Here is a 115,343-nt window from a genome sequence, read left to right as displayed (position 1 = left end):
GCAGTTCAACTATCTCGCCTTTGACCAGGGGGTCCGACTCCCGGGCCAACGCCTGATCCAATACCGTCAGCGACTCCGCCCCCTGCAGTTGGGCGAGGACGCGCACGAAAGAGCGCCGCACCATCCAGTGCGGGTGCTCCAAAAGCGCCTGGCCGTGCTCCGGGATCCAGTCGGCGCCGTGAGCCGCAAGGATGCCGATGGCGGCTTCCACCACTTCCTCGTCGCCGTGATACAGCGCCTGCCGCACCGGGCCAAGCGCCTCGGGCCCGCCCAGGGCGGCCAGGGTGGACAGAGCGGCGATCAGGACCGGGCCCTGCGCCTGCTCCAGCAAAGCGGTCACCCCCGGCAGCGCCTCCGGGTCCCCGACGGCAGTGAGCCCCTTGAGGGCCGCGGTCTGCACCCAGGGATCCTCGTCGGCCAGGGCCAGGCACAGCGGCGCCAGCACCTCGTGCCCTCCCTTTTCGGCAAGGGCCTGTGCAGCGGCGGCGCGCACCTCCGGCTCCTCGTCGGAGAGCGACAGGGTCAGTGCCCCCAGGGCCTGCGGCAGGTCCACGCGCGCCAGCGAGGCCACAGCGGCACGGCGCACCGTGGCATCCTCGTCCTTCACCAGCCGGGCGAGCCGCTCTCCGTCGGCGAGGGCACCGAGGACGATGGCGGCGTCGCGCCTCTTGCGCGCGTCGCGGTTACGCAAAAGCTCGGAGCAGATCGCGCTGACGCCCTCGGCATCCCTGGCGGCAAGGTGCTGCAGCCCGTCCAGGGCCCCTTCGCACACCTGCGGCTCTTCATCGTCCAAAAGGCGCGCCACCCGCGGCGCGGCCCCTTGCGGCGCCAGCCGCCCCAGCGCAACTGCGGCGCAACGCCTCACCTCCGCCCCCTCGTCCTCGAGGGCGGCAAAGAGAAGGTCCTCGCTGCCGGGGCGCCCGGTTTCCGCGATGAGATGCACAATGACGGCGCGCTCGGCGGCGATGGCAAAGGGGAAGTGCTCCAGGAGCAGCGGCATGACAGGCTCGCCGATGCGGCGCAGCGCCTCCAGGCAGACCCCTTTGAGGCGGTCGGCGCGTGCCACGCGCACCAGGGGAAGCGCGGCGCGCTCATCCCCCATGACGCCGCACAGCTGCGCCAGTGCCGAGATCATCACCGGCTCCTCGCCGTGCAGCGAATCGATCAGCTTCTTCGCCGTCGCGCTGCCGGCCAGGTCCCTGAGCGGGCGGTCCACCAGTTCTTCCTGTTCCTGCGGGCTCAGGCGCCCGCGCTGGCGCATCAGCGCGATGGCGGCCGCCTCGCGGGCGTTCTTCGCCTTGTCGTGCAGCCCTTCCAAGAGCAGGGGGAAGCACTTGCGGTCACCCAGGATGCCCAGGCAGTCGTAGGTGGCGCGGCGCAACAGCCCTTCCTGCAGCAGCGGTTCGAGCTTGGCAAGCGGCACCGGCGCCCCTATCGAGGAGAGGGCGTCCAGCACGGTGAACTTGAGCCACACCTCGCCTCCGTCCAGCACTTTCAAAAGGTGCGGCAGCGCATGGGCGTCGCCGATCTTGCCGAGGTTCTCGGCGGCGGCCACCCGTACGTTCATGTCCTCGTCGTCGAGCGCCTGCACCAAAAGCGGGACGCAGGTGGCGCAGCGGATGTTGCCCAGGATGTCGATGATGAACTTGCGCAGGTCGTGATCGGGATCGCCCAGGTGTGCGCAGAGCTGCTCCACGGCAGGCACGCCGATCCGTTCCAGCGACTCGACCGCGGAGTTGCGCAACCCGGCGTTGTCGGCGGAGCGCAGCAGTGCGATCAGGGCCTCGAGTTCCTCAGCCTGCAGCGGCTGCGCCTGCAGCACCACGCTGACCGCCTCCTTGCGCACCCGCCAGCTGTCGTCCCCCATGGCACGGAACAGCAGTTCCATGACCTCGGGGAAGGGACGGCGGCGCAGTGACATTACCGCGAGGCGCCGTTGCTCCTCGTCGGTGTCGGCAAGTCTCTCCGAGATTTCAAGCAGATCGTTGGACAGGGTCTCTCTCCTAAAGGCTCAGTTCGGCACGTTTTTTCGCGATGAGCTCGTCGAAGGCATCCTTGAGGAAGGAGGTGGTATCGCGCACCTGCTGCGACACCCTCTGCTGGTACAGGTATTCTCCTTCGCGTATGTCGTCGGCGAGCAGTTCGTGGAAGTTCCCCTCGCGTACCCCCTGCTCCACCTTGGCCTGGTTGTAAAGGACGATGTCGGAAACGATGATCCTGGCCAGGCGCCGTGCTTTTACCTGCTCCTCGGGGAGCTGGGCCGCAGCCGCGGCGGGCCCGGCGGATGCAGCCGGGGCGCTGGGAGCTGCCGGCGCCGCCATGGCCGGGGCTGCGGGCGCCGCGACGACGGGAGGCTCGGCTGCCTCGACAACGGGAACCTCGGGGGACGCGGTGACTGCTTCCGGCGCGGCGACAGCCGATGCCTCCGCGGCGGACACGGCCGGAGCTTCCGGTGCGGCGACAACGGCAGCCGCGGGTGCCGCGGCCGGGGCGACTTCGGGTGCCGGCGCTGCAGGCGCTGCAGGCGCTGCAGGTGCCGCAGGTGCGGCCACGGGTGCGGCGGCTTCGGGCATCGAGGTCTCTTCGACCTCCACCTGCCGGATCTCGCTACGGCTCTCCTCCTGGGCGGCCAGTTCGCTTTCGGTCGGGCTCACCACCGGCGGAACGCCACCCGAAGTGAGACGGTAGATCATCGAGACCAGGGAGTCCGGGATGTGGTGCTTCTCGATGTAGTCGTCGGCCCCGTAGAGCGAATTGGGGGAGCGCTTGTAGCGGGTCTTGTCGTAGATCGAGGCGATCAGCACGATCTTGGTCTTCGCGAGCGCAGGATCCTGGCGGACCCGCTCGCAGACCTCGAATCCGAACATGGTGGGGAGCGCCACGTCCAGAAGCAGCACGCCGGGCTGCACGCGCTGCACGGTCTCGAGCGCCTCCTTGCCGTCGGTGCACAGGAAGAGTTCGAAGGGCTCGGCGGCGAGAACCTTCTCCACCGCCTTGCAGAAGGCGGCGCTCTCGTTGGCGACCACGACCTTTACCTTCGCCTGCGGTGCCGCCGGGCGCTCGCTCTTGCGCACCAGCCGGAACACGGCCTTGCAGCTCGAGCAGCGCAGTTTCTTCGGCTCGTCGGAAGAACTGACGACAACGTTGAATCGCTTTTTGCAGTTGGGACAGACTATCAGCATGCTGGGCTCTTTTTCGTGGAAGTGGTTTCCCCCTGGGGGGTAAGGTAGCCCAACTGGGCCTTCTCCTGGAAGGTGAGCAGGGCGTCGATGTTGAGCAGCATCACCGGCACGTCACGCACCAGGCACAGCCCCACCATGTACTCGCCTCCCACGATGCGCACCCCGCGCGGCGGCGCCTTGAGCTCGCGCAGCGGAATGGTTATCATCTCGGTCACTTCGTCCACCATGAGGGCCAGAGGCTGCCCCGAGATGGAGAGGATCAGCAGGCGCGCGCTCTCCTTGTTCTCCGCCGCGGGAAGCCCGAAGCGCTTTCTTAGATCCACCACCGGGATCACGGAGCCGCGCAGGTTGATCACCCCCTCGACGAAGGGGAGTGCCCGGGGCAGCGGCGCGAGCTTGGGGACCCTGATGATCTCCCTGATGCGCATGATGTCGACGGCGTAGAGCCCCTCGTCCATGCGCAGGCAGGCCACCTGAATTTCCTGCAGTTCTTCGGTCATCAGACTGCGTCCCCCCCAGCTGCGCTGTTGTTGCCCAACAGCCCCTCGATCACTTCCAGCACCTTGACCGACTTGAAGGGCTTGGTGATGTAGGCGTCGGCGCCGACCTGGCGGCCGTGTTCGAGGTCGCGGCTGCTCTTCTTGGCCGTCAGCATCACCACGGGAATCGCGCTGGTGGCGGGATTTTCCTTGATGTTGCGGCAGACTTCGAAGCCGTCCATGTCCGGCAGCATGAGGTCCAGGACCACGAGGTCCGGCGCATCCTGCGCGATCGCCTTCAGCGCGTCGTTGCCGCCGCGTACGCCGGTAACCTGGTATCCCTTCGAGGTGAAGAGGATGCTCTCCAGTTTCAGCAGGCTCTCTTCATCCTCGACCACGAGGATCCTGTTCTTCTCCATGCTCATCCCTCCTGCATCCCGCCTCTACAAGAGACCTACATCCAGTACTTTTTCCATGTCGAGCAGGATCAGCATCCTGCCGCCGACCCGGCCGATCCCCAGCACGAACTCGCGATCGATCCCCTCGAGGACCACCGGCGGAGGCTCGATGCCCCCCTCGGCGATCCGGACCACCTGCACCACCTCGTCCACCAGCACGCCGGCGTAGCCCCCCTGGCGCTTGACCACCACGATGCGCTCGCGCTCCGAGACGGCGCCGTCGGCAAGCCCCAGCCTGTTCTTCATGTCGAAGATGGGGATGATGTTGCCGCGCAGGGAGAGGATGCCGCGCACGAAGGAGGGGACCCGGGGCACCTCGGTCACCTCGCGCGGTTTGATGATCTCCTTGATGTCCATGATGCTGATGGCGTATTCCTCGCTGGCCACCCGAAAGCAGAGCAGTTCGACGCTGGCCGCGTCCACCACCTCCTGCTGCAAGGTCTCCGCCTCGAAGGAGGCGGACTCGCGGCCCCTGAGGATGACCGCCACCGGGTCGAACTCGTCCAGTACCTCCTGGTACTGGTAGGGCGGGTCGAACTGCTCGGCCTGCCAAGCCGGGGCAGAGGCGCGCGGCAGCGGATCGGGATCCACGGGCTCGGGCACGAAAGGCTCGGCCACGAAGGGTTCGGGGACGGAGAACTCCTCGGGGGCGACCGCCACTTCGGGGGGTACCTCCGTCTCCACCGGCGCAGGCGAGGGCCCGGCCTGGGGCGCCTGCCACGCCTGCTCCGGCGCCGGTTCGCGCGCCGTTGTGCCCTGTGGCTCTCCGCGGGAAGCCTTCTTTCTGATCTCTGCAAGATTCATAAGACCTCAACATCCGTTCTACGTTCTATGTTCTACGTTGGTCTCGGCCAGGCACCTGCGGCGCCCGCTCCCGGAGCACTTTGGCGAAGCGGCAAGCGCAGGGGCGGTTCTGTTAACGTAGAACCTAGAACGTAGAACCTAGAACGGGTTCTAACGGTTCTAAGCCAGCAGCTCCGCCGCGGTCTCTTCGATTATGGAGGCGTCGATCAGGGCGGCGTCCCTGCCGTAGCCGATCAACAGCGCATTGGTAGCGACGGCGTTGATGCGGCGCGGCACCCCGCCGGATAGCTCGTAGATCCTCTGCACGGCGTCCGGCGAAAACAGACCGGGCTCGCCGCCGGCCGCCACGATCCTGAAATCGAGGTACTCCAGCGTCTCCTCCAGCCCCAGGGGGGCCAGGTGGAAGTTGAGCGAAATGCGCTGCCGGAAGGGCTCGTACACCGGGGATGCCAGCATCTCGCGTAGCTCGGGCTGCCCCATGATGATCACGCTCACGAGGTTGCGGTCGTCGAGCTGGAAGTTGGTCAGCAGGCGCAACTCGTCGAAGAGTTCCCGGTCCGGGATCATCTGGGCCTCGTCGATCACCACCACCGGGACCCGCCCCTCGCCGTGCAGCCGGTACAGCGCGGTGGTGATCTCCTTCAGGAGCTGGTCCTTCTGCAGGGACGGCTCGTTCACCTGCAGCCCCGACGCGATCACCCGCAGCAGCTCGTCGGCGGTCAGGCGCGGGTTGAACACGAACATGAAGTGGTAACGATCCCCCATCCGGTCCATGAGGGCACGCGAGATGGTGGTCTTGCCGCAACCGATGTCGCCGGTCAATAGCGCAATCTCGCTCTCCTCGACCGCGTACTCGAGCCGCGCCAGCGCCTCCTGGTGCCCCGAGCTCATGTACAGAAAGCGGGGATCGGGAGTCTTGCTGAAGGGCTTCTCGGTGAGGCCGTAAAATTCCTTGTACATCAGGCACTCCCTCGAGTGGCCTCGGCGATGACGCTACCGACATCGAGCACCAGGATGGTGCGCTGGTCGCCAAGGTCCGCGGCGCCGGAGATGCCCCGGAAACCGGCGAAGGTGTCGCCGATGGACTTGATGACGATGTCCTGCTGCCCCAAGAGGTCGTCCACCACGAGCCCCAGCCGCTTCTCGGCAACCCCCACCACGACCACGTAGCAGCTCTCCGGCGCAGCCTCCCCCCCCTTCAGTTCGAAGAGGTCGGAAAGCCGCAAAAGGGGGAGGGTCGACTCGCGCAGCTGGATCACTTCCTTGCGCTCGACGGTCTTGATCTCCTTCTGCTCCACGATGATGCTCTCGAGCACCGAGGTGATGGGAAGCGCGTAGGTGCGCCCCGCGGTGGAGATGATCAGCGCCTTGATGATGGCGAGCGTGATGGGGAGGGTGATGATGAAGCGCGCCCCCTGCCCCGGGAAGTTCTCCACGTCGATGAGACCCGAGAGTGCGGCGATGTTGGTGCGGACCACGTCCATGCCCACGCCGCGGCCGGAGATCTCGCTCACGGTTTCGGTGGTGGAGAAGCCTGGGCGGAAGATGAAGTCGACCGCCTCGCGGTCGCTCACCTCGTCGACCGACGAGATCATGCCCAGCTTCAGCGCCTTTTGTTTCACGCGCGCCACGTCGATGCCGCTGCCGTCGTCGTCGATCTGGATCACGACGTGGTTGCCCTTCTGGTACGAGGAAAGGGTGATGGTCCCCTTCTCGTCCTTGCCCGCGGCCACACGCTCCTCGGGGGTCTCGATGCCGTGGTCGATGCTGTTTCTCACGATGTGCATGACCGGGTCGGAGATGTCCTCGATGATGAGCTTGTCCAGCTCCGTGTCCGCGCCGTAGAGCTTCAGCTCGACCTTCTTCCCCTGCTCGCGGGCGATCTTTCTTATGATGCGGGTCATCTTGTCGAAGAGCTGCCCGACCGGGATCATCCTGATCTCCATGACCCCCTTTTGCAGTTCCGACAGCTTTTTCTCGAGCCCCTTGGCCGCCTTGTTCAGCTCCTGCGAGGGGACGATGAGCCCGTCGCGGCGCATCCGGGCGGCGACGTCGGCGATCATGGAGTGGGAGAGCACCAGTTCGCCCACGATGTTCATCAGCAGGTCGAGCTTGCCGATGTCGACGCGGACGGTCCGGCTCATGCTCTTGGCGCTGATGGCGCCGCCGTCAGCCTGCACCGGCGCCTGGAAATCGCCTTCCGCACCGCCCGGTTCCGCGACCGGCGCCGCCGCGGCCGCGGCCGCGCCGCTCCCCGCCGCCTGCGCCCCGGCCGGTTCGCCGAAGGTGGAGATGGTCAGGTGCTCGCGGTCGATGATGGGCATGAGTGCGCCCGCGGGGAGCTCGGAGCCGAACAGGATCTCGAAATCGATGCCGGCGTCGAGGCCGCTGGAGGCGGAGGGAAGCGTGCTGATCACCTCGCCCGCCTGCTTCAGGGCGTCGGTCAGCTCCATGAGGTCCGAGTCGAAGCTCGCCAGGAGCAGCGACACCCGGATGGAATGGATGTTGCGCCCTTTCTTCACGTTTTCCAGCAGGCGGTGCTCTTCGTACTCGGTCATCGAGGAGAGCACCCGCTCGGGAATGTTGAGCCTTGCCAGGGGGGAGTCCTGGGTGGCCTTGGGCCCACGGGTCAGGCAATCGTTGATGCGTTGCATGGCGCCGGAGAGGTCGGCCCCTTCGCCCCCGGTCTCGCCGGCGTTGCGCACCAGGTGCGCCAGCAGCTCGGTGGACTCGAACAGGGTACTCACCACGGTCTGGTCCAGTTCCACCTTGCCCAGCCTCAGGGCATCGAGCAGGTTTTCCAGGTGGTGGCCCAGTTCAGCGATGTCCGAGAGCCCGAACATGCCGGCCAGTCCCTTGAGGGAGTGGGCGCCGCGGAACACGGAGTTGACCAGGTCCGGGCTGCATTCCCCGCCGTCGGCGCAGTCACTCAACGAGACCAGGTCAAGACTCAACTGGTCCAGGATCTCTTCGGCCTCGGCCAAAAAGTCCTTCAACGCTTTTCCAATGTTATCCTCAACGCTCATAGACTCTCTTTCAAAGGCAAAAGACGTTCAACGTTCAAGGTTCAATGTTCCGCTACTGCATTCCCCAAACCAAATTCTTCCGTGACGGCGCCGTCACCACACCGGTGCTGCGAGACTGAGATCAACGTCGAACGTCGAACGGCCGTCGGGCCGTTCAGTCCTCCAAATACTTGCAGACCAGTTCCTGCAGCTTCACCGGGTCGAAGGGCTTCACCAGGTACTCGTTGGCGCCCAGCGCCAGCCCCTTCTCGAGGTCCTTCTCACCGCTCTCGGTGGAGACGATGAACAGCGGGATGGACTGGTAGTTGGGGTTGTTGCGCACGTAGCTGATCAGCTCCAGCCCGTTGATGTCGGGCATGTTGATGTCGGTGATGATCAGGTCCACCTGCTCACGCGGCAAAAGACGCAACGCCTCGAAGCCACTGGCGGCCTCGACGATGGTGTATTTTTCCAGCTCGTCTATGGTAGACACCAGCATGGAACGCATGGTGTTGGAATCTTCCGCTATCAGTATCCTCTTCACGTCACATTTCTCCCCGTCCCTGCTCCTGCAGCCTGCGCTGCAGCAGGGCCTTTTCCATAGCTATGCCGGCCTGACACAGGAATATCTCCAGCGAGTCGGTGTCGCCAATCGGCTTGTACTCGGGGAGGTTGTCCCCGTAAAGGATGGCGACCACCTTGCCTTCGCTCACTATCGGTCCTACGAAATACTCGGCGGGACGCCCGCCCCCCAGCTGCTCCAGGAAGTAGTGGGTCCACACCGAGGCGTCGACGTCCCCTTTCACCGGGTAGCGGGTTTCCAGCACCTCGGTGAACAGCGACGGCTCCCCCCTGGGAATGGTGAGGTTGCGGACCCGTGCGTCGGCACCGCCGTCCCCGTCCTGCAGGCCGAACTGCCCCAGCCCCTGCACGGTTTCCTTCTTGACCAGGAGCACCACGGCGCGGTTGACGAATTCGGCGGCGAAGCGCAGCACCAGCAGGATGATGCCGCCGCCCAGCTGCGGGTTGTTCAGCTCCTCGAGCATGCCGCGCAACTGTGAAATGCCGGTGCTCTGGTGCAGTTGCGGGGCGAAAAGGGCCGGCTCCTCGCCCATCTCCAGCCTCAGCTCGTCGCCGATGTTGACGCTGTTGAAGGCCGCTTCCGCACCGGACGCCAGGCTCTCCAGGGCCGCGGTGAACCTGGGTGCGAAGGCGTCACGCGCTTCCTCGATCTCGCTTTTGAGCGGCTTCATCAAGAGCGGAATTGCCAGCCCCCGCATCTTGCGCTGCGCCTCTTCATTTTCAAAATCGGAAAGCCCCAAAAGCGGCAGCTCCGGGAAATTGTTGCGCACCAGCTCCATGAGCTCCAGACCGCCCAGGATGCCGGTCCCGTCCATGCGCGGCATGATCAGGTCGACCAGCACCGTCGGGCGCAGACCGTCGCGGTACAGCGAATCAACCCGGATCAGGGCGTCCTCCCCGCGCTCCATGGCCTCCACCCGGTATCCCATGTCCGAAAGGAGCGCGGTCAGGACCGCGAGGGTGGCCGGGTCGTCATCGACCAGCACCACCGGCTTGCCCTCGCCCGCTGCAGAGGTGATGGCCGCGGCGGCCGCAATGGGGGACGCCTCTGCGTGCGCTTTCGGGGGGGAAGAGGGAATATCGGGCGTGGAAGGTGGCGTGGCCGGAGCGGCAGCGGACGGTTCCTGCAGCAGGTCGAAGGCGAAGTCGACCGATTCCTCGTGGTGGGTGCCGTGGTCGTCTTCCCCCTCGCCGCGGTGGCGCTGCTCGTCGATGATGCGGGAGCCTTCCATGGCCAGGTACTGCGGGTTGAGCCCCTGCTTCAGCATGAACTGCACCGGGTCCAGCTTGGCGTGGTCGGAGTCGCCCACCTCCTGCAGTTCGAATTCGAAGGTCCCTTCCGCCCAGGCGAACAGCGAGTACACCACGTTCTCGATCTGCTCGCGCACCACGGCCTCGATGGCGTCGGCGCTCACGTTGAAACGCTCCACCATGATGACGCCCAGCAGCTGGGTGTACCCCTCGTCGGCCTGTATGCTCAACGCGCGCTTCAAGATCCCCAGGTCGATGACACCCTGCTGGATCAGCACCTCGCCCAGGTTCTGCTGGAAGGTCGAGGATGTGGCGCGGATCACCTGCCCGTTGCGGAAGATCACCCGCGCCTCTCTCCCCCTGCTTTGCAGGGCGAGCACGCCGGACCTCCTGCTAAGGCTCACGATCTGCAGGATCTCGCCTAAGCCGAGATCTTCCAAATTGCCGACTAGACTCATTGATGCCGCTCGCTGTTGGTAGGGGGTGGGTTAAAAATAGGCATCATACTAAACCATCGTATCGGCTAAGTAAAGAATGATTTAGGTATCTTTCTTGTCTCTGCCTCTGAATATAAGCTTTAAAGGAGTCCCGCTGAAGCCGAAAGCCTCTCTAAAACGGTTCATGATGTACCGCTCATAGGAAAAGTGAATCCCTTCGGGACGATTAGTGAAGACGACAAAGGAAGGAGGTTTCACTCCCACCTGCGTCGCATAGTAAAACTTCACCCGCCTGCCGCCGTCCAGCGGGGCGTGATTCTCGTCCACCGCCTGGTTGAAGATGCGGTTCAACTCGCCGGTGCTCACCCTCTTGCAGTACTGCTCCATGACCAGGTCGACCTCGGCGATGATCTTGCCGGTGCGCTGCCCGCTCTGTGCCGATACGAACAGTATCGGTGCGAAGGGAAGATACTTGAAATTACGGCGGATCTCCTCGGTGAACTTCCCCATCGTGGAGTTGTCTTTCACCACGGTGTCCCACTTGTTCACTACGAAGATGCAGCCGCGCCCCGCCTCGTAGGCGTAGCCGGCGATCTTGGTATCCTGCTCGGTGACCCCGTCCTCGGCGTTCAAGACGATGAGCACCACGTCGGCGCGGTCAATGGAGCGCAAGGCATCCACCACCGAATACTTCTCGATCTTCTGGACCGTCTTCCCTTTGCGGCGGATGCCGGCGGTGTCGATCAACAGATAGGGCTTCTTGTTGACCGTAAAGCGGGTGTCGACCGCGTCGCGGGTGGTGCCGGCGGTGGGGTTGGCCACCACGCGCTCGTAGCCCAGCAGGCGGTTCACCAGGGTCGACTTGCCGACGTTGGGGCGCCCGACCACGGCGATCCTGGTGATCTCCTCGTCCTCGTCCTTGTCCCGGTTGTAGGGGAGCACGGCCAGCACCTCGTCCATCAGGTCGCCCACGCCGCGGTTGTGCTCGGCGGAGATGGTGTGGATATGGTCCACCCCCAGCGAGTAGAAATCCCCCGCCTCGGCCTCCTGCTTCTCGCCGTCCACCTTGTTGATGATGTAGAAGACCGGCTTGTTGATGCGCCGAAGCATCTCGACCACGTCCCGGTCGGCGGGGGTGAGCCCGCCGCGCGCGTCCATCACGAAGAGGATGAGGTCCGCCTCGTCCATGGCAAAGCGGGACTGCTCGCGCATCTGCTGCAGGAGCTTGTCCGAGGTTTCCGGCTCGAAGCCGCCGGTGTCGACCAGGATGAAGGGGAGGTCGAAACGGTTCACCTCGGCATAGTTGCGGTCCCGGGTAACCCCGGGCATGTCGTCGACCATCGCCTTACGGCGCCCGACCAGCCTGTTGAAAAGGGTGGACTTCCCCACGTTGGGGCGTCCGACGATGGCAATAATAGGTTTCATGATTTTCCGGCGGAACGGTGGCCAATCGTAAGGGATTAAAATGGCGCAGCTTTCCGTTTTAATGTATTTGACAGCTAACCGGTATGTGTAACATTTTGGCCACCAATACGCAACATATACAATTGTCCATCCCTGCGCAGCTAATCCTTGTGGAGCCTGGATACGATGAGCGGCTGCCGTCTCCTGGCTTGCGCCACCTTGTAAAGGCAGACTACTGGTGCTATTATCCGTGCTGTCCAAACGGGCACTGGAGGAATTCAATGCCGCGCATCAACTTTTCCGAAGACGTCGTCCGATTGAGCGACCTGAAGGTGAACCCCGGCCGGGTAATCAGTCAGACCGACAAAACTCACCGCCCCATCCTCCTGACCAGCAGGGGGCGCGGCGTAGCTGTCGTTCAATCCCTGAAAGATTATGAAGCAGAGACCGAGGAGCGCGCGTTCCTGCGAGGAGTGGTGCAGGGGCTCATGGACCTGGAACAGGGGCGGGAACTGGATCTTGCCGAGGTGAAGAAGCGGCTCGGGCTGGTGTGATATGCCGCGGAAATTCTCCGTCTCATTTGCCATCTCGGCAGTCGATGACTTAGAGGAGATCCGCAAGTGGTATAGAGAGCAGCATGTGCCGGACGTAGGAGAAAGGCTTGTTAAGGAGATCATGAAGTCGGTGGAGCGGCTCGCCTCGTTTCCCGACAGCGGGCGCATCGTTCCCGAATTCGGACTCAACTACCTAAGAGAGGTCATCTTACCTCCCTTTCGCATCGTTTACCGCCTCGATAGAAAAGCGGTGCGCGTCGTAAGAGTGTGGCGCAGCGAGAGGCTGCTCCCCCCATCCATGTAATCACCTTCGGCAACCCACATCCCGCGCCGTCTGACCTGCCCATTTTGTATGACAAATCAGGACGTGAGAATTGACATCGACCGCGTAATCTGCTAGGTTGGCGATCCGCCTGCAGCAGGCTTGCGGACCGCTCCTACCTAGGCGCCGCGCCCCTTCCCCACCCCCTCCCCGCCGCACGCTGCCGGCAAAAAAAGTTGGATACGGAGCCCACATGCATAAGAAGCTGTACATCCCCGGACCGATCGAGGTAAGCCCTGAAATCCTCGAGGCCATGGGGACGCCGATGATCGGCCACCGCATGCCGGAGTACGCGCGGCTGCACAAGGGCGTGACCGACAAACTCAAGCAGCTCATGTCCACGAAAGAGAAGGTATTCCTCTCCACCTCGAGCGCCTTCGGCGCCATGGAGGGTGCGGTAAGGAACCTGGTCGGCAAGCGCTGCGCCAACTTCTGCAACGGCGCCTTCTCCGACAAATGGCACAAGGTCACCCTCTCCTGCGGCAAGGAGGCCGATGCCTTCAAGGCCGAGTGGGGCCAGCCCATCACCCCCGAGATGGTGGACGCGGCGCTCGCCACCGGCAAGTACGACGCCATCACCCTGATCCACAACGAGACCTCCACCGGCACCATGAGCCCGCTCCCCGAGATCGGCGAGGTGCTCAAGAAGTACCCGGACGTGGTCTCGATCATCGACACCGTCTCTTCCATGAGCGCCCTCAACATCCCCATCGACGAGCTCGGCATCGACTGCTGCGTCTTCGGGGTGCAGAAGGCGTTCGCGCTGCCGCCGGGCCTGGCCGTCTTTACCGCCAGCGAGCGTGCGCTGGAGCGCGCCAAGACCGTCCCCGGTCGCGGCTACTACTTCGACTTCCTCGAGTTCCTGGCGGCCGACGAGAAGGACAACACCCCGTCCACGCCCTGCATCTCGCTCATCTACGCCATGGACCTCCAGCTGCAGCGCATCTTCGCAGAGGGGCTCGAGCAGCGCTGGCAGCGCCACCAGGAGATGGCCGACTTCATGCGCGCCTGGGTGGTGCAGCACGGTTTCGGCATCCTGCCGGCCGAGCCGTACCGCTCGGTCACCCTTACCTGCGCCACCAACGAGCGCGGCGTGGACCTGGCATTGATCAAGAAACAGCTGGGCGAGCGTGGTATTGCGTTCGATGACGGTTACGGGAAGCTGAAAGGGAAGACCTTCCGCGTCGCCCACATGGGCGACATGAAGCTGGAAGACCTCAAACAGATCACAACCGAATTGGAGGGACTGCTGCAGGGTCTCTAAAGGCGAAGGGGGGGAGCAGTTGAGCTCCCCCCCTTTTTACATCATTTACTCCGGCTCGAAAGCCTCCTTGCCGACCCCGCAGATGGGGCAGACCCAATCGTCGGGAAGGTCGGTGAAGGGGGTTCCGGGAGGCACCCCGTTCTCCGGGTCCCCCAGGTAGGGGTCGTAGACGTATTGGCAGACGGTGCAGATGTAAGGCTCCATTGAATACCCCCTGTTGTGCATGGTGAGGCCGACCAGGAGGTCGGCGAAGAGTCACGGCCTTTCTAATGTTGAGCGGGACTGTCTCGACTGAGGCAACAGAGCAGCGCGAAGCCCGGCAAAAGTCTAACAGACTGAGACTGCGTGTCAATTGAGCTTGTGTATACTTTTGCTCTTGCTTTTAAAAGCGCATATGTTATTTTACAATAATTAAAATTCTGGCTCAAAGAGGAGAGCAGAGAGTCGTTCGATGACATCAGTTGGTGACTGTCTTTCATAGAGCACACGCCACGATCTCACAGAGCGTATCGTCAGTCAGGGCGAGGGCCTCACTTCCCAGCACCCCGCGTACGACGTCCAAAAATCACAAAGGCACGGCAACATAAACCCATCTAACCGACGCTAACGAAACATCAACCGTAGGCCGGAGCCGCATCGAGCGCCCAGCATGGGTCTTTCTCGGTCCTGTTCCGGTCCACCGCCATCACGGCAGAGAGGACAACTATGGAAACCTGTGAGATTAGCAGCACCGCGGAGGGTTTGGTCTCTTCTAAGAATGCGATGAAGCAAAGCCCAAAGGAGGGAATATCCATGAATTACGAAGTAAAGAACAAGCAGCTGCTGGCCTGGGTCAAGGAAGTGGCCGAGATGTGCCAGCCGGACCAGATCCACTGGTGCGACGGCAGCGAGCAGGAGTACGACAGCCTGTGCGAACTGCTGGTCAAAGGCGGCACCTTCCAGAAGCTCAACCCTGAGAAGCGCCCCAACAGCTACCTGGCCTGGTCCGATCCCGGCGACGTCGCCCGCGTCGAGGACCGCACCTTCATCTGCTCCATCGCCAAGCAGGACGCCGGCCCGACCAACAACTGGGTGCACCCCAAGGAGATGAAGAAGACCCTGACCGGCCTCTTCACCGGCTGCATGAAGGGGCGCACCATGTACGTCATCCCCTTCTCCATGGGTCCCTTGGGTTCCAACATCGCCAAGATCGGCGTCGAGATCTCCGACTCCCCCTACGTCGCGGTCAACATGAAGATCATGACCCGCATGGGCAAGAAGGTCGTCGACATCCTGGGCGAGAACGGCGAGTTCGTCCCCTGCCTGCACTCGGTCGGCGCACCGCTGGCCCCGGGCCAGAAGGACGTGTCCTGGCCGTGCAACAAGGAGAAGTACATCGTTCACTTCCCCGAGGAGCGCTCCATCTGGTCCTTCGGCTCCGGCTACGGCGGCAACGCCCTCCTGGGCAAGAAGTGCCTGGCGCTCAGGATCGCATCCAAGATCGCCAAGGACGAGGGGTGGCTGGCCGAGCACATGCTGATCCTCGGCATCGAGACCCCGGAAGGCGAGAAGACGTACCTGGGCGCCGCCTTCCCGAGCGCCTGCGGCAAGACCAACCTCTCCATGCTGGTCCCGCCCGACCACTTCGCCAAGAGCGGCTACAAGATCTCCACCGTGGGCGACGACATCGCCTGGATCAAGCCCGGCCCCGACGGCCAGCTCTACGCCATCAACCCGGAAGCGGGCTTCTTCGGCGTGGCCCCGGGCACCTCGTTCAAGTCCAACCCGAACGCGATGCACTCCTGCGCCAAGAACACCATCTTCACCAACGTGGCGCTCACCCCGGACGGCGACGTCTGGTGGGAAGGGATGACCGACGAGCTGCCGGCCAAGCTGACCGACTGGCAGGGCAACGAGTGGACCCCGGGCTGCGGAAGGAACGCCGCGCACCCGAACTCCCGCTTCACCTCCCCGGCTTCCCAGTGCCCCTCCATCGACCCGGCGTGGGAAGACCCGAAGGGCGTGCCCATGAAGGCCTTCGTGTTCGGCGGCCGCCGCAACAACGTGATCCCGCTGGTGTACCAGTCCTTCAACTGGAGCTACGGCGTGTACCTCGCCGCCACCATGGGTAGCGAGACCACCGCAGCCGCAGTGGGCGCCATCGGCAACGTCCGTCGCGACCCGTTCGCGATGCTGCCGTTCACCGGCTACCACGTCGCCGACTACTTCAACCACTGGCTGCAGGTCGGGCGCACCACGCCGAACCCGCCGCGCATCTTCTCCGTCAACTGGTTCCGTAAAGACGCCAACGGCAAGTTCCTCTGGCCGGGCTTCGGCGAGAACATGCGCATTCTCAAGTGGATCGCCGACCGCGCCAACGGCCGCGGCGCCTCCGTGGAGAGCCCGCTGGGGTGGATGCCGCGCTACGAGGACATCGACTGGACCGGCCTGAACAACGTCTCCCGCGACCAGTACCAGGAGCTCATGTCCATCGACCGCGACGTCTGGAAGGAAGAGATCCTCTCCCACGAGGAGCTGTTCGTGAAGATGTACGACCGTCTCCCGAAAGAGTTCCTCCACATCCGTGAGATGATCCTTTCCGGCCTGTGGCGTTCGCCGGAGCACTGGGAGCAGTACAACCCGGCCTCCGCGGAAGGGTTCAACGACTAACAAGTCGCTGAAGTACCAATGAAACAAAGAAGGGCCCCGGTCTTAATGATCGGGGCCCTTTTGCTTGGCCGCGCCGGTTGCAAAGCTACCTGCCCCTGATATCTTTTTAGCTTGGCGCAGATCCAATGAGAGAGGGAGGGAGCAGTGAGATTAAACGATATCACCCGGGGCAATGGACTCGAGCAGCATGGCATTCACAACGCGAACCTGATCTACTGGACCTCCCCCACCTCCGTCCTGTACGAGCAGGTGGTGCGCCGCGGCGAGGGGCTCATCTCGCACCTGGGCGCACTTGCCGTAAAGACCGGGCACTACACCGGGCGCGCGGCCAACGACAAGTTCATCGTCGACGAGCCTTCCTCGAGCGCCCACATCAACTGGGGGAAGGTGAACCGCCCCTTCCCGCCGGAGAAGTTCGACGCGCTGTACCGGAAGATGTGCAACTACATGCAGGGACGCGACCTGTTCGTTCAGGACTGCTTCGCCGGGGCAAGCCCGGACCACCGCATCCCGGTGCGCATCATCACCGAACGCGCCTGGCATTCGCTGTTCGCCCGCAACATGTTCCTGCGCGCGACACAGGAGGAACTGCTCACCCACAAGACCGAGTTCACCGTCATCGACCTTCCCGCCTTCCATGCCCAGCCCAGCGTCGACGGCACCAACTCGGAAGCATTCATCATCATCAACTTCGCCAGGAAGATGGTGATCATCGGCGGCACCAGCTACGCCGGCGAGATCAAGAAATCGATCTTCACCGTGCTCAACTACCTCCTGCCGCAAAAGAACGTGATGTCGATGCACTGCTCGGCCAACACCGGTCCCAAGGGGGACGTGGCCATCTTCTTCGGCCTGTCCGGCACCGGCAAGACCACGCTCTCCGCGGCGCCCAACCGCCTCCTGATCGGCGACGACGAGCACGGCTGGGACGAGGACGGCGTCTTCAACTTCGAGGGAGGGTGCTACGCCAAGGTGATCAACCTCTCCAGCGAAAGCGAGCCGGAGATCTACCAGTGCACCAGAAGGTTCGGCACCATCCTCGAGAACGTCGCCATCGACACCATCTCGCGTCGCGTCGATCTCGACGACGCATCGTTCACCGAGAATACCCGTGCCAGCTACCCCATCACCCACATCCCGAGCATCATACCCGGCGGGACCGGGGGACACCCGAGCAACGTGATCATGCTCACCTGCGACGCCTTCGGCGTCCTGCCGCCGATCGCGCGACTGACCGCCGAGCAGGCAATGTACCACTTCCTGTCCGGATACACCGCCAAGGTGGCCGGGACCGAGGCCGGCGTGACGGAGCCGCAGGCCACCTTCTCCACCTGCTTCGGCGCGCCCTTCATGGCGCTCAGGCCGTCCTTGTACGCCGACCTCCTGGGCAAGAAGATCGGCTCCAACAAGGTCGACTGCTGGCTGGTGAACACCGGCTGGAGCGGCGGCGGGCCGGGCGTCGGGGCCAGGATGAAGATCGCCTACTCGCGCGCCCTGGTCAACGCGGCGCTGGACGGGACGCTGAGCGCGGGAAGCTTCGCCAAGGATCCGGTCTTCGGCCTGGACATCCCCACCAACTGTCCCGGGGTCCCGGCGGAGATCCTGAACGCGAGAAACGCCTGGAGCGACAAGGCCGCCTACGACGCGGCGGCGCAAAAGCTCGTCGAGATGTTCCGCAAGAACTTCGAGCAGTTCAAGGATACCGCGTCCCCGGAAATCGCTTCAGTTCTTTAGTTGCGCTGTGCAACGGTGCTGCTATCATTAACGCAGAGCTCAGGAGGTTACCATGAAAAGGGTACATTCAGAGATATGTGACACGACCGAGAGGAGGGAGCAGCGGGTTCAGGTGAAGAACACCAAGACCGGCGAGATCGGCTTGAGCTACGGCTGCACCATCGAGGGGGACACCGTGCAGGTGGAACTTCCCGACGGTAGCCTGGACAGCTGGCCCGAAGACGACTGCGAGATTATTTCGTAACGCATTGTCGCGGGGGCAGTTGGCAGAACCGCGAAGCTTTCGCCGACTCCGGCTGCCTCCGTGGCAGCAAGCATAAAGAGGAAGAGAGGCCGTCCAAATGAAGGGCGGCCTTTCTTGTTGAAACTTTCAAGAATGACACGAATGGGGTATGTTATACGGATCGCAAATCGCAGGAGGCATCCGCATGCAAGTATATCTGTTTGGCCCCGATGCTCCCCAAAAGTTGATTACTGTCAGAGAGGACTATTACCTGCATTGGAACGAGGAAAACAAAGAGGCAATTGTTGATTACAATCGCCGCGTAGACACCCAGGGAACCATTAGTGACGGCCGGAGACGGTTCTGACGTGTTGGTTATAGGAGTGCACCATGTCTAAAGCAATCTGCTTTGAACAATTTGGCGGGCCGGAAGTGCTGAAATGGATGGATGTCGAAGTGCCGGAACCGGGACCGGGGGAGGTGCGCATCCGGCACAAGGCGGTCGGCGTGAACTTCGTCGACGTGTACCAGCGCAGCGGACTGTACAAGATGCCGCTGCCGGCGATCGCCGGCAACGAAGGAGCCGGCGTGGTCGAGGCCGTCGGCGAGGGGGTGACGCTGTTTCAGCCCGGCGACCGCGTCGCCTACGCGGGGACGTCCGGCGGCGGCTACTGCGAATCGCGCGTCATCAAGGCCGACCGGCTCTGCCTGCTCCCCGACGCCGTCTCTTTCGAGCAGGCCGCCGGGATGATGCTCAAGGGACTGACCGTACAGTACCTGGTGAGGCGGACCTACCGGGTGCAGGCCGGAGAGACCGTGGTGTTCCATGCCGCTGCCGGAGGCGTCGGCACCATCGCGTGCCAATGGCTGCGTGCGCTGGGCGCGAAGGTGATAGGCACGGCCGGCTCAGCAGAAAAGTGCGAGCTGGCACGGCAACACGGCGCCGACTACTGCATCAACTACCGCACCGAAAACATCCTGGAGAGGGTGAAGGAGATCACGGGCGGAGAAGGCGCTGCGGTGGTCTACGATTCCGTGGGCAAGGACACCTTCGAGACCTCACTCAAATGCCTGCGTCCCCGCGGCCTGATGGTGAGCTTCGGCAACGCTTCCGGTCCGGTCCCTCCGGTCGACCTCCTGCTCCTGTCCCAACTGGGTTCCCTGTACCTGACCCGTACCGGCCTGGCCACCTACATCGCCAAGCGCTCCGAATTGGAAGAGGCATCAGCCGAACTATTCGATATGATAACGTCCGGCAAGGTGAAGATAGAAGTCAACCGGAGCTTCCCGCTAAAGGACGCCGCCCAGGCACACCGTGAATTAGAGGCGCGTCAGACCACCGGCTCCACCATCCTTATCCCCGACTGAAAAAGGACCCCATGAAGATGCCTGCAACCGAAGTCCCGACAGCAATAGAAAAAGCCATGGCAAAGGTATGCGAACTTTGTCCCGTGTGCCTTCATGCCCGTTATCACCAGAAGGGCCTGGTGTACGATTTCGTCACCCGCATCGAAGAAGACGTCTGCCCCTTCTGCCGCGCCTACGAGCGGGTGCACGGGAAGAAGGCGCACGAAAGGAGAACATAGTCCACCCGTACGCAACAATAGTGCCCTCTCCTCCCTGCCATCCTTGGCGAGACTGGAGGGTTCATTGGGCTCACACCGCCATTCGCCCTCTCTGGAGAGGCTCCGCAGAAGCGTGTCACCTTGCCCTTGCTCACTTTTGCAACACGAAGAAGGTGTAGCCGTAGCTTTTCGAATACCGCCGGAACATCTCGATCTCGGTCTCGCAGTGCCCGTACACCGCTTCGGCCTCGGCGACACCGGCATTCTTGACCTTCAGTTCATGCATGCGCGCGAGCATCGGCGTGTAATAATCGTCCCACCATGCGCTGTCGGGGAGGTTAAAGCTGTCGATCACCCTATATCCTGCTGCGACCGCCATCCGTCGCACTTCGTCCGCCGGTTTGATGTCCGGGTAGACGTTGTCAAAGAACTCTCTCGCCTCCGCCGGAGGATCATCCACGAACCAGCACAGTTCGGTGAAGGCCAGATAGCCGCCCGGCCTGAGGTAGCCCCAGAAGTCCTTGAGCCCCCGGGAAAGTCCGATGATGAAAATCGATCCCTCCGCCCAGAGCAGATCGAAGCTCTCCTTTTCGAACTGCATCTCGATCATGGACAGCTCGCGGGTTTCGATAGCAAGCCCATTTGCAGCGGCGGCGCAGTCCAAGCGATCGAGAAAGGGGCGATGGTTGTCGATCGCCAGGATCTTCGTCTTCGTTCCCGGGCGAGGATCTGCGTCTGCATCCCGCATCCACAGCCGATGTCCAGCACGCTTGGCTTTGAGGGGAGCCCCTGCAGCAGTTCAAGTGCCCTGAGGGTTGCCTCACTGCACCCGGGTCCTTGCCGCGGCAGATCGTTGAAGAGCTCGAAGAAATATTCCATTTTCATGCTGTTGTCCTCCACGCTTTTGGTCAGCATCCTGACCTGAATGACTTCCTTTTCCCCGAGTCCCAGGCTCAGCAGAAAATCGTGGTGGGCGCCCGGCGCCCTCTTTTCGAACTCCATGTGCCACCGCTTGAGCGCCGCTTCATCGAGACCGCAGACCTTCTGCAGGCTCAGCCACAACTCCTTGTCCAGCCCCGAGGCATCGAGCCCAGCCGCCGCCTTGCTGAGCACGCCGGCGATCAGTCGCTGCTGCGACCGGAGTGCGGCGATCTCCCGGTCGATTTCGCGCAGGCGTCTCTCCAGGACGGAACCATCATCGGATTTCTCCAGCACACACGCGATTTCCGACAGGCTCAAGCCCGCTTCCCGGAAGAAGCAGATCCGTTCCAGCCTGGCCAGATCCTTGTCAGTGTACAGCCGGTAGTCCGCCTGGGTCCGGCCGCTCGGGCGCAACAGTCCGATCTGATCGTAGTAAATGAGCGCCGAGCGCGAAAGGCCGAAACGGCGCCCGATTTCGGTGATGCGGTACGTTTTCATAGGAAGCAATCTAAACCGTGAAGCCGTAGTCGGGTCAAGCATATTTTCGGCAGGATGATTTTCGCACACCCCCCCGTAACTGCCTCAGCGATAAACCAGCTTCCATCCCACCTCAAGTCGGCCTTGCAGATGATTTGAAAATGCTAACAATGCAAGTACACTTTTCTAGCAGTGACCTTCATCCTACAAAGGTGGTGCAGATATGGAGTGGCAACTGGATGTAGCAAATGCTGAACTGCTCTTGCGTTCAGCAGTCATCCCGTCCTCTGAACGGATCATCTCTGCCATAAAGAAAGTAAATCCAACCCGGCTTTGCCTACCCGACCCTGAAAAGAAAGAAGGCTATCGGCTCAAGAGCCAGTTACAAAACCTCCTTCTTGAGCATTATGGAGAAGCGTTTCAGCTTGTTCCGCACCCGTGTTCTCCGAATGTCGTACTTATCAAGCACCTGTTCCTCCCTTCGGTGGACGCATGCCATGCCGACCTAGGTGCACTGTCGGCACCTGCCCTCGAAAACGTTTCCGTTCCGGGGGAGGAAGTCAGTAGAAAGCCCGCTACGGAGAAACGGAGGCAGAAGATGCCGGCAGGATCGGCGCTCTCACCAAGGGATTCATTGAGGCGCGCTCAACAGTGTCTAGAAGAGTATGACTACATCACTGCGGAGCAGGAAGTTGCTGGGATTCGTGCCATCAACCCCGATGACGTAACGGCACTGTGCAGCGCCATCATGTTGCTGCATCAGCATGTCGGCGCCTACCAGACCGCCATCGATACGTTGCTTGCGCAGCCGCCCCATGTGCTGAAAGACAAACGGCTCCGTGAACTGCTTGCCCTTGCCTACCACAGCAATGCCATGCCGGCTGAAGCCGGCGCTGTTTTTGACTCTCTACATCCCTCCGAGCTGGGAAAGGAGGCCCTGGTCGCTTACGCGCGTTTGGCGCTGAGGGATGGTAATGCCCGATTCGCTCGGGAACTTCTCAGGTTAGCCGAGACAAAGGACGGACTGATAGCGGAGTTCGACGAACTCCGGAGGGAAGTCGAACAGCTGCTGGCCCGCAAGGCAGAGCCGGTACTTCAGCAGGCCGAGTCCGCTTTTTCACAAGGAGAATGGGACCAAGCCGTGACCTTATCACGCCAGGCCCTGGAAGAGGCCAAAAACCTCCCCAAGGCACGGAGGATTATCGCCCTCGTTGAAGCCATGAAGGAGCAGGGTGAGCTGATCACGCTGTGGCAGGCGTTTGAGAGCAGCAGCAACGGGAAAGAGAGACAGAGACTGCTGGGAAGGCTGCTTGAGCGTGATAAGCGTAGCCGTGCGAGGATCAACACTCTGTTACAGGTTGAGAAGGAGAAGGAGAGGCACGAGTTCATCGAGCAACGGCTACGGACCTTGAGGCAGGCGCTGCGGGATGAAAGGTGGCCGGAGTGCTACGACGAGGTAATGTGGCTGTCGCGCCAAGAGGACGCAGTCCGGGAATACCACGACGCCATAGCGCTGTCGCCGCTGTTCGAGGTGCTCTACCGCAACAAGCAACTGGAAAGGATCTCACGCCATGATGCCCAGGAGGCATGGATTACCTACATCGAAGCGAAAAAACTTTTTGATGCGGGGCGCGACCGCGAGGCTCTGCCGATGTTGCAGAAAGTGAGGCCTGTGTTCCGCGCCGTCCCCTGCTTCAACTCGATGTATCATCGCGTAGTCGCAGCACAGCAGGCTGCGGCAACCGTTGAGGCGGACAGGCTGCTAACGGACGTTCGAGGCGGTGCCCTCAGCTATCAAGAAAGCCTCGCCCACTGCAACGCCGCCCGCGCAGCCATCGACATCCTCCCCGGAGAGAGCCGTGCCGCATATGCAGCAGCCATAGATGATCTGCTGGAGCAACTGAAACCGAGCAAGGACACAGAGGTCCTTTTGGAGGAGTACCGACAAGCGCGGATGACAGGCCAAACGGCGCGGGCGAGCTCGCTGAGAGAAATGGTCACTGAGCCGTCATCCCTTGCCGCAGTCGACGCTGAGGTGGACGCCTTGATGCGGATCGAAGTCGAACCGGTGCCCCTGGTGTACTCTCCTGACATGGAAGTTGATGTGGCCAGAGAACATCCAGGGCTGCAACGTGTCGGCTCCACCGACCGTCATGTTTTTCTGGGTGAAAGTGAGACATCCGTCATCCTGATCGATTTCGTAGAGATGACAGCATGGCGGCTTCAAAGCGAAAACTTCTCGGGGTTGGGACTCATCGACGACATTGCCGACCAGCACCTCTTTTTGTTTCACGAACGTGGCACCAACAGGTACTGGCGCGCCATCATGAAAGGTAGAGAAAGCAGGTTCACCGCGCTCATCGACTTCACCCAGCCCCTGTGCCTCCCGGAATACACTCAAGTCGCCCGAGCCTTTCTTTCCTCCTGCAAGGAGACCGAATACTTCTATGTATTGAAGGACCCGGTCAAGGAGAAGATCCTGTGCCTAGGCAGGATGACCCTTGGCCTGGGCAGAAACAGTGGTCCGGAGTGCAACCTTCGCATGGAGGAGATACAGGGAATCACACGGGCGTCTTCCGCCCCCGACCATTTCGCAGTCGGTACCAAGACGGCCATGTGGCTAACCAGCCGTAACCTGAGGATGGCCCCGAAATTCCATTTGCCCTGGCACGTGTTCGGCATAGATCAGCGCAACCGGCTTATCTACTTGGTCCACGGCCCAAGGCTAAAAGCTTGCGACTACAAGTGGGACCTGATCCAGGATTACACCCACTCCATCTGCCTGGGGATGTCCTACGGGCATTCGGTACGCGGAATCTGTCCGGAAACCGGAACTGTACTTATGACCTACAAGACGGGACGTGGGGTTTTTTATAACTTGGAGACCAACGAGTTTAGCAACCAGTTCAGCTTGAGCACGTTCATATGCACCGATGTTCCCAGCACCTGGTACTACATGGAGTACTCCGAAGAGACCTCCTCGATGCGAGTGAAAAACATCACCCATGAAGTGAGCCATCTTATGAAGTGGGAGGAGATAATTAGCATGGACAATTACCAAAAAATTCCAGATGAAGCTCTCCTCGATCCTCTGCGACGTATGCTGGCGGGAGAAGACGTCGTCGGCCTGCAAAATGAGAACTAATCTATCTGCCTGCTCCGTAAGTATGCCGGCGCGATCGACTGCAAAGTGAAGATCAGGCACCTCCCCCCGGAGATGATCATTTCGCCCTGGAAGTCGGCACTTCAGCCCACAAAGTAACATTTCTGCGCCTGAAATCGACACTTCGGGTCTTGAAGTGACCATTCCACGATGAAAAGATGCACTTCAAGTTTCCAAGTGAGGTTTTAGCAGCATGAAGTGGCAACTTTCCGCGGGGAGTCTGACTACTAAGGCCAAGAGGTGAAGTTCTAACAGAGGAACTCGGTGCTTCAGAAGGGGTATGATGTGAGGGAAGCTTCGCCCCCCTCACGAACGCGAAGGGGGCGATAAACATTAGACAGGATCCAGCGCTATCCAGTTAGACCAAGGACCTACGATATCACCACGCTTGCCCCTGACCCTGAGGAAGTTGGGCACCGACCGGTTTATCCCGCTTAGCAATATTTTCTTACAGGTAGTCGACCAGACCAGGAATTTCCAATTTTGTTCGTTGCCAGGGTCACCATTACAGGTCCACACTTCATATCCTTTTGCACTGCTGATCCTTGTTAATGCGACCCACGGCTTACCATCGTTGCCGAAACTAAGATGGAACCCCACGGGTTTTCCTACTGGCTTTCCCGTACCTGCCGGCTTCTTAGCTGTACCAAAGCCAAGCTGGCCGAGAATGGTGGGATCTTTGCGATGGGCCGCTTTACCAAGCCCAAATAACAAGCCGATCGCTTGATCAAGTGCCTCCCTGTCCGCCTCGCACGCCTTGACCTTTTCAGGATCTCCTTTGAGTGATGCAGCGAAGCTTGTCTCGTATTTCAGATAGAGCTCGGTAATGCTCGCCGGGGTGGGGAACAGGGATACCAAGTACGCGTGCAACTCAGGAGTTAAGGCCTGCGCAATTACCGCTGACTTACCGATCATGTCCGCATGTGGTACGTTGCTGAAGGGCATGGCATAACCTCCGCACTAGATTAGAAACCTCCAAGCCAGCAGCATATCACCACCGATAACTTTGGCAAGCGCCCCAGTCGGTGCTTCGGCTCTAATAAGCGTAACAAGCTGCAAGAACTTTTTCCCGGACCGGGTAAGCAAAAGGCCCTTGGCAAACACCAAGGGCCTTTTTAATAATCGAAGCGTGAGGATTCAAACCGGCACCCCGAAGCAGGTGTGCTGGTCAAGGAGCTCTAGATTATCTTGTTCAGCGAGTACTCGACGATGCCTTCGGCGCCGAGTTTGATGAGCTCGGGGACGATGCGGCGGACTTCTTGTTCGGGCATTATGCTCTCGATGGAGACCCAGTCGGAGTTGTAGTGGTTGGCGACGGTCGGGCTTTTGAGACTGGGGATGACGGCGGTGATCTCGGCAACCTTCTCTTTCGGCGCGTTCATCTTGAGACCGACCATCCCCTCTGCACGCAGCGAGGACTGCAGCAGGGTCGCGATCTGCTCGATCTTGGCGCGCTTCCACGGATCTTCCCAGGCGGCCTTGTTGACCACCATGACCGGGACGGATTCCATCAATTCGGTGACGATCCTGAGGCCGTTGGCCTTGATGGTGGAACCGGTCTCGGTTACTTCGACGATGGCGTCGCAGAGGCCCTCGACTACCTTTGCCTCGGTGGCGCCCCAGGAGAACTCGACGTTGACGGGGATGTTTCTTTCGGCGAAGTAGCGCTTGGTGAAACCGACGAGTTCGGTGGAGATGGTGGCGCCATGCAGGTCTTCGGGGCCCTGGATCTTGGAGTTGCCGTTCACCACCAGCACCCAGCGGGCGGGGCGGCGGGATACCTTGGAATAGACCATCTCGCAGACTTCGATGACGTCGGACTCGTTCTCGCGGATCCAGTCGCGGCCGGCGATGCCGACGTCGATGGTGCCGCGCTCCACGTACTTGCCCATCTCCTGCGGGCGGATCAGGGAGCACTTTATCTCATCGTCGTCGATACCGGGGAAGTAGCTGCGTGACGAGATCGATATCTGCCAGCCGGCTTTCTTGAACAGGTCGACGGTGGCGTTTTCAAGGCTTCCCTTCGGGATGCCGAGCTTCAACTTTTCCATGATTCCCCCCTGTAAAGACAATTAGATAGAGATAAAAGTAAAATCAAAAACAAAAACCATTGGCCACGGAGAAAATCTGAGAACTTCGGAGAAAGGCAAAAGGCTTTTGGGTTAAACCTTAAAGCATTGGGTTCTCTCAGATTTCCTCAGATTTTCTCCGTGGCCAATGGTTCGGGTTTTATTTTTTATAGACGGTGTTGGGATCGAAGAGCGGGTTGGAGTGCTCGACCCAGGTGCCGTTCTCGTATTTCACGTAGAAGCAGCTCCTGTTGCCGGTGTGGCAGGCGGCGGGACCGTTCTGCTTCACCTTGATCACGACGGTGTCGGCATCGCAGTCGGTCAGCACCTCGACCACTTCCTGGGTGTTGCCGGACTCCTCGCCCTTCATCCAGTACTTGTTCCTGGTGCGGCTGAAGAACCAGGTCTTGCCGGTTTCCAGGGTCAGGTTCAGGGTCTTCTCGTCCATGAACGCGACCATCAACACTTCCCCGCTTTCGTTATCCTGGATAACAGCAGGGATCAGTCCACCCATCTTCTCGAAATCGATCTTTATCATGGCTTCTCTCAGTCCTTCTACTGCGTTTAGTGATAAAAAAGTGTCTTTTAATACACCCCCAGCGCGAGTTGTGTCAATGATTATGTAGACGGGATAAGGCGTGAAACCTGAAACCATTGGCCACGGAGAAAATCTGAGGACTTCGGAGAAAGCACAAAAGCTTTTGGTGCAACCTTAAAGCTGATCAGGTTCTCTCAGATTTCCTCAGATTTTCTCCGTGGCCAAGGTTTGTTTTCGGTTTTAAATAAAAAGGCCCGGCGGTTCGTATCCGCCGGGCCTTCCGGTGTCTCTTCTCTTTCCTGCCGCCTTAGTCTTCGGCCAGGAGGGTCCTGTCGTTCTCGAAGGTCTTGTGACGCAGTTCGTGGAACTTCTGGATCAGCTTCTCGACGGTGAGGGCCTTCTTGGCTTCGCCTTCGATATCGAAGATGATCTCGCCGCCATCCATCATGAGCAGACGGTTGCCGAACTCGATGGCATGGGTCATGTTGTGGGTGATCATCATCCCCGTCAGCTTGTACTCGCTGATGAACTTGTTGGTCAGCTCCAGCACGATCTCGGCGTTCTTGGGATCCAGCGCGGCGGTGTGCTCGTCCAACAGGATCAGCGACGGCTTGGAGAGAACCATCATGAGCAGGGTGAGCGCCTGGCGCTGCCCGCCGGAGAACATGACCAGGTTCTCCTTCATGCGGTGCTCCAGCCCCATCTTGAGCTGCACCAGTTCCTGCCTGAAGATCTCGCGGGTCTTGTTGTTGAGACTGCGGCGCAACCACTTCATCCCCTTCTTGTGGGTGATGGTCATGTTGTCTTCCAGGCTCATGTTGCCGGCGGTGCCGAGCAGCGGGTTCTGGAAGATCCTGCCGATGTACTTCGCCCTCTTGTACTCCGGGTCGCGGGTCACGTTCTTGTCGTTGGCAAAGATCTGCCCTTCGCTCGGAAGGTAGGTCCCGGCGATGGTGTTGAACAAAGTCGACTTGCCGGCGCCGTTTGAGCCGATTATGGTGATGAAGTCGCCTTCCTTCACCTTGAGGTTGATGTTGTTCAGGGCCTTGTTTTCATTGACGGTCCCCTGACCGAAGACGATGGAAACGTTCTTGAGTTCGATCATTTTGCCACCTTAAACGGGACCTTCAGTTTCTTGGCCTGGGTCATGATGAGAAGGACGATGATCAGCACGCCCTTGATGAGGTTGAGGTCGCTCGGAGTCATGTGGATGACGTAGCCGTAGAAGCGCCCGACGTACATGACCGCGTAGAAGCAGATGGAGCCGGCAAGCGCGCAGAAGGTGAGGACGCCGATCCGGTTGCTCTTCAGCATCAGGAACTCACCGATCATGACGGAGGCGAGGCCGGAAACGATGATCCCCTGCCCCAGGCCCACGTCGGCAAAGCCCAAGTACTGGGCGGCAAAGGCGCCGGAGATGGCGACCAGGCCGTTGGAGAGGCCGACGCCGATGGTCTTCAGGGTCTTGGGGTTCACCCCCTGGGAGATGACCATCTGCTCGTTGTTGCCCATGGCGCCCAGGGTCATGCCGAGGTCGGTGCGGAAGAAGAGGTCGAGCAGCACCTTGACCACCAGGGCGACGATCACGAAGAACACCAGCAGGATGTACTCGTCCGGGATGATGCCGGTGAACTTCTCGGTGACCTGCTTGAGGATGGTCGGCTGATCCAGGATGGGGACGTTGGCGCGGTTGCCCAGGATGCGGATGTTGACCGAGTAGAGCATGGTCATGGTGAGGATACCGGCCAGAAGGTTGGGCACCCTCAGGTGATTGTGGATGAGGGCGGTGGCCACGCCGGCCAGCACGCCGCCGGCAAAGGCGACGAGGAGCGCGACCCAGCCGTTCATGCCGGAGAGGAGGCACTGCACCATGAGTGCGGCCCCCAGGGGGAAGGACCCGTCAACCGTCAGGTCCGGAAAATCAAGAATCCTGAACGAGATGAACACGCCCAGGACCATGATGCCATAGATCAACCCTTCAACAAAAATACCTTCGATCATAGCGGAACCGTTTAACCCTTCTTAAACCATAGTCAAAACCATTGGCCACGGAGAAAATCTGAGAACTTCGGAGAAAGGCAAAACCATAATCCGGGTTTTGAACCTTACTGCTTTTTGGTTCTCTCAGATTTGCTCAGATTTTCTCCGTGGCCAATGGTTTACTGCTTTTAGTTACTTCTTGGTGAGCTTGCCGTTCTGACGGATAGTCTTGGCGGACTTGACGATGTCGGCCGGGACGGTCAGGCCGAGCTTCTTGGCTACGTCGAGGTTGATCAGCAGGTCGACGTCGCTGGCCTTGGTCATGAAGCGGGTCGGGATCTGCTCCGGCTTCTTCCCTTTCAGGATCTCGATGATCATCTTGCCGGTGGCGCGGCCCATCTTGTAGTAGTCGAAGCCCCAGGCGGCGAGGACGTCGTAGGTCTCGGAGGAGCTCGGGTCGGCGGACATGACCGGGATCTTGGCCTTGGCGGCAACCTCGGCAACGGCGCTCATGGCAGAGACGACGGTGTTGTCGGTGGAGATGTAGATGGCGTCGACGCGGTTGGCGATGGTCTGGGCAGCCTGCTTCACCTCGGCGGACTTGGTAACGGTGGTCTCAACGAACTCGAGGTGTTTCTCCTTGCAGACCTGCTTCACCATGCCGGCCAGCACGACTGCATTCTCCTCGGAGCTGGTGTAGATGTGGCCGATACGCTTGGTCTTCGGCTTGATCTTGAGCAGCATCTCGATCTGCTGCTTCACCGGGGTCATGTCGGAAACGCCGGTGACGTTTTTGCCGCCCTTGGCGAGGGAGGGAACCAAGCCGGCCTTGACCGGGTCGGTAACGGCGGAGAAGACGATCGGGATCCCTTTCAGGGTGTTCACCAGCGCCTGGGCGGTCGGAGTGGCGACGCCGACGGCGAGGTCTACCTTCTGGCTTTGGAACTTGGTGGCGATGGACGCCGCGGTGTTGATGTCGCCGTTGGCGTTCTGCACGTCGAAGGTTGCGTTGATCTTGGAGTCCTTCAGTTCATCCTGGATGCCCTTCACAACCGCATCCAGCGCCGGGTGGGAAACGATCTTGGAGATGCCGATCGTCACCGGCTTGGCGGGAGCCGCTGCAAAAGCGGTTGCCGCAGACAACACAGACAACGAGAGGGCCAACAGAATACCGATCTTCTTGCGCACAGATACCTCCGGTTTACATTGAATTGAATTTCTGCTGCTGGTACTGCCAAACCGTAATCTATCGCCGCCGACCGGTGAAAAGGTCGGACCTATTTTCGACCGCCGAGCATACCACCGGCAAAGAGCTATCGTCAACGCCATAGTGCCGCTAAATAGAAACAATTCTTTGAAAAAACGAAAAAATCAGCCTCAAAGAGTCCACTGGACGCCCAATCTAAAAACTTTCTCACCAAAATGGGCCACTGGTTGTTGACACCGCAAATGCAAAAAGGGTATAAGTACGGACGAGCTTGTCGGTTTTGTCACAGGTGTAAGGCACTACAGCCCGCCCCGATATCTCCCCAGTAACCGCCAAAACCAGACTCCGCACAATCAGACAAAAACAAAAGCACGCCAGGCGCCGTCCGCACCGATATGCCCGCACGGTCGAGGCCGGTCCAGGCTGCACCACCATACAAGGAGAACTTACAACGTGAAGCACCTTTACCCGAACCACCGCGCCCTCATGCTGGTCGCCCTGCTGGCACTGCCGCTGGCACTCATGGGATGCAAGGATAAAAAGGCAGCCGCCACCCAGGCAGGCGCCGCAACCGTGCAAGGACACCCCTCGTCGGCGCAGGCCGCCCCGGCGGCCAACCTCCCGGCGGCGACCGCCCCTGCCACTGCAACTCCTGCAGTTGCCACCCCGGCGACACCCGCTGCACCGGCCACCGAAGCGGCCGCACCCAACGGCACCGCCCCGAATGGCGCCAAGTTCGACGCGCATTCCAGCGCCGGGAAAAAGGGGAAGGGCAAAGGGGCCAAAGGCAAAGAGGCAGCCGCACCCAAGGTGACCTACCGCGCCGGTGAGGACCCCGACTTCGCGGCCAAGAAAGGTTGGCCGGTGAAGCATCCCGCGCCGCTGCCGGGTTCGATCCTGCCCCAGAAGCGGATCGTCGCCTACTACGGCAACCCCCTCTCCAAGAGGATGGGAGCGCTGGGCGAGTACCAGAAAGACGACATGCTGCAGCGCCTGAAGCGGGAAGCGGCCAAGTGGCAGGCGGCCGATCCGTCGCACCCGGTACAGCCCGCGCTGCACCTGATCGCGGTAGTGGCCCAGGGCGAACCGGGCAAGGCCGGTCTCTACCGCATGGTCATGCCCGACAAGATCATCAACGATGTCTACAGCTGGGCCAAGTCGATCAACGCCATCATGTTCATCGACATCCAGACCGGGCACGACAACATCCGCAACGTGCTGCCGCGCTTCGAGTGGATACTCAAGAACCCGGACGTGCACCTGGGCATCGACCCGGAGTTCAACCTGATCAAGAGTGGCAAGAAGCCGGGCACCAAGATCGGCACCTACGACGCCGCCGACATCAACTATGCCTCCAACTACCTGAAGGAGCTGGTCAAGAAGTACAACCTGCCGCCGAAGGTGTTCGTCGTACACCGCTTCACCAGAAACGGCGTGACCAACTCGAAGAACATCCAGCTGCGCCCCGAGGTGCAGATCGTGATGAACATGGACGGCTGGGGCGCCCCCTGGCTCAAGCGCGACTCCTACAAGGACTACATCGTGGCCGAACCGGTCGAGTTCACCGGGTTCAAACTCTTCTACCACAACGACACCAAGAAGGGCGATGCGCTGCTCACCCCGAAAGAGGTGCTCATGCTGAACCCGAAACCGCTGTACATCCAGTACCAGTAGGCGGGTTGCAGGAAGGGGGCGAAGTCTGGGCGAATGATTATTCGCCCCTACGGAAGCCAACCCTCCACCGTGTCAGTAAAAAGAAGGGGCGAACCATCATGGTTCGCCCCTTCGCATTTCCCAAACTACGAGCCCTCACGCCATCGCACCGACGCCCTCACCGCGGCCCTCTCCCGGAGGGAGAGGGGGCGAAAACAGGTCACCCATCAGCGTCGCCCCTGCCCCTCTTCCGGAGCGGGAAGGAGGATGCGCCCCTTCTTACCACTGGAATTGCGCCTGCCTCTCGGTGGTCACTTCTCCCTCGAAACTGCGCTCGATGAAGGTTGCCTTCCCTGTGGCATCCACCAGCAGCACGGTGGAACAGCGGGTGCCGTACTGCGCGCTCGTGATGAAGATGGGGGACAGCATCCGCTCCAGTTCGAGCCCCACGCCGGTGTCGGGCAACTCCTGGTCCGGGGGGTGCGTCTGGTCGGCCAGGAGCGCGAACAGTTCCTCCGCTGATAAACTCTGCCGGGACAGGATACGGGCCAGCCCGTCCTTGCCGCACCGCACCTTGGGCCAGGGCGTGTCCAGCAGGTGGTTACTGAGGCCGTGGATCCCCGGCGCGATCGGGAGCACCCGGTCGTTCTTGTTGGAGTAGCAGAAGAGCCGCTCGCTGTCTCCGACCAGCAGGTTGTAGCCGCCATAGGGGACGCCGGACTCCCGCAGCCGGGCCAGGTACTCCTCGGCGCCCGCCTCCTGCGCCAGAAAGCCGCTCACCAGTTGCCCGCGCGACGATGGACCGTGGCGGTGCAGATCGCTTGGGTCGCGGTAATTGGTGAGCGCGGCGATACGTCCGGTCGCGGTGACACCGAGCCAGGTGCCGCCGTGCACCAGGTCGCGCCCGGCGAAGATGTGCGGGGCGTCTTCCCAGAAATGGGCGGGGTGTGTCGGACGCAGATAGTATTCGTCACGGTTGGCGGCGATGACGAGCCGGTATTGGGGGTGAGCACGGTAGGCGAGCAGCAGGGTGCACATGCGGGGTTCCTGGAAGTGAATCAGAGATCGAGCAGTTTGGCCAGTTCCTGCTCCTGTTTCTTGGTCATGGCTTCAAACATCACCCCGGCTCCGGGGATGCAGCGGGTCACCCCCCAAGGTTGCGACCAGCGCACGGTGGCGCGGATCGGGGTCTGGTCGGCGAACTCGAGGAAGCGGATCCAGATGGTGTCCCCCTGCAGGAAGTCGTGCATGGTGTGCAGGAACAGGCCGTGGCTGCCGAGGTTGATGGTGAAGGACTTGTACGTGCTCTCGGCCGGGAAGCCGGGATCGGTGCTGTAGTAGAGGTTCAGGTTGATGGAGCGGCGCGGCGAACGGCGCAACGAGCGGGCGGCGAAGTTTCTGCAGCGGTTTTCGATGAAGAAGCGCAGGGCCGAATCGGTGTCGGGGGAGAAACTCTGCTCCAGCGGGCTCAGCTTTATCTTTTTGTGCCTCGCCTCCCACTTCACCCGCAGCACCGGAAAGAGGTTGATGCACTCATAGGCGATCACCTTCTCTTCCTTGCTGCAGCGCACCAGTGTCAGTATGTCGACCAGGAAGCCGTTGTAGCGGTTATCAGTCGCCATCTGCGACATCTCCACAAAGGAGCGCGCCACGTCACAGGCAACGCCGATTTCAGTTACGGCGTGTGCATAGGCGTCACCTGCTTCGCTATCTTTTACCACTATCAGGATCTTGATGTCTGACATGTATCCTTGGATAATGCTTCACTCAGTGGAGATCGCTTCGGAGACGAGCCTGCTACACTATAACCGCTCACCAAAGAAGGTCAAACGGTTTTCGAGACAGAGCCTGCCCCCTGTCACGGGGACTACTCCGGTTTTTTCGAGGTGATGGAGATCACGGTGACGGTAAGGTCGCCGGCGGGCCTCCTGATGGTAAGCTCGTCGTCGACCTTCTTGCCGAGCAGCGCCTTGCCGACCGGAGAGTCGATGCTGATCTTTCCCTGGCTTACATCGAACTCGTCGGGCCCGACCAGCTGGTAGCACCGTTCCTCCCCCTCCTCGTCCTCGTAGGTGACCCAGCAGCCAAAGCTAACCGAGGTCGGGTTCAGCGGCGGGTAGACCACCTTGAGCACCTTGAGACGGTCGCCCAGGTGCTTCAACTCGCGGTCGATCTCGCGCAGCCTCTTCTTGGAGTAGATGTATTCCGCGTTCTCGGAACGATCCCCTTCGGCGGCGGCATCGGCCATGTTCTTCACCATGCGCGGCCGCTCGGTCTCCCAGAGAAAGTCGTAGCGTTCCTGTAATCTCTTACGCCCTTCGGCGCTGATCATGTTGGTCATCTGCACTCCTCGCCATGCAATACTTCCCGACGGCAGAGGGTCTGCCGCGGAGGGGCATCATAGTAGAGTTTGCACGTGAAGGCAATACGATAGCAGCCGTTCAGGGCTGCTTGTCCAGGTGGCGGTACTTGCGGATCGATTCTTCGTAGGTTTTCTGGATCTCGTTTTCGGGAGGGGCTTTGCTGTAGGAGATGAGGTAGCGGCCCAGGGCGTAAGCCACAAGCAGGGCAAACAGCGCCCAGAGGGCCCGGACCAGGTATTGTTTGCCGGTCAGCGCAACCGGGGGAGCGTCGGAGGGCTCGTCCATGTCGCGCTTGTCGGCGATGCGGCGCAGGTGGGCGATCTGGACCGACGAGATCTGCTTGAAGATCAGGTCGCGGTCCCGCTCGTCCAGGAACAGGAATTCCATGCCGACGTCATAGCGACTGGAACCGTCACGCTGCACAAGGGGGGGCTTGACGTGGATCACCTGCCCGACCGCATGCACGAGCCGCGGCGGCTCGAGCGGCAGGTACAACTCCATGTTCACCAGCTGGTCCGGCCGCGCCGTGTTCGGCATGCGCAGGCAGATGCCGCCTCCGCCCAGGTTCAGCTGGGCCCGGAGCAGGTCCCGCCAGACGATGTCCTTGGCCGGCTTGAAGCGCGCCATCTGGGCGGCGATGACGAAGTCGTCGTACCCCTGGAACTTCATCTGCTCGCGCTCCTTGCGCACCTCCCAATCCCGTTCCACCTCTTGGCGGCTCGACTCGTCCACGATGTCGTAGCGGACCCGCAACGCCATGTCGGTCCTGAAGAACTGGCGCCGCTCGCGCAGGGTGAACCGGCCGAAAAGCCGTATCTGCAGCACCCGCTCCCCGAGCCGGTCGGTGACGATACCGCTGCAGGTATAGCTGTCCTTGCCGAGGTAGACGCTGACATCGAGGATGAAGCCGACATCGACCCGCACGTTGGCCGGAAGCACGTCGCGGGAGATCTGCAGTTGCAGCAGGTCTCCTCCCGACTCGCTGATGACGCCCCAGTCCCGGAACACGCCGCCGCCCGACAGCGGGATGCCGATCTCGATGCGCATCCCCGGCGCGAGGACCTGGCGGTATTCGCTGTAGTCGTCTTCCATGCCGAATCCGAATGATATTTTAATAAGAGAATAAAACGACTATCACATTAAACTGCAGCCGCGCCGAATTGCAAGTCATTGAATGCGAAAGAGCGTTTCCCATTTTACACAGCCAGGTCGAGGGGGTGCCTTGACATCGCGGGGAGCTGTGCTATCACAGTAATGGCTTTTTACTAATGAATGAGGAGTGACTATGAAGAGAATGGCGATAGCAGCGGCGGCGATGGTGGTGGTGATGACAGCGGCACAGGCCATGGCGGTTTCCGCCGGCAAGAGCGTGGAATGGCCCACCTCGATGGGCAAAGTGACCTTCAAAGGGGATGACCACGCCGGCAAGGGGCTCAAGTGCAACGAGTGCCACACCAAGATCTTCAAGATGAAGAAGGGTTCCACCCAGATGAAGATGGCCGACATCAATGCCGGGAAGTACTGCGGTGAGTGCCACAACGGCAAGAAGGCCTTCAAACCCGCGGGCAACTGCGCCAAGTGCCACAAGAAGTAGCCGCACCGCCTTTTCGGGCTGCGCTCCGACCCGGGGCGCAGCCTCCTCCCCCTTCCTTTTCTGTTGATCTCCCCCCGCAAATACATATAAAAAGAAAGGCCGCAGCGACACTTCCCCACAGCTTTCCACCTACACGAGGAGATCAATAGATGAACGTCGTCACCAGAAGATCGGTCTGCCCCTTCGACTGTCCGGACACCTGCAGCATGCTGGTGCAGGTGGAAAACGGCAAGGCCGTCGCGGTGCAGGGCGATCCCCTGCATCCCTTCAGCCGCGGCACCCTCTGCCCGAAGATGCGCCACTACGAGAAAAGCGTCCACTCGCCGCTGCGCCTGACGACGCCGCTCAAGAGGACCGGCGCCAAGGGGAGCGGCGAGTTCACTCCCATCTCCTGGGAGGAGGCCATCGCCGCCATAGCCGAGCGCTGGCGCGCGATCATCTCTCAACATGGGGGCGAGGCGATCCTCCCCTACTCCTACGCGGGGACCATGGGCATCGTGCAGAGAAACGCAGGGCACCCCTTCTTCCATCGCATGGGCGCCTCCCGGCTGGACCGCACCATCTGTTCCCCCGCCAAGGGGGCGGGGTGGGAGGCGGTGATGGGCAAGACGGCAACGCCGCCGCCGGAATCGGCCGGCAGGAGCGACCTCTTGATTCTGTGGGGGATCAACGCCGCGGCGACCAGCATCCACTTCCTGAACCAGGCGCACGAGGTGCGGCAACGGGGGGGACAGATCTGGCTCATCGACACCTATGAGACCCCGACCGCGTCGGTCGCGGACCGCACCTTCCTGGTGCGCCCGGGAAGCGACGGGGCGCTGGCCCTGGGCATGATGCACGTCATCGCGCGCGACGGACTCACCGACCGGGAGTTTGTCGCGCAACAGGTGCTCGGGTTCGAGGAGCTGGCGGCCGAGGTGCTCCCGGAGATGACTCCGGAGCGGTGCGCGGCGATCACCGGCCTCGAGGCGGAGACCATCGTGGCCATGGCACGCGCCTACGCGGCGGCCCAGGCCCCCTTCATCCGCCTCGGGAGCGGGCTGTCGCGCTACGGCAACGGCGCCATGACCGTGCGTTCGATCTGCTGTCTGCCGGCCCTGGTCGGCGCCTACGGCAAGGACGGCGCCGGATGCTTCCCCGACACCGCGACCGGGGCCGCGTTCCCGATGGAGATCCTGACCAGGGAGGACCTGATCCCGGGGCAGACCCGGCTCGTCAACATGAACCAGTTGGGTGCCGCGCTGAACCAGATCGACAACCCGCGGGTCATGGGGCTCTACGTGTACCACTCCAACCCGGCCGCGGTCACCCCGGACCAGAACGCCGTGCTCAAGGGGCTGTCCCGGGAGGACCTCTTCACCGTGGTGCACGAGCGTTTCCTGACCGATACGGCGCGCTACGCCGACATCGTGCTCCCGGCGACCTCCTCGCTGGAGCACAGCGACATCTACCGCTCCTACGGCACCTACTGCATCCAGCGCGCGCAGGCGGTGGTCGACCCGGTGGGCGAGAGCAAGTCCAACTGGGAGGTCTTCTCTCTCCTGGCCCAGGCCATGGGCTTCGAGGAGGAGATCTTCACCCTCAGCGCCGACCAGATGATCGACCGGCTGCTGGCGGTGCCCAAGCCGCTGCGGGAGGGGATCGACGAGGAGGCGCTCGCCGACGGGCGCCCGGTGACACTCGCGCCAAGGCCGGGGGGGATCCTGACCCCGTCGGGAAAAATCGAGATCCTGAACGAGAGGCTCGCGGAGCGGCTGCCGCGCTACCTGGCCACCCACGAGGAGCAGGGGCGGCTTCCGTTCCGGCTCATGACCGCGCCCACCCCCTATGCGCTGAACGCCACCTTCTACGAGCGGGAGGAACTGCGGCAGAGCCAGGGGGGGATGCAGCTCAAGATGAACCCGGCGGACGCGGCGGACAAGGGACTTGGCGACGGCGCGGAAGTAGTGGCCTGGAACGAGCTCGGCGAGGTCACCTTCCGTCTGCAGGTAACGCCCAAGGTGCCGCGGGGCGTGGTGGTGGCCGAGGGGGTGTGGTGGCTTGCCTATGCGCCGGGCGAGCGCTCGGTGAATGCCCTCACCTCGCAGCGCCTGACCGACCAGGGTGGCGGAAGCACCTTCTACGACAACAGGGTCGATGTGCGGGCAGGCAATTGAACCCCACACCACTGGTCCCCTCTCCCTCTGGGAGAGGGTGCCCGAAGGGCGGGTGAGGGGTCTTTTTATCGGCCGCCTCCCTCACCCTGACCCTCTCCCGGAGGGAGAGGGGATGTGGACACCGCAGCAGTTTTTGTCTCATGATTTCCCACCGGCTGCCGATGTAATGAGAAGCAACGGCAATAAACAAGCGGGGGGCGTATGGAACCGAACAACAAGATTCTGCTGGAAAGCGGCACCAACGAACTGGAAATAGTCGAATTCAGGATCGACGAGGTGGACGGCAAGGGAAACGTGGTCCCCTGCTACTTCGGCGTCAACGTGGCCAAGGTGCGCGAGATCATCAGACTGCCCGAGACCCGCAAGGTGGTGAACTCCCACCCCTGCGTCAGCGGCATGATCAAACTGCGCGACCAGGTGATCACCCTGATCGACCTCTCCCGCTCGCTGAACAAGAATACGGAAGGGATCCCGGCGGACCGGGTCATCGTGCTCGAGTTCAACAGGATCGTGGTCGGCATCCAGGTGCATTCGGTCTCCCGCATCTACCGCATCTCCTGGGAAAACGTGGAGCCCCCGGTCAAGGCGATCCACGACGCCAACATCACCGGCGTGGTGAAGATGGAGGACCGGATCATCCTCATCCTCGACTTCGAAAAGATCATCGGGGAGCTCTCCTCGACCATGGCGCTGGCGGCACCGAGCGAGGACCTTATGCTCGCCAACTCCGCCTTGAAACGGAGCACCAGGACCATCCTGGTCGCCGACGACTCGGCCTTCATCAGGAGGACCATGTGCGGTTCGCTGCGGGAAGCGGGGTACCAGGTGGTGGAGGCGGAGAACGGCGAGGAGGCGTGGGAACACGTGCAGGCGGTACGCCAGAAATGCGCGGAGAGCGGGCAGCCGCTCAAGGAGCTGCTGAGCATGGTTATCACCGACATCGAGATGCCCCGCATGGACGGGCTGCACCTCACCGCGCTGATCAGGAAGGAGAACGACCTGGGCGAACTGCCGGTGGTGATATTCTCGTCTCTCGCCAGCGACGACAACAAGATGAAATGGCGCAACCTGGGGGCGAGCGACATCCTGACCAAGCCCGACCTCCCCAACCTGGTGCAGAAGGCGGATACCCTTGCCCTATGAGTCGTACCCCGAACTGTCGGTCGTAGTGCCGGTCTACAACGAGGAGGGGAACGTGGCTTCCTTCCTCACGGTACTCGCCCGGCAGCAGGGGGTCCGCCTGGAGGTGGTCCTCTCGGACGGCGCATCCGGCGACCGCAGTCTCCACATCGCGCAGCAGATGCGCGCCGGGCTCCCCTTCCCGCTCACCATCGTCGAGGGGACCAAGGGCAGAGGGGGGCAGTTGAACCGGGGCGCCGACGCTGCCCGCGCCGAGACCCTTCTTTTCCTGCACATCGATTCAGGCTTCGACGACCCGTTGGCGCTCAGAAAGGGGCTGGACTCTCTCAACGCAGCATTAACCGCCGGAGAACGGGTGGCGGGGCGCTTCGCCCTCCGCTTCGGCTTCCCCGGCGTCATCCCGCTCCCCTACCGATATTACGGCGCCAAGGCCACCCTGGACCGCCCCGGATGCACCCACGGCGACCAGGGTTTCCTGATCCGCCGTGACTTCTTCGCGCAGGTCGGCCCGTTCGACACTTCGCTGCCGCTCATGGAAGACACCTTCCTGGCCGAGCGGGTGCGACGCGAGGGACGCTGGCTGCTCCTGCCGGCCAGCATCACCACGTCGCCCCGGCGCTTCGTTGCCGAAGGGCTCCTCCCCCGGCAAACCCTCAACGCCATACTGATGAACCTGGCCCACACGGGGCAGCTTTCCCTGGTCCGTTGCCTGCAGGAGAGCTACCGCAGCCAGGATGCCACCGGGAAGCTGCGACTGGGCCCGTTCCTGGAGCCGCTGCACCGGGCGATCGGCGACCTCGAGGCAGGGGAGCGGCGCCGCTTGTGGCACAGCACCGGCGCCTACGTGCGGGGCAACGCCTGGCAGATTCCTTTCTTTTTGGACGTGGTGACCGGTGGAATACGGGAGGCAGGGAGGGGGGGGAAGTTTCTGTACCTTTACGACCGCTTTCTGGGGCGGCTCATCGACAACAAGGGGGGCGACCTGGGGGCCGCCCTGCTGACCTGGCTCTGGTTCCGGCTGACGCTTCTCGCCGCGCGGTAGAGAGACAGATTAAGATTAATAAGACTGAGATTAAGATTAAGACTGAGATTAAGGTTAAGGCTGAGGTTGATTTTGGTGGGCTTACCCCCCTCGCATCAACCCCGGGCCGCCTCGACAAATCTCTTCAACTCGTCCGCTTGCCACTGCGCCGGCTCCGAGAACTCCACGCCGAACCCGGTGGGGAGGCCGGCGTGCACCCGTTTCCCCTCCTGGTTCACCCAGGCCACCCTCCCTTTCAGTTCCAAAAGCGGCGCCTGCTCGGTCTCGAGAAAAAGTGCGAGTCTCAGTTCCTGGTTGGGCAGTACCTCTTCACGGCTGGCGAGGAAGAGGCCGCCGTCGCCGATGTCGAGGGCATGCGCGCCGACCGGGCTGCCACCCAGCAGGAACAAAACCGGGATGTGGCAGGGAACCCGTAAGTCGCGGCGGTCCACGGCGTCGGTGTACTTGCGGGCCATCTCGAGGAAGAGGCGGCGGTCGACGGGCTTGGTGAGGAAGTCGTTGCAGCCAGCCTCGTGTGCGCGCTGGCGGTCCTCGTCGTTGCCGAGGGTGGTGAGCATGACGACGGGGATGGCGGAGAGGAAGGGATCGCTCTTCAAGAGCCTGCAGCAGGTGATGCCGTCCATGAGCGGCATGTTGACGTCCATGAAGATCAAGTCCGGAGCATCCTTGCGGACCAGCTCCAGCGCCTCGACACCGTCACCGGCGGTGATGACGTCAACATGCGAGACCTTGAGAAAGCTCTTCTCCAGTTCCAGAATCAGCTTGGTATCGTCCACCAACAGGATCTTAGGTTTAGCCACGCCACTCCCCCACTCAGGTATTGTAAGCTGTTGCACGCGGGATGATGCCGAACAGGTCAGACTCGCACATTAATAAATATCGCCTCGCCTTTGTCAACGGAAAAAGTCAGGGACATCACACCACCAGCCGCACCAGGTCCGGCACGCTCCGGACGGCAAGCGGTGTCGGGCAGACGTAGTCTCCATCCAGCTGTACCGCTTTCTCCCCGCTAATCTCCAGGGAGGCCGCGCTAAACGATGTGACGTGGCTGCTATAGACGGCGGTGCCGTTCAAAAGTCCCAGGGCAAGCCCCAGGTAGGCCAGCCGGCCGCCGGAGATGCAGAGCACCTGGAACCCGGGGGCGAACAGGTCGGCCTCCGGGGCGAGCACGAAGTTGCCGCCGTACTTGGAGGCGTTGCAGACGATCACGCCGTGGCAGGAGACGCTCCGACCGCCTCCGGTCACCGACAGCTGCGAGGCGTCCCAGTTCCAGAGGGCGCGCAGCGCCGACAGCACGTAGGCCCCCTTCCCCAGCGTCCTTTTCTCCGAGAGGCGCACGTCGCGCACCACCGCGCCGTCGAAGCCGGCCCCGGCCATGAGCAGAAAGCGTCTGTGCTCCCCGCCGCGCACGATCTCGCCGACGGAAATGGGGCGGGTCTCGCCCCGGGCCAGGCGGTCCAAGGCGTCGTCCACCGACTCGATCTCCAGTTCGCGCGCCAGTACGTTGGAGGTGCCCAGGGGGACCACGCCCAGGGTGGCTGCCCCCGGAACCAGGCCGTTCAGTACGCCGTTGATGGTGCCGTCACCGCCGGCGACCACGATGACAGGATCGCTCTCTTCCGCGCAGATGCGCGCGGCGAAGCGGGCCGGGTCGGCGGCGCTTTGGGTAGGGAGGAGCTCCGGTGCGAGGCCGCGCTCGGCGAGCCCGGTCATGATGCGGTCGACTTTTTGCTGCGAGTAGGTCCCGGAGGTGGGATTCACGATCAGGAAACAGCGTCTGGACAAGCGGTCACCTCTTTACGGCGGTGCGGAAATGGCAAGGGCCGCGATCGCGGCCCCCGGAAGGTATCAAAAAGGTAAACAGCTTACAACATTTTTAGGCAACCGCCTATTCCAGCAGCTTCACCGGTTCCTCTTTCCCCTCCTTGTCCTGCGACAGCAGCTTGCGCATGTTGTCCAGCATAGTCTTGAGCTTCTTCTGCACCAGGAAGTTCACCGTCCCCTCGGGATAGCTGCCGTCGTCGCCCACCTTGCCCGCCGGCACGCCGGTCAGGATCTCGATCCCCTCCTCGACCTGCGACACGCTCCAGATGTGGAACATCCCCTCGGAAACCGCCTGCACCACCTCGTCGTTCAGCATCAGGTTGTGCTCGTTGATCTTGGGGATGATCACCCCCTGGTCCCCGGTCAGCCCCTTGGCCTTGCACACGGCGAAGAACCCCTCGATCTTGTAGTTCACCCCGCCGATGGGCTGGATCTGACCGTGCTGGTTGACGCTGCCGGTGACGGCGATCCCCTGCCGCACCGGCAGGCCGGAGAAGGCGGAGAGGAGCCCGTACAGTTCGGCCGAGGAGGCGCTGTCCCCCTCGACCCCCTCGTAGGACTGTTCGAAACAGATGTGGGCGGAGAAGGAGAGCGGCTGTTCCTGCCCGAACTTGCCGGCCAGGTAACCGGTCAGGATCAGCACCCCCTTGTCGTGGATCGGGCCGGAGAGCTTCACCTCGCGCTCGATGTTGACCATGCCGGCGCGCCCCTGGGAAACGCGGATGGTGAGGCGCGAAGGCCTGCCGAAGGTGTAGTCCCCCATGGTGATCACGGAGAGGCCGTTGATCTGCCCCACCACGCTCCCCTTGGTGTCGCACAGGATGACCCCTTGGGCCAGGTACTCGTGAATCCGTTCCTCGATGCGGTTGGAGCGGTAGGTCTTCTCCTGGATCGCCCGCTTGACCCAGCTGCGGTCCACGACCTGGGCGCCCCCCCTGGTGGCCCAGAAGCTCGACTCGCGGATCAGGTCGGAGAGTTCCATGAACTGCGACGAGAGCCGGCCCTGATCCTCGACCAGGCGCGAGGCGTGCTCCAAAAGCGCCGCGACGCCGGTGGGGTCGAAGGGGAGCAGCCCCTCCTTGCAGCAGTGGGCGGCGACGAACAGGGCGTAGTCCTGCATCACCTCGGGGGTGCGGTTGATCTGGCTGTCGAAGTCGGCCTTGACCTTGAAGAACTTCCTGTAATCGGGCTCCAGGTAGTAGAGCAGGTAGTAGATCCAGAGCGAGCCGATCATGATGATCTTGGCGTTGAGCGGGATCGGCTCCGGCTTGAGCGAGACCACGGTCATGAAGCGGTACTGCTCCAGGACGTCCTCGATCTTGATCTCCATGTTCCTGATGCAGCGCTTGAGCGATTCCCAGGCGAAGGGGTTGATCATCACCTCGCGTGCGTCCAGGATGAGATACCCGCCGTTGGCGCGGTGCAGGGCGCCGGCTTTGATCAGGGTGAAGTTGGTGGTGGCCACGCCCCCCATCTGCATGATGTTCTCGATGCGCCCGAACAGGTTGTTGTAGGTGGGATTGGACTCGAAGACGATGGGGGCGCCGTTGTCCGGGTTGTTCTCCACCAGGACGTTCACCTCGTAGCGCTCGAAGGTCGGCTCCTGCTTGGGGATCTTGAGCCCCGGGATCTGCGGCGGGGCGACCTGCGGCTTGAAGTCCTCCAGGTTCAAGAGGAGATCCTCCTGGACGTCTTCCAGGTACTGCTGGACCTTGGCGAAGCCCTGGTACTTCTCCCTGAGCGGGTTCAGGTGGTGCCCGACGGCGGAGAGACCCAGCTCGCGGTCCAACAGCGCCAGGGCGTCCCTGAGCGCCTTCTCGTTCTCGCGCACCTGGCGCAGCGCGTCGTTCAACTTCTCGGTCAGCTCGCGCCCGACCGTGTCCAGTTCATCCCGCTCTTCCTTTTCGAGCGCCTCGTACTCCTCCTGGGTGAAGTTGCGCCCGTCCTTCTGCGGCACGATCACCAGACCGGAGACGGTGCGCTGCAAGGCAAACCCCTTCTCCCCCGCCTCCCGCTCCAGGTCGGAAAAGATCTCGCCGTTTCGCTCCTGGAACTGCTCGATGATGCCGACGCGGTTGGTCTCGTACTCCTTGCTCTCCAGGGCGGTGGGGACGTTGGCGCGCATGTAGTCCAAAAGCTCGCGCATGTCCGCCGCGAAGCCCCGCCCCATCCCGGCCGGGAGGGCGATGGCCAAGGGTGCGTCCGGGGTGTGGAAGTTGTTGACGTAACACCAGTCGCTGGGAGGGCAGGTGTCCTTGACGAACTTCTTCAGCATCTGCCGGATGGTGGAGGTCCTTCCGGTGCCGGGGTCGCCGGCGAGGTAGATGTTGAAGCCGTTGTTGGACATCCCCAGGCCGAACTCGATGGCGGCCAAGGCCCGGTTCTGGCTGATGTTCCCTTCCAGGCCGGCTACATCTTCGGTGGTCTTGAAATTGAAGAGGGCGGGATCGCAGACCCAGCGGAGCTTCTCAACGGGGACTCGGCAATCGGTTTCGGACATGTGAGCCTCCTTGCGAGCAACTGCAACGGTTAACAGCGCGGCAGGTGCGATTCGAGCAGCGCCGCGAATCGTTCTCCGGCCAAGGCTTTCAGTTCCTTTACGGTGATCTCCTGCCGACGCTCGAGGGTGAGCGAGGTGATGCGGCACTCGGGCATGCCGCAGGGGTTGATATTACCAAAAGCTGACACGTCTGCAGCGGCGTTGAGCGAAAAGCCGTGCATCGAGACCCAGTGCCTGACGCCGACGCCGATGGCGGCGATCTTGCCGTGGGCGGTCCAGACGCCGGTCTTGCCCGGGACGGTGAAGCCCGGGACGCCCAAGCTGCCGCAGAGCTCCACCAGGAACTGTTCCAAAAAACGAAGGTAGCGGTGCAGGTCGCGCCCGCGCCGCCCCAGGTCAAGAATGGGATACCCCACCAGCTGCCCCGGTCCGTGATAGGTGACGTCACCGCCGCGGTTGACGCGGTGCGCCTCTATCCCCGGATCAAGCACGTTGCCGGAATCGCCTCCGGCGCCGATGGTATAGACGGGATGGTGTTCCAGGAGGAGCAGCGTCTCCGCCCCCCCTTTTTGTACCTCGACAACCAGGTTCTCCTGCAGGGTGAGCGCCTCCCGGTAATCGATCAGGCCGGCATCGAGGACGACCATGTCAGCCGTGGATCGCGCGCTTGTCCAGGTCGAGCGCCGCCTCCTTCATCACCTCGGAGAGGGTGGGATGGCCGTGCACGGTGAGGGCGATGTCTTCGCCGCTGCCGCCGAAGGCCATCACGGTGACCGCCTCGGCGATCATGTCCGAGGCGCGCGGCCCCAGGATGTGCACGCCGAGCAGCCGCCCCCCTTCCGCCTCGGTGAGCAGCTTGACGAACCCTTCGGTCTCGTCCATGCACTTGGCGCGGCCGTTGGCGATGAAGCTGAACTTGCCGGTCTTGTAGGCGATCCCCTCTTCCTTGAGGGCCTCCTCCGTCTTGCCCACCGAGGCCGCCTCGGGCCAGGTGTAGCAGACACCGGGGATGCAGCCGTAATCGACCTGGCTCGGCTCGCCATGCATTCTCTCCACACAGACCGCCCCCTCCTCCATCGCCTTGTGCGCCAGCATGGGACCGGCGATCAGGTCGCCGATGGCGTAGATCCCGGCGACGCTGGTGGCGTAGTCGGCGTCGACACGGATACGGCTGCCGTCCATTGCGATACCCAGACCCTCGAGGTTCAAGCCTGCCGTAAGCGGCCTGCGTCCCACCGCCACGAGCACCTTGTCGCAGGCGATCTCCTGCATCCCCCCCTCGGCTTCGACGCGCGCCACGAGCTTGCCGTCCTTCTTTTCCACACCGGCCACCTTGGCGCCCAGCATGAAGGTCATCCCCTGCTTCTTCAGGGAGCGCAGCAGTGCCTCGGCCACCTGCCCGTCGCTGCCGGCGACCAGCCTGGGGAGAAGTTCCACCACGGTGACCTTGGCGCCCAGGCGCAGCCAGACCGAGCCGAGCTCGAGGCCGATGTAGCCCCCCCCCACCACCAGGAGGTGCTCCGGGACAGAGGGGAACGAGAGCGCCTCGCGGGCGCTGACCACGAACTCGCCGTCGAAGGGCATGGTCGGGACCTGCACCGCTTCGCTGCCGGTGGCGAGGATCACCTTCTTGGCGCTGACGACCTTGGTCTCCTCGCCTTTCACCTCGACCCGGTGCGTGCCGTTTTCGGGAGAAAGCAGGGCGGCGGTGCCGAGGAAGCTGACGATCTTGTTCTTCTTGAAGAGGAAGGCGATGCCGTCGGTGAGTTTCTTGACCACGTCGTCCTTGCGGGCCATCATCTGGCCGAGGTTGAGGGTCGGCGGCTGCACCTCGATGCCGTGGGCGGCGAAGCGGTCCTTGGCCAGGTGATAGAGTTCGCTGGAGTCGAGGAGCGCCTTGCTGGGGATGCACCCTTCGTTCAGGCAGACGCCGCCCATGGAGCCGCGCTTTTCCACGACGGCCACCTTCATGCCGAGCTGCGCCCCCCTGATGGCGGCGACGTAACCGCCGGGGCCGGCGCCGATGACGATGAGATCGAAAGTTTCTTCAGACATCTTTTCCCTCCAAGCGTTGAATCGAATCCTCTTCCGTTTAGGGCAGGGGTCCTCCCTCTCCCTCCGGGAGAGGGGCGGGTGAGGGCGCTGCCACCATCGCCGCAACGAGCCACTAGAGCAGTTGCGCCGTCTCCCTCACCCGGCCTCCGGCCACCCTCTCCCGGGGGGAGAGGGGGATGCGGGCGTTAACCCTAGCACTCCAGCAGCATCTCCTCCGGGTCCTCGATGTATTCCTTGACCCGCTTCAGGAAGCCGACGGCGCCCTGGCCGTCGACGATGCGGTGATCGTAGGAAAGGGCGACGTACATCATGGGACGCACCACCACCTGGCCGTCCACCACCACGGCGCGCTCCTGGATGTTGTGCATGCCGAGCACGCCGGACTGGGGCGGGTTGAGGATGGGGGTGGAAAGCATGGAGCCGTAGATGCCGCCGTTGGAGATGGTGAAGGTCCCCCCTTCGAGGTCGGCAAGGGCGATGCGGTTGGTGCGGACTTTTTCCGCAAACCCGGCGATGGCCTGCTCGATCTGCGCCAGGCTCAGCTTCTCGGCGCTGCGCAGTACCGGCACCACCAGCCCGCGCTCGCTCCCCACCGCGATGCCGACGTCGCAGTAGTTGTGGTAGACGATGTCGTCGCCGTCGATGCTGGCGTTGACGTCCGGAAACTCCTGCAGTGCGGCGCAGCAGGCGCGCACGAACAGGGACATGAAACCGAGCTTCACGTCGTGGCGCTTCTGGAAGTGCTCGCCGTGCTTTTTCCTGAGCTTGATCACCTCGCTCATGTCCACCTCGTTGAAGGTGGTGAGCATGGCGGTGTGCTGGCGCACCGAGACCAGGCGCTCGGCGATGCGCTTCCTGATCTGCGACATCGGCTTGCGCAGCACGCGGCCGGACTCATCTGCCGGCGGCGCGGCAGCCTTGGCCTGCTGGGCCGGTTCGGGCGTCGCGGCGGGCTTGGGAGCCGCGGCGGGTGCGGCCGGAGCAACCGGCGCTTTGGGGGGCTCGGCAACCTCTACCTTGGCCCCTTGGGCCTTGAGCAGATCCTCGTTGGTGATGCGACCGCCGCGCCCGCTTCCCTGTACCGCGCCCGGCTCGACCCCCAACTCGCGCGCCAGCTTCCTGCCCGAAGGCGACATGGGTGCGGCCGGTCCCGGTTTCGCCCCGGCCTTGGCGGCAGGCTTTTCGGCAAGTTTCGCCGCGGCGCTGTCGCCCCCTTGCGCGGGCTGGGCCTCCTGGCCGCGGACATCGATAGTGCCGATGACGGCGCCGATCTTCACCGTCTCGCCTTCCGCCGCCGAGATGCTCAGTACGCCGTCCGCCTCCGAGGTGACTTCGAGGGTGATCTTGTCGGTCTCGATCTCGCAGAGGGCCTCGTCCTTGGAGACCACGTCTCCACTTTTCTTGAGCCACCTGGCGATCACCGCCTCGTATACCGACTCGCCAACCGCGGGCACCTTGATATCCATGCGCTTCTCCCTTCTTAACGGCCGTTCTACGTTCAACGTTCAACGTTCGACTTGGCTTTCCTCTTCGTTCCGCATTGTCCCGACTTCTTCCATCAGGAGGAGACGCCGTAACGGTGAGACTGGCCCGGTGACTATGCCGGGTAACGTTGAACGTTGAACCTTGAACGTGTTTCAGATTGTTAAAGCTTCGTCGACGATGCGCTCCTGCTCGACGCGGTCCAGGCGGTGCGAGCCGGAGGCGGGCGCTGCGGCATCGGGACGGCCCACATACCTCGGCACCGCCCCCAAAAGCTCGATGAGGGGCTCGTGAATGAAACGCCACGCCCCCATGTTGCGCGGTTCCTCCTGGACCCAGGTGAAACGGGCGCCGGCGGGGTAGCGCTGCAACTCGTCCCGCAACTGCTCGACGGGAAGCGGATAGAGCTGCTCGATCCGCAGCAGGGCATGCCCCTGCAACTGGTCCTTCCTGATCCGCCCCAAGAGGTCGTAATAGATCTTGCCGCTGCACAGCAGCACCTGGCGCACCGACTCGCCCACGGCGGGCTCCGCGATCACTTCGCGGAAGGTGCCGGCGCTGAGCTCCTCCAGCCGGGAGACGCAGTCGGGATGGCGCAACAGGCTCTTCGGTGTGAAGAGGACCAGCGGCTTACGGAAGGGCTGCAGCAGCTGCCGGCGCAGCACGTGGAAAAGCTGGGCGGGGGTGGTCGGGTAGACCACCTGGATGTTCCCTGCCGCCGCGAGTTCGAGGAAGCGCTCGATGCGGGCGCTGGAATGCTCCGCCCCCTGCCCTTCGTAGCCGTGCGGCAGCATGAGCACCAGGCCGCTGGAGCGCTCCCACTTGGCCTCGCCGCTCACCAGGAACTGGTCGATGATGACCTGCGCGCCGTTGGCGAAATCGCCGTACTGGGCCTCCCAGATGGTGAGCGCGTCGGGGGCTTCCAGGGAATAGCCGTACTCGAAACCGAGCACCGAGAATTCGGCCAGCATGCTGTCGAAGGCGCAGAAGCGCGCTCCCTTGTCCAGCACGCTGCAAAGGGGCAGGTAGGTTTCGCCGGTCTGCTGGTCGAAGAGCGTGGAGTGGCGGTGGCTGAAGGTGCCGCGGCGCACGTCCTGACCGGAAAGCCGGACCGAGACGCCGGTGGAAAGAAGCGAGGCGTAGGCGAGGGTTTCGATGTTGCCCCAATCGAGCGGGCCGCCCTTGATGACGGCATCGCGGCGCTTCTGCAGCACGGCGGCCACCTTCGGGTGCGGCTGGAATCCCTCCGGGATGCGGGACAGCTGTTCGGAGAGCTCCAAGAGGGTCGCGGCGGCAACGGAGGTCGGGACGGCAACCTTGGCGACGCCGGGCTTCATGCCGCTCCAGCGGGCCAGGAACGCGGACTCCACCGGTGCGGCCTGCCGCTCGCCCGCCTGCGCCAGGCGCTGCACCACCTCGTTCTCGATCGCCTTCAACTCCTCCTCGGGGAAACCTTCTGCCAGCAGTTCCATCTCGTAAAGGGAGTGCAGTTGCGGGCGGAGCTTGATCTGCTGGTACATGAGCGGCTGGGTGAAGTAGGGCTCGTCCCCTTCGTTGTGGCCGTGCCTGCGGTAGCAGATCACCTCGACCACCACGTCCTTGCGGTAGCGGTCCCGGTAGGCGACGGCGAGCTCGGTGACGTGGATCACGGCCTCGGCGTCGTCGCCGTAGACGTGGAACACCGGCGCTTGGACCATCTTGGCCACGTCGGTCGCGTAGTGGCTGGAACGGGCATCGGCGGCGCTGGTGGTGAAACCGATCTGGTTGTTGAGCACGATGTGGAGGGTCCCGCCGGTCCGGTAGCCGGCCAGCTGCGACAGGTTCAGCGTCTCCGCGACCACACCCTGGCCGGAGAAGGCGGCATCGCCGTGGATCAGCAGCGGCAGCACCCGCCCCTCCCCCTCCTCGCCGATGCGGTCCTGCCGGGCGCGGCATTTCCCCTGCACCACCGGGTCGATCGCCTCGAGGTGGCTCGGGTTGGAGGTGAGGGTGAGATGGATGGTCCCGCCCCCTTCAACGGGGAGGTCCACCGACAAGCCCTTGTGGTACTTCACGTCCCCCTCGCCCACCACGCCGTACTCGGCGTTGTCGGAGAACTCGGCGAACATGTTCTCGTAGGGCATGCCGAAGATGTTGCACAGGACGTTGAGGCGGCCGCGATGCGGCATGCCGAAGACGACGTCGGTGACGCCAAGGGATGCGGCCTTGGTGACGGCGGCGTCCAGCATCGGGATCAGGATGTCCCCCCCTTCCAGGGAGAACCTGGTCTGCCCCGGAAACCTCTTGTGCAGCTCACGCTCGAAGAGGGCGGCTTCCTTCAGTTTCTTAAGCAGTAAGAGCCGCTGGTCGGGGGTAAAGAAGCCGCGGTTGCCGCCGGGTTCCATGCGGTCGATGAGCCATTGGCGCTCGTCCGGGTCCTGGAGGTACATGAACTCGACCCCGACCGAGCCGCAGTAGGTGCTGCGCAGCACCTGCAGGATCTCCTTCAGGGTCGCGCTTCTTCTCATGAAGCGCCTGGTGACGAAGGTCTTGTCGAGGTCGGCGGGTTCCAGCCCGAAGGCGGAAAGGGAAAGCAGGGGATGCTCGATCTGGCAGGGGGAAAGGGGATCGGTACAGGCGAGGAGGTGACCGATGTCCCGGTAACGGTAAATGAGTGACTGGACCCCCGACTGTTTCAGCGCCTCGTCCCCCACGGCGGCTACCGCGGCGCCGACAGGACGCGCCTCCGCCAGCTCGAAACCGGTGAAGAACGCGCGCCATTCCCCGGATAGCTGCTGCGGATCCTCTTTCCACAGCTCGTACTGGCTCTCGATCCATTGGGGGGTGAGATTTTCTAATATACCCATCTATCCGCTCCTTTTCATGAACAAGGTGAGAGTGTAGCAGATGGGTTACTCGTTTCAAGCCGAGCGCTTCTTGGCGTAGCGCCACACCTGTACCTTCTCGAGGGTGATCATGCCGCCGTCCATCATGGCCTCCACGGTGGGGAGGACCGCTTCCACGCGCGCCCTCTCGTCGACCACCTCGATCACCATGGGGAGGTCGGTGGAGAGCCGCAGCAGGCGGTCGGTGTGGTACATGCTGTGGGCCCCGAAGCCGGCCACGCCGCGCAGCACGGTGGCGCCGGCGAAGCCCTCGGTGCGGAACAGTTCCACCAGCGCCTCGTAGAGCGGGATGTGCTTGTACTTGTCGCGCTCTCCAATGAAGATCCTGAGCAGCACCTGCTCGCCCAGCATCCCATTCCTGTCACTTTCCTGGCTCATGTCCCTGTCCTTCATATGTCGCTCCTTGGGAGAAAAATTTTATAGCCAGCGCGCCACCAAGATGCCGAGCCAGGTGCAGACAAGGCAGGAGAGCACGCTCAGCATGATGTTGGCAAAGGCAAGCAGCAGCGCTCCCTCCTCGATGAGGCGGAAGGTTTCCAGACTGAAGGTGGAGAAGGTGGTAAGCCCGCCGAGGAAGCCCACGGTGAGGGCGAAGCGCAGCGTGGGGGGGACGAGGGTGCTCCTGATGGAGAACTCCATGATGAGTCCGATCAGGAAGGCGCCGATCACATTGACGGCCAGGGTGCCATAGGGAAAGGCGTTGCCGCAGACCCGGTACACGAAGCCGGAGAGGAAGTAGCGCGACAAGCAGCCGAGCGCGCCCAGAAGGGCTATGTAGAATGCCTGCTCCATGAAGAAACCGTAGTGCCGGAAGTTAGAAGGTCCAGCCCGCCTTGACCCCGAAGATGTCGGAGGAGGAATCGGGCTGGAAGTACGCGGTCCCCTGCACCATCTTGGCATCGGACTGGTGGAAACGGAACCCTTCGTAAAAGAGGTTCATGCTCAAGGAGCGATAGCGGGCGCCGACCTCGGCGAACCCGCTCCACCTCCCCTTGGGGCGGAAGGTGGTTTCGCCGCTGCCGGCGAAGTCGATGGTGTTGCCCACGTAGAAGGGGTACTTCGCTCCGCCGCAGGCGGTAAGCTTCATCCCTGCCGCAGTGGTTGCGGCGCGGGCTCCCAGCCGGGCGTACCCCATGGTCCACTCTTCGGTATAGCCGTAGACCCGGGTGCCGTCGGGGGTCCTGGAGTCCTGCAGGTCCCTCAGCCAGTAGCGGTAGCCGATGCCGCCGAAGGGCTCCAGTTCGCCGGCGGCGGAACGGAGCCGGTAGCCGAAGTCCGCTTCACCGTTGGTGCCGAGGTAGGTGACGCGGGTATGTACCGGGGCCGAATCGGGGGCCTGCGTCTCGCCGCGGTAGCGCACCTCGGATCCGAACAGCTCCCCCTTTGCCCTCAGGGTGAAGGCGGTTGCGGCGACAGCCCCGACCCGGACCCCTGCGGAGAACAGCGGCCCTTCTTCTTTCAAAAGTCTCCTGCCGCTGATGCGCTCCTGCCAGGTGAAGTACTGCGTGGAAAAATACGGCGTCAGCTCTTCCAGCGTTCCCGCCACGGCAGGGACGGCGCAGCAAAGGACGACGACGGTGCACAGGAGTGTCCTCATTGCATCCTCACGATCAGGCAGGGGTCTCTTCTTTCTTCTTACGCGGCGCCCGCGGTTTCTTGGGCTTCTCCTCGGAGGCGGCGGCAGGCTCAGCCGCTTTCCTGGCGCGCTTGGCGGGAGCTTTCTCCTTGGCCGTGGCCGCCTCGGCCGGTTTTGCCCCGGCAGCGGGGGCACCAGCGCCCGACTCCTTGGGCGCCTTGGCAGCTTTGGGCTGCTTCGGCTCCTTGGCGGCCTTGGCTTTTTTAGGCTCTGCGGGTGCCTGGGCCGCTTCGGCCTTGGCTGCCCTGGGCTCCGCCTCTGGCGCTGCCTTGGCTGCCTTGGGTTTCCTGCCAGCTTTGGCGGCCTTGGGCTCGCCGGCCGGCGCTGCCGCGGTTACGGCGGGGGGCGCTGCCGGCGCCTCTGCTGCCGCAGGCTTGGCGCTCTTTCCCTTCTTCGCCGACGCCGGTTTCTTCCCGGCCGCGGCAGGCTCGACAGCGGAGGCGGCAGCGGGTGCCGTCGGTGCCGCGGCCGCCGGTGCGGCAGCTTTAGGCTTCCTGGGAGCGCGCGCTTTCTTCTCAGGTTTCACGGCCTCGGCAGGCGCGGACTCGCCAGCCTGCTGTGCGGCAGACGCCTCGGCCGGTACACCGTGAGCCGCCACGCCGGCAACCACCGCCTCGGGTGCGCCTTCGGCTGCGGCTCCCTTGCCGCGCCCGCGTCTCTTGCGGGCAGGCTTCTTCTCGGCGCCCTCTGCCGCCGGGGCAGCGGCCTCGGCAACCGGTGCGGCCTCCGCCGGAGCGGCGGCTTCCGCATGCGAGCCCTCGCCCTGCGCCAGCTCCGCCGCGTGGGCGTCGTGGCCGCCTTTGCCGCGCCGTCTCTTGCGGCGGCGCTTCTTCTTCACCTCTTCGCCGGCTTCAGGATGCGCCTGCTCAACGCCGTGCGCCGAGGGCTGATCCACCACCGCGCCCGGTTCGGCGGCCTCGGCCGGGGCTGCGCCGGTAAGTTCGGCCGTCGCCTCCGGAGCGGCATGCTCGGCACCCGCCTCGGCAGCCCCGCCCTTGCCGCGCTTGCGCTTGCGCCTGCGCTTTTTCTTGTGCTCCTCCGGCTCCCCTTCCGGCGTAGCCGCGTGCACGGCGCCGGCAGGCTCCTCGGCCACCGCAGCAAGCGCAGCGACCGGAGCAGCTTCGGGTGCCTGCACCGCGGCCTCCGGCTCCTGGGCCTTCTTCCCTTTCTTCTTTTTCTTGCGCCCGTCGCCGGACTCGGCGGCCAGCTCTTCCTTCGCCGCCACCTTCCCCTGCGGTTTTTCCTGCGGCACTTCCTCCTGGGACAGCTTCTCCCGCTTGACCAGTTCCAGCTCCATCTGGTTCAGCAGGTAGGAGGGCTTCCCTTTCACCGTGACCTCGATGTCGTAGTCGTTCTCGATCTGGGAGAGTTCGTGACGCTTGCGGTTTAAGAGGTAGTAGGCGACTTCGAGCGGCAGGCTGCCGATCACCTCGCCGATGGTCCCCTTGGCGGCAGCGGCGTGCACCTTCCTCAGGAAGGAGAGGGCCATGGCCTCGACCGACTTCACCTTGCCCCTGCCGTCGCAGTGGGGGCATTCCAGCGTGCTGGCCTGGTTCAGGGTCTGGCGGATGCGCTGGCGGGACATCTCCAGGAGGCCGAACTCAGAGATGCGCGCCACGTTCACCCGCGCCTTGTCCGCCTTGAGCGCGGCCTTGAGGGTCTTCTCCACCTCGGCGTTGTGCTTTCTGTCGCGCATGTCGATGAAGTCGATGACGATGAGCCCGCCCAGGTCGCGCAGGCGCAACTGGCGCGCCGCCTCCTCGGCGGCCTCGAGGTTGGTCTTGAACGCGGTGTCCTCGACCCCCTTCTCGCCGGTGGACTTGCCCGAGTTGACGTCGATGGAGACCAGCGCCTCGGTGGGCTCGATGAAGATGGACCCGCCGGATTTGAGCGGCACCTTCTTCTCGTAGATCAGGTCGATCTGCTCTTCCAGCTGGTAGCGGGAAAAGATGGGACGCTTCTCCTGGTGCATCTTGACCAGCTTCTCGAAGGCCGGGTCGATCTCCTTCAATGCGTCGCGCACGTCCTTGAAGACGTCCTTGCTGTCGACCAGGACCTCGTCGATGTCGGCGGAGAAGTAGTCGCGGATGGTGCGGATGATCAGCGCGGACTCCTGGTAGACCATGCCGGCCCCCTTCATCCCCATCCCCTGATCCCTGATCCCCTCGTACAGGGCGACCAGGCTGTCCAGGTCCTTCTGCAGTTCCTCGCGGGTGCGCCCCATCGCCTCGGTGCGGATGATGTAGCCGTACCCTTCCGGGATGGTCATCTCGGCGATGATTTCCTTGAGCTTCTTGCGCTCACCTTCGGCTTCCACCTTGCGGGAGATGCCGGCCGAGTCGCTCCCCGGCATGAGCACCATGTAGCGCCCCGGCAGCGAGATGTAGGTGGTGAGGGCCGAGCCCTTGTTGTCGCGCTCCCCCTTCTCCACCTGGACGATCAGCTCCTGCCCCCTTCTCAGCACCTCTTGGATGCGCGGGCGGCGGTGGCGCTGCTCCTCGGGGATATCCTCACGCCACTTCCAGTTCTCCGGGTGCAGCTCGCCCATCTGCAGAAAGCCCAGTTTCTTGAGCCCGATATCCACGAAGGCGGCCTGCAGTCCCGGCTCAACACGGACCACCACCCCCTTGTAGATATTGCCGCGCGTTTGTTCATTGCCGGCTATCTCGACATCCAGGTCCACCAGGCGGCCATCTTCGACGATCGCCACCCGCGCCTCTTCAGCGTGAAGCGCATTGATCAGCATCTTCTTTGACATATGTTCCTTGTTCCCTTTCCTTTAGGGGCTGCGGGGCCGGTCATCTCGGGACCGAGGCACCTTCGCGCCCAGTTTGTGGTCACGCCGGCACAGGCCGGTCGTGTCTTCTCTATATGCATCCCCGATGAGGAACCGGGGCTGGCAAGATTAATGAAAACCGAGTGATTATAGCAGAGTTTTTTTCTCCCGCACCATAAAAAAGCATAGTGACCACGCGGCATTGTGCAGTGGCGGTCTCTCCCGCCGCCCGTGAAAGGCGTAACGAAAGGCTGCACATGAGGACGCTGCGGCGGCAAGGCACATGAAATACCGCGCAGGTTCAAGTAGTTACCCGGCATCACCGCTAGCCAGCGGCGCCAGTCGCACAAATCAGGGGCGAGATAAACATTGCCGAGGAACGGCAAATCCCCTCTGTCTCCCCTTCGCAAAGGGGAGGACGTTGGGCGCGGGCAGCGCTGCGATGCCTCTTCCTGCACCCCTGCAAATACCTGTTTATGACAGTCAGCAATTATGCTATTGGATTCATGACCCGACCGCTTCCGGCCGGAGCACACCCGAAGGTGCCGCCATGCAGGAAACCAGAATCGACCTGACAGCACTGAACCCCATCTACCTGGAAATGGGGGCGGCGGTCCAGGACTGCCAGCGAATCGAGCTCTACATCTCGTTCATCGTTACGCTCCTGATCGACCTCAGCGACGGCGACCTGACCGAGGAGGAGTTCCGGGGCTCCATGGAGTCGCTGGGAGCCCAGACCATGGGGCGCCTGATGGAGGAGATCAAGCAGAAGGTGGGCTTCACCGACGAGTCGGTGCACGCGCTCAGAAAGGCGCTCAAGGCCAGGAACTTCCTGATCCACCGCTTCTACAACGAGCGCTCCGACCTCTTGCTGACCAACGAGGGGCGTGACCGGGCGCTGCGGGAAATCCGCACCAAGAGGGCCGCGCTCAACACCGCCAATGCCATGCTCGATCCCGTGATGAAAGACCTGATCAGGTTGAAGGGGATCGACATGGACCAGTTCAGATCGGAACTGGAACAGCGCTTCGAGACCTGAAGAGGATCCACAAGGAGAAGATAGATGCTGCGCGATTCTCAAACCATCGGCACCATGGCCCACGTCATCCAGCTCTCGGTCGCCCCGGTCTTCCTGCTCACCGCGATCGGCACCATGCTGAGCGTGATGACCAACCGGCTGGCGCGCGTCATCGACCGCGCCCGGTTCCACGAGTCCAAGCTGGAGCACGCCGAGCCCGATGCGGTTCCCCGGCTGCATGCCGCCCTCGCCGTACTCAAGCGCCGGGCCGACCTGATCGGTCACGCCATCTTTTTGTGCACCGCCACCGCGGTGCTGGTCTGCACCGTCATCGCCATGCTCTTCATAGGCGACTACCTGCGCTACGACATCTCTCTTCCGGTCGCGCTTTTCTTCATCGTTGGTATGATCCTCATGGTGTCCGGGCTGGTCTGCTTCCTGCGCGAGATCTTCATCGCCAAGGCGAGCCTCCAGATCGGCCCCAACCAGGATGACAGCCGGCGCCACTGACAGCGCCGCAGGAGGCAGCAGGTGGACATTCCCGTCTTCGACAGCCACTTCCACATCATCGACCGTCGCTTCCCCCTGGTGGAAAACCAGGGTTTCCTCCCCGACGACTTCACCTGCACAGATTACCTGCGCCGCACGGAGACGATGAACCTCGCCGGCGGCGCCGTCGTCTCCGGCTCGTTCCAGGCCCTGGACCAGTCCTACCTGGAAGACGCGCTGGCCACGCTGGGGCCGCGCTTCGTGGGGGTGACCCAACTGCCGGCAGACGTGAGCGACGCAGAGGTGCTGCGCCTGAACGGCCTGGGGGTGCGCGCGGTGCGCTTCAACATCAAGCGCGGCGGTTCCGAAAAAGTGGAGCACCTGGACCGGATGGCGCGCCGGGTCTTCGAACTGGCGGGGTGGCACGTGGAGCTTTACGTCGATTCCCGGGAGCTTGCGGAACTCGCCCCCGTGCTGGCCGTGCTCCCCGCAGTCAGCATCGACCACCTCGGACTCTCCGCAAGCGGGCTTCCTGACCTGCTGGCGCTGGTGGAGCGCGGGGTGCGCGTGAAAGCAACCGGCTTCGGCAGGGTAGACTTCGACGTGGCCGGCGCCGTCCGGGACATCTGCCGCGCCAACCCCGACGCCCTCATGTTCGGCACCGACCTCCCCTCCACCCGTGCGCCGCGCCCCTACCGCGACCAGGACATCAATCTCGTAGTCGACACGCTTGACATAGAACTTGCCCGCAAAGTTCTCTGCGCAAATGCCATACAGTTTTATCGCCCTGCTGCAAGTCAAAACTGCTGCCTCATGAGCACTTACCCAGGGTATTAATCTAAAATAATTTTGACGTTTGCTTAGTTTTATATTAAAACCAAACAGCGTCCAACACTTCAGATTCAAGCTGTGCGGCTACATCAGTTTTTCCAGACACGATCTACTCACCTCTTTCAGAAATAACGGGTATTGAATGGCTGAGATCTTCTTCATAGCCAGTGATGAACGTGCACTCGATCTTATCGAGAGCCTGCGTATTCAGTCTCCGAAAAGCCTTACCTTCGAGACCGACCTCCCCAGTGCCATCAGCAGGTTGCCCAAGGAGCAGCCTCGCTACGTCTTCATCCAGAGCGACCTCGACGGCATCCCCGGAGAAGAGATCGCCGCCCAGACCAGGGCCCTCGTCACCGACCCCGACCTGCAGCTGATCCTGCTCACCGATGGCGAGGCGCCGGCTCCACCTGACAGCTTTGCCTGCTCTTTCAGCCTCACCCTGCCCACGACGCGTCTGAGCGGCGAGGTGATGCAGTTGCTGAACGCCGAAGTAGTTCCCGGTGCGCACCCCAAGGCCCCGGCCGATTTTTCCGACCTCTCCGACTTCGGCAAGCTTCCCGACCTTTTCACCCTGGACGACCAGGCCGATTTCGAGATCCCCGATTTCGACGATGCGGCTTTCGAACCGCACCTGGCCCCGTTGTGGCCGGACCAGGCCCAAAAGGGTTCCGCGACGGCAGCGGGCGTAGCGCCGGTCCCGCCTGCGGCCGATGAACGACAGAACGGGTTCATCGAGGAGATCGGCTTTTTCGTAACCGACCCGGAGCCGCCGGCGCCCCGCTCCCCCGAAGCGGAGCTTGCCCCTGCCGTGCCGGTCATCCCGGAGATTCCGGCGGTCGAGGTCGTCCCGCCTCCTCCGCCCCCCCGTGAGGCGGCGCATGCGACGCCGGCCCCATCACCCCGCCAGGAACCGGCACAGGAAGCGCCTGCCCCGCCGGTAGCCAGTGAGCCGCCGGCACAACCCGCGCGACGCGCCCCGAAGTCCCTGTACCCGACCCCGGAGCAGATCTACCGCAAACCGCCGGCGCAGTGTGGCCAGGAAGTGGACGACGATGACACGGCTCCGCTTTCCCGGCCCGAGGGGAGCAGTAAAAGCCGTACCACCGGCATCGCGGTGATTGGCGTGCTGGTGCTCGCCCTGGGCGTCGTGGTCTGGCAGCGCTCGAAGCCGGAACCGGCGCCCACCGCACTGCGCTCCCTAGCCCCGACAGCGATGGCGCCCGCCCCGGCAATACCGACGGCCCCGGCAATACCGATGGCCCCGGCACCCGCACCGGCCAAAAAGCAGGCGGCAGGTAATCTTCCCGGCTTCATCCCCAAGGTCCCCGCCGACGCGGCCTACGCCGCGGCACACCCGGGGTGGGAGCTCTACCGCGGCCACCGGAAAGAGTTCAGGGTCTACCGGGAACAGGGCAAGGTAAGGGCAATCCAGGTGCTGCCGGAGGGAGAGAGCGATCTCAACGAAGGGATGTTGGGGCGCTACTTCAAGGAAGCAACCGGGGCCGACCTGCCTCCCGACGGCGAGACGAGGGCACAAAACGGTCTGGCCCTCGAAACCAGGAAGGCCAAAAACGGCGCCGAAATCGCCATCTACCGCACGTCGGCCCCGCACATCGTCGGCATCGTGCTGCAGCTCCCCGACCAGGGGCACAAGTAAGGGCACCACCACGACGACAGGGCAGCCGTCAGGTCATGCCGTCGCACACCGCGTTAACCATTTTCTGGGGAGTTTGCATGCTGGTTTGTCTCGACAAGAAACAACTGGGCCTGGCCCTGATCCTGCTGAGTGCTTTTCCGTTAACCTCTTACGCCATCGACAAGAAGTTCGAGATCGAACCTGCGGCACTGGCCAAGAAATACCCCATGCCGCCGGCTCCCGCCCCGAAAGCGAAACCGGCGGCTGCCACAAAGGCGAAGCCGGCCCCGAAGGCCTCGGGGCCGGTGACCTACAAGGTGAAGCAGGGGGATTTCCTGTACCGGGTGCTGGCCAGGGAATACGGCATCACCGGCGACCGCGCCGACGCGGTGGCGCGCAGGGTCCAGGCGGCCAACCACCTCACGGACATCCGCAAACTGCGGGTGGGAACGACGCTGCTCATCCCCTTGGATGCGGCCGAACACGTCGCCAAGGCCAAGCCGCGGCGCCCGGTCAGGATCGCAGCCGCCAAAACCGGCAAAACTGCCCCGGCTGAGGCCAAGGGCGCCACCATGATGCACTTCAGGGCCCCCGCGGCGCAGGCGCCAGGCGCGCAGGCTGCAGCCGGCAATCCCCAGGCGGTACAGGACGCGGCGCAGGTCTGGCCGCAGCTGATTCCCAACGCACCGTCCAGCAAGGCGCAGCTCGACTACCTGTCCAGCGCCTTCTCCCTCTCGCTCGACCCGCAGCGCTACCCGGTGCTGGCGGCGCAGGACGGCGGCACCATCCTGGTCGACGCCGGGGCCACCCTCCCGCCCTTGGTCAAGTCGCTGCTCCAGGAGAAAAACCCGCAGCTGAGCGTGGTGTCCGAGCGCCCCGACAATCCCCGCGCCTTTTACCGCGCCCTCTTGAACGCCGCCCGTTTCTATTCCTTCGAGGAGGACTTCCTGGTCGACTTCGGCACCGACTGCAAGGTGATCGTCCAGGCCGACTTCAAGATAGAGAAGAACCAGGACAGCCTGCTGCGCCAGGACATCACCCTGCTCAAGGTCCCCGGCAAGCGCCCGGCCACACCGCAGGCACTGGTCCGCCTCCTCGCCTCGCACGGCTTCAAGCTGGTGGAGACTCCCTCCACCGCCCCCATCATCACCGGCAGGCCGGACGACAGCGTGCTGTACCAGATCCCGGAAAAGGATCCCAGGGGGATCGCGGACGCGCTGCTGGAAGCGCTCGGCATCCGGTTCCAGGCCGACAGGAGCATCGACCTCTACGCCGACGACAACAACGGGGTGCGGCTGGAAATCCCGGTGTACCGCTACTTCGAGAAGAACGGCAAACGCTACGTGCTGGCGCGTTTCCAGGGGGACCCGATGGGCGAATCGCTCACCAACCTCCTGGAAGGCAAGGGATACCAGGTGATCGCGGTCCAGGACCACGACGACCTGCAGAGCCTGTCGGACAAGCTGTTGAACCGGCTGGACGTCGCCGGGCGCTACGGCGAGCAGGAGTTGTGGTCGCTTTGGGAGAAGGGATACGGGGTGCGCATGCCGGGTGTCATGCTCAACGACGCCAAGGGAGGCAGGATCTTCATCACGGACCGCAAGGTGGATCCGCTGGTGCGGGAGCTGGCAAAACTAAACGGCTACCGGCAGGAAACCCGGTAGCCGCGCGATGGCGTAACGGCAGCCGGGCTAGTCCCGGCCGAGCTGCTTGTAGGCGTTTTGCAGAAGTTCCATCTGGTCGTGGTTCACGATGGCGCGAAACCAGTTGTGGTACGACTCGGTGAACTGCACCACCTTGTCGACGGAGATACGCTCCAGGGTACGTTCCAGATCCATGGCAAGCTGAAGAGCCTCCCGAACCTCGGGGGGCTCTTCTTTTGCCAGCTCCGACGAAGCGCGCACCTTGGCGAGGATCTCTTCCGCCTCCGCGATGTCCAGATGCACCCCCGCTATCACGTCATCCAGCGCGAGCTTGCCGACCAGGGTCAGCAGCCTGGCCCGGTTTTCCCGCTCCAGGGCGCTCTTCAACCAGATGTAAAAGATCTCGCGCTCGTCCTTGAACAGGTTGGCAAAGTAGTGGTAAAGCTCGGCGCAGGCAAATTCCGTCCGCTCACACACCCCCAGAACCTGACCTGCACTTGCCGCAACCTGGAACGCTATCGTTTCTTGCATTTCAAAACTCTCCTATTCAAAAAATCACATAAATACATATCGTTACACGAGAATTCACTCAACCTCCCCTCAGTCGCAGTTCTGGCGGCAGGGCCTGTATTGAGCGTGGTGCGTCAGCAACAGGTCCCCCGCGGCGCATTGCGGTCTCTGGTTTGGGGCTGGAAGCGGGTGGAAACGGCGGCTTTTTTACTCCCCGGACAGGTGCAGGAAACAGTCGGCGCGGTACAGGGAGGCATCCGCGGCGAACCTGGAGTGAGGAAACTTGTGTAAAAAGTCGTTGAAGCGGGACAGGGCCTCGCGGTATTCGCCATCGAGGTAGGCGCGCTGCCCCCTCTGGAACAGGTCCTGTTCACCCGGCTTGACCGGCATCCGCTCGACGGAGGCAGCTTTTTTCGGGGCTGGCGGACGCTGGACTGCAGGTCGCGGCGCGGCCTGGTCCGCCTTTACCGCCTTAGCCGGCTTCGGGGCCTTCTCAGCCTTCCCCGCCTGTCCCGGGGGGACCGGGACCAGCAGCTTCTCGCCGGGATGAATCAGGTCCGGATTCTTTATCTTGTTGAAGACCAGCATCTGGGGGAAGTAATCGGACACGCCGATGTGCTTCCGGGAGAGCTTGGCCAGTGTGTCGCCGCGCTTTACCGTCACCGTGCGCACCAAGACACCCTCTTTAGGCGACGCCGGTGCCTCCGCACCCGTGGCTTCCTTGGGCGTGTAGAGCAGCATCTCTTCAGCATGCCCGGCGCTGCCGCAGGCAAGCACAAAGAGAGTGCCGAGGGTGACGATGCGGCGTTTTGTCATCTCAGTACCTGTTCCCGAGAAGATCCTGGTAAGAGAGCGAATTCTTCATCTGCACGCTGGTGCCGACTGCGATGCCCGGCTTCACGCGATAGGTTACCTTGATGTTCCGCTTTTCGCCAGCGCCCAACTCGTCGAAGCGCCAAACATACACGCCGTTGTCGAACCTGCTGAAGGACGGATCTGCGGCGACCAGTTCGAGCTGCGCCGGAAGGACGCTCTGCAGGGTGACCTGCTTGGCCAGGTTGGAGCCGCGGTTGACGCAGTTGAGCTCCAGCGAGGAAACTTCTCCCGGCTTCAGCTTGCCCCCACGGGCGGCCAGGCTCAGCTCCAGCACCGGCCGGGAGTAGGCCAACTGCAGGTGGACGGCGGCGGAGCGGTCAGGTGCATTCTCGGAGTCGAAGCGGACCGAAGCGGAGGCCGCGCCGCCGTCGGCCGCGCTGGCCGGAGTTTCGATTTCGAAAATGACGTAAGCCTCCTCCTTCGGGGAGAGCGGTCCGACGTGATTGATGATCGGCTCGTTAGCCTGCCGTTTGCCGTCCCTGTTCACGTCCTCGTAGAAGTTGTAGCTGGCATTGGCCGGGACGGTCGCCTTGATGGAGAAAACTTCCCTGACGTTGCCGGTGTTGGTGACGACGACCGGGACCGATACGGTCTGCCCCGGGATGACGGCCAGCTTGCCGGCCCCGGTCCTCGCCGTTACCCCGCTCACCTTCTGGACCACCGAAGTGGCGGAAACGAAGGATTCTTTCTTGTCCAGGTCCCCGTTGAGGATGTCAGCCCTGACCAACAGCTCCTGGTCTGCCAGCGCCTCATCCTTGAGACGGAAGGTGACGTTGACGTCCTGGCGCTCGCCCGACTTCAGCCTCATGCCGTCCATCACCAGGGCGCCCGCCTCCTGTCTGGCTCCCGACGGGACTCCGACCGGCTCGTACTGCGGTGGGTAATTGAGGCGGAAGGTAACCCCGCGCGCCGGCGCGGTGCCGATGTTGAGCAGGGAGATACGGTAGGAGACTTTCTCGCCCGGCAGCAGCCTGGTCTTGTCCGTCTTCACTACGCCTCTCAAAAGCGGCGCCGAAGTGACCAGGGCGATCTCCCTGGTCTGGGACGCCTCTCGGGCAAACGAGGAGGTGACCTTCACCGGGTAGCTGTTCTTCTGGCCGTCGATATTGGCGCGCGGAATGGTGCCGACTCCGACCAGCCTGAACTTCTCCCCGACCGCGAGAGCGGGTGTTTTGGTGATGGCGACATCCGGACTGGATGCGGCCGCGAAGCGGAAGCCGTACTCGGGGGGGAAGCCGGATTCGAGGCTGAAGCTGTCGCTGCCGTTACCCCTGTTGACGATGACCATTGGGATCGCGAACGGCTTGCCTGCTTCCAACAACTCTGCGGCCGGTCCCAACTCGACGTCGACATCGGCAAACTGCGCCACCTCGATCTCGAACACCTGGGTAACTTCCCCCGCCGCGGCAGACGTGGCCGTCCTCTTGCCGGCAGGATACTCGATCCCCATCTGCAGCAGTTTCGCCGATGCGTTGGAGGCGGCCGGAGTGCCGGGGTAGCGATCGATGACGTTCTTGTACGCTGCAATGGCCTTCTTACGAAGAGCGGCCGACTTCCCCTTCTCGGCAACAGGCTTTTTCGCCTTGGCAGATTTCTTTACCTCGGCTTTCTGGATAGCCTTTTCGGCAGCGGCCTTTTCGGCAGCAGCCTTCTCGGCAGCGGCCTTCTCGGCAGCGGCCTTCTCGGCAGCGGCCTTCTCGGCGGCAGCCTTATCTGCGGCAGCCTTATCTGCGGCGGCCTTCGCGGCAACTGCTTTCTCGCTAGCAGCCTTCTCAGCGGCAGCTCTTTCAGCCGCAGCGCTTTCAGCGGCAGCCTTGGCTGCAGCAGCCTTCTCGGCAGCGGCTTTCTCGGCGGATTTATCTATCTCCGGTTGTGCAGCAGTTTTCGGCGCCGCGGTAATCGGCTGCCCCTTCTGGTATTTGTCCGCGAGTTGGAGCAGTTCATCCTCGACGGTCGCTTTGAGCGGGCTCTCCGGGTAGTCATGGAGGAACTGGGCCATGTACTTGCCGGCTTCAGCGTTGTTGCCGACCTTGTAGTGCGCCCTGGCAAGCCAGAAGATCGCCATGTCCTTAAGCGGCGTATCGGGGTACTTCTTGAGCAGTCCCGACATGTTGTCGATCGCGGTTTTATAGTCTCTTTTCTGATAAGCATTGAACCCGGTGATGAAAATCTGTGAATCGTCAGAATCGAGAGAAAAGGCGGGCGCGGGCAGAAGGAGCGCTATGAGCAGCAGGACAACTGGAATTTTCGAGAATGAGGCACGGAAAATCTTATAAAGATGCACGTGTTGAACCTTTCCGGGCATAAGGTATAAAGCGTTGAACGTGTCGGAAAGTATCATCATAGACAACTATTGTCAACGCAGAATGGCCCCAGTGCGAAAGCCTCTCAGACCTGTGTTTGCGCTGGTTTGTGCCGTTTACCAGAGCGCGGCTAACAGGAAGTCGGAAAGGTGACAGGAAGATGGCATGAAGCTATGACGACAACTGTTTTCCCTTTACCTGTAACACGATTTCAGCTACAGAGATTTAGCCCTGCCAGCAGCAGGGACAAACTCACCTCCGGTAACTAATGACACGTCTTATCCTCATCGGCATTTGTTCTGCCCTCTTCTTCAGCAGCACCTTCGTCCTCAACCGCGCCATGAGCCTGCAGGGCGGCCACTGGATCTGGACGGCCGGCCTGCGCTATTTCTACATGTTCTTCATGCTGAGCCTGTGGCTGGTGCTGGCCGGCAAGTCCCGCCTGCTCCGGGGGGTCTTCACCGCGTTCCGGAGCAACTGGTGCTTCTGGACCATGGCCGGCAGCATTGGGTTCGGCGTCTTCTACTCGCTGCTTACCTTCAGTTCCTCCTTCGCCCCCGGCTGGGTCGTGGCAACCACGTGGCAGTCCACCATCCTCGCGACGCCGCTGGTATTGCTGCTGTTCGGCAAGCGTGTCCCGATGCGGGGGATCGTCTTCACCGCCCTCATCTTTCTCGGCATCGTGCTGGTCACCTGCGAACAGGCCTCGGCGGCATCGATCCGGGAAACCATCCTGGGCGTGGTGCCCGTGCTGGTGGCCGCTTTTGCGTATCCCCTGGGGAACCAGCTGATCTGGGAGGCCCGTCACGGCAAGATGGCCAGGATCCCGCAAAGCAGCTCGGCCGTCCTCGACGACAGCGTCGCCAGGGTGCTGATCATGGTGCTCGGTTCGATCCCGTTCTGGATCGTGCTGACGCTCTGCGTGCAGCCGCCTCCCCCTTCGGGAGGGCAGTTGATCAACACCGCAGTGGTCGCCGTTTTCTCCGGCGTCATCGCCACCACGCTCTTTTACAAGGCGCGCCACCTGGCCACGACGCCTTTTGAACTCTCCGCCGTCGACGCCACGCAATCCACCGAGGTGATCTTCTCTTTGCTGGGCGAGATCCTTTTCCTGGGCGGAGCCTGGCCCGGCGCGGCGGGGATGGGCGGCATTGCACTGTCCCTGGTCGGGCTGGTCCTCTACGTGAGGTCGCAGACGGCAGCCGATTGAGATGATCCGCGGCGGACGCCGCTCCTACTATTCAAAACCGGAGGTCGAGATGGCAATCAAGGAAGGTTGGCGCGGCAGGTTCTTCGAGGATTTCGAAGTAGGTGACGTGTATCCGCACCCGCTGGGGCGCACCATCACCAAGACGGACAACATCTGGTTCACGCTGCTGACCCAGAACACGGCCCCGGTCCACTTCGACCAACACTACTCGGAGCAGACCGAGTTCGGCAAACCGCTGGTCGATTCCACCCTCACCCTGGCCATCGTCACCGGCCAGAGCGTCACCGACATCTCCCAGAACGTCTTCGCCAATCTCGGCTGGGACGAGGTCACCCTTCCCAACCCGCTCTTCGAGGGAGACACCCTTTATTCCCAATCGGAAGTCCTTGCCAAGCGGGAGTCGAAGTCGCGGCCGAACCTTGGCATCGTCACCGTCAAGACCACCGGCTTCACTCAGAAGGGCGACATCGTGATCAGCTTCAAACGGACGCTGATGGTGTACAAGAAGGGGCACGAGCCCAAGATCGCCCGGCTGGAGCCCAAAGCTTAGCTAATTGACATTGTTGGCCTATTTGACTACGATCCCAAGGCTGGACCAATCATCACGGAGGACGCTTTTATGAGTAGCAAACCGACCAGGGAGGCGACCTGGAAACTTGTCGAGGAATACCTGCCCAGCGACCAGATGAGAAGACACTCTCTCGCGGTGGAGGCGGTGATGCGCCATATGGCGAAGAAGTACGGCGAGGATGAAGAGATGTGGGGCCTGATCGGCCTCGCGCACGACATCGACTACGAGCGCCATCCGGAGGAACACTGTCACAAGGCGCCGGAAATCCTGAAGAACGCAGGGTGGCCGGAGGATTACATCCGCGCGGTGATTTCCCACGGCTGGGGGATCTGCAGCGACGTCGAACCGCTTACCAACCTGGAGAAGACGCTCTTCACCATCGACGAATTGACCGGGTTGGTGGCCGCCTCCGCGCTGGTGCGTCCCTCCAAGAGCATCCTCGACCTTCCCGTCAAGAGCGTCACCAAGAAGTGGAAGGACAAGGCCTTCGCCGCCGGCGCCGACCGTTCCATCATCGAGAAGGGCGCCGCCATGATGGGAGTGGAGCTGAACGACTTGATCGCCGACACCATCGAAGGGATGAAGAGCGAGGCGGAGGCCATCGGTTTGAAAGGGAACCTCTAGACGCAACAGGAGACTGCACCTCTTCTCATGCGTCCCCTCCCCCGGAGGGGGAGGGACAGGGAGGGGGGCTTTGCCTTCTGCCCGCTCCCTTCCCCCCTCCCAACCTCCCCCCTCCGGGGGGAGGAGATGGACAACGACGCAGATAGACAGGAGGATCACCCATGTCTGCATTCCGCCCGCGCGGGCCGAGGAACGTGCCGCCCAAGAGCGCCGAGGAGATCGACGAACTGGTGCGCAAGATGCGTGGCGAGCAGCAGCGCCCCGAGAACTACCGGGAGAAGTCGCTCAAGATGCATGGCTGGATCTGCGCCAAGTGCGGGCGCGAGTTCGAGCTCTCCAACCTGCACCTGTTGACCGTGCACCACAAGGACGGCAACCACAACTACAACCCGCCCGACGGCAGCAACTGGGAAAACCTCTGCGTCTACTGTCACGACGACGAGCACAGCCGCACTATCCTGGCGGACTACCTCGAAGGCAAAGACAAGAAGTAAAGGCCTAACCATTGGGAGATTATGGGAAGTCTGGGAGGTTTGGGAAGTTATGGGAGAGGAAAGCAGCTTCCTATGATTCCTCAGATTTCCTCAGATTTTTTCCGTGGCCAATGGTTTTGGTTTTGACTGCATAACCAATGGAAGGAAGGAAGAATTCATGCTGCACCTGAAGAAACTCTCCAAAGACTTCGCGGGCAAGCCGCTTTTCACCGAGATCAACTGGCACCTGAAAAAGGGCGAGCGCGTGGGCCTCGTCGGCGAAAACGGCGCCGGCAAGTCGACGCTGATGCGCATCATCGCCGGCGAGGTCGAAAGCAGCAGCGGCGAGATCCAGATCACCCGCGGCGGCACGGTCGGCTATCTCCCCCAGGACGGCATCGTGGCCAAGGGACAGCCGCTCTTCGCGGAGGTGATGACGGCACTGTCCGAACTGCAGGACATCGAGCGGGAGATCGGCGAGCTGACGGCCCGCCTGGAGCACGAACCGCACGACGCGCCGGGACACGATCAGCTCCTGGACCGCTTCGGCCACCTCCAGGAGGAGTTCCGTCTCAAGGGTGGCTACGCCATGGAGAGCGAGGTGGGGAACGTCCTCACCGGTCTCGGCTTCTCCCCCGCCGACTGGGACAAGGAGTGCGGCGAGTTTTCCGGCGGCTGGCAGATGCGCATCGCGCTGGCCAAGCTGCTGCTGAAAAAACCGAACGTGCTCCTCCTGGACGAACCGACCAACCACCTGGACATCGAGGCGCGCAACTGGCTGGAAGGCTACCTGCAGGGCTACCCCTACTCCGTGATGCTGGTCTCCCACGACCGCTTCTTCCTGGACCAGGTCTGCTCGCGCATCGCCGAGGTCTGGAATCACGCCATCACCGATTACCACTGCAACTACAGCAATTATCTGGTGCAGCGTGAGGAGCGGGTCTCCGCCCTGCGCGACGCCAAGCGGCGCCAGGACGAGGAAGTGGAGAAGATGGAGGATTTCATCTCCCGCTTCCGCTACAAGGCCGACAAAGCCGCCATGGTGCAGTCGCGCATCAAGCAACTGGAAAAGATCGAGCGCATCGTGCTCCCCCCGGAGCGCAAGAAGATCCATTTCCGCTTCCCCTCCGCCCCCAAAAGCGGCAAGACCGTGATGGAGCTTACCGGAGTGGTCAAGGCCTACGGCAGCAACGTGGTGCTGAACCAGGTCGACCTCACCGTGGAGAGCGGCGAGAGGATCGCGCTGGTCGGACACAACGGCGCCGGCAAGTCGACCCTGATGCGCGTCCTGGCCAACGCCGACGTCACCTCCGGCACCGTGAAGGACGGCCACAACGTCATCAAGGACTACTTCGCCCAGGACCAGGCCCAGGAGCTGGACGCCTCCCGCTCGGTCTACGACGAACTGCTGGCCGACGCCCCCTACGACATGGTGCCGCAGCTGCGCGACATCCTGGGCGCCTTCCTCTTCTCCGGCGACGACATCCACAAGAAAGTCGGCGTCCTCTCCGGCGGCGAAAGAAACCGGCTGGCGCTCGCCAAGCTTTTGCTGCGTCCCACCAACCTGCTCCTGATGGACGAGCCCACCAACCACCTCGACCTGTTCAGCAAGGACGTGCTCCTCGAGGCGCTCAAGCACTTCGGCGGCACCGTGGTCTTCGTCTCCCACGACCGGCATTTCATCGACGGCCTGGCCACCCGGGTGGTCGAGGTCGGCGGCGGCAAGCTGGAAAGCTTCTACGGCGACTACGAGTACTACCTGGAAAAGACCGCCGGAGCGGCGGGAGCGCCCGGGCAGGACGGCCTGGGGCGGCTCACCCCCGCGAAGGGGGAGGAGAAACCGGCCGCGCCGGTAGACGAGGAACCGGAGCAGCGCCTGTCCCGCCAGCAGCAGCGCGAGCAGGACAAGCAGCGCCAGAAAGAAGAGCGTGCCCGCGAACGCAAACTCGCGGAGATAGAGGAAAAGATCGGCGTGAAGGAAGGGGAGCTCGCCCAACTGGAGGAGGAGATGGCGGCGCCGGAGTTCTTCGCCAACCACGAGGCGGCCCGCGTCGCCGGCGAACGCCATGCACAACTGAGCGCCGAGATCGCCTCCCTGTACGAAGCGTGGGAGGCTATCTAAACAGGCAGTTCCGGGTTGACAGGGGGCGCTTCTCCAGTAATCTATAACAGTTCGCGCCCTCAACCCAAGTATCCGGAAATACTGCCATGACAGAGAACATTACCATCAACATGCCGGAGATCGTCCCGCTGTATCCCCTGCGGGAGATCATTGCCTTCCCCTACATGGTCTTCACCATCTTCCTGAAACAGGAAGACATGCCCCCCTTCGAGGAGGCGGTGCTCTTCAACAACCTGGTGGCCCTGGTGAAGTTGAAACAGGAGCCGACCGGCGAGTTGTTTTCGGCGCTGCACGAGATCGGGACGCTGTGCAAGGTGGTGCAGATCAACAAACTTGCCGGTGGCGGCGCCAAGGTGGTGCTCGAAGGGGTGATCAGGGTCCGGGTGCTGGCCATCGTGCAGCAGACCCCGGTGGCGCTGTCACGCCTCGAACCGGTGCGCGAATTCGCCGAGAAGTCGATGGTCTCGGAGGCGCTGGTGGGGAGCCTGAACGCCCTGCTGAAAATCGCCCTCTCCTACGGCCGTCCCCTCCCCGACGACGTCATGAAGATGATCGACTTCATCGACAACCCCGCGCGCCTCTCCGATCTGGTGGCGCTCTACCTGAACCTCCCCATCGACGAACTGCAAAAGCTTTTGGAGACCACCGATCCGCTCGAGCGGCTCAAGAAGGTCTACATGCACCTGACCAACGAGGTGCAGCGGCTGCAGATCAAGGGCGAGGTGCAGGCCGAGGTCACCAAGAAGGTCGGCAAGAGCCAGAAGGAATTCCTGCTGCGCGAGCAGATGAAGCAGATCCAGGAGGAGTTGGGCGAGGAGGATTCACGCCAGGGCGAGACCAACGAGCTCAGGAGCAAGATCGAGAGCGCCAAGATGCCCGAGGACGTCCGCAAGATCGCCGAGAAGGAGATGCGGCGGCTGGAGCGGATCAACCCGGCGTCACCCGAGTACACCGTCTCCCGCACCTACCTCGACTACCTGACCACCATCCCGTGGCAGACCAGCACCCCGGACAACAAGGACATCAACCAGGCCGAGGCGGTCCTCAACGAAGACCACTACGACCTCAAGAAGGTGAAGGAAAGGATCCTCGAGTATCTGGCGGTGCGGGCCCTGAAAGACAAGATGAAGGGGCCGATCCTTTGCTTCGTCGGCCCTCCGGGGGTCGGCAAGACCAGCCTGGGCAAGTCCATCGCCCGCACGCTGGGGCGCAAGTTCATCCGCATCTCGTTAGGCGGCATGCGCGACGAGGCCGAGATCCGCGGACACCGGCGCACCTACATCGGCGCCCTCCCCGGCCGCATCATCCAGGAGATCAACCGCGCCGGCTCCAACAACCCCGTCTTCATGCTGGACGAGGTGGACAAGATCGGCGCCGACTTCCGCGGTGACCCGGCCAGCGCCCTTTTGGAGGTGCTGGATCCGGAGCAGAACTTCTCCTTCACCGACCATTACCTGGACGTCCCCTTCGACCTGACCAACGTGATGTTCATCACCACGGCCAACCAGCTCGACCCGATCCCGGCCCCGTTGAAGGACCGCATGGAGGTGATCACCCTCTCCGGCTACACCGACGAGGAGAAGCTGAACATCGCCAAGAAGTACCTGATCGCCCGGGAGGTCGAGGAGAACGGGCTGGCCAAGATGGTGCCGGAATTCACCGACGAGGCGATCTACCGGATCACCCACGACTACACCCGCGAGGCCGGGGTCAGGAACCTGCAGCGCAACATCGCCTCCGTCTGCCGCAAGATCGCCAAGGAAGTGGCCCAGGAGAAGCCGCTGCGCACCCTGGTCGATCCCGAAACGGTAGCCGAACTACTCGGTCCGCCGAGGTTCTTCGACGAGGTCGCCTCCGAGAAGGACCGGGTCGGGGTAGCCACCGGGCTTGCCTGGACCGAGAGCGGCGGCGACATCATCTTCGTGGAAGCCACCAAGATGAAAGGGAAGGAAGACCTGATCCTGACCGGGTCACTGGGCGAGGTGATGAAGGAATCGGCCCGGGCCGCCCTCTCCTTCGTCAAGGCCAACTGCACCGAACTGGGCATCGAGAAGAAGGCCTTCGACGACACCACGCTGCACATCCATGTTCCCGCCGGGAGCATACCCAAGGACGGTCCCTCGGCCGGCATCACCATGGCCACCACCATCGTGTCGCTCTTCTCCGGACGCCCGGCAAAGCGCGACGTCGCCATGACCGGCGAGATGAGCCTCACCGGCCGGGTGCTCGCCATCGGCGGACTGAAGGAAAAGGTGCTCGCCGCCCGCCGCGCCGGGGTGAAAAAGGTGCTGGCGCCGGCCAAGAACAAGAAGGACCTGGAGGATATCCCAGAAAACGTGAAAGATGAGCTGCAGTTCTTCTTCGTGGAGGACATCCGCGAGGTGTTCGCACAGGCGCTCAAGTAGGCTGCCTTAAGGGGACAGGCACCTGGCGGAGCCAGTCCTAAGGGGACAGGCACCTGGCGGAGCCAGTCCCCTCTCAACATTGCGCCACATCCCAATCCCGCGGGAGCACCTCCCGCGGGATTTCTTGTCTGCAAGCCCCTTGCGCTTCAAAAGGACAAATGTTATCTTTTTTCTCGCTTCACATTAAAACCAACGAGCCGAGGTAGTCATGAAGTCAGTAGCAAGATGCCTGGTTGCCCTTGCCATCCTGGTCAACGCCGCCACATGCTTCGCCCAGGGGCTGGCCGAGCGGGTGCAGGAGCACACCCTGAAAAACGGGATGAAGCTTTTGATGGTGGAGCGGCACAACTCCCCCACCGTGGCGGCCTGGATCCGCTTCAAGGTAGGAAGCGTGGACGAGCGCAGCGACGAGCGCGGACTGGCCCATCTCCTGGAGCACATGCTCTTCAAGGGGACCAAGACGCTGGGGACCCGCGACTACGCCGCGGAGAAGCCGATCCTGGACAAGATCGAGGCGACCGCCCAGCAACTGATGGCCGAGAAGGTCAAGCGCGAGCAGGCCGACCCCAAGAAGATCGAGAAGCTGACCGCGGAACTGGCCGCCCTGGAGAAGGAGGCGGAAAAGTACGTGGTCAAGGAGGAGTTCGCCGACATCTACTCGCGTAACGGCGGCTCCGGCTACAACGCCTTCACCAGCAAGGACGGCACCACCTACCTGATCAACATCCCCGCCAACAAGCTGGAGCTCTGGGCAGCCATCGAGTCGGACCGGATGCAGAATGCGGTGCTCCGCGAGTTCTACACGGAGCGGAGCGTGGTCATGGAGGAGCGGCGCCGCTCCTATGACGCCGAGCCGGAGGGGAAACTCTGGGAGACTTTCCTCGCCGATGCCTTCAACGCGCACCCCAACGGACAGCCCACCATCGGCTGGATGTCCGACATCGAGAACCTGACCCGGACCAAGGCCGAGAACTTCCTGCACAAGTACTACGCCCCCAACAATGCCATCGTGGCCATCGTCGGGGACATCGATCCCCAGAAGACCATCGCGCTGGTCGAGCGCTACTTCGGCGCCATCAAGCCGGGGACCCCGGTGCCGCCGGTGGCGGTCACGGAACCCGAGCAGTCGGGCGAGAAGCGGACCGAGGTGATCGGCGATGCCGAGCCGGAGTTGATGATCGGCTACCACAAGCCGACCCTCCCCGCGCCCGACGACTACGTCTTCGACGTCATTGACATGCTGCTCACCAACGGCCGCACCTCCCGGCTGTACAAGAAGCTGGTCCTGGAGCAGAAGCTGGTCACCTCGGTGTCGTCGTTCGGGGCGCCCGGCAGCCGCTACCCCAACCTCTTCATCATCAGTGCGACACCGCGCGCGCCGCACACGGTGGCCGAAGTGGAGCAGGCGATCTACCAGGAGCTGGAGCGCCTGAAGACCGAACCGATGACCCACGAGGAGCTGCAGCAGATCCTGAACCAGCTCGAGTTCGAAGAGTCCCGCCAGATGGCCTCCAACGGCGGCCTGGCCCGCAACCTCACCGAATACGAGGCCATCGCGGGCACCTGGCGCTACCTGATCGAACACCGCCAGAGGGTGGCCAAGATCACGCCCGAGGACGTGATGCGCGTGGCCAAGCAGTACTTCACGCGCCAGAACCGCAACGTCGGCTACCTCACCAAGGCTGAAGGGGGACAGTAAGTAATGAGTTCAATCAGCAATCGCTTGTTCAGCAAATCAACCCTGGTCCGTCTGGCGACCTTTGCTTTCCTGCTCGCCGTCGGCATCCCCGAGGCCAATGCCTTCCGGTCCAGCGCCATAGCCGAAGCGAAGGTCGACGCAGTCAGGGGGCCGCAGGCTGCGGCGCCGGCCGACCCGCGCACCATGACCTTCCCGCAGCTGAAGTTCCAGATCCCCAAGACGGAGCGCGTGCAGCTGAAAAACGGCATGATCGTTTACCTGCTGCAGGACCGCGAGCTCCCGATCGTGAACCTGACCAGCTACCTGAACGTCGGCAGCATCTACGAGCCGGACGCCAAGGTGGGGCTTGCCTCCCTGACCGGCGCCACCCTGAGAAGCGGCGGCACTCTGAAGACCCCGCCCGAAAAGCTGGACCGGGAGCTTGAGTTCATGGCCTCCTCCATCGAGTCCGGCATGAACGCCGACAATGCCAACGTCTCCTTCTCCACGCTGTCCAGGAACCTGGACCGCACCCTCACGCTCTTCGCCGAGGTGGTCCGGGAGCCCGCTTTCGATCCGGCCCGTTTCGAGCTGGCCAAGAGCCACGCCATCGAAGGGATCAGGCGCCAGAACGACGACCCCAAAGGAGTCGCCGGGCGTGAACTGACCCGCGCCATCTACGCAGGGCACCCGCTCGGGCGCATTCCGACCGTCGCCACCGTGAACGCCATCACCCGCGACGATCTGATCGCCTTCCACAAGCGCTACTTCTACCCGGCCAACATGATCCTGGCCGTCTCCGGCGATTTCGACCGGACCGACCTGCTCAGGAAACTGGAGGCGATCTTCGGCGACTGGCCCAACCAGAGCGCCCCCTTCCCGGTAGTGCCCAAACCCAACGAGGAGATGACCCCGGCGGTGCTGCACGTGCAGAAAGAGGTGAACCAGTCGGTGATCCGCATGGGGCACATCGGCATCGACAAGAACAACCCGGACCTCTATGCCATCAAGGTGATGGATTATATCCTCGGCGGCGGCTTCACCTCGCGACTCACCCAGGAGATCCGCTCCAACCAGGGGCTTGCCTACAACGTGGACGCCTACTTCGACCCGGGGCGCCGCTTCAAGGGTCCCTTCATAGCCGAGACCGAGACCAAGGTGGAGTCGACGGCACGCACCATCAAGCTCTTGGAATCCCTCATCACCGGGATGACGCAGGCCGAGGTCTCCGAGGCGGAGCTGCAACTGGCCAAGAACGCCATCATCAACTCCTTCATCTTCGCCTTCGAGAAGAGCAGCGCGGTGGTGGCGCAGCAGGCGCGCCTGGAGTTCTACGGCTATCCCAAGGGATACCTGGACAACTACCGCGACAACATCGCCCGCGTCACCCGCGCCGACGTGCTGCGGGTGGCCAAGCAGTACCTGCGCCCGGACGCCATGAAACTGGTGGTGGTCGGGGACGAGAAGAAGTTCGACCAGCCGCTTTCGGTGTTCGGAAAGGTGCAGGAAATCAAGCTGAACAACAGCAAATAGGAGGAAGTTATGGCAACGTGGAAATGCAAGAGCTGTGGATTCACCAAGGAAGGTCGCTGCAAGCCGCAGAAGTGCCCGCAGTGCCAGGAGAAGGGGAACTTCGAGAAGGCTGAGGAATAGGCAGAGGCGGAGTTGCAAAAGGGCGAATAATTATTCGCCCCTACAAAAGCAAATGAAAAGCCCGACCGGCAACGCGCCGATCGGGCTTTTTTTGTCCATGTCCCCTCTACCCCTGGGAGAGGGTGGCCGAAGGCCCGGAGGGAGAGGGAGTTACACTCGCTGGAGGGTTAACAGCTGGCCAGTGGGCCGTTCAGGGCTAGTCCCCCGTGAACACCGGCGGCCGCTTCTCGAGGAAGGCCTTGATCCCTTCGGCATAGTCCTTACTGTCGTAGACCGTGCGCCGAAGCCCCTGCACCCGCTCGAAGGTGAGCGGCGAAAGGGGATGCGCGCTGGCCAGAAGCCTGATCTGCTCCTTGATCACCCCGATGGAGAGCGGGCTGTTCCTGGTGATCTTGTGGGCCATGCTGTAGGTGAACTCTTCGAGCTCCTCAGCTTCGACGAGGTGATTCAAAAGCCCCGCCTTGCTCGCCTGCTCCGCCGAGAGCGGCTCCGCCGTAAAGAACATCTCCTTGGCGAAGTTGACCCCCATGATGTTCATGAAGTGCAGGATGCCCGAGACGTTGTAGGGGACGCCGATCTTCGCCGGCGTCATGCAGAACGAGGAGCTGGGGCAGCCGATCAGGATGTCGCAGGACAGGGCAAGGTCGCAGGCGCCCCCCCAGACGCTCCCCTCGATCATGGCGATGACCGGGATGGGGAGGCTCTGGATGGAGCGCAGCACGGTCACCAGCGGGTCGTGGTAGGAAAGCGGATCACGCCCCGGCAGCGGCAGCTCGTGCACGTCGTGCCCGGCCGACCAGACTTTGGACCCCTTCGGGGCCCGGATCACCAGCACCCTCATCCTCCCCTTCTGGAGCGCGCCGATCGACTGCAGCATCTCGTCGATGAGCGCGCCGCTGAGCATGTTGCGGTGCTCGGGGTCGTTGAAGGTGATGGTCCCTACGTTGTCCTGCAGTGCCGTGTTGATGACCGCCATTGCTCTCCCCTCTCTTTCATTGATGCGATAGATAAGGGCGCTCCGGTTGATCAAGCGCCAGTTCTGATTCTAACAGGTAACTGGCAAAAATCAGAAGCCGGTCTGCAAAACGTTCATTAGCTGGTCGAGCCGGTATCCGGCCGCCGCCGCACTTTCCTTCATCAGGGTTGCCACTGCCTTGGCCGGCAGCTCCTGCGCCTTGCCGGACTTGGCTTCGGCGCCAACCTCCGCGTATGGCTCAACCTGCGCCAGCCAGTCCACCAGCAGCTCGAAGCGCTCCTTGTTGAACCACTGCGCCCCGTCGCTTTCATGCAGGAACAGGAAGCGGGCCGCCGCCGGGTCCGAGAAGAGGGCGGCCGAGCAGCGGGTCACGCCGATGACGCGGCAGTTGGCCAGGAAGGCCTCGTGCCGCAGCAGCAGCCCGAGCAGCTTGCCGAAGGCGCGCGGGGGGAGATCGACGACCTGTTCCGGTTCCGCCGGGGGGAGCGTCTGGAAGACCTGCACCAGCGGGTGCACCAGGCCGAACTCCTCGAACAGCTGCACGCTCTCGGCCTCCCGCAACCCGCCCGTCCTGTGCAGTGCCTGGAAGGCACACAGCAAAAGCCACTCGGCGGGCAGCAGGGCCCCTTCCTCCATCGATTGCAGGGCCTGCAGGAACTCGGTGCCGAAGATCCCGAGCAGGGCGCGCTGCGCCTTCTCCGGGGCCTCCGGCGCCAGCGCCTTATAGAAGGCGGCCAGCAGGGGCTCCAGCGGGGCGATGCGGGTCTGCGGCGCGACGCCCGGCTCCTGCAGCACCACGGCCGCCTTGGTCAGGAACAACCTGAACGACTCGTGCAGGGCGCCGTAGCGCACCTTCTTCACCTCTTCGTCCAGGTTGTCGACCCCGGCGCCGTTCAACCGGTGGCAGAGCGCCCCCCAGGTGCCGTAATCGTCGTCGTAGATCTCGTTGAAGTCGAGGAAGGCGTGATACTCGTAGGCCCCCATCTCGACGTAGAGCCCCTGGTCGCAGAGGTCGCGTCCGTTTCTCAGGTAGCAAAGGCCGGAGGCGTAATCGCGGAAGCTGTAGTAATGGCGGCCGTCACGCTTGAAACTGAGCGCATCGCCCAGGGTGGTCTGCGCCAGGGATGTGCCGCCGGAGGCGTTCTTCCTCAACACGGCGCAGGAGGTGCGGATCCAGCCGGCGGTGGAGGCGTAGGCGTTGTGGAACAGGATCAGGCCGCGCTCGCCGTCGTTTCTGTTGGAGTAGGCGAAGACGTTCTCGTTGACGCTGTGCCCGGAGTAGAAGTCGTACAGCGTGAACTGCTCGCTGCCGGAGAAGATGTGGCGCCGGCGCATGAGCGGGAAGATGTCGCTTTCGTGACGGGCCACCAGGTGCTGGTCCACCGGCTCGTCCCAGTAGGCGCGCCGGTATTCCATGCCGTACTTCTCGTGGAACCCCTCGATCTGCCCGTGGCCGAACATGGGGAGGCCGGGCATGGTGACCAGGAGCACGGTGGCGCCGAAGTATTTCCCCTCCTTGCCGAACTGCTCCACGGCGGTGCGCTCGTCCGGGTTGTTCATGAAGTTCACGAAGCGCTTCAGGATCTCCGGTTCGAACTCGAGCACGTTCTTCACCGTCTGCCGGTACTTGGCGTTCTCCTCCATCTTCAGCATGTTCATGAAGGCGGAGTTGTAGACGCGGTGCATGCCGAGGGTCCGGACGAAGTACCCTTCCATGAGCCAGAAGGCCTCGGCCAAGAGCAGGGTGTCGGGCGCTTCCACCGCCACACGGTCCACCACCTCGCGCCAGAACTCGGTCGGGAAGACCTCGTCGAAGCTGGCGCGGTCCATGCCGTGCTCGGCGCGCGAGGGCACGCCCGAGCCGTGGCCCGGCAGCGGATACCACAGGCGCTGGTAATGTTTCTTGGCCAGGGTCATGGCGGCGTCGAAGCGGATGATGGGGAACTGGCGCGCCACGTGGAGGATGGTGCCGATGACCGCCTCGCGCACCGCCGGGATCAGGTAGTTCAGCTGGGCCGTATCGTTCCAGGGGGTGGAGGTGCCGTCGTTGCCGTGGTAGATGTAGCGCACCCGGCCGTTGCCGCGGTCCAGGTGCTTGAAGACCACCGCCGCGTCGCGCTTGTCCCAGTAGCCGTCCTCGATGAACAGGCCGATGCGCCCGTCGGGCGAGAGGTCGGGGCCGTTGAACTGGTAGTCGGGGTACGGCGGGTAATCGAGCTGGATGAACCAGTCCGGGTGCTCGACGGTCCACTTCGAGTAGAGGCCGGTGTGGTTGGGGACCATGTCGCTTGCCAGGCGGATGCCGCGGGCGGCGCAGCGCTGGCGCAGGTTCTCCAGCGCCCACTCGCCGCCGAGGTCGTGGGCGATGACGTAGTCGTAGAGCGAGTAGGCCGAGGAGATCGCCTCCTGGTTGCCGGCGATGCGCTTGATCTGCTGCGACGAGGGGGAGCGCTCCCAGACGCCGATCAGCCAGAGCGCGCTGAAGCCGTAGCGGGCGAGGCGGTCCAGCTCCGCGTCCGGGATCTGGTCCAGGGTGCGCACCTCGGTCTGGTAGGTCTTGGCGAGCTGCCCCAGCCAGACGTACACCATCTTGGCGATCATCACCACGTTGGCCATCCAGTCCGCGTCCTGGGAGAAGCGCTCGTACTCGGGGTAGTCGTCGCCGCCGCGCTCTCCCCGGCCGAAGCGGAGCACCTTGGGCTCGCCGGGGCCGCCGAAGAAGGCGCGCCCCTCCTGGGAGACGATGTCCAGCGCGGTGACCAGTTCGGTGAGGAGCTCCGGCGGGAGGATGGCGGCCCAGTGCTCCCGGATGTAGGCGATCTGCCCGGAAAGCGAGTCCGGGGCCGCCTTCATGGGCGCCCGCAACAGTTCCGGCAGGGAGACCCCCATCGGTTGAAAGGGGGGCGCCTGGGCCAGGCGCCGGTCCAGTTCCGAGGTTACCTTGGGGTAAGGGGACGACTCGGCCAGTTGCGAGGCGTCGAACAGGCGGCGGAACTGGTCCAGGGCCCGGTTCTCGCCGTTTAACAGCATGAGCAGCAGTTCCGCCGCGAGCGCCTGTCGGCGGCTGCGTTCCTCGTCATCGCCGGCCATGAACCCCTGCGGGGTGTCGTTGCCAAGGACCATCTGCTGCGACGGGAACAGCTCCATGAAGCGCTGCAGCGCCGCCCCGGCGTCGCCGCCGAACTCGGGATACCCCGCCTGGGCCATGGCCGCGGCCACGATACCGGGCTGCTGGTTGGCGCAGTACTGCCCTATCACGTACCGGTACACCCGGCTCAGGATGGAATAAAGATGCAGCAATCCCGGCATGATGGCGGTCTCGTGCGGCGCCAGCTGCTTGTTCAGCTTACCGGCCAGGCGACGCGCGTAGATGATGCCGGGCACGTCCCCCAGTTCCTGGAGCATGGTGCGCAGGGCGACCCTATCGCCGCAGGCGGCGGAAATCTGGATCTGAAACGGGAAATAATCGGAGTTAATAAACCTCTGCTTCATCAAGCACCTCGTCTGCCCAACTGTAGTGGTGGACCGCTCCGGGCCGAGCGGCACGGCTAGATATGATACATTGGAAATGCCCCACTGTCTTTAAAAAAAATATTATTAAATTACGCAAACCGGCTTTTCTACCTTCACTCGCTCTGGCATTTGGCCTTGACACTGTTGCCGATTTCACCTAAACCTAGTGCTGAGTTAGCAAAAGCACCGTGTTGCATAGGATAGTGCCATCGTAGCTTCCAGCCTCAAAGATATCTTCCGGCGGCAGCGCAAACTCTGCCTCGCACTGCTGCTGATAGTCACCCTGGTACCCATCACCCGTTTTTCCCGGTTCCTGCTGTTTCCTCCCGGCGACGGCAAACGCGTGGAGATCGTCGAACTAGGCAAGGGGCGCCCGCTCAAAGCATTGGCCGGCGACCTCGAGGCGCGCCGTATCCTTTCCAGCGCCCGCCTCTTCACCCTCTACGCGCGCCTCAAGGGGGGCGACGCCCGGCTCAAGGCGGGTTACTACCAGTTCGACGACGGCATGCGCCCGAGCCAGATCCTCGCCAAGATGATCAGCGGCGAGGTGTACCAGCGCGTCTTCGCCCTTCCCGAGGGGTACTCCAGCTACCAGGTGGCGGAGATGCTTGAGAAACGCGGCATCTTCCCCAAGGAAAACTTCCTCGCCGCCTGCCGCGACGCGGCGCTGCTCAAGGAACTGGGCATCGACGCCGCCAGCGTCGAAGGATACCTCTTCCCCGGGAGCTACAACATCCTGCCCGGCAAGACGGAGCTGGAGGTGGTGCGCGAGATGGTGCAGCGGCAGCAGGCATTCCTCAAGGAATCGGTGGACGGCCGGGCCAGGGCCAAGGGGGTCCCGGTGCAGCAGTTGCTCATCCTCGCCTCCATGGTGGAGAAAGAGGCGGTGCTCCCCGCGGAGAAGCCGCTCATCGCCGCGGTGTTCCAGAACCGCCTGCGGCTCGGCATGCGGCTGCAGAGCGATCCCACCGCGCTGTACGGCGTGCGGGCCTTTGCCGGCAAGGTGAGACGGGAGGACATCCTGAAACCGACGCCGTACAATACCTACCTGATCCCGGCCCTCCCGCCGGGCCCGATCGGCAACCCGGGCAAAGACGCCATCGAGGCGGTGCTCAACCCCGCCGCGGTCTCCTATCTCTATTTCGTCGGACGCGGCGACGGCAGCCACCAATTCTCCAACGACCTCTCGTCTCATAACCAGGCGGTGCAAAAATACCTCAAAGCGCCTGCCGCGGCCGTGCAGGGAGGAAGCTAGATGACGGGCAGCATTCTGCTGGTGGAGGACAACGAGAAGCTCGCCGCGATGCTGCGCACCGTACTGGAAGGGCGCGGGCACCAGGTGAAGGGCGCCGCCAGCGGCGACGCCGCCCTTGCGCTGCTGCAGGCGCAGCGCTTCGGCCTTATGGTGCTGGACCTGAAACTGCCCGGGATGAGCGGCGTGGCGCTGCTGCAGCGGGTGCGCCGCAGCGCCGCGCTGAAGGAACTCCCGGTGGTGATCATGACCGGGGTGTTCCGCGGCGAGGAGTACGCCCGCGCCGCCGGCAAGCTCGGCGTCAAGGCCTACCTGGAAAAGCCCTTCGGTAAGGACGACTTTCTGAAAGCCGTGCAGGGCGCCCTGGAGCAGGGCCCGGCCCGCAAGGGCATCGCCCGGCTGCTCCTGGACCTCTACCGCAGCGGCGCCAACGGCATGCTGGAACTGCGCGGCGGGGCCAGGGTCTTCGTGGTCGGCGGCGAGCCCGCCAGCTTCTCGTCCCCCAGCTTCGTCCCGTTCCTGGTCTCCACCAGCCACCTGCAGCGCGGCGACCTGGAACAGTACCCGCCCGCCCGCCCGGGGCGCCTGCCGCTGGTGGAAGCCGGTCTGATCGGTTACGACGACCTCCTGGAGCAGTCCCGCCTGTTCCTGTTCCGCTCCCTCGTCGAGGCGCTGCTGCAGAACCAGTCGCCCCGGTTCACCGCCGACCTCGCCGGCATCGAACTCCCCCTCACCCCCGTCTCCGTGCCGCGCCTGCTGCACCATGCCGCCGGCGCCGCCAGTTTCGACCTTGCCCCGTACCTAGCCAGATGTGGCGCCCTCTGCCCGGTGCGCAGCACGGAATACTTCCGCCTGGTGAACCTGCTCAACATGGGACCGGAAGAGGTCGACCTGCTGCAGCAGCTCGGCCAGGGGAAAACGGTGCAGGCCATCCTCTCCACCTGCGACGCGCCCGCCCGGGGAGCGGCCCTCATCGACCTCATGGTGCGCCTGGGCATGCTGAACCTGTCCGCGGCGCCGGTTGCCGACCAGCAGCCCGATTTCCCGCAGAAGCTCCTGTTCAACCGCCCCATCGAGGAGGTCGCCGAGCGGCGGGCCGAGGCGGTCAACTTCGAGGACCTGGTCGACGAGGTATCGGAATCGATCGAACTGGTGGTCGGCAAGAAGGGGATGGCGGCGCCGCTGTCGGCGAGCGAAATCGACTTCGAGCAGGAAGTGCAGCGCGACTACGCCGCCATCCAGAACAAGAACTACTACGAGATCTTCGGCATGACTCCCGGCACCTTCAGCTTCGCCACGCTGAAAGAAGCCTACTTCGCCAAGACCCGCGAATACTCTCCCGAGAAGTTCATGCAGCTCTCCGGCGACACCCTGGGGCGCGCCCAGGACGTGCTCTCCCACTACGCCAACGCCTACAACACCCTCTCCAGCGTCATCGCCAAGGAGCGCTACGACGAGATGCTCAACGCCGACACCGTGGGGCTGGGGGGCAAGCGCGAGGACGAGCTGCAGGCGCGCATCCAGTTCCAGTCGGGCAAGGTGTTCCTGGAGATGGAGGATTACGGCAACGCCGAACGCGCCCTGCAGGACGCCTACACCCTCGACCCCGACGACGCCCAGACCAGCGCCTACCTCGCCTGGTCCATCTACAGGAACCCCGGCAACCAGCGCTCCCAGGGCGCCCTGGAGAAGTGCCGCATGCTCCTTTCCAAGAGCCTGCAGGCCGAGCGCAACGCCGACGCCTTCGCTTTCCGCGGCTGCATGCTGCTCGACGAAGGGCGGGACGGACTGGCCGAAGGGGAATTCCTGAAGGCCCTGAAGCTGAACCCGCACCAGCCGCAGGCCCAGGGGGGCATGCGCCTGATCAAGGAGCGCCGCGAGGCCGAGAAGAAGGGACTCTTCAAGCGCATCTTCGGCTGACCGCCGTCTCCTCCACCGCCAATCCCCCCCCGAGGCCTCATCACATGAGGCCTCTTCTTTTTTTTCTTCATGTGTTTCCCGCCCCACACCGTGTGCGCCCACTCCTTGCGCTGACTGCGATGGGAGAATGACCCATCCCGGCTAAGAGATCGGCTTGCCAAGCAATCATTAGCAGATATTATTTTAAAGTTTTTTAATACGGCCCCGATGAGGGGGAATGTGCGCCTAACGCGGCAGGGCGGCAGGGGAATTCCCCCCGCTCACCGCCCCGCTCCCCCCCTGCAGGCCCTACCCGAGAGAAGGAGGATGTCATGAAAAAGATGATTTTCCTGACCGTGGTGCTGATGATGCTGGCTCCGACGACACACGCCGCTGGGCCGGTGGGCGACGTGATCAAGATCGGCATGGTGAACGACCAGACCGGCGCCAACAAGGGCTCCGGGAGGGGTATGAAGGTAGGGGTCGAGGCCTACTTCAAGGCGGTCAACGCCAAGGGGGGCGTCAACGGCAGGAAGGTGGAACTGGTCTCCCTGGACGACCAGATGCTGACCGACAAGACCATCGACTGCCTGCTCAAGCTGGCCGACGAGCAGAAGGTGTTCGCGGTGGTGGGGTCGGTGGGAACCTCGAACTGCGTGGCGAGCCTTCCGGTGGTCAAGGAATACAAGCTCCCCTACATCAACCCGAGGACCGGGGCGACGGAACTGCGCACCCCGGTGGTCCGTGAGGTGTTCCACATCAGGGCGAGTTACCAGCAGGAGGTGGACCGCATCGTCGACCAACTGGTCAAGCAGGGGGCCAAGCGCTTCGCGGTCTTCTACCAGAACGACGGCCTGGGCACCGACATCCTCGCCTCCACCGAAAACGCGGTCAAGCGCCACGGCCTGGGCCTGGTCTCCAAGGGCTCCTTCGAGAGGAACACGGTCGCAGTCACCGCGGGCCTCGCCAGCATCATGGCCGGCAAGCCCGACGCCATCATCGTCGGCGCCGTCTACAAGCCGGGCGCGGAGTTCATCAAGATGGCGCGCAAGGAAGGGGTCAGCGCCTACCTCGCCTCCGGTTCCTTTGCCGGCGGCATGAACCTGGTCAAGGCGGTGGGACCGGGGGCCGCCGAGGGGATCATCATGAGCCAGGTGGTGCCCGAACTCGATGACCTCACGCTCCCCATCACCAGGGAGTGCAAGGAGGCCATCGAGAAGAACCCCGAGGACGTCGGCTTCAACTCGGTGAGCATGGAGGGGTGCATGGCCGCCAAGTCGATGATCATGGCCCTCGAGAAGGCCGGCAACCCGCCCACCCAGGCCGCCTTCATCCAGGCCTACGAGAGCATGAAGGGAACCGACATGGGCGGCATCAAGCTGACCTTCTCCCCGGACAACCACCAGGGGCAGGACAACGTCTACCTGCAGGTGGTCAAGGGGGACAAGCTCGTTTCCCTGAAGTAGGGAAAGGGGGCGGTGAAGAGCGGGCAACCGGTGCCGTGTCCTGCACGGCACCGGTTTTGTTGGTGCTGCAACCTACTCCGGGGGGGGCAATGACCGTCAAGAGCAAGCTTCTGGGCAATATCGCGCTGACCATCGTCGGCATTTCCGTCCTGGCCGGCATCGGGCTCTTTTCCATAGCCAAGGTCAAATCGAGCATAGAGATCCTGACCGGCAAGTCGACGCCGCTGCACCTGAAGATGCTGGAGCTGCAGCAGACGGTGGAAAAGGTTTCCGCGGACTTCATGCGGCTGGAGATGACCACAGAGCCGAACGAGGTGGCGCATCTCTCCGAGTCGATCACCACCCGCATCAAGAGGATGGAGGAGCTGAACGACCAGATCGTCAAGGGTGGCGCCGCCTCCAGCGGCGTGGACACCGCGGTGCTGCGCGACATCGAAAAGACCGTGGTCCAGGTCGCCTCGCAGAGACTCAAGGACATGACGCTCTTCAAGAACGAGATCGGCACCGTGAACTCGGAGCTGCAGAAGGCCGAAGCAAGCGTGGCGGGGTTACGCAAGCAGATCAGCCAGATGGGGAGCAGCGCCCTCTCCAACATCAACTCCTCGCAGGCCGCCAACCTCCAGGTCAACAGTTCCATCAAGAAACTCCTCACCCTGCAAAGCCGGCTCAAGGACATCAACATCATCCTGAGCGACCTGGAACTGGTCAAGAACAAGTTCAAGGTGGCGCCCCTCAGGGAGCGCCTGAAGAACACGGTGGAACTGACCCGCAACATCGAGGGGGACCCGGGGGACAACCCGGCCATCAAGGAGGTCAAGGGGGTGGCCACCGACATCCTGAACCAGATCGGCGCCGAACAGGGGGGGCTGGTGGCCCTCAAGCTGGAGATGCTCAACAACCCGGAGAAGGCGGACGCCGAGCAGTACGCCAACAAGGCGCACGAGATCATGAAGCCGCTGGAAGAGAACAGCAGGAAGATCTTCAACACCATCGACACCCTGGAGCTGCAGATCGTCAAGGACCGCAACAAGGTGGTTTCCTCGCTGGGCTTCCAGAACTCGGCCAACACCGTCATGGAGGCGGGAAGCAACATCAGCGTCGACGTGAAGGAGCTCAACTCCGGGGTGCGCCAGATCATGCTGAGCGCCACCGACGCCGAGGTGGGAAGGCTGGTCGCCACCCTGGCCCAGACACGCAAGAGGATCGAGACCAACATCGCCCTGGCAAGAAAGGTGCTGCTCGAATCGGGACAGAAGGAACTGGCGCAAAAGATCTCCGACGTCTCGGAAACCGTGCGCCGCGCCTCGTCTTCGATCCAGAAGATAGAGGCCACCAAGCTCGGGGTGATCAGGAGCAACGCCGCCATGCAGAGGGCGCTGGAGTCCGCGCGCGGCATCTCCCGCGAGCAGGCGCAAAAAAGCGAGGAGCAGGTGAAGAGCATCGGCGAGAACCAGCAGCAGATCCTGACCGGCGTGCGCAACGCGGTCGACAACGCCACCGTCCTCTCCTACGTCATGATCGGGGTCTCCGTCGCCGTGGTGCTGATCTCGCTGGTGATCAGCCTGCGCATCATCGCCTCCATCACCAAGCCCCTCTTCCATGCCAAGCTGGTCACCGCCGAGATCGCCGACGGCAACCTGACCAAACGCATCAAGACCGGCTCCAATGACGAGATCGGCGACATCTGCAACAGCATCAACAACATCGTGGTGCACTTCCACGAGGTGATCTCGCGGGTGTCGCACAACACCACCCAGGTCGCCTCGACCTCGACCGAGCTCTCCTGCGCCGCCGAGCAGATGGCGGCCGGCGCGGCCCGGGTCGCCGAGCAGGCGGCCACGGTGGCGACCGCCAGCGAGGAGATGGCGGCCACCTCCAACGACATAGCGGTCAGCTGCACCCAGGCCGCGGCCGGCTCCAAGCAGGCCAACGACGCCGCGGTCGCCGGCGCGGACGTGGTCAAGGGGACGGTGCAGGGGATGAACCAGATCGCCGAGCAGGTGCGCGCCTCCGCGGTCACCATCGGCGACCTGGGCCAGAAGTCGGAGCAGATCGGCGCCATCGTCAACACCATCAACGACATCGCCGACCAGACCAACCTTCTGGCCCTGAACGCCGCCATCGAGGCGGCGCGCGCGGGGGAACAGGGACGCGGCTTTGCCGTGGTGGCCGACGAGGTGCGCGCGCTGGCGCAGAGGACCGCCAGCGCCACCCGCGAGATCGGGGAGATGATCAAGGCGGTGCAGCAGCAGACCAAGGGAGCCATCGGCGTGATGCAGTCGGGGGTGAGCCGGGTCGAGGCGGGGACGGTCGAGGCGGCCAAGTCCGGGGCCGCCCTGGAGGAGATCCTGCAGCAGATCGGTTCGGTCACCCTGCAGGTGAACCAGATCGCCACCGCGGCCGAGGAGCAGACCGCGACCACGGTCGAGATCAGCAACAACATCCAGAGCATCAACGAGGTGGTACAGGACACGGCCAAGAACGCGCAGGAGTCGGCCTCTTCGGCGCTGCTTTTGTCACGGCTGGCGGAAGAGCAGCAAAAACTGGTGGGACAGTTCAAGCTGAGCGAATAGAAGGACGCGTGAGACTCCTCACGGCGGCGAAAGCTTCATCAGGGGTGGGCGCCCCAGCGCCCGCCGGCGACAGAGGTGGCAATCATGATCAAGATACTCCTCGAGAACCCGTTGATGCTTCTGCTCATGGTCGCGGCACTGGGTTATCCCTTGGGCAAGATCAAGGTGTACGGCATCACGCTCGGCGTCGGCGCCGTCCTCTTCGTCGGGCTCGCCTTCGGGATGCTCCACCCCGACATGAAGGCACCCGCCATCGTGTACATCATGGGGCAGGCCCTCTTCGTCTATACCGTCGGCCTCTCCGCCGGCCCCTCCTTCATCTCGACCTTCCGCCGCAACGGCGTCATGAACAACGGTCTCGCGGGTGTGGTGCTGTGCGCTTCGGCGGCGCTGTGCGTCGCGCTGCAGAAATACTTCGCCATCAAGCCCGGCATCGCCGCCGGCATCTTCTGCGGCAGCATGACCGCCTCGCCAGCCCTGGGCGGCGCCCTGGAATCGATTCGCCAGATCGCCCCGCCGGACATGCTGGAGGCGATGCTCGCCGAACCGGTGGTCGGCTTCTCGGTCGCCTATCCCATCGGTGTCATCGGTCTCATGCTGACCATCAACGTCTGCCAGAAAATCTGGAAAGTGGACTACCAGGCCGAGTTCAAGGTGCTGCGCAAGCCCGAGGACCGCAACTCGCTGGTGCACTGCACCATCAAGGTTCAGAAGGTGGATCCCCCCGACCTCACCGTTCAGGCCCTGAACGAGTCCAACAACTGCGAGATCATCTTCAGCCGGATCAAGCGCGGGGAAGAGTTCTTCTTCGCCGGTCCCGCCACGGTGCTCCAGGCGGGGGACCTGGCCATGGTCGCCGGAGCGCCGCATGAAATCGAGAAAATCGCCACCGTGCTCGGGGAAAGAAGGAGCAAAGAGCGCCTGGGCTTGGACCGCACCGAGTACGAGTACCGCAGGATCTTCGTCTCCAGCCCGCAGGCCATCGGGCGTACCATCGGCGAGCTGCACCAGGACCAGCGCTTCGGCGAGGTGATCACGCTGGTGCGGCGCGGCGACAACGAGTTCCTCCCCGAGGCCGAGATGGTCCTGGAACTAGGAGACGTGGTCAGGGTGCTGGCGCACAAGACCTGCATGGACGACGTCACCGCCTTCTTCGGCAACTCCTACCGCAGGGTCAGCGAGGTGGACGTGATGACCTTCAGCCTGGGGCTGGTGATCGGGCTGGTGCTCGGCCTGATCCCCTTCCCCTTCCCCGGCGGCGGCAGCATGCAACTCGGCTTCGCCGGGGGGCCGCTCATCGTCGGCATCCTGCTGGGCACCTTCGGCCGGACCGGCAAGATGGTCTGGAGCCTCCCCTACAGCGCCAGCATGGTGCTGAAACAGGTGGGGCTGGTGCTGTTTCTGGCCGGCATCGGGACCCGCTCCGGCTACAGCCTGCTCACCACCTTGAGCCACGGTGGCGGCGGCAGCATCTTCATCACGGGCGTCCTGGTCACCAGCGTCACCGCCTTTCTCGGCCTGTTCATCGCCCACAAGATCCTGAAGCTCCCCATGACGCTCGCGGTGGGCATCGTCGCCGGGATGCACACCTCGACGCCTGGGCTGGGCTACATCAAGGAGCAGACCGGCAACGACCTCTCCGACCAGGGATACGCCTGCGTGTTCCCGTTTGCCACCATCGGCAAGATCATCCTGGTGCACATCATCATGGTTTCGACGGGTCAGCTGTAACAACGCGGATGAGCCGTTGGTGAGGGCCGCGGGTGTCCCCCCCGCGGCCCTCTTTTTTGCTTGATCGATGCTGAACACCTCCTTGTACTTCGTATATGTTTGCTATACAGCAGCCGCCCCGCCGCGCGGCGCCCCTCTCCCCGTAAACCTCCGTCCATTCAGCACCTTACGCCCCACCTTACTGCCCCGGTGTATAACATCTTTATACAGGCGGGGGGCATGTCCGATGGCACGCCCAGCGGCATTACCCTGCAATAACAACATCTTACACTGCGCGTGAAAAATCAGGCACGGCTAATGCTAAAGAGAACTCGTGCCGGTTTATCCGTGGCAGCAGTACACGGCCGGCAGTCATGCCAGTCCCGGTAATTGAGCTCGCAGCAGAGTGATGATAAGAAGCCAATCCCACTACACGTCAAAGGAGGAAGCCATGAGATTCAAATCGGCGTTACTTGTGCTGGCCGCGCTAGCCGTAGGATCTTCCGCAGCATACGCCATCGAGCTGAAGGACATCACCTACCAGACCGACGGGGGGGGCAAGGTGGTCTTCAGCCACAAGAAGCACCTGAAGAAGAAAACCGACAAGAGCCCCAACGTCAGTTGCAAGGTGTGCCACGAGAATCCGCGCGCGGCAAAAACGAAATACACCATGGCCGACATGGAGAAGGGGAAATCGTGCGGCAAGTGCCATAACGGCAGCAAGGCCTTCAGCGTCGCCAAGTGCACCGCCTGCCACCAGGTCAAGAACATCACCTTCAAGGTAAAGGAAACCGGCCCGGTACTCTTCAGCCACAACAAGCACCTGAAAACGATGCAGTGCAACGCCTGCCATAACTCTCTCTACAAGACCGGCCCCAACAAGGCGGTCTCGATGGCGGAAATGGAGAAGGGGAAATCATGCGGTGCCTGCCACAACGGCAAGAAAGCCTTCAGCGTCGCCAAGTGCGATGGCTGCCACCCCTCCCCCAAGCAGGTCGTGTTCAAGGTGAAGGAGACCGGCCCCACCGTCTTCAGCCACAGTAAGCACGTCGAACTCTACAGCTGCAGTTCCTGCCATACCAAGGTGTTCCCGCTGGGTTCCGGCAAGCCGGTCACCATGGCGGCCATGGAGAAGGGGAAATCGTGCGGGGCCTGCCACAACGCGAAGGAGGCCTTCGCCGTGTCCCAATGCGACAAGTGCCATCCGGTCCGGGAGATCAAGTTCAAGGTGGCCGACGTCGGGGACGTCAAGTTCAGCCACAGCAACCACCTGGGCATGTACAAGTGCAAGGATTGCCACAGCGGCACCTTCCCGACCAAGCGCGGCGGCAGGCAGGTCTCCATGGACGAGATGAAGAAAGCGAAGTCATGCGGTGCCTGCCACGACGGCAAGGCCGCCTTCACCGTGAACGGCAACTGCGATTCCTGCCACCAGCACGGGTAGACAAAGCGCCTGCGTCACCCGTGATGGATAAAAAAAACCGGCCACTCGAAATCGAGTGGCCGGTTGTGCATGGAGGGCCGTTCCTGCACAGAAAGATCAATCGCGCAGACGTTCCAGACGGGCCGTTTCCTCCTTGATCGCCTTGGCGGTGTAGCAGACCACGAACCCGTGTTCCAGAAGCAGCAGGACAAGGCCGGCAAGGAACACTACCGGGAAGTAGGTGCCGGTCGTGTCACAGAAGGCATAGAGCGGGTAGAAAACGGCGGGAAGGCCGACGTTGTGCCAGCTGTACCCCGGCCTGCCGTCGCTCTCCCTGCGCCCTACGATCAGCACCAGGGCCGACAGCCACGACACTCCGAGGACCAGGTTGAGCAGGTCGGTGGACGGCAGAGGGCCGATGACCGCCTCCAGTTCAGCCTGGGCAACCGAGGCAACGTCCACCTGGCTGAGAGCCAGGGCCGCTGCGCTCAGCCCCAGGAAAAGCACCAGCCCCCACAATCCGCGGCGGGAAAGGACATGCAGCTGCTCAACGTTCTTGGCAACCTGTTCGTGACTCCAGGAAAGTTCGTTTCCCGTCGCGACCCGGGCCGTTTCCCGTATCGGCTTCGCCTTCAAATGCTCGATCAAATGATGTCCTGACATGGCCGTTCTCCTTTCCCAGACTCAGCAACCCTGTCCCATCAGTTGTGGCGCTGCTCCAGAAGCATCTGCTCGTATTCCGGATAATGCCGTACCGGCCGGTAGCCCGGGATGGCCACTTCCGGGGCCTTTTCCGGCTCCTCATGCTCTTCCACTTCTTCCCACCCGATCAGCATCGGCTTGATGTAGTCCCCCAGGGTCGCCAGGTAGACGTGCGTGCAGAGGAAGGCGAGCAGCGAGCAGGCCAGCAGGAAATGGAGCGCGACGATGAACTTGATGCCGCCCCACATGAGAACCAGCACGCGCAGCGGGGTCACGTTCAGCAGCAGGATCCCGGTGAGCCCGACCAGCGGCATGAGCACGAACATCACCGCCAGGTACGCCGACTTCTGCATCGGGTTGAATTTGTGGTCCGGCGTGGCATGATACGGGCTCGGCCGCCCCAGGAAGTACCAGAAGCAGTAGTAAAGGAGCTGGCGTACCAGGCCGTGCTTGATGTCCTCCTCGTCCGGGATGTACAGCTTGTCCAGCGTGTTCTTCACCATCTTGTAGTAGAAGAACCAGAACGAGAAGGAGATGGAAACGATGATCCCGGCGGTGTTGTGCACCTCGATGGCGCTCTTGTAGCTGCTGAAGATGCTGAGAGTCTCAGGGAACCGGATCTGGGCGCCGGACAGGATCAGGATGATGATGCCCGAGGCGTTGATCCAGTGCCAGATGCGTATGGGCCAGGGCTGTAAGTAGATCCTCGTTTTCTCGCTCATGACTGATGCTCCTTTTCTTTCCTGTTTTTACGGGTCAGGAACCGCACGAACCCGTGTCCCACCGGCATGATCAGACCGCAGCAGATGATGGCAAGCCCGATCTGGTTCAGCTTCGCGTTCTTGGTGGAGCCCATCATGTAGAAATCCGGAGCGGCGTAGAGGGCATCGAGCACCGCACCCTTTTCCACCGGCACTCTCAGGAAAGTGCCGTCGGCTTCCGGTACGGCGATGAAACTGGTCTGCATGAGCCCGGAGCCCGAGGTGTGGCAGAAGCTGCAGTTACGCCTGCTGTCGAGAATCTCGAACTTGTGCGAGACCGTGGAGGGAGTCATCATCCCGTACAGATGGAGCGACTTCTGGGTGCGGTTGAAGACGCGCAACTCTTCCAGGGATACGTAGTTGTCCCGGTTGGTGTCGATGAGGGAGACGATGGGGCGGCCACCGGCGATGGCTTTGAGATCGGCGTACTCTGCCACTTCCTGTTTGCCGAACCGGCTGTCACCCTTGCTCTTGACGATATACATGCTGATGTAGTAGTCCTTCGCGCCGGTGTGGCAGGTGATGCACGGCAGCATGCGCAGGTGCAGTTCCGACTGAGGCAGCCACTCGCCGTGTTTCGCCGTCATTTCCAGGCCGTTGTGGCAGTTGGAGCAGATCATGTTGATTTCCTGGCCGGAGACATCCTTGGGGTTCTGCACCAGGTGCGGGTTGTGGCAACCGTTGCAGGCTGTCTTGGCGGCATGCAGCCCCTTGGCGTACTCCTCGCTGATGCCGGAGTGGCAGTCGCGGCAGTCGGCCTTGGGAACCTTGTTGCCGTCGGGATGGGTGGCGGGGACCGTCGCGTGACAGGCTTCACACCCGAGGCTCGCGTGTGCGGTCTGCGTGAAGCGCTGCGGGTCGATGAAGGTCCCTTTGGGCACCTCCCCGGTCTTACCGTGGCAGGACAGGCAGGCCTGGTTGTTACCGGTTTGATCCCCGTAAGAGAATCCCCAGGCGCTGGCTTGCGCGATAAGCCCGGCCAAGGCCCAGGCGCATAAGGCCAGCTTGGCAAGCAAACTCATCTTTTGTAGGTCGGCTGGTTTCACGTATCCCTCCTTTCAAGGAGCACGTCCTTTAGTGAGATGATTTTTCGTCTGGTGAGGCAGCCTGCTCTTTGGCAGCCTCGTGCGCCATGATGCGTTTCGGCAACTTGATCCGGAAGATCGGGATGAACTGCGCCACCAGCAACAGGGCGCTAAAACCGAGGAAGAGCCACATCCCCAGGTTGCCGCCACGATCTACGCTCTGCGCGGCCGATACGGCGAGGAAACTGGTCCCGAAGATGAGGACCGCAAGGGATATCAGCCATGAGAACCGCCTGGGGATACTGGCAATTTGTGGCTGCACCGCCTCGCGCCGATGTGTTCGGCGCCGCATCGCGGCCTCCATGCGCTCCTGCTGACGGCCGGCGCGGTAGGTCTTGAAGGCGCACTCGACGGCCTGCCCGAGTTCCTCGGTATCGCCGGCTTGCGTCGGTTTCAGGGCCTGGTAGAAGATCCCTGCCTTGCGCACCTGCCTCGCCTGATTCAGCGGCATGTCGTCGGAGACCATGATGACGTTCAGGTGGCGGTTGCATTTCTTCAACAGGTGAATCAGATCCGACGACGAAACCTTCTGGTCAAAGTCACTTCCCAACAACAACACCGGTGTCTTCTTCTGCAGGATGCTGCAGAGTACGTGGACTGTTGAATCAGTGGTCTCAACCTCGTAACCGGCCTTGCGGAAGTATTCGGCTACCTGGCTGCGGAACTCGGCATCGCGGTCCGCTATGATGATTCCCCGTTCGTCCATAAGCCACCTCGCGCATTCGCGACTGCTACTTTTTGTCCTGTTCCAGAGGGACTTTTACTTTCTTGCCAAACAGACCGTAGATCCCCTTGAGCATGGCGCTGAAGAGCATGATGCCAGGGATGACCTGCACGACGATGATGGCGCCGATGAAGAGGAGGAATATCTTCGCCATCAGCCCGCTCCCCTCGGAGACGTCGGCTATGCCGGAGATGAGCAGCGTCCCGGCCACAACCACCCCGATGATCGACCAACTTGTCACTTTCCCGGACAATGATTCTTTCGTTTCCTTTGTCATGGCCCTCTCCTTTTTCCGCATTATTCCCCGAAGGGTTACCCATACTTAGCAACCCTGGTGCCGAAACGCGCAGAACACCAAATAGCTGTGCAATTCCAATCACTTGCGCAGTAACGGGTTCAATAGGCGACTTTCGCGAGGTCAACGTCCTCCCGGGGGGAGAGGCAGCCGGCAACCCGAATAAAGGAAGCATTACCAGCCACTTACAGCATGGGGATCGTCAGGCGGGGGGGCAATCGTTTTCCTGCCGTGCAGGAACGTTCCTGCGGGACAGGAAGAAACGGGGGGCGAAAGGTGTAGGTGCAGCGGCTAGGTCGAGCGGTGCAGGTCGTGGATCTTCAGGAGGGCGTAGAGGCGGGACTGCGAAAGTCCGGAGAGGTTGCAGGCGGTGGCGATGTCGTTTTGGGCCAGCGACATCAGGTCGCAGAGGTACTGCTTTTCGGCCTGGGTATAGACACTGTCACGGAAGTCGTTGAGCTTGGGGAGTTGGCTGGGCGGCAACAGTTGAGCAGGGGCCGCGGCTGCGGCCTCGCGGCGGTTCACCGCGCTTTGAGTCACCTGTACCCGGATCTGCGTGGGCAGGTGCTGGGCGAAAAGAACCGGCTGTTCCCGGGCGGTCAGCACGGTGCGCTCGATGGTGTTGATGAACTCGCGCACGTTGCCGGGCCAGCTATAGGCCTGCAGCGTCTCCATGAATTCCGGGCAGCTCCCCTTGGGCGAGAGGCCGTTATTCTCGCAGAACTTGTCCATGTAGTAGCGGGCCAGTTCCTTGATGTCCTCGCTGCGCTCCCGCAGCGGTGGAAGTTCGATGACGAAGGTGCTCAACCTGAACAGGAGGTCGCTGCGGAAGGCGCCCGCCTCCACCATCTGGTTCAGGTTGCGGTTGGTGGCCGCCACCAGCCGGAAATCGCTCTCCAGTTCGCGCTGCCCGCCCACCGGGCGGTAGCGCCGCTCCTGCAGGACCCTAAGGAACGCCTTCTGCGTGGCGAAGGGAAGCTCGCCCACCTCGTCCAGGAACAGGGTCCCGCCGTGGGCCTGGCTGATCAACCCGTCGCGCGCCTTCTCGGCGCCGGTGAACGCGCCCTTCTCGTGCCCGAACAGCAGGCTCTCCACCAGCGTCTCCGGCAGGCTGGCGCAGTCCACGACCACGAACGGCTTGTCGCTGCGCTTGCTGTTCTGGTGCACCGCCCGCGCGAAAAGCTCCTTCCCCGATCCGGTCTCTCCCAGGATGAGAACGCCGGCGTCGCTCACCGCCGCACGCGCCACGGCATCGAGGCAGGCGGTCAGGGCGGGGCTGTTGCCGATGATGCTCTCCCGCTTCAGGGCGACCACCTCCTGGCGCCCCGAGAGCGAGAGCTTCTGCTTGCGGTACTCCAGAGCCCGCACCAGGGAGAGGGTGATGTCCTTGACCGAGGACCCCTTCTCGATGTAGTCCCACGCACCGCTGTTGATGGCCAGTTCGGCGCCGGCCGGATCGCCGTATCCGGTCATGATGACGATCTCCGGCTGGGACGGGGCCTGCGCCAGGCGCGGCAGCATCTCGAGGCCATTGCCATCGGGCAGCCGCACGTCGAGAAACACCAGGTCGAACTCTTCTTCTGAGGCCATCCGGCAACCGGCGGCCAGCGTCCTGGCGCAACTGGTCTCGTGCCCGGCGCGCTTCCCCACCAGGGACATGGACTGGCAGACGGTTTCCTCGTCGTCGATGATCAGGATCTTCGCCATTCCCGTCATGCCTCCCCGGCCGGTGTCAGCACCCGGCGTATCATCGCCGTCATCTCCTCGCGGTCCAGCGGCTTGTAGGCCACCTCGCGGACCCCTGCCTGCTCAGCCTCCTCGCGCTGCGCGGTACGGTCCACCCCTGATCCCAGGCCGGTACAGAGAATGACCGGGAGATCGGAACGGACGGCAGCGAGCTCACGTGACAGCTCGATGCCGGTCATGCGCGGCATGGTCTGGTCGGTAATGACCAGGTCGACGGCTCCCGGGTCGGCGCGGAATATTTCCAGTGCCTCCATGCCGTCGCGGCCGGTGACCACCTGGTAGCCCAGCCGCTCCAGCATCTTCTTCCCGGCAAAGACAACGTCCTCCTCGTCATCGACGAAGAGGATCCTGCCGGTCCCCATCATGGAGGCTGTCTCGGAGTCGAGCAGGGCGTCCTTCCGCACCGCCGCGATGCGCGGCAGAAAAACCTCGAAGGTCGCCCCCAGTCCTGGCCTGCTGCTTACCGTGATGCCGCCGCCGTGGTTCCTGACGATGCCGTGCACAACGGAAAGGCCGAGCCCGGTCCCCTCGTTGTGCCCCTTGGTGGTGAAGAAGGGATCGAAGATCTGTTCCATGGTCTTGTGATCCATGCCGTGCCCCGAATCCTTCACTGTCAACTTGAGGTAAGGGCCGGGAGGGAGATCCGGAGTACCCAGCGAATCACTATCCAGGGTGACGTTTTCCAGCGCGAGATCGAGGCTTCCCCCCTTCAGCCTCATGGCATGGCTCGCGTTGGTCACGAGGTTCATGATGATCTGGTGGATCTGGGTCGGGTCGGCCATGATCATGCCGAGCTCAGGTTCCATCTGCGCGTGGACCGTGATCGAGGAAGGTATCGAAGGGCGCATCAGGTTCAGGCACTCGTTCATGATCGCTTCGACCTGGACCGGCTGCCGCTCCTGTTCCCCCTTGCAGCAGAAGGTAAGGATCTGTTTCACCAGTTTGCGCCCCCGGTAACTCGACTTCAGCACCACGTCCAGGAGCTCGCGCAGGGGGCTTTCCGGCGCCACGTCGTCCCGCGCCATCTCGGTGCAGGTGATGATGGAGGCCAGGTTGTTGTTGAAGTCGTGGGCGATGCCGCCGGCCAGGGTCGCGATGGCCTCCATCCTCTGGGCCTGGCGCAATTGCCGCTCCAGTTGCAGTTCGTGGGTCACATCGCGCACCAGGGCGGCGTGGTTTTTCACCCGACCGTCGGCATCGCAGATGGACCAGAACGTGATGTCTATCTCATAGCACTCCCCCTCCTTGCCCTTCTGGATGAAGTGCCCTCCCGTGCGCCGCTCCCCCTTGGTGAGATCGTCCCAGACGGAACGGTACAGTTCGACGCCGCCGTCGCCGTCGGCCAGGACAGCGACATTGCGCCCGACGACGCACTGCGCATCATGCCCGGTGATGGTCTCGATGGCGGGGTTCACGTATTTGATGGTGCCGTCGCTGTCGAAGAGGATGAGCCCTTCCTTGGACTGCTCGATCACCGAGGCGAGCAGCATGATTTCCTGCTCCGCCTTCTTGCGCTCGACGTTCATGCGCAGCGTCGCGATGCCGAATGAGAGATCGTCCGCCAGTTGCTCCAGGAGCTTGACCTCCTGCTTGCCGAAGGCGCGCTTCTCCCCGGCGAAAATGACCAGCGCCCCCAGCGGGCGCCCTTCGTTTACCAGCGGCAAAGATATGGATGCGGCAAAGCCGTGCTTGAGCGCCTCCTCCCGCCACAGGGCCCAGCTGGCATCGTAGCGGATATTCTGGACGATGCGCGTGGTGCCGGTCCTGATGGCGGTGCCGGTGGGCCCGCGGCCGCGGTCGATGTCGGCCCAACTCATGTCCAGCCTGGTAAGGTAGCCGCCGCGGTCCCCCCACTGCGCCACGGGGCGCACCGTTTTCCAGTCGTCATGCTCCGCCATCCCGACCCAGGCCAGCTTGTAGCCGCCGGTCTCGACGATGGTGCGGCAGACGTCCTTCATCAGCTGCAGCTCTTCCGTGGCCCGCACCAGGGCCTGGTTGCAGCCGCTGAAGGTCTTGAGCGCCCGGTTGACCCTGAATAGCGACTCCCGGCCGCGCACCACGTCCCCTTCGCTGCGGCTGATCAGAAGGTAGAGCAGCGCAGCCGTGGCGAGTACGAAGAAGGCGTGGTTCAAAGTCTCCACGGAGAGGTACATCGAGCTTTTGTGTGCCAGGACGGCGGGGAACAGACAGGAAGCGGCGCCCCAGAGGACACCGACGACGGCATAGACTATCGAGATATTGAGGGGGGTCAGCTTTCTTTCACTGTTGATCTGTTTCATGCACGCTCTCCCCTGCCAGTCACGGCCGTTAAGAGAAACACGCATTGAGTTTAACACATTGGAAAAAGCTCGCCATGAGTCGAAGCAGAATAAAGAGAGACGCTGTGAGGAACGCTGTAATGGGCTAGCGGCGCAGAGACAGTGTCCTCCGCGGTGGCTGCCGGGAGGGAGCGGTGTACAGCGGGTGGAGGGGGGCGGGTGGCTTATCGGCCGAAATAGTCCTTAACGGAGATGCCCAGCCGTTTCAACATGGTCTGGAAGTTGGGGCGCAGCATGCCGGTTTCCTCGGCGGCGCGGGAGATGTTCCAGTTATTGCGCTTCAAGGCCTGGATCACGAACGCCTTCTCGACGTTCTCCACCGAGCGGTCGCGGATGTGGCGCTTCATCTCTTTGAGCGCCTCGGCGCTGGTCGGGACGAAGCCGTCGAACCCGGTGCTGCAGACCTCGGCCGCTTCGCCCAGTTCCAGGTTTTCCTTCTGGATCACGTCCCCCTCGCACAGGACCACGGCCCGCTCGATGGTGTTGACCAGTTCGCGGACGTTGCCGGGGTAGGAGTAGTTCTCCAGGAAATGCATCGCCTCGGGCGAGATGCCGCGCACGTCCTTGCCGACCTCCTCGACGAACTTGTTCATAAAGTGGCGGATCAACAGCGGGATGTCCCCCTTGCGCTCGCGCAGCGGGGGGAGTTCCAGGGGGATGATGTTGAGGCGGAAAAAGAGGTCTTCCCGGAACTTCCCCTCGGCCACCATGGTCTTCAGGCTGCGGTTGGTGGCTGCCACCAGGTGGATGTTGAAGGAGACCGGCTGTGTCCCGCCGATCGGGGTGACCTGGCGCTCCTGCAGCACGCGCAGGAGCTTGGCCTGGGTGGAGAGGCTGATGTTGGAGACTTCGTCGAGGAAGAGCGTCCCGCCGTCGGCGACCATCAACAGGCCCATCTTGGTCTGCATGGCGCCGGTGAAGGAGCCTTTGACGTGGCCGAAAAGTTCGCTCTCCAGGAGGTTTTCGGCGAGGGCGGTGCAGTCGACGGCGACGAAGGGCTGGTCGCGCCGGGAACTGTGCTTGTGGATGGCGCGCGCGGCGACTTCCTTGCCGGTGCCGCTCTCGCCGGTGATGAGGACGGTGCTGTCGGTGGCGGCGACCTGGATGATGCGGCGGTAGACCTTCTGCATCTCCCGGCTTTCCCCGACGAACTCGTCGAAGCCGTGGTGGCAGTCGATCTCCTTCTTCACCACGATATCTTCCACCGTGGTCTTCTTCTGCTCCAGCGCGAGGTGCACCTTCTCCAGGATCTGCTCCGGGGTGAAGGGCTTGACGATGTAGTCGACGGTGCCGTTCTTCATCGCCTCGACGGCGGTCTCCACCGTGGCGAAGCCGGTGATCATGATCACCGGGGTGTCCGGCTGCAGGATCTTGACCGCGTTCAAGACCTCAAAGCCGCTCATGCCCGGCATCTTGAGATCGGTGATGATCAGGTCGAACTGTTTCTGCTGCAAAAGCTCTATGGCAGCGTGCCCGTTTTTCGCGGCATCTACGGTGAAGGAATCTCCTTCGAGGATTCGTGCCAGGCCATCCCTAATAACAGACTCATCATCGACCACTAGAATATGCATAGAATCACCATGTTATCCAAGCTATAGATGCGTCGTGCCTATCGGTTTTTGCAGAGCCCTGAAGCAGGACAGCTCCCGTGTCGCCCTCTGCCATTGCGAGCCGTTTTCGGACGGGGTCCATCCGCTGTATCAATAGCCCACAAAGGAGCCTCTGTCAACACAAAGACATGAAAATACTTTCACTGCACTGACTGTAACAGACCTGTTGTTTCGCCCCCCGCTGCCGCCGTTCATCGATCGCGGCGGAGCGAATGTCCCTGAATTTATTGGTGTATGCCGGAACCATACACCGGGCCACCCCACCTTATTGCCCGAAATCATTGCGGATTTCCTGACACCCCCGGCGGGCGCCCTCCGGAGCGGGCTGCGGCGTGTATAGGGTCACTATACATTCAGCCGTCCGCCCGCCCCCCAAAGAGGGGCACACCACCGCCAACAACGCTGCCACAACAAGCAGTTACGCCTTTTGCAAGCTGATGGCACGCTGGATGCTATGTAAGCTCAGCAGTCAGACAAGCCGACACCGGTTCGCTGCAACCCAAAAGGAAAGGAGACTATCATGAAGGTTCTATCCGCAACGACAGCCGCAGTGGTGATGGACGGAACCCAGGCTATGGCATCTCCCGCTGCAACGGATACGGGGGGCCTGGGCCTGGCCGCGATCATCTTTATCGCCTTTGTCGCCATGGTGATCCTGTTTCAGCTTGTGCCGGGTCTCACCATGTTCTTCCGCATCTTCAAAGGGATCTTTTCCACCGAAGTCGAGCAGCGCACGAAAGAGGTTACCAAGAACAACAGGACCAGCCTGTGACCGCTGGCCGGCTGGCGGGGCGGGCTGCCGCTTGCGCGCCACCAGGTGTCCGGTGCGCAGCCGGTACAGCGGAACCGCTCCCAGCCCTGTGAGGGTAAAGCTATGCAAGGACTTCTCATCGTGGACGAAGACATGGACTGCAGAAAACAGATGGCCGAGATGTTCATCGAGTCCGGCTACAACGTGATCGTCACCAACTCCATAGAAAGTGCCGTTTCGGGGATCCTGAAGAGAACCGCCCAGGTGGTGCTCCTGGGGACCAAGTTCGACGAGTTCTCGGCCTCCGAGATCATCCCGCTGTTGAAACAATGCAACCGCAAGCTCTCCATCATTCTCATAGCCGCCGGCACCTCGCTGCCGCTCTCCAGGAAGCTCAGGAGCGAGGGAATCTTCTACCACGCCCTCAAACCGGTAAACGCGGAGGACCGCGCCGAGATCAGACAGGCAGTACAGTGCGCCTTCGAAAGCCTCAAGTTGCAGATGGCGTGACGGTAACAAAGGGGGCCGGCACGGCCAAAGCCCCGAAGATAAAAGGACCGAGTCTTTCCCATCAAAGCCCCAAAAGGAGGAAATCATGAAAACCAAGATGCGTCTGCCAGCCTTAGTGAACACAGCCATTGTCTTTCTCATGACGACAGCCAACGCTTTCGCCGCCTCGACCAGCAAGATCTTCGTCAGCAAACTGGGCATCCTGCTGTTCCTCGGCTTCTGCGCCCTGGTGCTGGTGGTCCAGTTGATCCCGGCCCTGATCACCCTCTACGGCATGCTCAAGGGGATCGGCAAAGAGCAGGAAAAATCCCCCTCCCGCGTCAAGAGCCACTAGGGACGATGGAATTCAACCTGATCGCAAAGGAGCCAAGCCATGACACTGGATGCCATAGGACAGATAAAGGAAGTCTTCACGCTGGTGGATTTCTACCAGTACATCAAAGGGGTGGAGTACCTGATCTGCGTTGCCTTCTTCATCGGGTTCCCCATGTTCTACCGCTACCTGCACAAGAGGGAGCAGGAAGAGACGAAGGAAGCGGCGCGCCACTAGCATAGGAAAAAGCAGCAAGGGAGTCAGCCTCCCCACTACTACAGAGCCAGGAGAACATGACATGTCCTCTTACAAACACTTCATAGTTGCCGCGCTTTCCATAGGCGCCATATCGGTGTCCTCCCCTGCTGCGCTGCAGTGCGCGCCGGTGCCGGACTCCATCACCCTGAACCAGAACGGCAAGCTGTTCAGCCCGTTCACCTTCAACCACGCCCAGCACATCCAGTCGATCAAGGAATGCGCCGACTGCCACCACCACACCACCGGCACCCTGGTCCTCGACCCCAACTGCGCCCGCTGCCACCAGAACTCGAGCCCGACCGCCGTGGTCTCCTGCAAGGGATGCCACTCGGCCACCCCGTTCTCCCCGGAAAACCTGGCCGCGAAACGCGCCGACAAGCAGCGCTACCACCTGGACAAGATGGGTCTCAAGGGGGCCATGCACCAAAGCTGCATCGGCTGCCACAACAAGATGGGCAACGGCCCGACCGGGTGCCAGGACTGCCATCCGCGCACCAAAGAGGGCGCAGCCTTCTACAGCACGAACCGCAAGGGAGCCAAACCCGCCCATGCAGAAGAGGAATGAGATGCACCAACTACAGCAGCTCATCATGAATTGAGGAGGAACGCTGATGAAACGAAGAAACTTCCTGAAGGCGTGCCTGATAGGCGGGACCACGATAGCGCTGGGCAAAACCAACAAGGGTTGGGCCAGCGGTTCCTTTGAGGGTTATCCCGAGGCCATGGGTGTCCTGGTCGACACCACCCGCTGCATCGGCTGCCGCAGCTGCGAAGCTGCCTGCAACAAGGAACAGAAGCTGCCGGAACCGGACACCTCTTTCGACGACCCGTCGGTATTCGAACACGAGCGGCGCCCCACCTCCAAGGCCTACACGGTGGTGAACCGCTACCAGAAAGAGCAGCCGTCCGGCCCGGTGTACCGCAAGGTGCAGTGCAACCACTGCAACGAACCGGCCTGCCTCACCTCCTGCTTCGTGAACGCCTACACGAAGACCAAGGAAGGGGCGGTCATCTACAACTCCAAGGTCTGCGTCGGCTGCCGCAACTGCATGATCGCCTGCCCGTTCAACGCGCCGGGCTACGACTACGACAGCGCCACCAACCCGATCGTCAAGAAGTGCATCCTGTGCTACGACACCAGGCTGAAATACGGCAAGCCGCCGGCCTGCGTCGAGATCTGCCCCCAGGAGGCGCTCACCTTCGGGCACCGCGCCGACCTGATCAAGCTGGCGCACGAGCGGATCCGCGCCACCCCCGAGCGCTACGTGGACCACGTCTACGGCGAGAAGGAAGTCGGCGGCACCAGCTGGCTCTACCTGGCCCCGGTCGGGTTCGACAAGCTCGGCTTCGACACCACGCTCTCCAACGACCCCATCATCTCCAACGTGAAGGATTTCCTCGGCATGGTGCCGATGGTGCTTTCCATCTGGCCGGCGCTCTTCTCCGGCATCCACCTGCTGGCCAAGCACGAGGAGCAGGGCGGGCATGGGCATGATACCGATTCCAACCAGGAGGATACCAAGCCATGAAAAAAATGATCCAGCACGGTTTGGCAATAGTGGACTCACCCTACGACGAGGACGGCAAGAAGCGCACGCTGGTCAACAAGCTCCTTTTGGGGCTTACCCCGAGCCAGTACCTGCTGCAGGCCTTCCGGAACCCCTTCAACTGGATCCTGGCCGCCATCTTCGCCATCGGCATCCCGATCCTGATCGGCCGGTTCTTCTTCGGGCTCGCCTGGGCCACCAGCGGCTCCAACGACTACCCCTGGGGCCTGTTCCTGGGCTTCGGCCTCTTCGCCATGGTGCCGCTCTCCTCCTCGGGCTTCCAGCTGGGCACCGCCTGCGAGATCTTCGGCAGGCATGACCTGGAGCCGATCGAGCGCCTGGCGCTATTGAACGGTCTCCTGGGCTACTTCTTCGCGGTCATGTACCTGTTGGCCGACCTGGGGCAGCCCTGGCGCCTCCCCTACCCGATGGTGGTCTCCTTCGGACCGGCCGCGGTACTGTTCCTGGTCGCCTGGCACGTCGCCACCTACCTCTCGGTGCAGGTCGCCGAGGTATCGAGCGCCTTCTTCGAGTGGATCGGCTTCCCGGCCGGCAAGCGCGCCATCCGCCGCATCACCCTGGGGCTCACCGTATCCGGCATCATCCTGTCCACCCTGCACCAGGGGGCCCTGGGCGCGCTCTTCACCTACGCGCCGGGCAAGGTGCACCCGCTTTGGTACTCCTCGTCGTTCCAGTGGCTGCACTTCTTCGTCTCCTCGCTGCCGGGCGGCCTGTGCATGGTGATCACGGTGAGCACCATCGCGGCCAAGACCATGGCATGGCGCGGCGACAGCCGCTTCCACGAGAAACTGGACAAGGTGACCGTGTCGCTCGCCAAGGGCGCCTGCATGGGGATCGCCACCTACATCACTATCAAGCTGATCGCCATCGCGCACGACAACAAGTGGGCCTACCTGGACACCGGCTGGGGGCAGTGGTTCATGTTCGAGATCATCGTGGGCTTCATGCTGCCGCTTACCCTGATGACCTACGGCGTGCACACGAGGAAGATGAACGTCGTGCGCCTGGGCGCCTTCATGACCGTGTTCGGCGTGGTGCTGAACCGGGTCAACACCGCCATGATCACCTTCAACTGGAAACTGCCCCACCGCGAGATCCCGCCCTGGCGCGAGGTGATCATCAGCCTGACCATCTTCGCCACCTACATCGTGGTGTACCGCTTCATCCTGTACCGGCTCCCGATCCTGTTCAAATGGCGCCGGCAGGAACAGGAAGAGACCGTGCCCGAGGCGGTGCCGGCACCGGCGCTGGGCCGGCGCGAAGCGAGCAGCGTTCCGGTAGCGAGCTACAGCAGCATGACCAAGCTGGATTGATAGAAAGGACGTCGCGGGGCGCCGATCGCAGTACCGGCGCCCCTGGAAAAATGTGAGGTTCAGGCTTTCACGCGTTTACGGGGACAGGCACCTGGCGGAGCCAGTCCCCTGGAGATCGGCAGCATGGGTTGGTGCAAAGAGGTATGTGCGGCACAGCGGGGGTGACGGCGGCGGCAAAGCCGGCAACCCAGATCGGAGATGGAGCCATGTTCGACAAGATCGCAGGAAGGGCCTTGGTTCCCGTAGGGATAGTGGTGACCGGATTTCTGGTGGTCTGCTTCGTGCTCCTCTACGCGGCCATCAAACAGGTCGTGATCCGGGATTCCATAACGCAGGCGAACAACCTGGCGGGCATCGTGCTGAAGTCCACCCGCTACGCCATGATGAAGTCGGACTCGGAGCTCAACAGCGCCATCATCCGCAACATCAGCGCCCAAAACGGGGTGCAGCACGTGCGCATCTTCAACAAGAGGGGGGTGGTGGCCTTCTCCTCCAAGCCGGAGGAGCTGAACCGCCAGGTGGACAAGAAGGCGGAGGGGTGCGTGGTCTGCCACGAGAAGGCGGCGCCCATCGCCACCCTTGGGACCATGCAGAAGGCGCGCACCTTCAAGAATGCCGCTGGGGACGAGATCCTGGCCATCACGGCGCCCATCTACAACGAGCCGGACTGCGCCAACGCCGCCTGCCACTTCCACCCGGCCGAACAGCGGGTGCTGGGAACGCTGGACATCGGACTGTCACAGGAAGCCACCCTGCACTCTCTGGCGCTGATCAAGATGCAGATGCTGATCTTCTCCATCCTGACCCTGTTCCTCACCATCGCAGGGGTCATCACACTGTTAAAGATGATCGTACTGGTTCCGATGAGGAAGTTGCAGGAGTACACTGAGAGTAATGAGGAAGGAAGTTGGACCACCCGTCCGCCGAGGCTCCCCTATGAGCTTGACAAGATCGCACAATCCTACTACTTTATCAGAGCCAAATTAAGCGAAATTGAGAAACAGCCTCTCAACGCCAAGGAAGGCGGCCCGGTCTGCCAGCACAAGTAGCTTTTCCCGTGGCGTGAAAGTCAGCGAGCGATCAATGGAGCAGGCGGAAAACAACAAGGCGGGGACCGTGGGGGAGCTGGCGCGCGATGCGCAGGGACAGTTGCGCCAGGGACTTCTGGATGAGATTGGGCGGCTGAGACGGTTCTCCAACCGGGGGCTGTGGGCGCTGTCCCTGTTTCTGCTTCTGAGCACGGCGGCCTGGCGCGACTTCTGGTTTCTGCCCCGCCCCCAGGAGGTGGTGGCGACGCTGGGAGCCGCGCCCAAGCCGCTCATGATCAGCCTGGTGCTGGTGCTCTATACCTTCTCCGCCATCATACTGAGCCTGTCCCGCATGATGGCCGGCATACGCCATCCAAGCAGCTTCTGCCACGTCGGCTACCTGGCCGGCTTCTACCTCTTCTACTATTTCGCCGAAGCGCTCCAGGACAACTACTGGGCGGTCTTCGGCGCCGGTTTCACCATCCTGTGCCTGGAAAGCTACCGGATCTGGACCTTCTGCAACGACCAGATCGGCAAGCGCAGCGAACAGCTCGCCTTCCTGGAACGAAACGGCAGGATGCCCCCCGAGGAAGAAGAAGACTCCCTCTACGACTGACCTCCCCCCTCAGTTCTCCGCCGCAGCCACCTTTTCGTAGCCGCTGCAGGGCTGCCCGGTCTTCATGCGCGGCACGTCGAGCACGGTGTAGATGGTGCAGCGTCCCTTCTCGTGCAACTTGCAGTCGTCGAAGCTGCAGACCACGTAGGCACGGTCATTGGGGCCGGTGAGCATCTGCTCCAGTTTTTCGGCGATCTTGTCGTTCTTTCCCGCCAGCGCCGCTATCTGCGCAAGTTTTTCGTCCATGGCATCTCCCGTTGAGAAGTAGCTGGTATTGGACCGCCGCTGAGCCAGAAGACTAGCACCATCCGCCTTCCGCCGCCATAAAAAAAGCTGATTACGCAACGTTCTTCCCGCCAAGATGCCCATCCCCCTCTCCCTCCGGGAGAGGGCTGGGGTGAGGGCGCTGCACTATGCGATGATCCCGCTTCGCGGTAACTCCCTCACCCGCCCTTCGGCCACCCTCTCCCGGAGAGAGAGGTAACTAGCGGAAAATTCCTGTTAATCAGGTAAAAAAAGGCCCCGTACCATCGCACGGGGCCTTTTCATCAATCACGCCTCGCGGCGGCTTATGCTTTTTCGACCTTCACTTCCACCAGGTTGCAGTTCCCCTTGAGGAGCGCGTTGGCGTTCAGGTCGCGGAAGTGCGAAGGGGCGAAGAGGAGCCCCGGCTGCAGCTTGTCGCTGATCCTGGCGGCTGCGGTAAGGGCGCCGGTGCCGGAGGAAAGCTTGACGTTGGCGCCGTCGGCGATGCCGAGTGCCGACGCGTCAACGGGGTGCAGTTCCACGAAACCGGCCGGCGCCACGTCGAGGTTGGCGTCGGAACGGGTGGTCGAGGTGCCGTTGTGGAACCCGATGGGGCCGACCAGGAGCTGGAACTTCGGCTGCGCCGGTGCCGCGGGCTTGGCGATCGGGGCCAGCGGGGCGTCGCTTCTCACCGCGCTGCCACCCTTGATGACGCCGTTGCGGGAGCCGTCGAAAGGCTGGTAGGTCTTGGCCGACTCTTTGATCTCGGCCATGACGCCCGCCGGGGTGATCCTCTGGGCGCTGCCGGTCAGCCTGCCGTAGAGATCGGCCAGGATGGCCCAGTCTTCCTTGGCCTGTCCCGGTGCGTCCACGGCCTTGAAGATGGCCTGCACCCGGTTGTCCAGCGAGGTGAAGGAGCCGCTCTTCTCGGCTGCGGCGCCTGCCGGAAGCACGACGTGGGCGTACTCGAGGGAATCACCCTGGAAGACGTCCTGGACCACCAGCAGTTCCAGCTTGGCCAGCGCCTTGCGGATGCGCTGGTTGTCCGGCAGGCCGGACAGGTCGCAACCCAGGAGGTAGAGCGCCTTGATGCTCCCCTGCTCGATCCCCTCGACGATGCCCCAGATGTCCTTGCCGTCGGCGCCCGGGGCGACCCCCATGTCCAGCATGCCCACGGTGTTGTTCTTGGCGTCGATCGGGAAGATGCCCCCTCCCTGCTCGGTGGCCGAGCCGGTGAGGACGGCGAGGTCGGCCAGTGCCGCGATCTTGGTGGAGGCGTCGGCGCTCCTGATCAGGTCGGCGCCGAAGACGATGGCGACGCGGGTCATGCCGGTCATCTGCCGCACCGCGTTTTCCACCGCGGCCACGGTGACCCCGGCCTGCTGGCAGAGTTCGTCCATGGAGAGCTGCGCGAGCCCGTCCTTGATGCTCTCGGCGCCTGCCGGAAGGGCAACACCCGCCTCGACGAGCCCCTTCATCAGGGCGTAGATGACCTGGAGCTCGGCGCCGGGGAGGTGCTTCAGGTGCGCGTTGGAGAACTTCCTCAGTTTCACGTCGCGCATGTTCACCAGCACCAGGCGGGCGTCCTTCTTGGAGGCGGCCTTGATGACGCGGTACTCGGCGCCGGTCGCCTCGGCGTTCAGGTCACAGCCAAAGACCAGGATCGCCTGCGCCTCGTCGAGGGCGTCGAGCTGCTTGCTGGCCCCGGTGAAGCCGAAGCGGCGCTGCATCTGGGCCTGCGCCTGGGCGAAGCCGAGACCCGCCTCGGAATCGAGGTTGGAACTGCCCAGCTCGCTGAAGAGCTTGCGGAACAGGAAGCTCTCCTCGTTGGTGAGCCTCGGGGAGCCCAGGCCGGCCACGGCCTTGCCGCCGTCACGCGCCACGATTTCCTTGAGCTTCGCCGCGGTCGCGGTCAGGGCGGTGTTCCAGTCGGTCTTGGCGAGGGCACCGGAGTCGCCGCGCAGAAGCGGATCGGCAAGGCGCTCGGAGGAGTGCAGGTAGCGGTAGCCGAAGCGGCCGTTGATGCAGAGGTTGCCGTTGTTGTAGCTGTCGTCCTCGCTGGTGACCCGCTCCACGCGGCCGTCCTTGGCATGGTAGTCGATCTGGCAGCCGGCGCCGCAGAAGGCGCAGACGCTGGGGATGCGGTTGAAGGTCCAGGGGCGCCCCTTGAACTTGAAGGGCTTGGTGATCAGCGCGCCGGTCGGGCAGGCCGCGACGCAGTTGCCGCAGAACTCGCAGTTGAGCGGCTTGCCGTCCACGGTGTCGATGATGGCGTCTTCACCCTTGTTGACCACCATGATGGCGTCGCAGCCGACCACCTCGTGGTCCACCTTGACGCATTTCTCGCAGAGGATGCAGCGGTTGGGGTCGCTTTCGATGAGCGGCCAGTCGTAGCGGATCGCCTTGCGCTCGAGGATCGCCGAGTAGTCCTGCTTGGTCGCGTTCAGCGCGTAGCAGGAATCCTGCAGGTCGCACTCGCCGCCGGCGTCGCAGACCGGGCAGTCCAGCGGGTGGTTCACCAGCATGAGCTCCATGATCTTGCGGCGGGCTTCCCTGAGAGCCGGGGTGTCCGTGGTTACCTCGATCCCCTCCTTGACCGGCGTGTTGCAGGCGGTCATGGTACGCTCCACACCCGCGACCTCTACCGCGCAGACGCGGCAGGCGCCGGTGGGGGAGACCTTCTTGAGCCAGCACAGCGTCGGGATCGTGATCCCTACCGTGGCTGCGGCCTCCAGTATGGTGGTACCTTTCTCGACCTGCACGCTTTTGCCATCAATGGTTAAGCTGACCATATAAAAACCTCAGTATTCGGTGTAATTGAATTCAATAGGTCCGGGTGCTGCTGGTTAGACGGCCACCATGGCGACCCGATAGCAGCGCAGGCACCTTTCGGCCTCCCGCACCGCCTGGCTGTTGGCGTAGCCTAGTTCCACCTCGCAGTAGTTCTTGAAGCTCGCCCTCTCCTTGCCGTGCACCTCCTTCTGGTGCTCGCGCGAGGCGCTGTCCAGCCACTGCACGTCCTCGTTTTTGTCGTAGACGCCGAAGTAGGTGAGGATGTCCTCCATGCGCTCGTCGTCGGTGAGTTCGACCCCCTTCCCTTCCAGGTAGCGCTGGATCACCTTGGCGGCGCGGTGGCCGTTGCCCACGCAGGCGACGACGGTGAGCGGGCCGATCTCGGCGTCGCCGGAGGCGAAGACCCCGTCGCAGTCGGTGATCAGGTTCCTGGAGAGCATGTTGCCCATGCCGTCTTTCAGGTCCTTGCCGTCGTGCCCCTTGAGCGGCACGTACTTGGTGACGATGGTGCTCCACTTGGTGGTATCGATCCCCGCGTCGGCCGGGATGAAGGAGAGGTCGGCGTCCTGGCCGATGGCCGGGATGATGGTGTCGCACTCGATGATGAACTCGGAGCCCGGCACCGGTTCCGGACGGCGGCGCCCGGAGGCGTCCGGCTCGCCCAGGGCCATCCTGATCAGCTCGACCCCGGTGACCTCGTTGTTCTCGTTGGCGATGACCTTGGTCGGGAGCACCTGGAACTCGAAGCGTACCCCTTCCTCGTCCGCCCCGTCGACCTCCCAGACGTCGGCAGGCATCTCGTTACGGGAGCGGCGGTAGACCAGCACGCTCTCCTCGGCGCCCTCGCGCAGCGCCACCCTGACGCAGTCGATGGCGGTGTTGCCGCCGCCGACCACGAAGACCTTCTTGCCCATGCCGGTGGGAAGGCCCAGGTAGACGTTCCTCAGGAAGTCGATACCACCGGTCAGGAAGCCCTTGTACCCCTTGTCCTCGCCCTCGACGCCCATCGGCTTGGACCGGTGTGCGCCCGGCGCGAGCAGCACGGCGTCGAACTTCTGCCTCAGCTCGTCCAGGGTGATGTCCTTGCCTACCCGGGTGTTGTAGATGATCTCGACGCCCAGTCCCTGGATGATGTCGATGTCGCGCTGCAACAGGTGACGCGGCTGACGGTAGGGGGGGATACCCACGGCGACCATGCCGCCGCCCAGGGGAAGCGCCTCGTAGATGGTGACCGGGTACCCTTCCAGGGCCATGTAGTAGGCAGCGGCGAGACCTGCCGGTCCGGCGCCCACCACGGCGACCTTCTTGGACTGCTTCGCCTTGGGGGCCATGGGCGGCAGATGGCCGTGCTGCCATTCGTAGTCGGAGGCGCTGCGCTTGAGCACCATGATGTTGATCGGCTCGTCCACGTTCTTCCTGCGGCAGGCGGTTTCACACGGGTGCGGACAGACGCGGCCGCAGACCGAGGGAAGCGGCATCGACTCGCGGATGGTCTCCAGCGAATCGCCGAAGCGGTAGTCCTTCACCGACTCGATGTAGGCGGGGATATCGATGTGGGCCGGGCACTTGTCCATGCAGGGGGCCGTGTACTTCTCGATGTAGCGGAATTCCGAGGAGAGGCTCTTGGCGCCGCGGATGTAGTTCACGAAGGCATCGCGGAAGTGGGTCACCGCGTCGATGACCGGCACCGCGGAGCTCGGGCAGAGGGTGCACTTGCAGTGCGACAGCACGCTGCCGACGTCGAGGATGGTGTCCAGGTCCTCTTCCTTGCCGCGCCCCTCCATGATCCCGGAGAGGGCGTCCATGATGACGCGGGTCCCTTTCTTGCCCGGGGTGCACTTGCCGCAGACGTACTTGGTCTGCACCCGCTTCATGTACTCGGCGACCATGGCGGGGATATCGACATCCTTGTTGTACAAAATGATGCCATCCCAGCCGATGAAAGCCGAAAGCGGCCGCTCCCCGTCGTAGGTGGCGGGCAGTTTGAAGGAGACATCCTTCTTCTCGCCCCCCTTGCGGTTGTCAACTATGTTTCTGCCCCAGCTGGAAAAAACTACCTCTGCCACTTAGGCCTCCGAAATAGCTGTAAAATTGGCCGCATTATCGGCTAAATATTTACATTTATTAAGTAAATTGTCCGGTGCACATTGTATACAGTATCCAGTTTTTACCACATCACTCGGCTCTAATCAAGCGAAAAATCATACGGATTATCGCTGTGGTAGGGCGTATACGACAAGCACCGACCGCGGCGCCGGGCGCCCTTTCGCATAGCTGCAATTAATGGTTGTTTTTGTGCGCGATAGGCCCTAACATCGCCCCCAGCACGGCGCGATGCGCCCCCTTAAAGAATTCAACTTTTTGCTGGAGACGCCGATACTTAATCTGGAAGCGCCCATGAAGACCCTGTGGACGTCACCGGAGGAGGTCATGGAGACCGACATTCTCAACGGCACCGGACTGAAACTGCAACTGAGCCCGGACCAGAAGTATCTGCAGGCCCAGTACATCCCTGTCACCCAGCGGCGCGCCCTGGATGCCGGGCAGCTGCGCGAGGCCATCGCGGCGTCCGGGTACGGGGAGCTGTTCATCTCCCAGGACGCCCTGGAGCAACTGCTGCAGCGCTGCGCGGTCTCCCCGGTCGGCTTCACGCTGCAGATCGGCGAGCGGCGCGACGCCACCCTCGCCCTGCAACTCTCCGACGACATGATGAGCGCCGCCATCACCATCCAGCCCGCCTGCGGCGGGCGCCGCATCACCGTGGAAGAGGTGGAGCAGGCGCTCTCCCGCGAGGGGGTGGTGTGCGGCATCCTTTACGACGAGATCAAGGCCGCCGTCGAGGCGGGCGAGGCCAGCAAGCTGGTGATCGCCCAGGGGACCCCGCCCATCCCGGGGGAGGACAGCCAGTTCATCAGCCTGGTCCCCGAGATGGCGACCCAGATGCCGCAACTCTCCGACGACGACACCGCCGACTACAGAAACCTGGGCGACATCGTCAGCGTGAGCCTCGGCGACCCGCTCCTGCGGCGCACCCATCCCACCACCGGGGTCCCGGGAGTAAACCTGCTCGGGGTGGAACTGCCCACCACCGACGGGGTCGACCTCCCCTTCGCGGACAACCTGACCGGCATCGCCTGCGACCTCAAAGACCCCGACCTGCTGGTCGCCGCCATCTCCGGCTACCCGGTGATCGTGCCGCGCGGGGTCAACGTCGACCCGGTCTTCAGGCTGAAGCGGGTCGACCTCTCCACCGGCAACCTCCGCTTCAAGGGATCGCTGGAGATCTCCGGCGACGTGAGCGAAGGGATGGAGGTCACCGCCACCGAGGACATCACGGTGGGCGGGGTGGTGGAGGCCGCCCGGGTCAAGGCGGGAGGCAACATCGTCATCCAGGGTGGCGTCATCGGTCACGGTCATGCCACCCAGCCGGGCAAGATGGTGAGCCGCCAGGAAATGGCCCAGCTGGAGGCGGGAGGGACCGTGACCGTCCAGTTCGCCGAAAATGCCGCCATCAGCGCTTGCGGCGACATCGTCATCCGCGAACTGGCCATGCAAAGCGAACTCACCTCCGGCGGCAGCATCCTGGTCGGCGAAAAAGGGGGGCGCAAGGGGCACATCATCGGCGGGATCTGCCGCGCCGCCTCCCTGGTGCACGCGGTGGTGATCGGCTCCCACGCCGGGGTCCCCACCGTGATCGAGGTGGGCGTCGACCCGGCCCTGAACCGGAAACTGGAGATGGTGCAGGAAAACCTGGCCGAGAAGCAGCGCCAGCTGGACGAGCTCACCAAGACCCTCGCCTACGTCAAGGAGAACCCCGGCAGCATGGACGCGGGGCTCTTGAACCTGAAGCAGCGCATCTACACCAAGTGCCAGGGAGAACTGGCCGAGCTGACCGGCGAGAAGAAGCGGCTGCAAAAGAGGATGGAGATCAACGCCCAGGCCCGGGTTGAGGTGGAGCGCGACGCCTTCCTCGGCGCGCAGATCAGGATCGGCTCCAGCACTCTCCTGGTCGAGGAAGACCTTACCAGCCCGACCTTCACCCTGGGCGAGCAGGGAATAGCATATTGAAAGGAACGACGACGGCATGCGCATCATAGGACTCACCGGCGGGATCGCATCGGGCAAGACCAGCGCGGCACACCTGTTCGAAGAGCTGGGAGCGGCGGTGATCGACGCCGACCAGCTGGCGCGGGAGGTGGTGCAGCCGGGGGAGGAGGCCCTGGCGCAGATCGTGGCCAGCTTCGGGGAGAAGGTGCTCAACCCCGACGGCACCCTGAACCGCGCCGCACTGGGCGAGATCGTGTTCGCCGACCCGGCGGCCCGGCGCACCCTTGAGGGGATCACCCACCCCGCCATCAAGAAGCGCGCCGAGGAGAAGCTGGAACGGCTCCGGCAGGCGGGGACCGGCACCGCCTTCTACGTGGCGCCGCTGCTCTTCGAGGCCGGCATCACGTCGCGGGTGCACGAGGTCTGGGTGGTGTACCTGGACCGGGAGACCCAGATCGAGCGCCTGATGGCGCGCGACGGGCTCACCCGGGAGGCGGCGCTGTCCCGCATCGCCTCGCAGATGCCGATGGAAGAAAAGAGGAAGCTGGGCCAGATCGTCATCGACAACCGCGGCAGCAGGGAGGAACTGGAGGCGCAGGTGCGCAGGCTGTGGCGCGATGAGATAGCGGACCGGGCACCCGGGCGGGGGTGAGCAGCGGGCGGCGGTCCGGGGAAAGAAGGAAGCGCAAATGAAGAAGGCCCCGCAGGAAACGGGGCCTTCTTTTTATCTCAATCTTAATCTTAGTCTTAGTCTTAATCTGTCTACTTGTGGTAGCCCAGCTTGTGCGAGATCTCCTCGCCGGAGCGGATCACCAGCGGGATCAGCTCCTTCTCCAGGCGCTCGTCGGTGAAGCGCATCGAGGGGCCGGAGATGCTCACCGCGCCGATGATGCGGCGGGTGTAGTCGCGGATGGGGGCGCCCACACACTTCACGCCGACATCCATCTCCTCGTCGTCGATGGCGTAACCCTGCTCGGCGATCACCTTGAGGTGCTTCTTGAGTTCCTCGCGGTCGGTGACGGTCTTCGGGGTGTAGCGCTTCATCTCCTTGGTGGGGAGGTAGTTCTCCAGTTCCTCATCGGTCATGTAGGCGATCTGGACCTTGCCGGCTGCGGTGCAGTAGGCGGGGAGGCGGGCGCCGACGCGGGGCACGACCCTGACGGTCAGGTCGGTCTCCACGACGTCCAGGTAGACGATGTGGAACTCTTTCAGGATGGCGACGTAGGTGGTCTCGTTGCACTCCTTGACCAGCGCCTCGAGCACCGGGCGCGACTGGCGCAACAGACCCATCTGCTTGATGAAGGTCTGACCCAGTTCCAGGGTCTTGAGCCCCAGCCGGTAGTTTTCCGTTACCTTGTTCTGCTCTATGTAGTTCCGCGATTCCAGGGTAGCCAGGAGGCGGAAAACGTTGTTCTTGTGAAGCTTCAGCCTCTTGCTCAGCTCGGTCACGCCCAGTTCGTCCACCTCGTCGTGGAACTGTTCCAGGAGGTCGAGTGCGTGGGAGACGGCCTGAATGATGTACTCAGATTTCTCTTTTTTCGCCATTGGCTGCACCTATGAATATCAGGAAAAATTTCAAACAATATTAACTAGGCCATTTGACAAGCCGTGTCAAGAAAATTAATCGCTTGATAAACGCTTTTAATGTGTTTAAACTCGCCGTACCGCCCACCCCCATGAACCCGCCCCGCAAGGGGAGCGGTAAAACAGCTTCTACGGGTAAAGTCGGCAGGATGCGGCTCCAGATAGTGTCATACACGAAAAATATAGAATTATGTTCTAGAAATGTCAAGCAACAAGACGCTTCGCAGCAATGCGATCTTGACGGTCTGGCGCCCGGGCATCGGCGCCGGCAAATCGGCGGAGAGCGACCGTGCGCCTCAACCTGATTTCCAAGCTTGCCCTGGCCACCGGGCTGGTGCTTTTGTGCACCATGGCCCTGTTCGCCTACCTGAACCTGAGAAGCCTGAAGGGGCTCTTGCTGCAGGAGGCCATCTCCGAAGCGGACCGCATCACCGAGACCATCATCCGCACCACCCACAACCAGATGCTGCGGGACGACCGTCCCCTGTTCTACAAGACCATCGAGGAGATCGGCAACCAGCAGGGGGTGGAGCGGATCCGGCTCATCAACAAGACCGGGCGCATCATCTTCTCCACCGACGACTCCGAGACCGGCACCGTGCTCGGCAAGCACTCCGAGGTCTGCGCCGTCTGCCACGGCGGGCCGGAACTGCTCCTCACCGCCTCCTCCAAGAACCGCAGCCGCCGCTTCTACGGCAAATCCGGCGCCGAGTTCCTCGGCATCACCAACGCCATCTACAACGAGGAGAGCTGCTACACGGCGAGCTGCCATTTCCACCCGGAGAATTTCAAGGTGCTGGGCGTGCTCGACGTCGTGGTGCCGCTGGACCGGATGCACTCCCTC

Annotated in this window: 97 protein-coding genes (2 of these 97 only partly in view); 46 read left to right on the top strand and 51 right to left on the bottom strand. The window is 62.7% G+C overall.

What is annotated here, in order from left to right; all coding sequences use genetic code 11:
- From H7687_RS05230 to der, 10 genes are all read right to left on the bottom strand, one after another.
- A protein-coding gene (locus H7687_RS05230; RefSeq protein WP_281376678.1) for a HEAT repeat domain-containing protein crosses the window boundary here: on the bottom strand, positions 1–1,972 show its 5' portion. 17 nt of this gene lie to the left of the window's left edge; 1,972 of the gene's 1,989 nt are visible here — the first part of the coding sequence; the start codon lies at positions 1,970–1,972; its stop codon lies off the left edge, out of view.
- A gap of 31 nt (positions 1,973–2,003) precedes the next feature.
- Complete coding sequence (locus H7687_RS05225; RefSeq protein ID WP_183345802.1) at positions 2,004–3,182, bottom strand: response regulator; 1,179 nt, start codon at positions 3,180–3,182, stop codon at positions 2,004–2,006.
- Positions 3,176–3,682, bottom strand: a complete 507-nt coding sequence (locus tag H7687_RS05220; protein WP_183345800.1) for a chemotaxis protein CheW — start codon at positions 3,680–3,682, stop codon at positions 3,176–3,178. Before H7687_RS05220 ends, H7687_RS05225 begins: the two co-directional genes overlap by 7 nt.
- Positions 3,682–4,080 carry a response regulator transcription factor gene (locus tag H7687_RS05215; protein ID WP_183345798.1) on the bottom strand — a complete coding sequence of 133 codons (399 nt, stop codon included), beginning with the start codon at positions 4,078–4,080 and terminating at the stop codon, positions 3,682–3,684. Before H7687_RS05215 ends, H7687_RS05220 begins: the two co-directional genes overlap by 1 nt.
- 24 nt (positions 4,081–4,104) lie before the next feature.
- Entirely contained in the window at positions 4,105–4,923 is an 819-nt protein-coding gene (locus H7687_RS05210; protein WP_183345797.1) for a chemotaxis protein CheW, read from the bottom strand.
- Positions 4,924–5,082: 159 nt separating this feature from the next.
- Positions 5,083–5,883, bottom strand: coding sequence for an ExeA family protein (locus H7687_RS05205; protein WP_183345795.1), 801 nt, complete (start codon positions 5,881–5,883; stop codon positions 5,083–5,085).
- Positions 5,883–7,949 (bottom strand): chemotaxis protein CheA, encoded by a 2,067-nt coding sequence (locus H7687_RS05200; protein ID WP_183345793.1) that lies wholly within the window; start codon positions 7,947–7,949, stop codon positions 5,883–5,885. The genes H7687_RS05205 and H7687_RS05200 overlap by 1 nt, the downstream gene beginning before the upstream one ends.
- Positions 7,950–8,103: 154 nt before the next feature.
- Positions 8,104–8,472, bottom strand: coding sequence for a response regulator (locus tag H7687_RS05195; protein ID WP_183345791.1), 369 nt, complete (start codon positions 8,470–8,472; stop codon positions 8,104–8,106).
- A 1-nt stretch (position 8,473) separates the two neighbouring features.
- A complete protein-coding gene (locus H7687_RS05190) occupies positions 8,474–10,219 on the bottom strand; it encodes a response regulator (RefSeq protein WP_183345789.1) in 1,746 nt (581 codons plus the stop codon).
- Between the two features lie 81 nt (positions 10,220–10,300).
- On the bottom strand, positions 10,301–11,623 hold the full coding sequence (gene der, locus H7687_RS05185) for a ribosome biogenesis GTPase Der (RefSeq protein ID WP_183345787.1): 1,323 nt from the start codon (positions 11,621–11,623) through the stop codon (positions 10,301–10,303).
- A 260-nt stretch (positions 11,624–11,883) separates the two neighbouring features.
- Here der and H7687_RS05180 point away from each other — a divergent pair, with 260 nt between their 5' ends.
- From H7687_RS05180 to H7687_RS05170, 3 genes are all read left to right on the top strand, one after another.
- A complete protein-coding gene (locus H7687_RS05180) occupies positions 11,884–12,156 on the top strand; it encodes a type II toxin-antitoxin system Phd/YefM family antitoxin (protein WP_183345785.1) in 273 nt (90 codons plus the stop codon).
- Position 12,157: 1 nt separating this feature from the next.
- Positions 12,158–12,460 carry a type II toxin-antitoxin system RelE/ParE family toxin gene (locus H7687_RS05175; protein WP_183345783.1) on the top strand — a complete coding sequence of 101 codons (303 nt, stop codon included), beginning with the start codon at positions 12,158–12,160 and terminating at the stop codon, positions 12,458–12,460.
- Between the two features lie 211 nt (positions 12,461–12,671).
- On the top strand, positions 12,672–13,742 hold the full coding sequence (locus H7687_RS05170; RefSeq protein WP_183345782.1) for a pyridoxal-phosphate-dependent aminotransferase family protein: 1,071 nt from the start codon (positions 12,672–12,674) through the stop codon (positions 13,740–13,742).
- A gap of 45 nt (positions 13,743–13,787) precedes the next feature.
- Here the strand turns inward: H7687_RS05170 and rd are convergent, their stop codons facing one another.
- Complete coding sequence (gene rd / locus H7687_RS05165; RefSeq protein WP_183345780.1) at positions 13,788–13,946, bottom strand: rubredoxin; 159 nt, start codon at positions 13,944–13,946, stop codon at positions 13,788–13,790.
- 558 nt (positions 13,947–14,504) lie between these two features.
- Here rd and H7687_RS05160 point away from each other — a divergent pair.
- The 5 genes from H7687_RS05160 (at position 14,505) to H7687_RS05140 (ending at position 19,716) form a co-directional block, all read left to right on the top strand.
- Complete coding sequence (locus H7687_RS05160; protein ID WP_183345778.1) at positions 14,505–16,391, top strand: phosphoenolpyruvate carboxykinase (GTP); 1,887 nt, start codon at positions 14,505–14,507, stop codon at positions 16,389–16,391.
- A gap of 144 nt (positions 16,392–16,535) precedes the next feature.
- Complete coding sequence (gene pckA, locus H7687_RS05155) at positions 16,536–18,125, top strand: phosphoenolpyruvate carboxykinase (ATP) (protein ID WP_183345776.1); 1,590 nt, start codon at positions 16,536–16,538, stop codon at positions 18,123–18,125.
- 52 nt (positions 18,126–18,177) lie between these two features.
- Positions 18,178–18,369: a hypothetical protein gene (locus H7687_RS05150; RefSeq protein WP_183345774.1), complete on the top strand. Its 192-nt coding sequence runs from the start codon at positions 18,178–18,180 to the stop codon at positions 18,367–18,369.
- A 184-nt stretch (positions 18,370–18,553) separates the two neighbouring features.
- Positions 18,554–18,715, top strand: a complete 162-nt coding sequence (locus tag H7687_RS05145) for a type II toxin-antitoxin system CcdA family antitoxin (RefSeq protein WP_183345772.1) — start codon at positions 18,554–18,556, stop codon at positions 18,713–18,715.
- 23 nt (positions 18,716–18,738) lie between these two features.
- Positions 18,739–19,716: a quinone oxidoreductase family protein gene (locus H7687_RS05140; protein WP_183345770.1), complete on the top strand. Its 978-nt coding sequence runs from the start codon at positions 18,739–18,741 to the stop codon at positions 19,714–19,716.
- A gap of 348 nt (positions 19,717–20,064) precedes the next feature.
- Here the strand turns inward: H7687_RS05140 and H7687_RS05130 are convergent, their stop codons facing one another.
- Both H7687_RS05130 and H7687_RS21810 read right to left on the bottom strand, forming a co-directional pair.
- On the bottom strand, positions 20,065–20,577 hold the full coding sequence (locus H7687_RS05130) for a class I SAM-dependent methyltransferase (RefSeq protein WP_246404593.1): 513 nt from the start codon (positions 20,575–20,577) through the stop codon (positions 20,065–20,067).
- The gene (locus H7687_RS21810) at positions 20,520–21,332 is read right to left on the bottom strand and encodes a MerR family transcriptional regulator (protein WP_198424609.1); all 813 of its coding nucleotides are present in this window, start codon (positions 21,330–21,332) and stop codon (positions 20,520–20,522) included. Before H7687_RS21810 ends, H7687_RS05130 begins: the two co-directional genes overlap by 58 nt.
- A 202-nt stretch (positions 21,333–21,534) precedes the next feature.
- Here H7687_RS21810 and H7687_RS05120 point away from each other — a divergent pair, with 202 nt between their 5' ends.
- Complete coding sequence (locus H7687_RS05120) at positions 21,535–24,456, top strand: hypothetical protein (protein ID WP_183345766.1); 2,922 nt, start codon at positions 21,535–21,537, stop codon at positions 24,454–24,456.
- 351 nt (positions 24,457–24,807) lie between these two features.
- Here the strand turns inward: H7687_RS05120 and H7687_RS05115 are convergent, their stop codons facing one another.
- The 6 genes from H7687_RS05115 to H7687_RS05090 form a co-directional block, all read right to left on the bottom strand.
- Positions 24,808–25,419 carry a hypothetical protein gene (locus H7687_RS05115; RefSeq protein WP_183345764.1) on the bottom strand — a complete coding sequence of 204 codons (612 nt, stop codon included), beginning with the start codon at positions 25,417–25,419 and terminating at the stop codon, positions 24,808–24,810.
- A 233-nt stretch (positions 25,420–25,652) separates the two neighbouring features.
- Positions 25,653–26,525, bottom strand: a complete 873-nt coding sequence (gene hisG, locus H7687_RS05110) for an ATP phosphoribosyltransferase (RefSeq protein ID WP_183345762.1) — start codon at positions 26,523–26,525, stop codon at positions 25,653–25,655.
- Positions 26,526–26,703: 178 nt separating this feature from the next.
- A complete protein-coding gene (hisI, locus tag H7687_RS05105; protein ID WP_183345760.1) occupies positions 26,704–27,081 on the bottom strand; it encodes a phosphoribosyl-AMP cyclohydrolase in 378 nt (125 codons plus the stop codon).
- A 307-nt stretch (positions 27,082–27,388) separates the two neighbouring features.
- Positions 27,389–28,186 (bottom strand): ABC transporter ATP-binding protein, encoded by a 798-nt coding sequence (locus tag H7687_RS05100; protein WP_183345758.1) that lies wholly within the window; start codon positions 28,184–28,186, stop codon positions 27,389–27,391.
- Positions 28,183–29,082, bottom strand: coding sequence for an ABC transporter permease (locus H7687_RS05095; RefSeq protein WP_183345757.1), 900 nt, complete (start codon positions 29,080–29,082; stop codon positions 28,183–28,185). The genes H7687_RS05100 and H7687_RS05095 overlap by 4 nt, the downstream gene beginning before the upstream one ends.
- Before the next feature lie 171 nt (positions 29,083–29,253).
- A complete protein-coding gene (locus H7687_RS05090; RefSeq protein WP_183345755.1) occupies positions 29,254–30,249 on the bottom strand; it encodes an ABC transporter substrate-binding protein in 996 nt (331 codons plus the stop codon).
- Positions 30,250–30,721: 472 nt separating this feature from the next.
- Here H7687_RS05090 and H7687_RS05085 point away from each other — a divergent pair, with 472 nt between their 5' ends.
- Complete coding sequence (locus tag H7687_RS05085) at positions 30,722–31,942, top strand: hypothetical protein (RefSeq protein ID WP_371877549.1); 1,221 nt, start codon at positions 30,722–30,724, stop codon at positions 31,940–31,942.
- A 258-nt stretch (positions 31,943–32,200) separates the two neighbouring features.
- On the opposite strand, the gene H7687_RS05080 is transcribed toward H7687_RS05085, so the two are convergent.
- From H7687_RS05080 to H7687_RS05065, 4 genes are all read right to left on the bottom strand, one after another.
- The gene (locus tag H7687_RS05080; RefSeq protein ID WP_183345753.1) at positions 32,201–32,959 is read right to left on the bottom strand and encodes an NRDE family protein; all 759 of its coding nucleotides are present in this window, start codon (positions 32,957–32,959) and stop codon (positions 32,201–32,203) included.
- Positions 32,960–32,979: 20 nt separating this feature from the next.
- Positions 32,980–33,666 carry a PilZ domain-containing protein gene (locus H7687_RS05075; RefSeq protein ID WP_183345751.1) on the bottom strand — a complete coding sequence of 229 codons (687 nt, stop codon included), beginning with the start codon at positions 33,664–33,666 and terminating at the stop codon, positions 32,980–32,982.
- A 122-nt stretch (positions 33,667–33,788) separates the two neighbouring features.
- Positions 33,789–34,262 (bottom strand): GreA/GreB family elongation factor, encoded by a 474-nt coding sequence (locus tag H7687_RS05070; protein ID WP_183345749.1) that lies wholly within the window; start codon positions 34,260–34,262, stop codon positions 33,789–33,791.
- 100 nt (positions 34,263–34,362) lie between these two features.
- Entirely contained in the window at positions 34,363–35,376 is a 1,014-nt protein-coding gene (locus H7687_RS05065) for a PilZ-like domain-containing protein (protein ID WP_183345747.1), read from the bottom strand.
- A 193-nt stretch (positions 35,377–35,569) separates the two neighbouring features.
- Between H7687_RS05065 and H7687_RS05060 the strand changes: the two genes are divergently transcribed.
- From H7687_RS05060 to H7687_RS05045, 4 genes are all read left to right on the top strand, one after another.
- A complete protein-coding gene (locus H7687_RS05060; protein ID WP_183345745.1) occupies positions 35,570–35,878 on the top strand; it encodes a cytochrome c3 family protein in 309 nt (102 codons plus the stop codon).
- Positions 35,879–36,027: 149 nt separating this feature from the next.
- Positions 36,028–38,034, top strand: a complete 2,007-nt coding sequence (locus H7687_RS05055; RefSeq protein ID WP_183345744.1) for a molybdopterin oxidoreductase family protein — start codon at positions 36,028–36,030, stop codon at positions 38,032–38,034.
- A 201-nt stretch (positions 38,035–38,235) separates the two neighbouring features.
- Positions 38,236–39,177 (top strand): chemotaxis protein CheV, encoded by a 942-nt coding sequence (locus H7687_RS05050; protein ID WP_183345742.1) that lies wholly within the window; start codon positions 38,236–38,238, stop codon positions 39,175–39,177.
- Positions 39,167–40,216: a TIGR04283 family arsenosugar biosynthesis glycosyltransferase gene (locus H7687_RS05045; protein ID WP_183345740.1), complete on the top strand. Its 1,050-nt coding sequence runs from the start codon at positions 39,167–39,169 to the stop codon at positions 40,214–40,216. Before H7687_RS05050 ends, H7687_RS05045 begins: the two co-directional genes overlap by 11 nt.
- 95 nt (positions 40,217–40,311) lie before the next feature.
- On the opposite strand, the gene H7687_RS05040 is transcribed toward H7687_RS05045, so the two are convergent.
- From H7687_RS05040 to H7687_RS04990, 11 genes are all read right to left on the bottom strand, one after another.
- Complete coding sequence (locus H7687_RS05040; RefSeq protein WP_183345738.1) at positions 40,312–41,016, bottom strand: response regulator; 705 nt, start codon at positions 41,014–41,016, stop codon at positions 40,312–40,314.
- 115 nt (positions 41,017–41,131) lie between these two features.
- Positions 41,132–42,001, bottom strand: coding sequence for a diacylglycerol/lipid kinase family protein (locus H7687_RS05035; protein WP_183345736.1), 870 nt, complete (start codon positions 41,999–42,001; stop codon positions 41,132–41,134).
- A 103-nt stretch (positions 42,002–42,104) separates the two neighbouring features.
- On the bottom strand, positions 42,105–44,540 hold the full coding sequence (locus tag H7687_RS05030; protein WP_183345727.1) for a Lon protease family protein: 2,436 nt from the start codon (positions 44,538–44,540) through the stop codon (positions 42,105–42,107).
- Between the two features lie 29 nt (positions 44,541–44,569).
- Positions 44,570–45,187, bottom strand: a complete 618-nt coding sequence (lipB, locus tag H7687_RS05025) for a lipoyl(octanoyl) transferase LipB (RefSeq protein WP_183345725.1) — start codon at positions 45,185–45,187, stop codon at positions 44,570–44,572.
- Between the two features lies 1 nt (position 45,188).
- The gene (lpdA, locus tag H7687_RS05020; protein WP_183345723.1) at positions 45,189–46,595 is read right to left on the bottom strand and encodes a dihydrolipoyl dehydrogenase; all 1,407 of its coding nucleotides are present in this window, start codon (positions 46,593–46,595) and stop codon (positions 45,189–45,191) included.
- A 191-nt stretch (positions 46,596–46,786) separates the two neighbouring features.
- Positions 46,787–48,061 (bottom strand): 2-oxoglutarate dehydrogenase complex dihydrolipoyllysine-residue succinyltransferase, encoded by a 1,275-nt coding sequence (gene odhB, locus H7687_RS05015; RefSeq protein ID WP_183345720.1) that lies wholly within the window; start codon positions 48,059–48,061, stop codon positions 46,787–46,789.
- Between the two features lie 171 nt (positions 48,062–48,232).
- Positions 48,233–50,923, bottom strand: coding sequence for a 2-oxoglutarate dehydrogenase E1 component (locus H7687_RS05010; protein ID WP_183345718.1), 2,691 nt, complete (start codon positions 50,921–50,923; stop codon positions 48,233–48,235).
- Between the two features lie 54 nt (positions 50,924–50,977).
- Entirely contained in the window at positions 50,978–51,355 is a 378-nt protein-coding gene (locus H7687_RS05005) for a DUF190 domain-containing protein (protein WP_183345716.1), read from the bottom strand.
- A 24-nt stretch (positions 51,356–51,379) separates the two neighbouring features.
- Positions 51,380–51,754, bottom strand: coding sequence for a fluoride efflux transporter CrcB (crcB, locus tag H7687_RS05000; RefSeq protein WP_183345714.1), 375 nt, complete (start codon positions 51,752–51,754; stop codon positions 51,380–51,382).
- Positions 51,755–51,776: 22 nt separating this feature from the next.
- The gene (locus H7687_RS04995) at positions 51,777–52,559 is read right to left on the bottom strand and encodes a hypothetical protein (RefSeq protein ID WP_183345713.1); all 783 of its coding nucleotides are present in this window, start codon (positions 52,557–52,559) and stop codon (positions 51,777–51,779) included.
- Between the two features lie 13 nt (positions 52,560–52,572).
- The gene (locus tag H7687_RS04990; protein WP_183345712.1) at positions 52,573–55,356 is read right to left on the bottom strand and encodes an Rne/Rng family ribonuclease; all 2,784 of its coding nucleotides are present in this window, start codon (positions 55,354–55,356) and stop codon (positions 52,573–52,575) included.
- 568 nt (positions 55,357–55,924) lie between these two features.
- Between H7687_RS04990 and H7687_RS04985 the strand changes: the two genes are divergently transcribed.
- From H7687_RS04985 to H7687_RS04965, 5 genes are all read left to right on the top strand, one after another.
- Positions 55,925–56,413, top strand: a complete 489-nt coding sequence (locus H7687_RS04985) for a hypothetical protein (RefSeq protein ID WP_183345710.1) — start codon at positions 55,925–55,927, stop codon at positions 56,411–56,413.
- A 24-nt stretch (positions 56,414–56,437) separates the two neighbouring features.
- Positions 56,438–56,902, top strand: a complete 465-nt coding sequence (locus H7687_RS04980) for a DUF2721 domain-containing protein (RefSeq protein ID WP_183345708.1) — start codon at positions 56,438–56,440, stop codon at positions 56,900–56,902.
- A 21-nt stretch (positions 56,903–56,923) separates the two neighbouring features.
- Positions 56,924–57,718, top strand: coding sequence for an amidohydrolase family protein (locus tag H7687_RS04975; protein WP_198424608.1), 795 nt, complete (start codon positions 56,924–56,926; stop codon positions 57,716–57,718).
- A gap of 136 nt (positions 57,719–57,854) precedes the next feature.
- Positions 57,855–59,372 (top strand): hypothetical protein, encoded by a 1,518-nt coding sequence (locus H7687_RS04970; protein WP_183345706.1) that lies wholly within the window; start codon positions 57,855–57,857, stop codon positions 59,370–59,372.
- Between the two features lie 77 nt (positions 59,373–59,449).
- Positions 59,450–61,015 (top strand): LysM peptidoglycan-binding domain-containing protein, encoded by a 1,566-nt coding sequence (locus tag H7687_RS04965; protein WP_183345704.1) that lies wholly within the window; start codon positions 59,450–59,452, stop codon positions 61,013–61,015.
- Positions 61,016–61,042: 27 nt separating this feature from the next.
- On the opposite strand, the gene H7687_RS04960 is transcribed toward H7687_RS04965, so the two are convergent.
- The 3 genes from H7687_RS04960 to H7687_RS04950 form a co-directional block, all read right to left on the bottom strand.
- Positions 61,043–61,525: a rubrerythrin gene (locus tag H7687_RS04960; protein ID WP_183345702.1), complete on the bottom strand. Its 483-nt coding sequence runs from the start codon at positions 61,523–61,525 to the stop codon at positions 61,043–61,045.
- A 186-nt stretch (positions 61,526–61,711) separates the two neighbouring features.
- Positions 61,712–62,320 (bottom strand): LysM peptidoglycan-binding domain-containing protein, encoded by a 609-nt coding sequence (locus H7687_RS04955; RefSeq protein ID WP_183345700.1) that lies wholly within the window; start codon positions 62,318–62,320, stop codon positions 61,712–61,714.
- Position 62,321: 1 nt separating this feature from the next.
- Entirely contained in the window at positions 62,322–64,685 is a 2,364-nt protein-coding gene (locus H7687_RS04950; protein WP_371877548.1) for a tetratricopeptide repeat protein, read from the bottom strand.
- A gap of 266 nt (positions 64,686–64,951) precedes the next feature.
- Between H7687_RS04950 and H7687_RS04945 the strand changes: the two genes are divergently transcribed.
- The 9 genes from H7687_RS04945 to H7687_RS04905 all read left to right on the top strand — a co-directional run bounded on the left by H7687_RS04945 (position 64,952) and on the right by H7687_RS04905 (position 75,419).
- Positions 64,952–65,893, top strand: coding sequence for a DMT family transporter (locus H7687_RS04945; RefSeq protein WP_183345698.1), 942 nt, complete (start codon positions 64,952–64,954; stop codon positions 65,891–65,893).
- Positions 65,894–65,942: 49 nt separating this feature from the next.
- The gene (locus tag H7687_RS04940) at positions 65,943–66,443 is read left to right on the top strand and encodes a MaoC family dehydratase (protein WP_183345697.1); all 501 of its coding nucleotides are present in this window, start codon (positions 65,943–65,945) and stop codon (positions 66,441–66,443) included.
- Between the two features lie 69 nt (positions 66,444–66,512).
- Entirely contained in the window at positions 66,513–67,088 is a 576-nt protein-coding gene (locus tag H7687_RS04935; protein WP_183345695.1) for an HDIG domain-containing metalloprotein, read from the top strand.
- Between the two features lie 161 nt (positions 67,089–67,249).
- On the top strand, positions 67,250–67,582 hold the full coding sequence (locus H7687_RS04930; RefSeq protein ID WP_183345693.1) for a YajD family HNH nuclease: 333 nt from the start codon (positions 67,250–67,252) through the stop codon (positions 67,580–67,582).
- 157 nt (positions 67,583–67,739) lie between these two features.
- Positions 67,740–69,683: an ABC-F family ATP-binding cassette domain-containing protein gene (locus H7687_RS04925; RefSeq protein ID WP_183345691.1), complete on the top strand. Its 1,944-nt coding sequence runs from the start codon at positions 67,740–67,742 to the stop codon at positions 69,681–69,683.
- Between the two features lie 86 nt (positions 69,684–69,769).
- Positions 69,770–72,088 (top strand): endopeptidase La, encoded by a 2,319-nt coding sequence (gene lon, locus H7687_RS04920; RefSeq protein WP_183345689.1) that lies wholly within the window; start codon positions 69,770–69,772, stop codon positions 72,086–72,088.
- Between the two features lie 208 nt (positions 72,089–72,296).
- Entirely contained in the window at positions 72,297–73,787 is a 1,491-nt protein-coding gene (locus H7687_RS04915) for a M16 family metallopeptidase (protein WP_183345687.1), read from the top strand.
- Between the two features lie 3 nt (positions 73,788–73,790).
- Positions 73,791–75,299, top strand: coding sequence for a M16 family metallopeptidase (locus H7687_RS04910; RefSeq protein WP_183345685.1), 1,509 nt, complete (start codon positions 73,791–73,793; stop codon positions 75,297–75,299).
- A 9-nt stretch (positions 75,300–75,308) separates the two neighbouring features.
- The gene (locus tag H7687_RS04905; protein WP_129127189.1) at positions 75,309–75,419 is read left to right on the top strand and encodes an RCKP-type rubredoxin-like domain-containing protein; all 111 of its coding nucleotides are present in this window, start codon (positions 75,309–75,311) and stop codon (positions 75,417–75,419) included.
- Positions 75,420–75,615: 196 nt separating this feature from the next.
- Here the strand turns inward: H7687_RS04905 and scpB are convergent, their stop codons facing one another.
- Together scpB and H7687_RS04895 are read right to left on the bottom strand one after the other, a co-directional pair.
- Positions 75,616–76,395: a methylmalonyl-CoA decarboxylase gene (gene scpB, locus H7687_RS04900; RefSeq protein WP_183345683.1), complete on the bottom strand. Its 780-nt coding sequence runs from the start codon at positions 76,393–76,395 to the stop codon at positions 75,616–75,618.
- Between the two features lie 90 nt (positions 76,396–76,485).
- Positions 76,486–79,887, bottom strand: coding sequence for an alpha-amylase family glycosyl hydrolase (locus H7687_RS04895; protein ID WP_183345681.1), 3,402 nt, complete (start codon positions 79,885–79,887; stop codon positions 76,486–76,488).
- A gap of 229 nt (positions 79,888–80,116) precedes the next feature.
- Here H7687_RS04895 and mltG point away from each other — a divergent pair, with 229 nt between their 5' ends.
- From mltG to H7687_RS04865, 6 genes are all read left to right on the top strand, one after another.
- Positions 80,117–81,163 carry an endolytic transglycosylase MltG gene (mltG, locus tag H7687_RS04890; protein WP_281376677.1) on the top strand — a complete coding sequence of 349 codons (1,047 nt, stop codon included), beginning with the start codon at positions 80,117–80,119 and terminating at the stop codon, positions 81,161–81,163.
- The gene (locus H7687_RS04885) at positions 81,164–83,080 is read left to right on the top strand and encodes a response regulator (protein WP_183345679.1); all 1,917 of its coding nucleotides are present in this window, start codon (positions 81,164–81,166) and stop codon (positions 83,078–83,080) included. It begins immediately after the preceding gene.
- 311 nt (positions 83,081–83,391) lie between these two features.
- Positions 83,392–84,525 carry an ABC transporter substrate-binding protein gene (locus H7687_RS04880; protein ID WP_183345677.1) on the top strand — a complete coding sequence of 378 codons (1,134 nt, stop codon included), beginning with the start codon at positions 83,392–83,394 and terminating at the stop codon, positions 84,523–84,525.
- 89 nt (positions 84,526–84,614) lie between these two features.
- The gene (locus tag H7687_RS04875) at positions 84,615–87,098 is read left to right on the top strand and encodes a methyl-accepting chemotaxis protein (RefSeq protein ID WP_183345675.1); all 2,484 of its coding nucleotides are present in this window, start codon (positions 84,615–84,617) and stop codon (positions 87,096–87,098) included.
- Between the two features lie 84 nt (positions 87,099–87,182).
- Positions 87,183–88,829: an aspartate:alanine exchanger family transporter gene (locus tag H7687_RS04870; RefSeq protein ID WP_183345673.1), complete on the top strand. Its 1,647-nt coding sequence runs from the start codon at positions 87,183–87,185 to the stop codon at positions 88,827–88,829.
- A 430-nt stretch (positions 88,830–89,259) separates the two neighbouring features.
- The gene (locus H7687_RS04865) at positions 89,260–90,252 is read left to right on the top strand and encodes a c(7)-type cytochrome triheme domain-containing protein (RefSeq protein ID WP_183345670.1); all 993 of its coding nucleotides are present in this window, start codon (positions 89,260–89,262) and stop codon (positions 90,250–90,252) included.
- 96 nt (positions 90,253–90,348) lie between these two features.
- Here the strand turns inward: H7687_RS04865 and H7687_RS04860 are convergent, their stop codons facing one another.
- The 8 genes from H7687_RS04860 to H7687_RS04825 form a co-directional block, all read right to left on the bottom strand.
- Positions 90,349–90,894, bottom strand: coding sequence for a hypothetical protein (locus H7687_RS04860; protein ID WP_183345668.1), 546 nt, complete (start codon positions 90,892–90,894; stop codon positions 90,349–90,351).
- A 38-nt stretch (positions 90,895–90,932) separates the two neighbouring features.
- Positions 90,933–91,655, bottom strand: coding sequence for a cytochrome b/b6 domain-containing protein (locus H7687_RS04855; RefSeq protein WP_183345666.1), 723 nt, complete (start codon positions 91,653–91,655; stop codon positions 90,933–90,935).
- The gene (locus H7687_RS04850; RefSeq protein WP_246404586.1) at positions 91,652–92,740 is read right to left on the bottom strand and encodes a multiheme c-type cytochrome; all 1,089 of its coding nucleotides are present in this window, start codon (positions 92,738–92,740) and stop codon (positions 91,652–91,654) included. Before H7687_RS04850 ends, H7687_RS04855 begins: the two co-directional genes overlap by 4 nt.
- A gap of 28 nt (positions 92,741–92,768) precedes the next feature.
- Positions 92,769–93,485 carry a DNA-binding transcriptional response regulator gene (locus tag H7687_RS04845; RefSeq protein ID WP_183345665.1) on the bottom strand — a complete coding sequence of 239 codons (717 nt, stop codon included), beginning with the start codon at positions 93,483–93,485 and terminating at the stop codon, positions 92,769–92,771.
- A 25-nt stretch (positions 93,486–93,510) separates the two neighbouring features.
- Positions 93,511–93,780: a hypothetical protein gene (locus H7687_RS04840; RefSeq protein ID WP_183345663.1), complete on the bottom strand. Its 270-nt coding sequence runs from the start codon at positions 93,778–93,780 to the stop codon at positions 93,511–93,513.
- 309 nt (positions 93,781–94,089) lie between these two features.
- Positions 94,090–95,505 carry a sigma-54-dependent transcriptional regulator gene (locus H7687_RS04835; protein ID WP_183345661.1) on the bottom strand — a complete coding sequence of 472 codons (1,416 nt, stop codon included), beginning with the start codon at positions 95,503–95,505 and terminating at the stop codon, positions 94,090–94,092.
- A gap of 5 nt (positions 95,506–95,510) precedes the next feature.
- Positions 95,511–97,823, bottom strand: coding sequence for a hybrid sensor histidine kinase/response regulator (locus H7687_RS04830; protein ID WP_183345658.1), 2,313 nt, complete (start codon positions 97,821–97,823; stop codon positions 95,511–95,513).
- A 203-nt stretch (positions 97,824–98,026) separates the two neighbouring features.
- Positions 98,027–99,433 carry a sigma-54-dependent transcriptional regulator gene (locus H7687_RS04825; RefSeq protein WP_183345656.1) on the bottom strand — a complete coding sequence of 469 codons (1,407 nt, stop codon included), beginning with the start codon at positions 99,431–99,433 and terminating at the stop codon, positions 98,027–98,029.
- Positions 99,434–99,992: 559 nt separating this feature from the next.
- On the opposite strand from H7687_RS04825, the gene H7687_RS04820 reads away from it, so the two are divergent.
- The 9 genes from H7687_RS04820 to H7687_RS04780 all read left to right on the top strand — a co-directional run bounded on the left by H7687_RS04820 (position 99,993) and on the right by H7687_RS04780 (position 105,829).
- Positions 99,993–100,244 carry a hypothetical protein gene (locus tag H7687_RS04820; protein WP_183345654.1) on the top strand — a complete coding sequence of 84 codons (252 nt, stop codon included), beginning with the start codon at positions 99,993–99,995 and terminating at the stop codon, positions 100,242–100,244.
- Between the two features lie 102 nt (positions 100,245–100,346).
- Positions 100,347–100,733, top strand: coding sequence for a response regulator (locus H7687_RS04815; RefSeq protein WP_183345652.1), 387 nt, complete (start codon positions 100,347–100,349; stop codon positions 100,731–100,733).
- An 85-nt stretch (positions 100,734–100,818) separates the two neighbouring features.
- A complete protein-coding gene (locus H7687_RS04810; RefSeq protein ID WP_183345650.1) occupies positions 100,819–101,067 on the top strand; it encodes a hypothetical protein in 249 nt (82 codons plus the stop codon).
- A 39-nt stretch (positions 101,068–101,106) separates the two neighbouring features.
- Entirely contained in the window at positions 101,107–101,283 is a 177-nt protein-coding gene (locus H7687_RS04805) for a hypothetical protein (RefSeq protein ID WP_183345647.1), read from the top strand.
- Between the two features lie 61 nt (positions 101,284–101,344).
- Positions 101,345–101,869, top strand: coding sequence for a cytochrome c3 family protein (locus H7687_RS04800; RefSeq protein WP_183345645.1), 525 nt, complete (start codon positions 101,345–101,347; stop codon positions 101,867–101,869).
- Between the two features lie 46 nt (positions 101,870–101,915).
- Entirely contained in the window at positions 101,916–102,833 is a 918-nt protein-coding gene (locus H7687_RS04795) for a 4Fe-4S dicluster domain-containing protein (protein ID WP_183345642.1), read from the top strand.
- Complete coding sequence (locus tag H7687_RS04790) at positions 102,830–104,185, top strand: polysulfide reductase NrfD family protein (RefSeq protein WP_183345640.1); 1,356 nt, start codon at positions 102,830–102,832, stop codon at positions 104,183–104,185. The genes H7687_RS04795 and H7687_RS04790 overlap by 4 nt, the downstream gene beginning before the upstream one ends.
- Before the next feature lie 206 nt (positions 104,186–104,391).
- On the top strand, positions 104,392–105,234 hold the full coding sequence (locus H7687_RS04785) for a cytochrome C (protein ID WP_183345638.1): 843 nt from the start codon (positions 104,392–104,394) through the stop codon (positions 105,232–105,234).
- 34 nt (positions 105,235–105,268) lie between these two features.
- Positions 105,269–105,829: a menaquinol oxidoreductase gene (locus tag H7687_RS04780; protein ID WP_183345636.1), complete on the top strand. Its 561-nt coding sequence runs from the start codon at positions 105,269–105,271 to the stop codon at positions 105,827–105,829.
- Positions 105,830–105,838: 9 nt separating this feature from the next.
- Here the strand turns inward: H7687_RS04780 and H7687_RS04775 are convergent, their stop codons facing one another.
- From H7687_RS04775 to H7687_RS04765, 3 genes are all read right to left on the bottom strand, one after another.
- A complete protein-coding gene (locus tag H7687_RS04775; protein WP_183345634.1) occupies positions 105,839–106,075 on the bottom strand; it encodes a hypothetical protein in 237 nt (78 codons plus the stop codon).
- A 323-nt stretch (positions 106,076–106,398) separates the two neighbouring features.
- On the bottom strand, positions 106,399–108,867 hold the full coding sequence (locus H7687_RS04770; protein ID WP_183345632.1) for a molybdopterin-dependent oxidoreductase: 2,469 nt from the start codon (positions 108,865–108,867) through the stop codon (positions 106,399–106,401).
- 54 nt (positions 108,868–108,921) lie between these two features.
- Positions 108,922–110,934: an FAD-dependent oxidoreductase gene (locus H7687_RS04765; protein ID WP_183345630.1), complete on the bottom strand. Its 2,013-nt coding sequence runs from the start codon at positions 110,932–110,934 to the stop codon at positions 108,922–108,924.
- 331 nt (positions 110,935–111,265) lie between these two features.
- On the opposite strand from H7687_RS04765, the gene H7687_RS04760 reads away from it, so the two are divergent.
- Positions 111,266–112,936 carry a flagellar assembly protein A gene (locus H7687_RS04760; RefSeq protein ID WP_246404583.1) on the top strand — a complete coding sequence of 557 codons (1,671 nt, stop codon included), beginning with the start codon at positions 111,266–111,268 and terminating at the stop codon, positions 112,934–112,936.
- Between the two features lie 16 nt (positions 112,937–112,952).
- Positions 112,953–113,567 carry a dephospho-CoA kinase gene (gene coaE / locus H7687_RS04755; RefSeq protein WP_183345628.1) on the top strand — a complete coding sequence of 205 codons (615 nt, stop codon included), beginning with the start codon at positions 112,953–112,955 and terminating at the stop codon, positions 113,565–113,567.
- A gap of 110 nt (positions 113,568–113,677) precedes the next feature.
- Here coaE and H7687_RS04750 read toward each other — a convergent pair whose 3' ends face one another.
- Entirely contained in the window at positions 113,678–114,460 is a 783-nt protein-coding gene (locus tag H7687_RS04750) for an IclR family transcriptional regulator (protein WP_183345626.1), read from the bottom strand.
- Positions 114,461–114,788: 328 nt separating this feature from the next.
- Between H7687_RS04750 and H7687_RS04745 the strand changes: the two genes are divergently transcribed.
- Positions 114,789–115,343, top strand: the 5' portion of a protein-coding gene (locus H7687_RS04745) for a sensor histidine kinase (RefSeq protein ID WP_183345624.1). Its footprint extends 1,071 nt past the window's final position; the window shows 555 of its 1,626 coding nt (coding positions 1–555); its start codon is at positions 114,789–114,791; its stop codon lies off the right edge, out of view.

Origin of the sequence: Geomonas paludis (genome assembly GCF_014193585.1) — a bacterium.
GTDB lineage: Bacteria > Desulfobacterota > Desulfuromonadia > Geobacterales > Geobacteraceae > Geomonas > Geomonas paludis.
The sequence above is the reverse complement of the archived record's forward strand: the minus strand, read 5'-3'. Positions and strand labels throughout refer to the sequence as shown.

Bases quoted from the DNA above. Each gene is read 5' to 3' on its own strand.
- H7687_RS05225 (WP_183345802.1), bottom strand. From the start codon at position 3,182: ATGCTGATAGTCTGTCCCAACTGCAAAAAGCGATTCAACGTTGTCGTC.
- H7687_RS05220 (WP_183345800.1), bottom strand. From the start codon at position 3,682: ATGACCGAAGAACTGCAGGAAATTCAGGTGGCCTGCCTGCGCATGGAC.
- H7687_RS05215 (WP_183345798.1), bottom strand. From the start codon at position 4,080: ATGGAGAAGAACAGGATCCTCGTGGTCGAGGATGAAGAGAGCCTGCTG.
- H7687_RS05210 (WP_183345797.1), bottom strand. From the start codon at position 4,923: ATGAATCTTGCAGAGATCAGAAAGAAGGCTTCCCGCGGAGAGCCACAG.
- H7687_RS05205 (WP_183345795.1), bottom strand. From the start codon at position 5,883: ATGTACAAGGAATTTTACGGCCTCACCGAGAAGCCCTTCAGCAAGACT.
- H7687_RS05200 (WP_183345793.1), bottom strand. From the start codon at position 7,949: ATGAGCGTTGAGGATAACATTGGAAAAGCGTTGAAGGACTTTTTGGCC.
- H7687_RS05190 (WP_183345789.1), bottom strand. From the start codon at position 10,219: ATGAGTCTAGTCGGCAATTTGGAAGATCTCGGCTTAGGCGAGATCCTG.
- der (WP_183345787.1), bottom strand. From the start codon at position 11,623: ATGAAACCTATTATTGCCATCGTCGGACGCCCCAACGTGGGGAAGTCC.
- H7687_RS05180 (WP_183345785.1), top strand. From the start codon at position 11,884: ATGCCGCGCATCAACTTTTCCGAAGACGTCGTCCGATTGAGCGACCTG.
- H7687_RS05175 (WP_183345783.1), top strand. From the start codon at position 12,158: ATGCCGCGGAAATTCTCCGTCTCATTTGCCATCTCGGCAGTCGATGAC.
- H7687_RS05170 (WP_183345782.1), top strand. From the start codon at position 12,672: ATGCATAAGAAGCTGTACATCCCCGGACCGATCGAGGTAAGCCCTGAA.
- rd (WP_183345780.1), bottom strand. From the start codon at position 13,946: ATGGAGCCTTACATCTGCACCGTCTGCCAATACGTCTACGACCCCTAC.
- H7687_RS05160 (WP_183345778.1), top strand. From the start codon at position 14,505: ATGAAGCAAAGCCCAAAGGAGGGAATATCCATGAATTACGAAGTAAAG.
- H7687_RS05150 (WP_183345774.1), top strand. From the start codon at position 18,178: ATGAAAAGGGTACATTCAGAGATATGTGACACGACCGAGAGGAGGGAG.
- H7687_RS05145 (WP_183345772.1), top strand. From the start codon at position 18,554: ATGCAAGTATATCTGTTTGGCCCCGATGCTCCCCAAAAGTTGATTACT.
- H7687_RS05140 (WP_183345770.1), top strand. From the start codon at position 18,739: ATGTCTAAAGCAATCTGCTTTGAACAATTTGGCGGGCCGGAAGTGCTG.
- H7687_RS21810 (WP_198424609.1), bottom strand. From the start codon at position 21,332: ATGAAAACGTACCGCATCACCGAAATCGGGCGCCGTTTCGGCCTTTCG.
- H7687_RS05120 (WP_183345766.1), top strand. From the start codon at position 21,535: ATGGAGTGGCAACTGGATGTAGCAAATGCTGAACTGCTCTTGCGTTCA.
- H7687_RS05115 (WP_183345764.1), bottom strand. From the start codon at position 25,419: ATGCCCTTCAGCAACGTACCACATGCGGACATGATCGGTAAGTCAGCG.
- hisG (WP_183345762.1), bottom strand. From the start codon at position 26,525: ATGGAAAAGTTGAAGCTCGGCATCCCGAAGGGAAGCCTTGAAAACGCC.
- hisI (WP_183345760.1), bottom strand. From the start codon at position 27,081: ATGATAAAGATCGATTTCGAGAAGATGGGTGGACTGATCCCTGCTGTT.
- H7687_RS05100 (WP_183345758.1), bottom strand. From the start codon at position 28,186: ATGATCGAACTCAAGAACGTTTCCATCGTCTTCGGTCAGGGGACCGTC.
- H7687_RS05095 (WP_183345757.1), bottom strand. From the start codon at position 29,082: ATGATCGAAGGTATTTTTGTTGAAGGGTTGATCTATGGCATCATGGTC.
- H7687_RS05080 (WP_183345753.1), bottom strand. From the start codon at position 32,959: ATGTGCACCCTGCTGCTCGCCTACCGTGCTCACCCCCAATACCGGCTC.
- H7687_RS05075 (WP_183345751.1), bottom strand. From the start codon at position 33,666: ATGTCAGACATCAAGATCCTGATAGTGGTAAAAGATAGCGAAGCAGGT.
- H7687_RS05070 (WP_183345749.1), bottom strand. From the start codon at position 34,262: ATGACCAACATGATCAGCGCCGAAGGGCGTAAGAGATTACAGGAACGC.
- H7687_RS05065 (WP_183345747.1), bottom strand. From the start codon at position 35,376: ATGGAAGACGACTACAGCGAATACCGCCAGGTCCTCGCGCCGGGGATG.
- H7687_RS05060 (WP_183345745.1), top strand. From the start codon at position 35,570: ATGAAGAGAATGGCGATAGCAGCGGCGGCGATGGTGGTGGTGATGACA.
- H7687_RS05055 (WP_183345744.1), top strand. From the start codon at position 36,028: ATGAACGTCGTCACCAGAAGATCGGTCTGCCCCTTCGACTGTCCGGAC.
- H7687_RS05050 (WP_183345742.1), top strand. From the start codon at position 38,236: ATGGAACCGAACAACAAGATTCTGCTGGAAAGCGGCACCAACGAACTG.
- H7687_RS05030 (WP_183345727.1), bottom strand. From the start codon at position 44,540: ATGTCCGAAACCGATTGCCGAGTCCCCGTTGAGAAGCTCCGCTGGGTC.
- lipB (WP_183345725.1), bottom strand. From the start codon at position 45,187: ATGGTCGTCCTCGATGCCGGCCTGATCGATTACCGGGAGGCGCTCACC.
- lpdA (WP_183345723.1), bottom strand. From the start codon at position 46,595: ATGTCTGAAGAAACTTTCGATCTCATCGTCATCGGCGCCGGCCCCGGC.
- odhB (WP_183345720.1), bottom strand. From the start codon at position 48,061: ATGGATATCAAGGTGCCCGCGGTTGGCGAGTCGGTATACGAGGCGGTG.
- H7687_RS05010 (WP_183345718.1), bottom strand. From the start codon at position 50,923: ATGGGTATATTAGAAAATCTCACCCCCCAATGGATCGAGAGCCAGTAC.
- H7687_RS05005 (WP_183345716.1), bottom strand. From the start codon at position 51,355: ATGAAGGACAGGGACATGAGCCAGGAAAGTGACAGGAATGGGATGCTG.
- crcB (WP_183345714.1), bottom strand. From the start codon at position 51,754: ATGGAGCAGGCATTCTACATAGCCCTTCTGGGCGCGCTCGGCTGCTTG.
- H7687_RS04995 (WP_183345713.1), bottom strand. From the start codon at position 52,559: ATGAGGACACTCCTGTGCACCGTCGTCGTCCTTTGCTGCGCCGTCCCT.
- H7687_RS04990 (WP_183345712.1), bottom strand. From the start codon at position 55,356: ATGTCAAAGAAGATGCTGATCAATGCGCTTCACGCTGAAGAGGCGCGG.
- H7687_RS04985 (WP_183345710.1), top strand. From the start codon at position 55,925: ATGCAGGAAACCAGAATCGACCTGACAGCACTGAACCCCATCTACCTG.
- H7687_RS04980 (WP_183345708.1), top strand. From the start codon at position 56,438: ATGCTGCGCGATTCTCAAACCATCGGCACCATGGCCCACGTCATCCAG.
- H7687_RS04970 (WP_183345706.1), top strand. From the start codon at position 57,855: ATGGCTGAGATCTTCTTCATAGCCAGTGATGAACGTGCACTCGATCTT.
- H7687_RS04965 (WP_183345704.1), top strand. From the start codon at position 59,450: ATGCTGGTTTGTCTCGACAAGAAACAACTGGGCCTGGCCCTGATCCTG.
- H7687_RS04960 (WP_183345702.1), bottom strand. From the start codon at position 61,525: ATGCAAGAAACGATAGCGTTCCAGGTTGCGGCAAGTGCAGGTCAGGTT.
- H7687_RS04955 (WP_183345700.1), bottom strand. From the start codon at position 62,320: ATGACAAAACGCCGCATCGTCACCCTCGGCACTCTCTTTGTGCTTGCC.
- H7687_RS04950 (WP_371877548.1), bottom strand. From the start codon at position 64,685: ATGCCCGGAAAGGTTCAACACGTGCATCTTTATAAGATTTTCCGTGCC.
- H7687_RS04945 (WP_183345698.1), top strand. From the start codon at position 64,952: ATGACACGTCTTATCCTCATCGGCATTTGTTCTGCCCTCTTCTTCAGC.
- H7687_RS04940 (WP_183345697.1), top strand. From the start codon at position 65,943: ATGGCAATCAAGGAAGGTTGGCGCGGCAGGTTCTTCGAGGATTTCGAA.
- H7687_RS04935 (WP_183345695.1), top strand. From the start codon at position 66,513: ATGAGTAGCAAACCGACCAGGGAGGCGACCTGGAAACTTGTCGAGGAA.
- H7687_RS04930 (WP_183345693.1), top strand. From the start codon at position 67,250: ATGTCTGCATTCCGCCCGCGCGGGCCGAGGAACGTGCCGCCCAAGAGC.
- H7687_RS04925 (WP_183345691.1), top strand. From the start codon at position 67,740: ATGCTGCACCTGAAGAAACTCTCCAAAGACTTCGCGGGCAAGCCGCTT.
- lon (WP_183345689.1), top strand. From the start codon at position 69,770: ATGACAGAGAACATTACCATCAACATGCCGGAGATCGTCCCGCTGTAT.
- H7687_RS04915 (WP_183345687.1), top strand. From the start codon at position 72,297: ATGAAGTCAGTAGCAAGATGCCTGGTTGCCCTTGCCATCCTGGTCAAC.
- H7687_RS04910 (WP_183345685.1), top strand. From the start codon at position 73,791: ATGAGTTCAATCAGCAATCGCTTGTTCAGCAAATCAACCCTGGTCCGT.
- H7687_RS04905 (WP_129127189.1), top strand. From the start codon at position 75,309: ATGGCAACGTGGAAATGCAAGAGCTGTGGATTCACCAAGGAAGGTCGC.
- scpB (WP_183345683.1), bottom strand. From the start codon at position 76,395: ATGGCGGTCATCAACACGGCACTGCAGGACAACGTAGGGACCATCACC.
- H7687_RS04895 (WP_183345681.1), bottom strand. From the start codon at position 79,887: ATGAAGCAGAGGTTTATTAACTCCGATTATTTCCCGTTTCAGATCCAG.
- H7687_RS04885 (WP_183345679.1), top strand. From the start codon at position 81,164: ATGACGGGCAGCATTCTGCTGGTGGAGGACAACGAGAAGCTCGCCGCG.
- H7687_RS04880 (WP_183345677.1), top strand. From the start codon at position 83,392: ATGAAAAAGATGATTTTCCTGACCGTGGTGCTGATGATGCTGGCTCCG.
- H7687_RS04875 (WP_183345675.1), top strand. From the start codon at position 84,615: ATGACCGTCAAGAGCAAGCTTCTGGGCAATATCGCGCTGACCATCGTC.
- H7687_RS04870 (WP_183345673.1), top strand. From the start codon at position 87,183: ATGATCAAGATACTCCTCGAGAACCCGTTGATGCTTCTGCTCATGGTC.
- H7687_RS04865 (WP_183345670.1), top strand. From the start codon at position 89,260: ATGAGATTCAAATCGGCGTTACTTGTGCTGGCCGCGCTAGCCGTAGGA.
- H7687_RS04860 (WP_183345668.1), bottom strand. From the start codon at position 90,894: ATGTCAGGACATCATTTGATCGAGCATTTGAAGGCGAAGCCGATACGG.
- H7687_RS04855 (WP_183345666.1), bottom strand. From the start codon at position 91,655: ATGAGCGAGAAAACGAGGATCTACTTACAGCCCTGGCCCATACGCATC.
- H7687_RS04845 (WP_183345665.1), bottom strand. From the start codon at position 93,485: ATGGACGAACGGGGAATCATCATAGCGGACCGCGATGCCGAGTTCCGC.
- H7687_RS04840 (WP_183345663.1), bottom strand. From the start codon at position 93,780: ATGACAAAGGAAACGAAAGAATCATTGTCCGGGAAAGTGACAAGTTGG.
- H7687_RS04835 (WP_183345661.1), bottom strand. From the start codon at position 95,505: ATGGCGAAGATCCTGATCATCGACGACGAGGAAACCGTCTGCCAGTCC.
- H7687_RS04830 (WP_183345658.1), bottom strand. From the start codon at position 97,823: ATGAAACAGATCAACAGTGAAAGAAAGCTGACCCCCCTCAATATCTCG.
- H7687_RS04825 (WP_183345656.1), bottom strand. From the start codon at position 99,433: ATGCATATTCTAGTGGTCGATGATGAGTCTGTTATTAGGGATGGCCTG.
- H7687_RS04820 (WP_183345654.1), top strand. From the start codon at position 99,993: ATGAAGGTTCTATCCGCAACGACAGCCGCAGTGGTGATGGACGGAACC.
- H7687_RS04815 (WP_183345652.1), top strand. From the start codon at position 100,347: ATGCAAGGACTTCTCATCGTGGACGAAGACATGGACTGCAGAAAACAG.
- H7687_RS04810 (WP_183345650.1), top strand. From the start codon at position 100,819: ATGAAAACCAAGATGCGTCTGCCAGCCTTAGTGAACACAGCCATTGTC.
- H7687_RS04805 (WP_183345647.1), top strand. From the start codon at position 101,107: ATGACACTGGATGCCATAGGACAGATAAAGGAAGTCTTCACGCTGGTG.
- H7687_RS04800 (WP_183345645.1), top strand. From the start codon at position 101,345: ATGTCCTCTTACAAACACTTCATAGTTGCCGCGCTTTCCATAGGCGCC.
- H7687_RS04795 (WP_183345642.1), top strand. From the start codon at position 101,916: ATGAAACGAAGAAACTTCCTGAAGGCGTGCCTGATAGGCGGGACCACG.
- H7687_RS04790 (WP_183345640.1), top strand. From the start codon at position 102,830: ATGAAAAAAATGATCCAGCACGGTTTGGCAATAGTGGACTCACCCTAC.
- H7687_RS04785 (WP_183345638.1), top strand. From the start codon at position 104,392: ATGTTCGACAAGATCGCAGGAAGGGCCTTGGTTCCCGTAGGGATAGTG.
- H7687_RS04780 (WP_183345636.1), top strand. From the start codon at position 105,269: ATGGAGCAGGCGGAAAACAACAAGGCGGGGACCGTGGGGGAGCTGGCG.
- H7687_RS04775 (WP_183345634.1), bottom strand. From the start codon at position 106,075: ATGGACGAAAAACTTGCGCAGATAGCGGCGCTGGCGGGAAAGAACGAC.
- H7687_RS04770 (WP_183345632.1), bottom strand. From the start codon at position 108,867: ATGGTCAGCTTAACCATTGATGGCAAAAGCGTGCAGGTCGAGAAAGGT.
- H7687_RS04760 (WP_246404583.1), top strand. From the start codon at position 111,266: ATGAAGACCCTGTGGACGTCACCGGAGGAGGTCATGGAGACCGACATT.
- coaE (WP_183345628.1), top strand. From the start codon at position 112,953: ATGCGCATCATAGGACTCACCGGCGGGATCGCATCGGGCAAGACCAGC.
- H7687_RS04750 (WP_183345626.1), bottom strand. From the start codon at position 114,460: ATGGCGAAAAAAGAGAAATCTGAGTACATCATTCAGGCCGTCTCCCAC.